The sequence below is a fragment of the Bacillus sp. LNXM65 genome, from assembly GCF_002998575.1.
Classification (GTDB): Bacteria; Bacillota; Bacilli; order Bacillales; family Bacillaceae; genus Bacillus.
In genome coordinates this window covers 346,029-440,464 of sequence record NZ_PVRB01000003.1, presented here as the reverse complement: position 1 = coordinate 440,464, position 94,436 = coordinate 346,029, and the positions used below count along the sequence as shown (strand labels likewise).

109 protein-coding genes, 1 tRNA gene, 1 rRNA gene, 4 pseudogenes and 1 riboswitch (1 of these 116 only partly in view) are annotated in these 94,436 nt (G+C 41.6%); of the genes and pseudogenes, 36 read left to right on the top strand and 79 right to left on the bottom strand.

The annotated features are described in order from the left end of the window. Positions 1-130: ribosomal RNA gene (locus tag C6Y03_RS08370) — 16S ribosomal RNA — on the bottom strand; the annotation flags it as partial. Between the two features lie 390 nt (positions 131-520). Beyond that, a riboswitch (TPP riboswitch) is annotated at positions 521-622 on the top strand. Between the two features lie 98 nt (positions 623-720). On the opposite strand from C6Y03_RS08370, the gene thiT reads away from it, so the two are divergent. Next, the gene (gene thiT / locus C6Y03_RS08365) at positions 721-1,296 is read left to right on the top strand and encodes an energy-coupled thiamine transporter ThiT (protein ID WP_106039159.1); all 576 of its coding nucleotides are present in this window, start codon (positions 721-723) and stop codon (positions 1,294-1,296) included. Positions 1,297-1,536: 240 nt separating this feature from the next. On the opposite strand, the gene C6Y03_RS08355 is transcribed toward thiT, so the two are convergent. Continuing rightward, positions 1,537-2,091 carry a GNAT family N-acetyltransferase gene (locus tag C6Y03_RS08355; protein WP_106039157.1) on the bottom strand — a complete coding sequence of 185 codons (555 nt, stop codon included), beginning with the start codon at positions 2,089-2,091 and terminating at the stop codon, positions 1,537-1,539. A gap of 171 nt (positions 2,092-2,262) precedes the next feature. Between C6Y03_RS08355 and C6Y03_RS08350 the strand changes: the two genes are divergently transcribed. Genes C6Y03_RS08350 through ftsW form a run of 3 tightly spaced genes read left to right on the top strand, consistent with a single transcriptional unit; the run spans position 2,263 to position 5,206 of the window. Then, positions 2,263-2,898: a helix-turn-helix domain-containing protein gene (locus tag C6Y03_RS08350; RefSeq protein WP_060597120.1), complete on the top strand. Its 636-nt coding sequence runs from the start codon at positions 2,263-2,265 to the stop codon at positions 2,896-2,898. Positions 2,899-2,912: 14 nt separating this feature from the next. Continuing rightward, complete coding sequence (rodA, locus tag C6Y03_RS08345; RefSeq protein ID WP_060597122.1) at positions 2,913-4,067, top strand: rod shape-determining protein RodA; 1,155 nt, start codon at positions 2,913-2,915, stop codon at positions 4,065-4,067. A 5-nt stretch (positions 4,068-4,072) separates the two neighbouring features. Then, a complete protein-coding gene (ftsW, locus tag C6Y03_RS08340) occupies positions 4,073-5,206 on the top strand; it encodes a putative lipid II flippase FtsW (protein ID WP_106039168.1) in 1,134 nt (377 codons plus the stop codon). Positions 5,207-5,436: 230 nt separating this feature from the next. On the opposite strand, the gene floT is transcribed toward ftsW, so the two are convergent. Further along, a complete protein-coding gene (floT, locus tag C6Y03_RS08330) occupies positions 5,437-6,984 on the bottom strand; it encodes a flotillin lipid rafts scaffold protein FloT (protein ID WP_060597126.1) in 1,548 nt (515 codons plus the stop codon). An 11-nt stretch (positions 6,985-6,995) separates the two neighbouring features. Then, entirely contained in the window at positions 6,996-7,526 is a 531-nt protein-coding gene (locus tag C6Y03_RS08325; protein WP_060597128.1) for an NfeD family membrane protein, read from the bottom strand. Between the two features lie 204 nt (positions 7,527-7,730). On the opposite strand from C6Y03_RS08325, the gene C6Y03_RS08320 reads away from it, so the two are divergent. Further along, the gene (locus tag C6Y03_RS08320) at positions 7,731-8,210 is read left to right on the top strand and encodes a DinB family protein (RefSeq protein ID WP_060597213.1); all 480 of its coding nucleotides are present in this window, start codon (positions 7,731-7,733) and stop codon (positions 8,208-8,210) included. Positions 8,211-8,250: 40 nt separating this feature from the next. On the opposite strand, the gene gbsB is transcribed toward C6Y03_RS08320, so the two are convergent. Together gbsB and betB are read right to left on the bottom strand one after the other, a co-directional pair. Continuing rightward, entirely contained in the window at positions 8,251-9,459 is a 1,209-nt protein-coding gene (gene gbsB / locus C6Y03_RS08315; protein WP_106039155.1) for a choline dehydrogenase, read from the bottom strand. A 27-nt stretch (positions 9,460-9,486) separates the two neighbouring features. After that, the gene (gene betB / locus C6Y03_RS08310) at positions 9,487-10,956 is read right to left on the bottom strand and encodes a betaine-aldehyde dehydrogenase (protein WP_106039154.1); all 1,470 of its coding nucleotides are present in this window, start codon (positions 10,954-10,956) and stop codon (positions 9,487-9,489) included. 206 nt (positions 10,957-11,162) lie between these two features. Here betB and gbsR point away from each other — a divergent pair, with 206 nt between their 5' ends. Both gbsR and C6Y03_RS08300 read left to right on the top strand, forming a co-directional pair. Next, positions 11,163-11,720: a transcriptional regulator GbsR gene (gene gbsR / locus C6Y03_RS08305; RefSeq protein WP_106039153.1), complete on the top strand. Its 558-nt coding sequence runs from the start codon at positions 11,163-11,165 to the stop codon at positions 11,718-11,720. A gap of 72 nt (positions 11,721-11,792) precedes the next feature. Continuing rightward, positions 11,793-11,865, top strand: a tRNA-Ala gene (locus tag C6Y03_RS08300). A gap of 37 nt (positions 11,866-11,902) precedes the next feature. Here the strand turns inward: C6Y03_RS08300 and C6Y03_RS08295 are convergent. The 20 genes from C6Y03_RS08295 to C6Y03_RS08200 all read right to left on the bottom strand — a co-directional run bounded on the left by C6Y03_RS08295 (position 11,903) and on the right by C6Y03_RS08200 (position 26,163). Next, the gene (locus C6Y03_RS08295; RefSeq protein WP_106030401.1) at positions 11,903-12,097 is read right to left on the bottom strand and encodes a hypothetical protein; all 195 of its coding nucleotides are present in this window, start codon (positions 12,095-12,097) and stop codon (positions 11,903-11,905) included. 112 nt (positions 12,098-12,209) lie between these two features. Further along, complete coding sequence (locus tag C6Y03_RS08290) at positions 12,210-13,019, bottom strand: peptidoglycan recognition protein family protein (protein WP_106039152.1); 810 nt, start codon at positions 13,017-13,019, stop codon at positions 12,210-12,212. Positions 13,020-13,038: 19 nt separating this feature from the next. After that, positions 13,039-13,302: a phage holin gene (locus tag C6Y03_RS08285; protein WP_034659731.1), complete on the bottom strand. Its 264-nt coding sequence runs from the start codon at positions 13,300-13,302 to the stop codon at positions 13,039-13,041. A 12-nt stretch (positions 13,303-13,314) separates the two neighbouring features. Continuing rightward, positions 13,315-13,527 carry a BhlA/UviB family holin-like peptide gene (locus C6Y03_RS08280; RefSeq protein ID WP_066030499.1) on the bottom strand — a complete coding sequence of 71 codons (213 nt, stop codon included), beginning with the start codon at positions 13,525-13,527 and terminating at the stop codon, positions 13,315-13,317. Between the two features lie 36 nt (positions 13,528-13,563). Then, positions 13,564-13,707: an XkdX family protein gene (locus C6Y03_RS08275; protein WP_189318225.1), complete on the bottom strand. Its 144-nt coding sequence runs from the start codon at positions 13,705-13,707 to the stop codon at positions 13,564-13,566. Continuing rightward, complete coding sequence (locus C6Y03_RS08270) at positions 13,704-14,024, bottom strand: hypothetical protein (RefSeq protein ID WP_106039151.1); 321 nt, start codon at positions 14,022-14,024, stop codon at positions 13,704-13,706. Before C6Y03_RS08270 ends, C6Y03_RS08275 begins: the two co-directional genes overlap by 4 nt. A gap of 12 nt (positions 14,025-14,036) precedes the next feature. Further along, positions 14,037-15,152 carry a hypothetical protein gene (locus C6Y03_RS08265; protein WP_106039150.1) on the bottom strand — a complete coding sequence of 372 codons (1,116 nt, stop codon included), beginning with the start codon at positions 15,150-15,152 and terminating at the stop codon, positions 14,037-14,039. A gap of 7 nt (positions 15,153-15,159) precedes the next feature. After that, complete coding sequence (locus C6Y03_RS08260; RefSeq protein ID WP_106039149.1) at positions 15,160-15,333, bottom strand: XkdX family protein; 174 nt, start codon at positions 15,331-15,333, stop codon at positions 15,160-15,162. Further along, entirely contained in the window at positions 15,330-15,659 is a 330-nt protein-coding gene (locus C6Y03_RS08255; RefSeq protein ID WP_106039148.1) for an XkdW family protein, read from the bottom strand. Before C6Y03_RS08255 ends, C6Y03_RS08260 begins: the two co-directional genes overlap by 4 nt. A gap of 10 nt (positions 15,660-15,669) precedes the next feature. After that, the gene (locus C6Y03_RS08250; protein WP_106039147.1) at positions 15,670-16,548 is read right to left on the bottom strand and encodes a hypothetical protein; all 879 of its coding nucleotides are present in this window, start codon (positions 16,546-16,548) and stop codon (positions 15,670-15,672) included. Between the two features lie 14 nt (positions 16,549-16,562). Then, positions 16,563-16,946, bottom strand: a complete 384-nt coding sequence (locus C6Y03_RS08245) for a phage tail-collar fiber domain-containing protein (protein ID WP_003212666.1) — start codon at positions 16,944-16,946, stop codon at positions 16,563-16,565. 11 nt (positions 16,947-16,957) lie between these two features. Next, entirely contained in the window at positions 16,958-17,881 is a 924-nt protein-coding gene (locus C6Y03_RS08240; RefSeq protein WP_106039146.1) for a YmfQ family protein, read from the bottom strand. After that, positions 17,865-18,914 (bottom strand): baseplate J/gp47 family protein, encoded by a 1,050-nt coding sequence (locus C6Y03_RS08235; RefSeq protein ID WP_106039145.1) that lies wholly within the window; start codon positions 18,912-18,914, stop codon positions 17,865-17,867. The genes C6Y03_RS08240 and C6Y03_RS08235 overlap by 17 nt, the downstream gene beginning before the upstream one ends. After that, positions 18,907-19,329: a DUF2634 domain-containing protein gene (locus tag C6Y03_RS08230; protein WP_106039144.1), complete on the bottom strand. Its 423-nt coding sequence runs from the start codon at positions 19,327-19,329 to the stop codon at positions 18,907-18,909. Before C6Y03_RS08230 ends, C6Y03_RS08235 begins: the two co-directional genes overlap by 8 nt. Positions 19,330-19,343: 14 nt before the next feature. Then, positions 19,344-19,610 (bottom strand): DUF2577 family protein, encoded by a 267-nt coding sequence (locus tag C6Y03_RS08225; RefSeq protein WP_106039143.1) that lies wholly within the window; start codon positions 19,608-19,610, stop codon positions 19,344-19,346. Next, positions 19,607-20,617 (bottom strand): XkdQ/YqbQ family protein, encoded by a 1,011-nt coding sequence (locus C6Y03_RS08220; protein ID WP_066030492.1) that lies wholly within the window; start codon positions 20,615-20,617, stop codon positions 19,607-19,609. The genes C6Y03_RS08225 and C6Y03_RS08220 overlap by 4 nt, the downstream gene beginning before the upstream one ends. Before the next feature lie 11 nt (positions 20,618-20,628). Further along, on the bottom strand, positions 20,629-21,297 hold the full coding sequence (locus C6Y03_RS08215) for a LysM peptidoglycan-binding domain-containing protein (protein ID WP_003213616.1): 669 nt from the start codon (positions 21,295-21,297) through the stop codon (positions 20,629-20,631). Continuing rightward, on the bottom strand, positions 21,290-25,543 hold the full coding sequence (locus tag C6Y03_RS08210; protein WP_223260741.1) for a transglycosylase SLT domain-containing protein: 4,254 nt from the start codon (positions 25,541-25,543) through the stop codon (positions 21,290-21,292). The genes C6Y03_RS08215 and C6Y03_RS08210 overlap by 8 nt, the downstream gene beginning before the upstream one ends. Further along, positions 25,544-25,681, bottom strand: coding sequence for a hypothetical protein (locus C6Y03_RS08205; RefSeq protein ID WP_095285871.1), 138 nt, complete (start codon positions 25,679-25,681; stop codon positions 25,544-25,546). It lies immediately after the preceding gene. 41 nt (positions 25,682-25,722) lie between these two features. Next, positions 25,723-26,163: a phage tail assembly chaperone gene (locus C6Y03_RS08200; RefSeq protein ID WP_008344099.1), complete on the bottom strand. Its 441-nt coding sequence runs from the start codon at positions 26,161-26,163 to the stop codon at positions 25,723-25,725. A gap of 152 nt (positions 26,164-26,315) precedes the next feature. Here C6Y03_RS08200 and C6Y03_RS08195 point away from each other — a divergent pair, with 152 nt between their 5' ends. Beyond that, on the top strand, positions 26,316-26,405 hold the full coding sequence (locus C6Y03_RS08195) for a putative holin-like toxin (protein ID WP_081311383.1): 90 nt from the start codon (positions 26,316-26,318) through the stop codon (positions 26,403-26,405). Positions 26,406-26,697: 292 nt separating this feature from the next. Here the strand turns inward: C6Y03_RS08195 and C6Y03_RS08190 are convergent, their stop codons facing one another. The 18 genes from C6Y03_RS08190 to C6Y03_RS08105 all read right to left on the bottom strand — a co-directional run bounded on the left by C6Y03_RS08190 (position 26,698) and on the right by C6Y03_RS08105 (position 38,000). Then, on the bottom strand, positions 26,698-27,141 hold the full coding sequence (locus C6Y03_RS08190; protein WP_003213309.1) for a phage tail tube protein: 444 nt from the start codon (positions 27,139-27,141) through the stop codon (positions 26,698-26,700). Between the two features lies 1 nt (position 27,142). Further along, positions 27,143-28,489 carry a phage tail sheath family protein gene (locus C6Y03_RS08185; protein ID WP_066030490.1) on the bottom strand — a complete coding sequence of 449 codons (1,347 nt, stop codon included), beginning with the start codon at positions 28,487-28,489 and terminating at the stop codon, positions 27,143-27,145. A gap of 3 nt (positions 28,490-28,492) precedes the next feature. Beyond that, entirely contained in the window at positions 28,493-28,705 is a 213-nt protein-coding gene (locus C6Y03_RS08180) for a YqzN/YkzM domain-containing protein (RefSeq protein ID WP_003212736.1), read from the bottom strand. After that, entirely contained in the window at positions 28,692-29,147 is a 456-nt protein-coding gene (locus tag C6Y03_RS08175) for a phage tail terminator family protein (protein WP_106039142.1), read from the bottom strand. Before C6Y03_RS08175 ends, C6Y03_RS08180 begins: the two co-directional genes overlap by 14 nt. Positions 29,148-29,151: 4 nt before the next feature. Next, positions 29,152-29,649, bottom strand: a complete 498-nt coding sequence (locus C6Y03_RS08170; RefSeq protein WP_060597157.1) for an HK97 gp10 family phage protein — start codon at positions 29,647-29,649, stop codon at positions 29,152-29,154. Continuing rightward, positions 29,646-30,002, bottom strand: coding sequence for a YqbH/XkdH family protein (locus tag C6Y03_RS08165; RefSeq protein WP_034659744.1), 357 nt, complete (start codon positions 30,000-30,002; stop codon positions 29,646-29,648). Before C6Y03_RS08165 ends, C6Y03_RS08170 begins: the two co-directional genes overlap by 4 nt. Next, complete coding sequence (yqbG, locus tag C6Y03_RS08160) at positions 29,999-30,382, bottom strand: protein YqbG (RefSeq protein ID WP_060597160.1); 384 nt, start codon at positions 30,380-30,382, stop codon at positions 29,999-30,001. The genes C6Y03_RS08165 and yqbG overlap by 4 nt, the downstream gene beginning before the upstream one ends. Before the next feature lie 13 nt (positions 30,383-30,395). Continuing rightward, on the bottom strand, positions 30,396-31,319 hold the full coding sequence (locus tag C6Y03_RS08155) for a phage major capsid protein (RefSeq protein ID WP_034659746.1): 924 nt from the start codon (positions 31,317-31,319) through the stop codon (positions 30,396-30,398). 22 nt (positions 31,320-31,341) lie between these two features. Next, positions 31,342-32,430, bottom strand: a complete 1,089-nt coding sequence (locus C6Y03_RS08150; protein ID WP_106039141.1) for an XkdF-like putative serine protease domain-containing protein — start codon at positions 32,428-32,430, stop codon at positions 31,342-31,344. 38 nt (positions 32,431-32,468) lie between these two features. After that, complete coding sequence (locus C6Y03_RS08145; RefSeq protein WP_106039140.1) at positions 32,469-33,926, bottom strand: phage portal protein; 1,458 nt, start codon at positions 33,924-33,926, stop codon at positions 32,469-32,471. Further along, positions 33,923-35,236 (bottom strand): PBSX family phage terminase large subunit, encoded by a 1,314-nt coding sequence (locus tag C6Y03_RS08140; protein ID WP_106039139.1) that lies wholly within the window; start codon positions 35,234-35,236, stop codon positions 33,923-33,925. Before C6Y03_RS08140 ends, C6Y03_RS08145 begins: the two co-directional genes overlap by 4 nt. Further along, on the bottom strand, positions 35,233-35,877 hold the full coding sequence (gene terS, locus C6Y03_RS08135; protein ID WP_060597166.1) for a phage terminase small subunit: 645 nt from the start codon (positions 35,875-35,877) through the stop codon (positions 35,233-35,235). The genes C6Y03_RS08140 and terS overlap by 4 nt, the downstream gene beginning before the upstream one ends. Positions 35,878-36,029: 152 nt before the next feature. Next, positions 36,030-36,548: a sigma-70 family RNA polymerase sigma factor gene (locus tag C6Y03_RS08130; RefSeq protein WP_106030411.1), complete on the bottom strand. Its 519-nt coding sequence runs from the start codon at positions 36,546-36,548 to the stop codon at positions 36,030-36,032. A 164-nt stretch (positions 36,549-36,712) separates the two neighbouring features. Then, positions 36,713-36,919 carry an XtrA/YqaO family protein gene (locus tag C6Y03_RS08120; RefSeq protein WP_034659753.1) on the bottom strand — a complete coding sequence of 69 codons (207 nt, stop codon included), beginning with the start codon at positions 36,917-36,919 and terminating at the stop codon, positions 36,713-36,715. Beyond that, positions 36,916-37,314 carry a RusA family crossover junction endodeoxyribonuclease gene (locus C6Y03_RS08115; RefSeq protein ID WP_106039164.1) on the bottom strand — a complete coding sequence of 133 codons (399 nt, stop codon included), beginning with the start codon at positions 37,312-37,314 and terminating at the stop codon, positions 36,916-36,918. Before C6Y03_RS08115 ends, C6Y03_RS08120 begins: the two co-directional genes overlap by 4 nt. A 50-nt stretch (positions 37,315-37,364) precedes the next feature. Continuing rightward, the gene (locus tag C6Y03_RS08110) at positions 37,365-37,607 is read right to left on the bottom strand and encodes a hypothetical protein (protein ID WP_223260740.1); all 243 of its coding nucleotides are present in this window, start codon (positions 37,605-37,607) and stop codon (positions 37,365-37,367) included. After that, positions 37,585-37,737 carry a hypothetical protein gene (locus C6Y03_RS19165; RefSeq protein WP_164847178.1) on the bottom strand — a complete coding sequence of 51 codons (153 nt, stop codon included), beginning with the start codon at positions 37,735-37,737 and terminating at the stop codon, positions 37,585-37,587. Before C6Y03_RS19165 ends, C6Y03_RS08110 begins: the two co-directional genes overlap by 23 nt. Further along, on the bottom strand, positions 37,734-38,000 hold the full coding sequence (locus C6Y03_RS08105; protein ID WP_106039138.1) for a helix-turn-helix transcriptional regulator: 267 nt from the start codon (positions 37,998-38,000) through the stop codon (positions 37,734-37,736). The genes C6Y03_RS19165 and C6Y03_RS08105 overlap by 4 nt, the downstream gene beginning before the upstream one ends. 158 nt (positions 38,001-38,158) lie before the next feature. Here C6Y03_RS08105 and C6Y03_RS08100 point away from each other — a divergent pair, with 158 nt between their 5' ends. The 3 genes from C6Y03_RS08100 to bioB all read left to right on the top strand — a co-directional run bounded on the left by C6Y03_RS08100 (position 38,159) and on the right by bioB (position 40,243). Beyond that, positions 38,159-38,536 (top strand): helix-turn-helix domain-containing protein, encoded by a 378-nt coding sequence (locus C6Y03_RS08100; protein WP_034659756.1) that lies wholly within the window; start codon positions 38,159-38,161, stop codon positions 38,534-38,536. Between the two features lie 198 nt (positions 38,537-38,734). Beyond that, positions 38,735-39,085 carry a hypothetical protein gene (locus tag C6Y03_RS08095; RefSeq protein ID WP_034659757.1) on the top strand — a complete coding sequence of 117 codons (351 nt, stop codon included), beginning with the start codon at positions 38,735-38,737 and terminating at the stop codon, positions 39,083-39,085. Between the two features lie 162 nt (positions 39,086-39,247). Further along, positions 39,248-40,243, top strand: coding sequence for a biotin synthase BioB (gene bioB, locus C6Y03_RS08090; protein WP_034659758.1), 996 nt, complete (start codon positions 39,248-39,250; stop codon positions 40,241-40,243). Positions 40,244-40,284: 41 nt separating this feature from the next. Here bioB and C6Y03_RS08085 read toward each other — a convergent pair whose 3' ends face one another. The 4 genes from C6Y03_RS08085 to C6Y03_RS08070 form a co-directional block, all read right to left on the bottom strand. Next, positions 40,285-40,758: a stress protein gene (locus C6Y03_RS08085; protein WP_106030412.1), complete on the bottom strand. Its 474-nt coding sequence runs from the start codon at positions 40,756-40,758 to the stop codon at positions 40,285-40,287. 377 nt (positions 40,759-41,135) lie between these two features. Beyond that, positions 41,136-41,969, bottom strand: coding sequence for an undecaprenyl-diphosphate phosphatase (locus C6Y03_RS08080; protein ID WP_050944681.1), 834 nt, complete (start codon positions 41,967-41,969; stop codon positions 41,136-41,138). Between the two features lie 127 nt (positions 41,970-42,096). After that, entirely contained in the window at positions 42,097-43,239 is a 1,143-nt protein-coding gene (locus tag C6Y03_RS08075; RefSeq protein WP_106030413.1) for an AI-2E family transporter, read from the bottom strand. Between the two features lie 65 nt (positions 43,240-43,304). Beyond that, positions 43,305-43,697: a DoxX family protein gene (locus C6Y03_RS08070; RefSeq protein ID WP_060597179.1), complete on the bottom strand. Its 393-nt coding sequence runs from the start codon at positions 43,695-43,697 to the stop codon at positions 43,305-43,307. 201 nt (positions 43,698-43,898) lie between these two features. On the opposite strand from C6Y03_RS08070, the gene C6Y03_RS08065 reads away from it, so the two are divergent. Next, entirely contained in the window at positions 43,899-44,903 is a 1,005-nt protein-coding gene (locus tag C6Y03_RS08065; protein WP_106039137.1) for a Gfo/Idh/MocA family protein, read from the top strand. Positions 44,904-44,964: 61 nt separating this feature from the next. On the opposite strand, the gene C6Y03_RS08060 is transcribed toward C6Y03_RS08065, so the two are convergent. From C6Y03_RS08060 to C6Y03_RS19585, 9 genes and pseudogenes are all read right to left on the bottom strand, one after another. After that, entirely contained in the window at positions 44,965-45,489 is a 525-nt protein-coding gene (locus C6Y03_RS08060; protein ID WP_106039136.1) for a type 1 glutamine amidotransferase domain-containing protein, read from the bottom strand. Between the two features lie 90 nt (positions 45,490-45,579). After that, complete coding sequence (locus tag C6Y03_RS19620) at positions 45,580-46,533, bottom strand: methyl-accepting chemotaxis protein (RefSeq protein WP_374955726.1); 954 nt, start codon at positions 46,531-46,533, stop codon at positions 45,580-45,582. Further along, positions 46,525-47,568 (bottom strand): annotated as a pseudogene (locus C6Y03_RS19615) (HAMP domain-containing protein); the annotation flags it as partial. The pseudogene C6Y03_RS19615 and the gene C6Y03_RS19620, both read right to left, overlap by 9 nt. 165 nt (positions 47,569-47,733) lie before the next feature. Continuing rightward, positions 47,734-48,681: a methyl-accepting chemotaxis protein gene (locus tag C6Y03_RS19610; RefSeq protein WP_375567718.1), complete on the bottom strand. Its 948-nt coding sequence runs from the start codon at positions 48,679-48,681 to the stop codon at positions 47,734-47,736. After that, positions 48,676-49,569 (bottom strand): annotated as a pseudogene (locus tag C6Y03_RS19605) (HAMP domain-containing protein); the annotation flags it as partial. The gene C6Y03_RS19610 and the pseudogene C6Y03_RS19605, both read right to left, overlap by 6 nt. Before the next feature lie 317 nt (positions 49,570-49,886). After that, positions 49,887-50,837 (bottom strand): methyl-accepting chemotaxis protein, encoded by a 951-nt coding sequence (locus tag C6Y03_RS19600; protein ID WP_411266086.1) that lies wholly within the window; start codon positions 50,835-50,837, stop codon positions 49,887-49,889. Next, positions 50,832-51,722 (bottom strand): annotated as a pseudogene (locus C6Y03_RS19595) (cache domain-containing protein); the annotation flags it as partial. The gene C6Y03_RS19600 and the pseudogene C6Y03_RS19595, both read right to left, overlap by 6 nt. Positions 51,723-52,003: 281 nt before the next feature. Further along, positions 52,004-52,831, bottom strand: a complete 828-nt coding sequence (locus C6Y03_RS19590) for a methyl-accepting chemotaxis protein (protein ID WP_411266085.1) — start codon at positions 52,829-52,831, stop codon at positions 52,004-52,006. A gap of 114 nt (positions 52,832-52,945) precedes the next feature. Further along, positions 52,946-53,794: pseudogene (locus tag C6Y03_RS19585) on the bottom strand (cache domain-containing protein); the annotation flags it as partial. A gap of 357 nt (positions 53,795-54,151) precedes the next feature. On the opposite strand from C6Y03_RS19585, the gene C6Y03_RS08035 reads away from it, so the two are divergent. Then, the gene (locus tag C6Y03_RS08035) at positions 54,152-54,892 is read left to right on the top strand and encodes a protein-glutamine gamma-glutamyltransferase (protein WP_060597195.1); all 741 of its coding nucleotides are present in this window, start codon (positions 54,152-54,154) and stop codon (positions 54,890-54,892) included. Positions 54,893-54,913: 21 nt separating this feature from the next. On the opposite strand, the gene C6Y03_RS08030 is transcribed toward C6Y03_RS08035, so the two are convergent. From C6Y03_RS08030 to C6Y03_RS08005, 6 genes are all read right to left on the bottom strand, one after another. Then, the gene (locus tag C6Y03_RS08030; protein ID WP_060597196.1) at positions 54,914-55,162 is read right to left on the bottom strand and encodes a hypothetical protein; all 249 of its coding nucleotides are present in this window, start codon (positions 55,160-55,162) and stop codon (positions 54,914-54,916) included. A gap of 24 nt (positions 55,163-55,186) precedes the next feature. Beyond that, a complete protein-coding gene (locus tag C6Y03_RS08025; protein ID WP_106030420.1) occupies positions 55,187-56,218 on the bottom strand; it encodes a nitronate monooxygenase in 1,032 nt (343 codons plus the stop codon). A 16-nt stretch (positions 56,219-56,234) separates the two neighbouring features. Further along, positions 56,235-56,636 carry a secondary thiamine-phosphate synthase enzyme YjbQ gene (locus C6Y03_RS08020; RefSeq protein ID WP_034659774.1) on the bottom strand — a complete coding sequence of 134 codons (402 nt, stop codon included), beginning with the start codon at positions 56,634-56,636 and terminating at the stop codon, positions 56,235-56,237. A 135-nt stretch (positions 56,637-56,771) separates the two neighbouring features. Next, positions 56,772-58,064: a hemolysin family protein gene (locus C6Y03_RS08015; RefSeq protein WP_034659775.1), complete on the bottom strand. Its 1,293-nt coding sequence runs from the start codon at positions 58,062-58,064 to the stop codon at positions 56,772-56,774. 48 nt (positions 58,065-58,112) lie between these two features. Further along, positions 58,113-58,787, bottom strand: a complete 675-nt coding sequence (locus tag C6Y03_RS08010; RefSeq protein WP_060597215.1) for a zinc metallopeptidase — start codon at positions 58,785-58,787, stop codon at positions 58,113-58,115. Positions 58,788-58,868: 81 nt separating this feature from the next. Then, complete coding sequence (locus tag C6Y03_RS08005) at positions 58,869-59,093, bottom strand: YuzI family membrane protein (protein ID WP_060597199.1); 225 nt, start codon at positions 59,091-59,093, stop codon at positions 58,869-58,871. Between the two features lie 125 nt (positions 59,094-59,218). Here C6Y03_RS08005 and C6Y03_RS08000 point away from each other — a divergent pair, with 125 nt between their 5' ends. Beyond that, positions 59,219-60,205: a potassium channel family protein gene (locus C6Y03_RS08000; protein ID WP_106039132.1), complete on the top strand. Its 987-nt coding sequence runs from the start codon at positions 59,219-59,221 to the stop codon at positions 60,203-60,205. Here the strand turns inward: C6Y03_RS08000 and C6Y03_RS07995 are convergent. The 5 genes from C6Y03_RS07995 to C6Y03_RS07975 all read right to left on the bottom strand — a co-directional run bounded on the left by C6Y03_RS07995 (position 60,202) and on the right by C6Y03_RS07975 (position 64,904). Further along, positions 60,202-60,603: a YugN-like family protein gene (locus C6Y03_RS07995; RefSeq protein WP_034659780.1), complete on the bottom strand. Its 402-nt coding sequence runs from the start codon at positions 60,601-60,603 to the stop codon at positions 60,202-60,204. The two genes, C6Y03_RS08000 and C6Y03_RS07995, sit on opposite strands and share 4 nt — an antisense overlap. A gap of 32 nt (positions 60,604-60,635) precedes the next feature. Next, complete coding sequence (locus C6Y03_RS07990) at positions 60,636-60,854, bottom strand: spore germination protein (RefSeq protein WP_060597201.1); 219 nt, start codon at positions 60,852-60,854, stop codon at positions 60,636-60,638. A gap of 110 nt (positions 60,855-60,964) precedes the next feature. Next, complete coding sequence (locus C6Y03_RS07985) at positions 60,965-62,320, bottom strand: glucose-6-phosphate isomerase (RefSeq protein ID WP_024423293.1); 1,356 nt, start codon at positions 62,318-62,320, stop codon at positions 60,965-60,967. A gap of 126 nt (positions 62,321-62,446) precedes the next feature. Next, positions 62,447-63,619, bottom strand: coding sequence for an iron-containing alcohol dehydrogenase (locus tag C6Y03_RS07980; RefSeq protein ID WP_034659782.1), 1,173 nt, complete (start codon positions 63,617-63,619; stop codon positions 62,447-62,449). A gap of 121 nt (positions 63,620-63,740) precedes the next feature. After that, positions 63,741-64,904 carry an iron-containing alcohol dehydrogenase gene (locus C6Y03_RS07975; RefSeq protein WP_106039131.1) on the bottom strand — a complete coding sequence of 388 codons (1,164 nt, stop codon included), beginning with the start codon at positions 64,902-64,904 and terminating at the stop codon, positions 63,741-63,743. 144 nt (positions 64,905-65,048) lie between these two features. Between C6Y03_RS07975 and C6Y03_RS07970 the strand changes: the two genes are divergently transcribed. Beyond that, positions 65,049-65,285, top strand: coding sequence for a DUF378 domain-containing protein (locus tag C6Y03_RS07970; protein ID WP_003212952.1), 237 nt, complete (start codon positions 65,049-65,051; stop codon positions 65,283-65,285). 67 nt (positions 65,286-65,352) lie between these two features. Here the strand turns inward: C6Y03_RS07970 and yugI are convergent, their stop codons facing one another. From yugI to C6Y03_RS07955, 3 genes are all read right to left on the bottom strand, one after another. Continuing rightward, positions 65,353-65,745, bottom strand: coding sequence for a S1 domain-containing post-transcriptional regulator GSP13 (gene yugI / locus C6Y03_RS07965; protein WP_034659784.1), 393 nt, complete (start codon positions 65,743-65,745; stop codon positions 65,353-65,355). Positions 65,746-65,943: 198 nt separating this feature from the next. Then, a complete protein-coding gene (locus tag C6Y03_RS07960) occupies positions 65,944-67,137 on the bottom strand; it encodes an aminotransferase (protein WP_034659785.1) in 1,194 nt (397 codons plus the stop codon). Next, complete coding sequence (locus tag C6Y03_RS07955; RefSeq protein WP_003213765.1) at positions 67,138-67,638, bottom strand: Lrp/AsnC family transcriptional regulator; 501 nt, start codon at positions 67,636-67,638, stop codon at positions 67,138-67,140. 175 nt (positions 67,639-67,813) lie between these two features. On the opposite strand from C6Y03_RS07955, the gene C6Y03_RS07950 reads away from it, so the two are divergent. After that, complete coding sequence (locus C6Y03_RS07950) at positions 67,814-68,638, top strand: alpha/beta fold hydrolase (protein WP_034659788.1); 825 nt, start codon at positions 67,814-67,816, stop codon at positions 68,636-68,638. On the opposite strand, the gene C6Y03_RS07945 is transcribed toward C6Y03_RS07950, so the two are convergent. Then, positions 68,635-68,895, bottom strand: coding sequence for a YugE family protein (locus C6Y03_RS07945; protein WP_106039130.1), 261 nt, complete (start codon positions 68,893-68,895; stop codon positions 68,635-68,637). The genes C6Y03_RS07950 and C6Y03_RS07945 overlap by 4 nt on opposite strands. 83 nt (positions 68,896-68,978) lie before the next feature. On the opposite strand from C6Y03_RS07945, the gene C6Y03_RS07940 reads away from it, so the two are divergent. Both C6Y03_RS07940 and C6Y03_RS07935 read left to right on the top strand, forming a co-directional pair. Then, positions 68,979-70,154 (top strand): MalY/PatB family protein, encoded by a 1,176-nt coding sequence (locus tag C6Y03_RS07940; protein ID WP_106039129.1) that lies wholly within the window; start codon positions 68,979-68,981, stop codon positions 70,152-70,154. 133 nt (positions 70,155-70,287) lie between these two features. After that, complete coding sequence (locus tag C6Y03_RS07935; protein ID WP_034659793.1) at positions 70,288-71,580, top strand: ATP-binding protein; 1,293 nt, start codon at positions 70,288-70,290, stop codon at positions 71,578-71,580. On the opposite strand, the gene C6Y03_RS07930 is transcribed toward C6Y03_RS07935, so the two are convergent. Next, a complete protein-coding gene (locus C6Y03_RS07930; protein WP_034659795.1) occupies positions 71,581-71,760 on the bottom strand; it encodes a hypothetical protein in 180 nt (59 codons plus the stop codon). Positions 71,761-71,850: 90 nt separating this feature from the next. Between C6Y03_RS07930 and kapB the strand changes: the two genes are divergently transcribed. Beyond that, on the top strand, positions 71,851-72,243 hold the full coding sequence (kapB, locus tag C6Y03_RS07925; protein ID WP_034659797.1) for a kinase-associated lipoprotein KapB: 393 nt from the start codon (positions 71,851-71,853) through the stop codon (positions 72,241-72,243). Here the strand turns inward: kapB and kapD are convergent. After that, positions 72,240-72,857: a 3'-5' exonuclease KapD gene (gene kapD / locus C6Y03_RS07920; protein WP_034659799.1), complete on the bottom strand. Its 618-nt coding sequence runs from the start codon at positions 72,855-72,857 to the stop codon at positions 72,240-72,242. The two genes, kapB and kapD, sit on opposite strands and share 4 nt — an antisense overlap. Positions 72,858-73,074: 217 nt before the next feature. Here kapD and C6Y03_RS07915 point away from each other — a divergent pair, with 217 nt between their 5' ends. From C6Y03_RS07915 to C6Y03_RS07905, 3 genes are all read left to right on the top strand, one after another. Beyond that, positions 73,075-74,253: an MFS transporter gene (locus tag C6Y03_RS07915; protein WP_317615033.1), complete on the top strand. Its 1,179-nt coding sequence runs from the start codon at positions 73,075-73,077 to the stop codon at positions 74,251-74,253. 108 nt (positions 74,254-74,361) lie between these two features. Next, positions 74,362-76,263 (top strand): transglycosylase domain-containing protein, encoded by a 1,902-nt coding sequence (locus tag C6Y03_RS07910; protein ID WP_045210149.1) that lies wholly within the window; start codon positions 74,362-74,364, stop codon positions 76,261-76,263. 18 nt (positions 76,264-76,281) lie between these two features. Further along, positions 76,282-76,692 carry a thiol-disulfide oxidoreductase DCC family protein gene (locus C6Y03_RS07905; protein ID WP_106039127.1) on the top strand — a complete coding sequence of 137 codons (411 nt, stop codon included), beginning with the start codon at positions 76,282-76,284 and terminating at the stop codon, positions 76,690-76,692. Positions 76,693-76,935: 243 nt separating this feature from the next. Here the strand turns inward: C6Y03_RS07905 and C6Y03_RS07895 are convergent, their stop codons facing one another. Then, on the bottom strand, positions 76,936-77,493 hold the full coding sequence (locus C6Y03_RS07895; protein WP_060597205.1) for a YufK family protein: 558 nt from the start codon (positions 77,491-77,493) through the stop codon (positions 76,936-76,938). A gap of 185 nt (positions 77,494-77,678) precedes the next feature. Here C6Y03_RS07895 and malK point away from each other — a divergent pair, with 185 nt between their 5' ends. The 7 genes from malK (at position 77,679) to C6Y03_RS07860 (ending at position 86,664) form a co-directional block, all read left to right on the top strand. After that, a complete protein-coding gene (gene malK, locus C6Y03_RS07890; RefSeq protein WP_034659806.1) occupies positions 77,679-79,280 on the top strand; it encodes a malate sensor histidine kinase MalK in 1,602 nt (533 codons plus the stop codon). Beyond that, the gene (locus tag C6Y03_RS07885) at positions 79,273-79,980 is read left to right on the top strand and encodes a response regulator (protein WP_066030473.1); all 708 of its coding nucleotides are present in this window, start codon (positions 79,273-79,275) and stop codon (positions 79,978-79,980) included. Before malK ends, C6Y03_RS07885 begins: the two co-directional genes overlap by 8 nt. Positions 79,981-80,374: 394 nt before the next feature. After that, positions 80,375-81,457: a BMP family lipoprotein gene (locus C6Y03_RS07880; protein ID WP_034659810.1), complete on the top strand. Its 1,083-nt coding sequence runs from the start codon at positions 80,375-80,377 to the stop codon at positions 81,455-81,457. A 159-nt stretch (positions 81,458-81,616) separates the two neighbouring features. Then, on the top strand, positions 81,617-83,152 hold the full coding sequence (locus tag C6Y03_RS07875) for an ABC transporter ATP-binding protein (protein ID WP_060597206.1): 1,536 nt from the start codon (positions 81,617-81,619) through the stop codon (positions 83,150-83,152). Further along, positions 83,145-84,191 carry an ABC transporter permease gene (locus C6Y03_RS07870; protein ID WP_003212654.1) on the top strand — a complete coding sequence of 349 codons (1,047 nt, stop codon included), beginning with the start codon at positions 83,145-83,147 and terminating at the stop codon, positions 84,189-84,191. Before C6Y03_RS07875 ends, C6Y03_RS07870 begins: the two co-directional genes overlap by 8 nt. Beyond that, positions 84,192-85,151, top strand: coding sequence for an ABC transporter permease (locus C6Y03_RS07865; protein ID WP_060597207.1), 960 nt, complete (start codon positions 84,192-84,194; stop codon positions 85,149-85,151). A gap of 175 nt (positions 85,152-85,326) precedes the next feature. Beyond that, positions 85,327-86,664: a 2-hydroxycarboxylate transporter family protein gene (locus tag C6Y03_RS07860; protein ID WP_003213451.1), complete on the top strand. Its 1,338-nt coding sequence runs from the start codon at positions 85,327-85,329 to the stop codon at positions 86,662-86,664. A 72-nt stretch (positions 86,665-86,736) separates the two neighbouring features. Here C6Y03_RS07860 and C6Y03_RS07855 read toward each other — a convergent pair whose 3' ends face one another. Further along, positions 86,737-86,946, bottom strand: coding sequence for a hypothetical protein (locus C6Y03_RS07855; protein ID WP_012011099.1), 210 nt, complete (start codon positions 86,944-86,946; stop codon positions 86,737-86,739). A gap of 219 nt (positions 86,947-87,165) precedes the next feature. Between C6Y03_RS07855 and C6Y03_RS07850 the strand changes: the two genes are divergently transcribed. From C6Y03_RS07850 to mnhG, 7 genes are read left to right on the top strand one after another with little or no spacing between them, the layout of a single operon-like run. Next, positions 87,166-89,571, top strand: coding sequence for a Na+/H+ antiporter subunit A (locus C6Y03_RS07850; protein ID WP_106039126.1), 2,406 nt, complete (start codon positions 87,166-87,168; stop codon positions 89,569-89,571). Beyond that, a complete protein-coding gene (locus C6Y03_RS07845; RefSeq protein WP_034317176.1) occupies positions 89,568-89,999 on the top strand; it encodes a Na(+)/H(+) antiporter subunit B in 432 nt (143 codons plus the stop codon). Before C6Y03_RS07850 ends, C6Y03_RS07845 begins: the two co-directional genes overlap by 4 nt. Beyond that, on the top strand, positions 89,999-90,340 hold the full coding sequence (locus tag C6Y03_RS07840) for a Na(+)/H(+) antiporter subunit C (protein ID WP_003213576.1): 342 nt from the start codon (positions 89,999-90,001) through the stop codon (positions 90,338-90,340). The genes C6Y03_RS07845 and C6Y03_RS07840 overlap by 1 nt, the downstream gene beginning before the upstream one ends. Continuing rightward, entirely contained in the window at positions 90,333-91,811 is a 1,479-nt protein-coding gene (locus C6Y03_RS07835; RefSeq protein ID WP_034659818.1) for a Na+/H+ antiporter subunit D, read from the top strand. Before C6Y03_RS07840 ends, C6Y03_RS07835 begins: the two co-directional genes overlap by 8 nt. Before the next feature lie 6 nt (positions 91,812-91,817). Further along, the gene (locus C6Y03_RS07830; RefSeq protein ID WP_034659819.1) at positions 91,818-92,297 is read left to right on the top strand and encodes a Na+/H+ antiporter subunit E; all 480 of its coding nucleotides are present in this window, start codon (positions 91,818-91,820) and stop codon (positions 92,295-92,297) included. After that, entirely contained in the window at positions 92,297-92,578 is a 282-nt protein-coding gene (locus tag C6Y03_RS07825; RefSeq protein WP_008345849.1) for a Na(+)/H(+) antiporter subunit F1, read from the top strand. Before C6Y03_RS07830 ends, C6Y03_RS07825 begins: the two co-directional genes overlap by 1 nt. Beyond that, positions 92,562-92,936: a monovalent cation/H(+) antiporter subunit G gene (gene mnhG / locus C6Y03_RS07820; RefSeq protein ID WP_003213369.1), complete on the top strand. Its 375-nt coding sequence runs from the start codon at positions 92,562-92,564 to the stop codon at positions 92,934-92,936. The genes C6Y03_RS07825 and mnhG overlap by 17 nt, the downstream gene beginning before the upstream one ends. Positions 92,937-93,043: 107 nt before the next feature. Here the strand turns inward: mnhG and C6Y03_RS07815 are convergent, their stop codons facing one another. The 3 genes from C6Y03_RS07815 to C6Y03_RS07805 all read right to left on the bottom strand — a co-directional run. Then, positions 93,044-93,433 carry a hotdog fold thioesterase gene (locus C6Y03_RS07815; protein WP_034659822.1) on the bottom strand — a complete coding sequence of 130 codons (390 nt, stop codon included), beginning with the start codon at positions 93,431-93,433 and terminating at the stop codon, positions 93,044-93,046. Positions 93,434-93,456: 23 nt separating this feature from the next. After that, entirely contained in the window at positions 93,457-94,098 is a 642-nt protein-coding gene (gene comA / locus C6Y03_RS07810; RefSeq protein ID WP_058013793.1) for a two-component system response regulator ComA, read from the bottom strand. A gap of 80 nt (positions 94,099-94,178) precedes the next feature. Further along, on the bottom strand, positions 94,179-94,436 hold the 3' portion of the coding sequence (locus C6Y03_RS07805) for an ATP-binding protein (RefSeq protein ID WP_034659826.1). Its footprint extends 2,055 nt past the window's final position; 258 of the gene's 2,313 nt are visible here — the last part of the coding sequence; the start codon falls outside the window, past its right edge; the stop codon is at positions 94,179-94,181.

Genomic DNA, 94,436 nt, shown 5'->3' with positions numbered 1-94,436 from the left:
AGGTTACCCACGTGTTACTCACCCGTCCGCCGCTAACATCCGGGAGCAAGCTCCCTTCTGTCCGCTCGACTTGCATGTATTAGGCACGCCGCCAGCGTTCGTCCTGAGCCAGGATCAAACTCTCCGAAAAAGTACAAAACCGAAGTTTTGTTTTTCGCCAGTTTGACTGACTACCTATGATGTTTCATAGGATTTTTTTATAAAAACTCGAATTAACAGGTACGTTTTGTCTTGTTTAGTTTTCAAAGATCATCTTCATCGTCTCTCAGAGGCGACTTTATTAATATAACATTCTATCAAGATAAAGTCAACAACTTTTTTCTTTATGTTATTTAATAACCGCGCTGTTTTAGCGGCGAATACAAATATAACACCTTTCGAGAGAGGAAACAAGTATTTTTTCTAAATAATTTATTTTTCCTTATCTCTTCCTATATAATCATACAAAAATTGATTGCCACAGGAATTCTCTATTGTTGATCCTAAAGGTCTTTAGTATATTTATAATAGAAGAAAACTAAATAACCGCAGGGGGAGCTTTGTGCTGAGAGTGAACACTCGTTGTTCTGACCCTTTGAACCTGTCAGTTAATACTGAAGTAGGAATGTGGATTCAATTGAATACATGTGGTGTATTCAACTCGATATGTTTTTCTATGAATAACATACTCATCCTTACACGGTCTCTCCTTGCTCAATTCATGAAAAAGGAGATTTTTTTATGCAGCAATCAAATCAATTGGTACGACTGATGGAAATCGCAATTATGACTTCACTTGCACTTGTATTAGATTACTTATCAGGTCTATTTTTAAGAATGCCAAATGGCGGATCTCTTGCGCTGATAATGATACCCGTCATTCTTATGTCTATTAGATGGGGAATATCAACCGGGTTTATCATTGGTGTGCTTATTGCAGGCCTTCAGCTGATGAATGGCCCTATTATCGCTACACCTGTTCAAGGATTTCTCGATTATTTCGTCGCATCTGTTGTCATTTCCCTAAGCGGTCTATTTTCTGGATTGATCAAAAAAGCCATTCAGGATCAAAAGCGAAAGCAGCAATTCTTCTATATTACCTTATCCGTATTTGTTGCAAGTTTCTTTAGACTGTTGACGTTCTTTATCTCTGGTGTTGTTTTCTTTTCTCATTATGCACCAACAGGAACTCCAGGTTGGGTTTACTCTTTAATTTATAACAGCACATATATGGTTCCTTCATTTATTATTTGCAGTATCGTTCTTTGCATACTCATACCAAGTGCATCTCGTTTGGTTTTTCCTCACAAAAAATAACTGGCTGATTTCAGCTGGTTATTTTTTTATGCATAAATTGCCGCTCTATGGAATCTATTAATAGTAGAAGATTTCATGCTGGAGGTACGCCAATGAACCCTTACTCCATTATGCTGTGCTGTTATATTCTCAGTCTTGCTTATTTTTTGGCAGGTTTCTATGAAGCTTTAAAGATAGCAGGAATAAAAGGAAAAGTAGAAGCTTCTCCTTTTATCTCTTATATTTTGCTAGCTGTGCTTTTCACTTTTTTCTCTCATTATTATTGGAAGCTGACGATTTAATTCGGTGTACATGGTCATGTAATACAGACAGTTCCCACCCATACCCTATTTCATTATGTTCCTCGCCAGCCAGCTCGAACTGGCTGGTAACGACAAAATGAGGTTGAAGCTTTTGATAAAAATGCTTTGCCGAATTTTGTTCAAACACCCACAGCATCATATTCTGATACCCTTTCTCTATTAAATAACTCACTCCTTCTGCAAGTAAAGCGATACCTGCTCCTGATTTCTGTTTCTCTTGCAATAAATAGATCGCATAAAGTTCTCCATCATATGTTGAATAGCGCTCATCACGTTGTTTTCCAAAAGAAGCAAAACCAAATACCCCCTCGGCATCTTCTGCGACAAACGTCCCTTCAAGTGACCTTCTTCTCCAGCTCTCTTCTCGATCTTCTATATTTAAACCATCCAAATAATCCTGATTAATAATGCCTTGATAAGTCGTCTGCCAGCTCTTCACATGTATTTCGGCAATTTTAGGAATATCTTTTTGTACAGCATGCCTCACCTTCATCCGCGCCACTCCTTCTCACTGTTTTCACCCTATCTTCATTATGATAAATTCCTATTTCCTAAAATTCAATCAATAAAGGATATTCGTTGACATTTTGTCAACACACCTTTATATTGGGTACGACTTCTTCTATAGAAGAGTTGAAACATCATACAAAGGATGGCGTAAAAGATGGATTTTAAGACAACTGAGCTTGGGCCGCTCTTAAAGGAAAAATTGCAACAACGTTCTCTATCTTTAAGAGATCTCAGCACATACACAGGAATTGATAAAGCGACACTGTCTCGAATCATGAATGGAAAAAGAAAACCAACTTTGAATCACCTGCAGCGGCTTTCAGATTCTCTGAACATATCATTAGATCAACTATTGACTGCTGCAGGGTTTCCAGTCAAAAGCGAAAAGGTGCACGGTGATACGTTCATTCAAGCGGTAGAAGAGATCGAAAAAATACTGAAAGATCAGGACGTCTACGACGGTACATTTAGTCAGACCAAATTGAAACAAAAGTTAAACGAATACGAAGCCTATAGCCAAACAAACGAGGGAAAAGAAACGATCTCGGCAAATTTTGAGAAAAAGATGGAGACGCTAAGCGGCGTCGGACCATTCCTTCAACATTTGAAAAACATGTACAGCTTATTTATGACCGGACGGGGGACTTCTCGAGAATTAATGGTGATGGGGGGCGCACTCCTTTATTTCATTATGCCTGTTGACTTAATACCAGATTATATTTTTCCGATCGGCTATATTGATGATGCTGCGGCTGTGAAAATTGTCATAGACCAGCTGACAAATAGGTAGCAGGACAAGAAGCTATGAAAAAACAGTACAGCATTGACTTCGTACTTTTATTCACTGTGATTTGTTTATTTGTCATCAGCCTGATAGCTGTATATAGCGGATCGGGACAGTATGAAACGCAAGATATGTTTTATTTCGTCAAAAGACAAATTTTCTGGTATATCGTCGGTTTCGGCCTCATGGCAGCTGCTGCATACTTTGATTATGAACTGCTTGAGCGTTTATCTTTTCGGTTATTTGCAGGTGGTATTTTCCTCATTATTCTTGTGCATTTTTTCGGAACGAGTCAAAACGGATCCCAAAGGTGGATCAGCTTCGGTTCAATCAAAGTTCAGCCATCAGAGTTCATGAAAATTTTTGTGATCCTGCTGCTAGCGGCTGTCTTGAACCAATACAAGCATCAGCGATTTTCGTTTAAAGAAAGCATCATTCCTACAAGTAAAGTCGTTTGCTGGACCGTTGTCCCTTTTTTCCTCATCTTAATTCAGCCTGATTTAGGGACAGCGCTCGTGATATTATCCATCGCCTTTACACTGATGCTTGTGTCAGGGATTTCTAGCAAGATGATGGCCGCATTAATGGCTACTTTTCTTACACTTCTTGCATTTTTGGTCTACTTGCACAATGAACACTTTGAGCATTTTACAAAAATCATTAAGCCTCATCAGCTTGATCGCATTTATGGCTGGCTCTCTCCTGATGAATTTGATTCAACATACGGGTATCAGCTGAAACAATCGATGCTCGGCATTGGATCAGGTCAATTATCAGGAAGCGGTTTTACACAGGGGCATCAAGTACAAGGAGGTAATATCCCTGAAGCGCATACGGATTTTATATTTGCCGTTATTGGTGAGGAGTTTGGTTTTATCGGTGCCTCCCTTTTGATGTGTTTGTACTTAATGATGATTTACCGAATCATTCATGTGGCTATGCATGCTAATACGCTTTATGGATTGTACATATGTGCGGGAGTCGTTGGGCTGATCGTGTTTCAAGTTTTCCAAAACGTAGGGATGACAGTCGGTTTAATGCCTGTGACGGGACTCGCGCTTCCTTTTATCAGCTATGGGGGCAGTGCGCTTTTGACCAACATGATCGCCATTGGCCTCGTGTTTAGCGTCAATCTTAGGTCATCATCCTATATGTTTGGGCGCAATTGGAATTGAAGATGATGACATTTCTTCTATCTCATCTCAAAAGAGTCGACCGCATTCTAGTTGGAACGATTGTGTTCCTCTGTTTATTTGGTTTACTGATGGTTTACAGTGCGAGTTATCCTTTAGGAGAAGTGAAGTATGAAAAGGGCAGCTATTTCTTCATCAAACAATGGCAATGGCTCCTGATTGGGGGATTCTTTTTCTTCATTGCCGCTCTGTTCCCTTATCAGATTTATCGTAAATGGATTCGGTGGCTTGTTATGCTGTCATTGTTATGCCTGATCCTAGTCCTGCTTCCTGGAATCGGTGTTGTCAAAAACAATTCCCAGCGCTGGGTTCAGTTGGGCTCTCTCATGCTCCAACCTTCTGAAGCTGTGAAACTAGTGATGGTGATCTATTTTGCCTATGTGTACGCGAAAAAACAGGCGTACATTACATCTTTTAAAAAAGGCGTACTGCCGCCACTCATTCTTTTAGGTCTTGTTTTTTTGTTGATCTTAAAGCAGCCTGATTTAGGCACAGCTGTGTCTATTTTATTAAGCTGCGGCATCATTTTATTATGCGCTGGGCTGAAAACGCACCATCTCATTTTGCTAGGATCGACTGCGGCAGCAGGTATCACATTTTTTGCAGTGACAGCTCCTTATCGTTTGAAGCGGCTGACTTCTTTTCGTGATCCTTTTCAGTATGAAGATGGAGATGGATATCAGCTGATTCATTCGTATCTCGCGATGGATTCAGGCGGGCTGACAGGGAATGGCTTAGGCGGGAGCATTCAAAAGCTAGGCTTTCTTCCTGAAGCCCATACGGATTTTATCATGGCCATCATCAGTGAAGAGCTGGGAATCATGGGGATTTTGTTTGTGATTGGTGCATATCTACTCATCATGTCTCGCGCTATGCGAATTGTGCAGGCTTTACACGACCCTTTTGGAAAGCTGTTAACGATCGGGCTCACGTTTCAAATCATGCTCCAAGCAGTCTTTAATTTAGGCACTGTCTTTGGTCTTCTTCCAATCACAGGCATTCCGCTTCCCTTTATTAGTTATGGCGGCTCCTCCCTAGTGTTCATGATGATATCTGCTGGTATTCTCGTGAATCTTTCTTCATATGTAAAGAGGAATCCATATCAGGCGCATGCCAAATAGACACCTTCTGATGGAAGGTGTCTCTGGTTGTTGACAAAGGGCTAAAATGGGTTTTATTTTAGCCCTTTGTCTTCTATTCAGCGTGATAGAAAACCTTTGAAGTCTAGGAAGGACGAGTACTGGCGCGGAGCGAATTAGACATTCGTGAGCACCAGCGCGCAGGACTGACAACGAATGCAAGGGTTTGTCTACACGCTGAGACACCTTCTGATGGAAGGTGTCTATTATGTTTATTCTTCTATTTGATGATCAGCGATCTCTTTTTTTCTTGGCTGTTTGATTTCATTCGTTAGTTCCTGAATGCTTTGTTTCACATTGCCTTTACCGGAAAAGTTCTCAATAATTTCTTTGACATCAATTCCAGAGGATGCTTTCAGGCTTTCTTGCAGACTGGACATGAGGTTTGTAGCATAGCCAGTGACTTTATTGGCACCGCTGCCTTCGCCGTTACCTCCCGTATCCACAACAGTAATTTTATCAATGTTAGAAAGTGGTGCAGATACTTGCTTCGCATATTCAGGAAGCATTTTCACAATCATATCAAGGATCGCTGCCTGACCATACTGTTCGAATGCTTCAGCGATTTTCTCTTTGGCTTCGGCTTCCGCAAGTCCTTTCAGTCTAATGACTTCTGCTTCGGTTTCCCCTTTCGCACGATCAGCTTCCGCTTTGGCAAGCCCGTCAATTCGGACTTTCTCAGCTTCTGCCTTTGCCATTGCTTCAATGCTGTATTTCTTGGCATCTGCTTCAGCGAGGCGTTTCGCTTTTTCCGCCGCAGCTGACTGCTCAACAGCATAACGATCCGCATCTGCTTTCTTTTTCACTTCAGAATCGTATTGACGCTCACGACGCTGGATCTCTTTTTCTTCCAATTCAATTTGCTTCTGACGTTCAATGATTTTCACTTGCATTTCTTGTTCAGTTACGTGCTGACGGTTACGAGCTGTTTCAAGATCGTACGCTTGGTCGGCACTTGCTTTCGCTGTATCCTGTTCACGTCTGAATTCTGCTCTTTTCAGCTCATTGACCTTTTCTGCTTCAGCGATTTCAGTAGCACGCTCAAGCTCAGATTTCTTCGCATCTTTATCTGCTTCGGCACGTTTGATACGTGTTTCCTTATCCGCTTCAGCTGTTGCAATATCTGCATCGCGTTTCACTTGGGCAATTCTCGGTTTACCTAGTGATTCTAAATAGCCATTTTTATCACGGACATCTTTGATCGTGAACGACACAATGACCAGGCCCATTTTCGCTAAATCTTGAGAAGCGACACGCTGTACTTCTTGAGAAAATTTTTCTCTGTTTTTATAAATCTCTTCGACTGTCATTGATCCTAAGATGGAGCGAAGGTGTCCTTCTAGTACTTCTCTCGCTTCGTTTTCGCGGTCTTCTTTTGTTTTACCTAAAAATTGCTCTGCAGCAGTAGCAATTTCTTCAATCGATCCGCCAATTTTAATGATGGCCGTTCCGTCCGCCATGACTGGTACACCTTGTTCGGTATAGACTTCAGGCGTTGAAACATCTAGCTTGCTAGATAGTAAGCTGAGCGGCTCTGCTTGTTGAAAAACAGGGAGCACAAAGGTACCTCCGCCTCTTACAATCTTAATCTTGTTTCCACCTTCATCCACGTGGACATTTTTACTTCCTAGGTAACTTCCTGTGACGATTAACGCTTCATCTGGACCTGCTGTCCGGTATTTCGAAACAAATACACCAATAAGTGCAATAAGAATCACAAGCACAATTCCAATGATAATCAAAATGGTTGTTCCTGGCATAGCATTCCCTCCTAGATTTCTTCATTTGGTATAACTGATAAGACGCCTTTGTTCACTTCGACGACCAGCACCCGGGTTCCATATGGAATCTCCTCTTCGTCGAAACTGACGGCAGGCTTTGAGATTTTCCCGCTATTACTAATTAACAGCACTTCTCCAAACCCGTCTTTTGGAACAGATACAATGATCTCCCCAGTTCTTCCTTTTAAGTCGGCCTCTGTATATGAAAGAGATTCTTCAGCAGAGGAAAGCGGGACTAAGACAAATACATTCAAACAGGTCACAAGGACCACTGCGAGGATGGCAGATAATACTGCGCCAAGTCCACTCCCTACAATTGCTGTTTTTTCAGAGATAAACCCTCCAGCCGAGAAAAAGGTAAGAAATGCGAGGATCAATGTTGGTTGAAGGAATGAAACAGGAATCGCTTCAAACAATCCATCAAATACATCGCCGAAAAAGACGAAAACTAGTGTCAGGATTCCTGATATCATCAATATGTATAAATACAGCGTCTCAAGCGGCAGCCCGAACACATCCATCTTCCTCACCCTTTCTTCATGAAATGAACAGCCTTTGTTTCATTTAGACCATGCTCACCTCCAATGTATTCCTTCTAACAGGTAATACGAACCACTTTTGTAAAGGTTTCAAATTTCCTCACAATTCTTCACAGGAATTCCCCGATAGCTCAAGAATGATTGTCATGTACCACTATGTTAAAATTTGATCTTGAGGTGATGAAAATGAGTTTATTACATGAGGCAAGACAAGAATTGTGGCAAAAGCTGCAAGGTTTGAACGAAGAACAATTGAATCAAAAATTATCTGATGATACTTGGAGTATTCAAGAGGTGGCAGATCACTTAAAGAAGATGGATCTCATGGCAGCAAAACATCTAGCTGCTGAGGGAAAAAAAGCACCGATCAAGGAATATGAGCCAAAGCCGGTGGAAATGGCAGAGGACCGTTCTAGAAAAGCCACTGCGCCTAGAATTGTTGAGCCTGAACGCAAGCATGTGACACCTACACATTTAAAGGATGAGCTCGATACAGCACGTGAACAGCTCAATCAAATTTTATCAACGTTTACTGAGGAAGATTTCAAACGTGTCATTGCGCACCCGGTGTTTGAAGAGTTATCCCTTAAGCAATATCTTGATTTTATCGGCGCACACGAAAAACGTCATATTCATCAAATCAAAGAAATTAAAGAACAGCTATAAGACATAAAGAAGACTCCCTTTTGGGAGCCTTTTTTCATTGTTACACTGTTTTCGGTGTTAGATCAAAACAGCGAGCATAAATCCAGTTGTACGCTTTTTCATTTAGATCTCTTGGGTTTCCAATTGTTTGCGGATCTTTCATGGCTTCTTTAGATAAACGGTCAATCATATCTTTTGATACACCTTGTTCTTCTAATGAAGGAACTTCTAGATCTTCCACTAAATCATACATCCAGTTCACAGCAGCTTTTGCTGCTTCCTCTGTAGACATTCTGCTTGTATCAATGCCGAACGCTTGCGCAATACGAGCGAATTTTTCCGGATACCCTTTCCAGTTATACTCCATCACCGGTCCCATCATTGCTGCTACACACTGGCCATGCGCTACAGGAATAATGCCTCCGAGTGTTTGACTCATCGCATGTGCAGCTCCAGCTGATTCACTTCCATAAGAAAGCCCGGCAAGCATTGCAGCTTGTGCCATTCCATATCTCGCTTCCAGGTCTTCGCCATCGGCAAAGGCACGGCGGATATAATGAGCAGCATATTCAATGGCCATGAGCGCTACCGCATCTGTAATGGGCTGAGCAAATTTCATTGTATAGCATTCGATAGCGTGAGCAAGCGCATCAATTCCAGTCATTGCTGTCACATGAGGAGGCATGGATACATGAAGCTCTGGGTCAATCACTGTGAGGTGAGCTGCAATGAGTGGTCCACCTGTGTTGAATTTAAATTCTCTTTCTTCATCCGTAATCACTGCCCACTGCGTAACTTCTGAACCTGTACCAGCCGTGGTCGGAATGGTGGTTAAAGGTGGGATTCTGTTTTCAAGCGTTTTTTTTCCCTCTGCCGCTTCGTAATCAAGGACTGAGCCTTTATGAGTCACCTCTACTCCGATTGCCTTCGCTGTATCCATTGAGCTTCCGCCGCCTACAGCGACTAATCCATTACAGCCTTCTTTTTCATATAACGCAGATCCTTCATTCACTAAACGAACTGGCGGGTTTGGCTCTACTTTATCAAATAGGATCACATCGATTTGTGCTTCTTTTAATGAAGCAACCACTGGGTCTACTACGCCCGCTTGATAAATACCTGGGTCTGTTACAAGCAATACCTTCGTGACACCGTATGCTTTCACTTCTTCCCCAACATGTTTCACTGCACCAATGCCATGTTTGATGACAGTCGGGATTTCAAATGTGTGGAATTTCTGCATGCTTTCAATTTTCATATTTAACGTCATATAGAATCTCCTCCAAATGTGTGATATTTATTTAAACCAATGAACCGCTTCAGGTTTCGTATTTCGATATACATGCTTCAGTTCCGTATATTCCTCAAGTCCGGTGCGTCCTAATTCACGTCCAAGACCTGACTGCTTATATCCACCCCAAGGTGCTTGAGCGAAATAAGGATGGAAATCATTGATCCAAACTGTGCCTAATCTTAATTGACGAGCCACTCTTTCGGCTTTTCCAATATCAGAAGACCACACAGCTCCTGCTAATCCATAAATCGTATCATTTGCCAGCTCGATCACTTCTTCCTCTGTTCGGAAGGATTCGACTGTCAATACTGGGCCAAAGACTTCTTCTTGGACAATCCGCATCTCTGACGTACAGCCTGAGAAAATCGTTGGCAAGTAGAAGAACCCATTTGAAAGCTCCTCTGTGTCAGGTCTTTTTCCGCCTGTTTCTAATCTTGCGCCTTCATCTAACCCAATGCTGACGTATTTCTCTACTTTTTCTCGATGCTCAGCTGAGATGAGCGGCCCGCTTTGGGTTTCTTCATCAAAGCCGTTGCCTAGCTTGATTTTTTTCGTACGCTTCACCAGTTCTTCTAAAAATTCATCATGAATGGATTCTTCCACTAGCAAACGTGAACCTGCTGAACATACTTGCCCTGCATGGAAAAACACAGCATTCATTGCCTGGTCAACCGCTACGTCTAAATCAGCATCTTGAAACACAATATTCGGATTTTTCCCGCCGAGCTCAAGGGCGATTTTCTTCACATTCCCACTGGCTCCCTGCATGATTTTCTTGCCTGTTTCAATACCGCCTGTAAATGAAATCAAATCTACATGTTCATTCACAGCAAGCTCATCGCCAACCGTTGCCCCTGGTCCAAGGACTAGGTTTGCAACTCCTGCTGGAATGCCTGCTTCTTCCATGAGTTGGAATATTTTGATCGTGGTGAGTGGTGTAATTTCACTTGGTTTTAAAACGATTGTGTTCCCTGCTGCAAGAGCAGGAGCGATTTTCCAGCTTGCTTGAAGCAATGGATAGTTCCAAGGAGTGATTTGCCCGCATACACCGACTGGCTCTCTGACTAATTCACTTTTTGAGTTCGGGATTGGTGACGCAATGATTTCCCCGCCATCTTTGTCAGCCAGACCTGCGTAATATTGGAACACGTTCGCAATATCGTCCATATCTGCTTTGCTTTCCTCTAATGTTTTACCAGTATCAAGCGATTCCAATTTGGCTAGTTCATCAAGATCACGTCTAATCAACTCAGCAATCTTAAACACCATATTTCCTCTTTCAAATCCAGGCTGGTTTGCCCAGTTCCCTTGATCGAAGGCTTTTCTCGCTGCTTTGATGGCTAGCTGCGCATCATTTCTTGATCCTTCGCTGACTGTCGCGATCACTTCTTGATTAAATGGATTGATGATATCCCGTGTGTCGCCACTTTTGGCGCCAACCCATTGCCCATCTATAAATAGTGTTTGACTCATAGAAGGAACCTCCTCTGATTCTCTTTGGTAAGTTTGTTAAATAAAAATTTAACATTTTGAACATAATTAACTTATCATGTTCAAATTTTTCTGTCAAAGGGAGATAGGCTTCATTTATTTTGACATTTTGTATTCTTTCGTTAACATATAGTCCATAAAGATTTTTTTGAACGTATTGAATTCTCTTAATAGAAAGCAGGGACAAGATGAAAAAGCAGGAACAGCCACAAGCAGAAGATCGTATTTTAGCTGCTAAAGATCTAGTCATTGATTCCATAGCTGAAACAATGGATCTCTATGGCATTACACGAAGTGCAGGTATTCTCTATGGGACCATGTATTTAAATGAGGAAATGACGCTTGATGAAATGCGTGAAGAGCTGCAAATGAGCAAGCCAAGTATGAGTACGGGTGTGAAAAAACTGCAAGACATGAATATTGTCAAAAAGACGTTTCACCGAGGCCAAAGAAAACACAGCTTTGTTGCTGAAAAAGACTTTTTTAAGTTTTTCACGAACTTCTTTCCGCAAAAATGGGAACGGGAGGTCGAGGTCAATTTAGCGGCGATTGAAGAAGCGCAAGAGCGGCTTCAAGAGGTTGCTAGTGATGATCAGTTGGAGGAACATGTAAGAGAGGAAGCGCAGCAGCTTCTTGAACAGCTTGAAAGCTCGAAAGCCTATTATGACTGGCTGAGACGCTTAGCGGACTCTGTACAATCAGGGGAGATCTTCGACTATATTCCGATTGATCAGAAAGATAAATAGGCGATATGTTTGCGTTTTACAGCTTGAATTTTACAGGAGGATTGATTATAATAAATTATGTCGTCATACTTCGGGGCATTAGCTCAGCTGGGAGAGCGCTACGCTGGCAGCGTAGAGGTCAGCGGTTCGATCCCGCTATGCTCCATCCGAAAAACCATTCTTGAGAGATCAAGGATGGTTTTTTATGTATATATTTCTTTTTGTTCTTTGTTTTTTCTTAACCTTATTATCTTTATGATTCGGTACATGATCACAGAGACATAAGCCGTGATGAGAATGATTGTGTAAGACACAGGAAAATCGCTCGTCATTCCGTGATAAACGAAATAGATGAGCAGCACTGACAGCATGATGACTTGGAACAGTTCCTTTTTCATTTTACTCTCCCCTTATGATAGATTCGGTCGATTATATCACAAATGATGTCATTTTTTATTAGCTATCAGCAAGGAAAAATCCCTTCACCTGCTGATAGCACTTTATGAATGATCACTTTTTCAGCAATTGTTCCATTTTGTTCTTCGTCTTTGGTCCGTAAATCCCGTCTGCCGCTAAGCCGTTCATGAGCTGAAACCGCTTGACCGCATTCGCCGTTTTCGGTCCATAATAGCCATCAATCCCATTGTTTTTTGCTCCTTTGTCTGGGTAAAAATAGAGGGAAGATAAGGCTTTTTGCACGGCTGTCACTTGAGATCCTTTTGTCAAGGGCTTGGTTATTTTTAAAATGCCAGATGGCAAATTTGACGATTTCTGTTTGGTCACGGGTGCTTTGTCTTTGTGGCTCAGGCTCTCTGTTCGGACTGGCTTTCTTGTGCTTTTGCTGCCGGTATGAGCTGTGGCTATTCCAGCTTTAAATTGATCCCATCGTCCGAGCAATTTCCTTGGACATTCTTTCCCACTCCAATGTTTATGGGGCACTACATTTGATAAAGGAATCCCCAAATCGCCCATCAGTTTCCGAATGAGCCATTGAGCATTTTCGACTGCTTGTTCAAAGTTGCCGTCTGTATTTTCACAAATTTCAATTCCGATTGATTTCATATTGCCATCGCCTCTGCCATCCCCTGCGTGCCAGCCGTTCTCGTTTAATGGTAAATGCTGATAAATGACCTGATTGTCGACAGTGTAATGCCAGCTGACCCCAGTACTTGAACGTGCAACAAACGCAGCGTGACTCCCCGCATTTGCACCTTTTGCAGTATTAGAGGTATTATGCACCGTAATATAGAGCGGCTTCATCCTATTTCCTGGTCTGTTGCGGTTGTGTTTTGGAATGTAGGCTTGAATGATATTGACCATATTGTTTCTCCTTCAACTATTATTTTGTTAGCCCTCTTTGTTTCAGGGTATCTTTTTGTAATTGACCTTTGTAGGTCACATAATTGTTTTTAAACCAAGCGATAACGGCTGTAACCATCGTAAAAATGGTGGAACCTGCTACATATAGTGCCTCACCGGCGGTTTGTACTTGCTCCTCACTAATCGGCAGCACCGTCTGTCCAAACATGACAAGCGTTTGATTGATGAGTGCAATAAAAAGAAGCACTGTGCGAATCACAGTGCCTTTGTCGAATGTTTTCATAATTTTTTCCTCCTATTTTAAATTCCGTTCAATTTTATCGAGTTTATCGATCACGACGTCATACTTCTCACTAAACTTTGCTAACACATCATTTTGCGCCTCGATTTGCTCATTGAGTTTACTTTCTCTTTCTTTTGTTGTATTGAGAACATAAAACAGAATCCAGCAAAAGAGAACGGCAAACGGGCCTTGTGTCATTAAGTTTTGGACGACATCTACTTCCATTGGAATCACCTTCTTTCTGGAAAAAAAATAAAGCCATTAGGCTTCGTATTTTTCTCCTGTTATGTCTTGATAGTCATCTGCCGAGATCCAGCCAATGCTTACATAAAATGCAATGTCCTCTGGACTGTAACACTGCCAGTCCCAAAATTTTTTAATATCTGCTACAGTTGGAAAGATCATTCTGAAGCCCCCCCTTTTTGCATAGTCAATAGCTGCGTTAATTGTTTTGATAATAAAGCATTTTGTTTCTTTAAAAGTTCTATATCACTTGGCGGGAGAGGGGCTGGTTTTAGGCTATCTATATACTCCTGTGTCGCTGATTCATACCATTGCTGTTTTTCCACATCAAATGCAGCTTTATAAAAAGAAGGATTATTGGGTGGTGCAATTGTTGTACATTGCTCTGGAATGATATAATTTCCTTCGTCATCCCTCTCAAACACTTCTATAGGTTTTACCAATTCATATTGATGATTGTATTCATAGACTTGTATCATACTATCACTTCCTTAATTTAATGGGACGACAGTGTCTAAATAGTAGCCAGTTACCGCACTTTCATTGGCTGCCAGTAAACCAGTTAGCTTTAGCTCTCCTGTCTTATATATAAGTAATTTACTATGACCCGTTGTACCTGATACGGGAACTGATACTACTAGGCCTTTATCTGGTAAGCCCGTAATTGGAATCTTTCCACAGATAACTTCTCTGTTGGCTATTAGGTGACCCCTCAACAATAATAAGTTTCCCCATTTAGCATACTGAACCGGTCTGTCTCCAATAGAGGAGCCATTGTTTAATGTGACATTTAGCCACTGAACATTTTCAAAATCAGCATCAGATATTAATCTTCGCCAGCCCTGCCAGCCTAAATTTAAATCTAGATAATTTGTAAAGACGTTATTACGATAATCTACAGCAATCACCCATCCGAAAGTCCCTTTGTTATTACTATCGGCAGATGTAAAGTGATAAAAACCACGTGCCGATAAAGCTGAAGGATTGTCCTGTACCCCAGCTGGAGAATAAAATGTGCCAAATGTTTTCCCAGTTTGAGTAATTTTATCGAACAAACTCTCTGTAGCTCCTACAGATACACGAACTCCACCCGTATCATTTGTAATTTTGATTAGCTGACTGCCATTCCATTTATTTAAATCTTCTTTACTCGGAAGTGGTGTCCAAGTAATTGTCGTATGACCAGAATTGTAGTAAAAACTGTAAGCATTCCCTGCTATGTCTACCGCAAAGCCTGACCCAATATTATTTTGACCTACTATTTGCATACCTCTCAGTGAAGTATTTGACGATGATGGAGAATCTTGGACTCCAGAAGCTGCATAAAATGTACATGTTCCTTTATCCTTAATTGCATCAAATATTTTTGAATCTGGTGAAACATCGATAAGCTGCATACCGTTATCTGCAGTTATTTTATAGATTTGTGAGTCATTCCATTTTTTCTTTTCTTCTTCAGACGCATGTACTCTCCCATCATTTGTATGTTTTAAGAGCTGCTCTAATAGTCCAGTATCATTTTCAAGTAGTACTTTGACCATGTCATTAAACAGAACTGCATGCGCTTTATCATTCACTTCAAAAGCTTTTGGTTCTTTTATTTCCATTCGACTTTCACTCCCTTGCCTTGAAATTTGATTCAATCTCTTGCAGCTGCTCTAAAGTGAGCATCCTTTGCTCGTATCCTGCATTTAGATCTTCCATCGAACAATCACCTAGTTCAACTGCTCGTTTGACCAATTCAGGTGTTACCCATTGGAAATATAATGCCATTACCCAATAATTCATGTTTCACTCTCTCCTTTAATGAAAAGGATGTCATTTTTTAACGCTTTTAGTTCGTTTGATAGAAGATCACATTGATGTTCAAGCTGTTTTCTCATCAGCTTTTCTTTTGCTACTTCTTGCGCTAGATAATCTAGCGGGAGCGGTGGTTGATACCTTGGATTGGCTTGTGATTCCTCCCACCATTTTTTCAATTCTTCTGTCGTTGGCTTTGGCACATCTAGAAGCCACTCGTTAATATACGAACCGTCTCCGTCATTTCTAAGTTCAAAATCCTTTTGCGGGTCCGCATTTGGGTATTTATACTTAATGGCTTCATATAAAATCATTAGAATCCTCCTACACTCTCGGGAAATTTCGGCCGCCAATTTCTGTAATGTCGAAATAGTTGTACCAGCCTGGGTTATCAGATACGTAGCGGCTAACGTCTCCGTCATATCCTACATATAGGTACATTTCTAAATAGTCCCCTTTATCAGCTGGTACATTGGCAGCACCATAAAGTCCCATACTAAAGCTCAACGCATCAGATGGGCTTGTCGGACTTTGTCTTTGATGTGCAATATTTTTATATCTTCTTCCATTTAAATAGATCGATAATTCAAAGTTTGCGTATCGTTGAAAGCTATCAATATAAACACCTGCATTCACTGAATACATTCCGTTCTCAGGACAGATGAAGCGATTATTTTTGATATCAAAATTGTTATGACTGTCTTTTATTTTTCGATTAAAAAGGACTTTTTGATACTCTCCTTTGGTTAATAACTGCTTCCCAGTTGTACCTATGTTGGCATGACAGAACCCAGAGATTTTGTGCCATTCAGTCCAGCCAGACCCCGTCCACCAATGACGGCACCATGTACCTGTGCTATCAAAATAACTGCCCGCTTCGTTTCCAGTCCCATAGTAATATTGAACAAATCGAAAGTTACTATATTTTTCATTTTTCACAAAGCCAAATCTCGTAGGATATCCAGTATCATTCGCTTGTCCAATATCCATGAACGTAATGCCAATTGGATATTCCTCACCGCTGACTGATGCATCTTGAATGGCTTGATCGCCTGTTAGTTTAAATAAGCTTTCATTGGTGATTCCCTCTATCTGTTGGCTGAGCGCATTGTCATTCTCTACTAGTGTGTCGACCATCCGGTTAAATAAGTTGGCATGTGCTTTGTCAGAGGTTTCAAACGGTAAAGGTGATTTGATGTCCATTTCATTCCCCTCCTTTAATAAATATCATCAATCTCAAAAACAAATTCGATGTCGCCGTCTTTTTGTTTGTCTGTCATGGTGCGGATGGCGGTGAATTTGCCGGCTTCGTCGACAAGTGCTAGTTCGTTGATGACTTCTCCTGCAAGTTCTCCTTCGGCGATCGTGCAGGTGTAGCGGATTTTTGCTGGTTCCATGAAGGTAAACGAATCAATCTCTTTTTGGACGAGTTCTTTTTTCAGTTTTTGTTCAGTGCCGTCTAGTGAGATCGGTTTGCCATCCTTCGTCCCGCCGTTTCCAAATGCCATTTTGACGACTTTTGTGAGTTTTGTTCCCTCTGCTCTTGCCTTTGCCATTTGTTGACGTGCATATAGTGTTGTTACGGTTAATTGATCAGCCATTGTGATCCTCCTTATAGCTCTATTTTTTGAGAAGTTGCTGCTAGCATTTTTGATCCGTCCAGCGGAACAGATCCATCGAGAATCCAGTAATGATCCTTGATCAGTAAGCTGCCGCCCTGTTCAGTTTGGACATGTACTGGCAATCGGAACGTCATCTTCTTTTTGGTTTGATGTGCCAGCTGGTTCTTTGTGCGTAAAGTCAGTGCCGCTTTTTGCCCTGTTTCATGTACAGCTCCAGTGATGACATAATTCATGCGATATGTGGTTTCTGACTTATGCTGAAGCGGCATTCTCATCTTCAACGAATGCCGAAAACGAGCAGGTACATCGGTTGAACCTCTTGTCCCGCTAAGATAAAACGTACCATTTAATACAAATTCACCATTCAGTAAAATCGGGATATGATCGAAAAAACCCACTCTGCTTCGCAGTGTGAGCCTCCCGTGATGATCATTTTTTTCATGTACATCGGTATGATGATATGCAGTGAACGTATAAGCCAAATGAGCCGGCTTTAACGTTTCAAGTATTTCTACAATATATCTAGTGTTTTGCAGGTCATCTAGGTTCACACGTAAGGCGAAATGATAGCGATTGGTGGTGAGACGGATGATGGCACTTGGATTTTTGAGAAAGCGATTCACCGATTTCTCTAATGAAAGATACGTGATCGGTGGAATGTTTGACATCATATTGAGTAAGCGTGCCCTGCGAAGTTCAATGGAGTCACCTGATTCTCGCTGCACCTTCAGCATTCTTTCCCATCTATTCAATCCCCATGTCGCAGTTAAAGGGAAGAACTGATCCGTTAAATCGAAAATGGATTCATCCAATTGCTCAAACTCCGGTGCTTCTGTTTTGAGTAGATGATCTACTTCATAAATCTCTGTAAAATATGGCGGCAAGTAGTTTTTCATTTCATCCTGTTTGCTCAATAACCTTCACCTGCCTCAGACGCGGTATCTCAATGTCCTGTAACACTAAGTTTTTCGATTCCCCATTCAATAACACGTTTGCATAATCTGATACACTTTCTGAATGGTACAGAATGTCATTTAAGGCGGACATTCGAATGGTACTCTTTTCAAATGCGATTGATTTCAACAGCGCTTTGACCTTTTCTTCTATTTCTTTCTGCGCTCCTTCAAGGGTCCAGTCCATTTGAAGTTCGACGGCTACTTCTATGTCAATATCCAGCCATTTGGCGCTTTCGACGGTTGCTTTTGAACCAATAGGCGCTTGTCCTTCCCCTTCGCCTGGTACTGGGTCGATATATTCCTGTACTCTTTTAACAAGCAGATCTGATGCAACATCTAGATTGCCGTCTGTGATGACAATTTTGACCGTCCCTTCTCCGTTCCAAAGCGGGAATACTTTCGCTCTGCCAACCCCTGTCACTTCCTCAGCCCATTTTTTATAATGCGCCTTGTTGGCACTGACAGCCTCCCGCCTAGCACGTATTAAGTAGCGATCATATAACGAAGCGTCATCTTCTTCCTCTTGTCCTGGTATCACCAGTTCTTTCATGGTAATCGATTCGAGTCCTGGAATTGTATCAAGTGATAGCAGCGGCTGATCTGTTAATTGACCATTGCCGATCTTGCCAGGTGTCTCGCATTCTAGCGTGCCTTCTTTCGAATATTGGAAATAGACGTCTTCAATAAAAAACCGTGAGCCAACTGGGATGTTGATATCCTCCGGCTGAATAGCTGCGGACCAAATCGCTTTAGTGGCTGGTTTTCTTTCAATTCCTACTTCAGCAGCCCGCCGATCTAGAAACTCTCCTTGTGCTGTATCTGCAAAGACCAGCTCGAATACTTGATCAAGCCAAATATAGGACTGGGCTAATTCAGCGGCAGCAGGTGCCAAGGCATTCCAAATGACGCTGTTTTCTCTTTTATCTATGTCATCTGGCAATCTGTCCAGCATTCTTTCTATCAATGCTTCATACGTTTGTTCCTCAAACATCGCCCTCCATCACCTCCTCTATTTCTAATGTGCCTTCATCTGTGACAATAGCTAGCTTGACATGAAACGAGTCATTTTGCTTTGTGACCTCTAATTCTTCAATATGATCAATCCGTTCGTCGACAATCAATGCTTCCTCTAGCAGTCTCGGAATCTCCATTTCTTTGTATTCATCCGTGGCTTCTGTATCCGTCAATAGCTCCTGGATTTCAGTGCCAATGTCGTGGCTGTAGATAGGATATGCATACCGCTCTGTCCTGAGTGTCATATAAACGAATTGACGAATTGCTTCAATGCCTGAAATGGTTTCACCTGTCAGTCTGCCAGTTTCAACATCTATTCGATACGTCGTCGAGGTTTCCACCTCTTCGTCTTCTTCTGTTTCCTCGATTTCTTCCTCTGGTGAAAGTGCCACGTTCATCACCTCCCTTACAATTTGTCGATGATGTAGAAGGACTGCCCTCCTGCCATTGCGAGCACCATAATGCTGTCTCCCCTTTTCAGTTCATCATCCTCACCCTTATTTAGGCGCTTTGGCCAAATCAGTAATTCTTCCGGAATGACCAGCTTATAGTTTTCATTTAACCGGATGCTTACAGGAGAAACTGCCGTGACTTCTCCAACCACCAGATCAATTGGAGAGGCGGCATCTACAGCATTCACTGCTAATCGTTTAATCGCTTCACTTAACCTCACGCTTGATCACCCTTTGGGATGGAATTTTTCTCAACGACATCAATTGTCATGGTGTGTTTCACCCCACTGAATTCATGTTTGTCTTGATCGATCCAGTAGGTTTTTTTTACGTTGATTTCAGGGATTTTTAAATAGATTGGAAGACCGCTTTGCAGATCAGGAATGCCTAGCGCTTGTATGCTTTTGATTTCTTGCTTGACGCCTTTTTTCTCTGCCAGCCGTACTTTGGCTCTTTTTTGTAGCTGCGGCTGGTTGATTTGCCCTGTAACTGTCTCAACATGCTGTAAAATACCGTATTTACTCTGACCTGCTTTATCCTGTTCGACCACCACAATCTCTGATTTGCTGCCTTTTTTCTTATTCTTTCCCTGTTCATCTGCAGACGTGCGCAGTTTGACACGAGTGGCTGTCTCTTCAATCGAGGTGCTGTACTGATAACCAATGAGATTGACGCCTGATTCAATGACCCATACGTCCTCTGGATCTGGCCAAGCTCTCAGCCCCATCTTTCCTTTAGCAGAATAGATTTGATAGTTTCTACCGGTTTGACGCTTTGTTTCTTTTAACGCTTTCAGAATCATGTCATACAAACTCGTATCGTTTTTAAACACTAGTGATTTTATGACATGTCCTGTATTGGCGATGGAGGTCATTGGAATTTGAAAGTCAGCCCCTATCCGCCTCAAGATTTGATCTGCCCTTTGTTTTGAAAAAACATAGACATCTTGGTTTTTCACCAAATATTGAAGCATGTCGTATGCGGTAAAGGTCAGCTTCCCTTCAACAGGCGTCCGGGAAAACACAATGCCTCTGAACAGCTCTTTTCCTTTCCATTTAAAAAGAACCGTGTCCCCTTCTGAGACACGGTAATATGTTTGACTGCCTTGTTTAGTGATAATATTTGCCTGAATAGAGCGAGGGGCTTGATACCTTTGCCCCTGAAGTGTCACACTCTCTGTGACAAGCTCATACATGGTGCCGCTTCTGATGGCAAAAAGCTCGATCAATGCCAGCCCCCCTATTGTGGTATTTTTAACCTTTGTCCAGGGAAAATCCAATGCCCCGGCTGCTTAATATTGCGTTTGCTACGTTTAATCATCGCTAATTTATTGGCATTCCAAATACGCCGCCATTTTGTACTGTCGCCATAAAATCTGCCTGAAATAGCCCATAGCGTATCCCCTTTTTTGACGGTGTACATTTTTGGTGGTGTTTTTGAAGGCCTTTTCTTTTTCGTTTGTTTTGCTTTTTTCTTTCGTTTAATTTTCCTAGGCGATGCGGTTTTGTATTCCTTTAACTCGATCGTAAATTCACGATCGCCAATATCATATGACCCTTCTTTATGGGTGAAGCTTTCAATGCTGCACGTCATATTGATTTTTGTCCCCGTTACAATCAGCCGCACCGACTTCTTTGAACGCATCATTCGTTCTATTTTCGCTATCGCATTCTCCGGTGATGGAATGCTTTTATATTCAGCAATTGGCGAATATTTCTTAGGAAATAATGAAGTGAATGATACTTGCTTAGCCGATGGGACATCAATAAAGGTCAGTTCTCCAAAAGAAGCAACCTTTACCGTTTCATTTTGTACGTTATTTGTGATTTCAAGTTCGGATGGAAGGACAGGGAATCGCAACTTGTCCTTTCCTTGGGAAATCCACAATTGATACACTGATTTACCCATCGATCACGACCCCCTTCGTTCCTGTATGAAGCTCTACTTCCAGTTCATCTACGAGCATTTGTCTAATTTTTTCGACAAGCGATTGCTGATCTTGTCCATTATGGAAATGCTGATCCCCATTGAATTGAATGGTAATTTGCTTATTGCCTGACGCTGTTGTACCACTAGAAGACTGAGCTGAGGTGACTTGCTGCATTTGTGATTCTGGTAAAGGTGCAGACGCATTTGCTGGGTCATATACTTGCATCCCAAGTGCTTTGGCTGCCTGCGTTAATAAATATCTCCCTCGAATCCCTCTTTCTTCAGGAATAATCCATTCGCGTTTGTTTCCTTCTCCGACTCTAGCAACCTGCTCCTGAGTAATCAGTCCACCATTTGCGTAGCCTTTATAAGGCCCGCCTCTTCTCATACTTCGTAATCCCGGTGTATTGAAGACTGTTCCATATCTGCCCTTAATGTAGTTAATGGCTGCTACAGCATTATGAATTGGGTTCCAAATGTCATTCATACCTTTGCCTTTATTGGAGTTAAACGTCGGTCCAATGGTTTGCATTAAGCCTTTAGAAGGCGTTCCCTTTTTAGCGTTGGAATCCCATAAGTTGATTGCTCTCGGATTTCCATTCGATTCATGCTGTGCAATGGTCATAAGACCTGGAAGCCAGTTCATCGATGTGCCAGTTGCCATGAGAGCTGCCATGAGCCATTGCTGAACACTAAGACCTGAAGCCCCCATACCACTGAAAGCTCCGATTAATGAACCAGCCTGATTTTCAGCAAACTTTTTCACATCCACTGAGTCGAGCCCTTTAACGACACCGATCGATGCAAATTTCCCAAGACTCATCATGACGCGTGAAGGGGAATGAATGTCTAATTCCTCTCTAAACGCCTGCTCCACTTTCTTCGCCATTTCTTTGGCAGCTTGTGTGACTTCACTTGCTTTTGAACGCATGCCGTTGTTAAAGGCATCCATCATTCCTGAGCCCCAGCCTGGTGATTCTTGTTTTGCTTGTAGGAATGGTTGTTTGATGTGCTGATCTACGTATTGGCTAGTACCAACTGATGTGGCATTTTGACCTGTGGCAAAACCATTAACTGTTCCAGAACCCCAAGTTGGTGATGCTGTCATCACTTGTTGGTATGGTGCTTTTACACGACTTTGCAAAAAGCTGTCTGTTCCTGTGGGTGTCACCTGCTGACCATTCGCAAAAGCAGCAACTGTTTGCTGACCATACTTACCTGAGTCTGAGGTCAATTGAGCAAAAGGCTGCTGAATATTCTTTTGCTTCCATTGATCAAGTGTAATCACTTTTTGATTTAATCCTTGTTCAAAATCCTTATTAAATTGCTCGCCTATGCTGGAGGCTTGAATGTTCCCAGTCATCGAGACAGATCCGTCTATTGAACCGACAGAAGATGATGAAGCTACTGCTGTAGGAGCTGGAGAGCTTGATACTTGATTTCCAGCTGCTCCGCTTGGCATAACAGACATTCCAAGATGAGAAGCAGCCTGAGCAAGCAGCATCTTCCCGCGTCCTCGGTTATTTTGAGTTGGAATAACAAATTCGTTACCTGCTTCTCCGACCCATGATAAGGTTGGCTGGGTGATATAACCGCCTGTAGCTTTTTTGTCAGGGTCTCTTCCTAATACCTTATTCACTACTAAATTAACAGCACCGCCACCCATATCAAAAATCTTTTTAACCCAGTCAAAAGCTTTAGAAAAACCCTCACTTATGGCACCTGCTACTTTCACGATCGGTGTCTGAATATTATCTTTAAACCATTTGGATAATCCATCCCATATATCTGTCACGACTTTATAAGCTTCTTCAAACTTTTTACCGAAACTGTCTTTAATGGTTCCTACGGTATCTACAAGTGGATTCCACACATTTTCCATAAACCATGACGATACAGCTCCAAAGATTGATTGTATCGTTTTCCATGCATTTGATAATGCTGTCCAAATCCCTGTAGCGACTGTAACGACTGTGCTGCTTAGCGGTGTCCAAACGTTTTCAATAAACCAACCCGCTACTGCACTGAACGTTTCTTGTATCCATGTCCAGGCATTCACTAAACTTGACCAGATGGTCGTTGCTACCGTAACGACTGTGCTGCTTAGCGGTGTCCAAACGTTTTCAATAAACCAACCCGCTACTGCACTGAACGTTTCTTGTATCCATGTCCAGGCATTGACTAGACTTGTCCATATGGTCGTTGCTACTGTGACGACTGTATCGCTTAGCGGTGTCCAAACGTTTTCGATAAACCAGCCCGCAACTGCACTGAATGTTTCTTGAATCCATGTCCAGGCATTCACTAGACTTGTCCAGATGGTCGTTGCTACCGTAACGACTGTGTCGCTTAGCGGTGTCCAAACGTTTTCGATAAACCAGCCCGCAACTGCACTGAATGTTTCTTGAATCCATGTCCAGGCATTGACTAGACTTGTCCATATGGTCGTTGCTACTGTGACAACCGTACTGCTTAATGGTGTCCAGACATTTTCTGTGAACCAACCCGCTACTGTTGACCAAACTTCGACAATTTGATTTTTGATTTCAATGGCTTTTTGGCCAATCTTTTCAAATCCGCCGCCATCAAACCATTTTCCAATTGTTTCACCGATAGATTCTCCGCCCATACTTCCAGCGATGCCGCCTACTAGACCGCCGATGGCTGTACCTACCCCTGGAACTACGCTTCCAATAGCTGCACCTGCTGCAGCACCTGCCATCCCGCCAGCGATGCCGCCTCCAGTCGTACCGATCTTTTCACCAGCATTTTCTTTGTTCATACCGATTAGATTTGTTGCACTAAGTACACTTCCTAGAATAGGTACTTTCTTTAATAACTTGCCGCTCCCTTTACCTATATTTTTCACCGCATCCCCTAATCCACTTAACCCCTTGCTACCTTTCACTAAACCCGTAAGTCCGCCAACTGAAGCTGCGATACCCGCACCTTTCTTTAGTCCACTAGGGATTTTTCCAAATAATTTACCTGCATTTGTTTTCAGTTTCCCTAATTTACTTGGAGGTCTTCTATTCATTTCGGTTCTTGTTGTGGCATTTTGGTTTGTAGATTGTCTTGGTGATTGACCATTTCTATTTTTAGTTTTAGTAGATCCTCCCCTGCTTAAACCTCTTGCACAACAGGGGCAACAACTATTGCGAAACAAGCCTTTTCCACCTCGCGGCTGAGGTTTCGTTTTGGGAGCTGGATTTGTTGGTGCTGTTGTTGGTGCTGTTGTTGGTGCTGTTGTTGGTGCTGTTGTTGGTGCTGTTGTTGGTGCTGGAGTGGCACTTTCACTTGATTGATCACTTGCACCAAAGAGACGATCTAATCCAGTCTTCACCAATTGATCTAGTTTTTCTTCAGGATTAAATTTAATCTTCTCTTTAATTCTTCCGATCACATCTTGTTTGTAATCTTCCATTTTATTTTCAACCCAAGGAAGTGCTTTTTCATCCCAAAACTTTCTAGGACTCAATTTTTCCTTCACTTTGTCTGCAACGTCACCTGCATATTTTTGAATTTCATTTAATCCTTTATTGGCAAGGTTTTGAAGCCAACTCTGTTTAGATTCATCTGTTTTCACTGATGGACTAACAGCCTCAGGCTCTTTTTTTATGTTTTGTTCTTTCACAATCGACTCAGCCTGATCTCGTTTTTTCAACTTACTCTTTGCATTGTCTTGAACAGACACTCTGATTTCGTGTTTAGACATCGTCAAGCTTTTGAGTGTCTTTTTGATTCGTTGAATTGCAGCGGTGGCTTGGTCAACCATGTTTAATCTCATATAATACGTTCTGTTCATGAGCTGAAGGATAGATTTTTTGATCGATGACATTTTACCTGACAATTGATCGTTTAGTTTAAACGTCAGCAGAATGGGGCTTGTTCCCGCTTGTTTTAAACGGTTTATGCTGGATTTAATGACATCTAGTCCCTTCGCTTGAATGGATATGACCAGATGATTTGGGAGCATATTTAACTGATTGTTTAATGCTTTTAAATCACGATAGATTCCCTTATCCAGTCTCATGGAAAATACTGAAATTTTCCGAAGCGATAAACTGAAGTTTCTTAACTTCTTTTCATCTATTTCCAGGTTTATTTTCACTGGTTTTCTAAATGGTTTTAGCTGCTTCTCAAACGTTTGAAATCGTTTTTGAATGCGCATAAGCTTCTTCGATACTTTGTCTTCTAATTCAAATCGTGCAGTGAGTTTCGCCAATTATTTCCCTCCTTTCTTTGCTTCTTTTTCTAGCATGTCTAGTTTGTAGCTGATGAGTCCGAATAGGAATGCTTTGAACGGTCTTGGTGATTCGTATAAATCTAGGAGTTCAGATGGGGAGTAGTGAAGCTCGTGCATGGCGTAATATAAAAACACGGCTTCTTTATCCCCATCTTTTATTAGTTTTTTGCTGCGTCTTCTAAATCTTCAATTTCGTCTTCGAATCCGTTGATTTCAATGGCTTTGTTTAACCAGTTCGCATATTCACCGCCAACTGACAGGACGCGTTTTGCTACTTCAACTGGATCTTGTGTGCTGTAGGCTTCCCTTAATTCCTTTGAGCGGAAATCTGGATAAATGGTCGATTCAATCGCAATTCGTGCGTAGAAGCGCTGACTGTCTAAGTCCTTTACGCGGCCTCTGCCTTTGACATTTTTGAAGGTCGTATTTTCTTTTTCCAGTTCATCAATGCGTTCAGTTGTAATGGCTTTAAAGACAAAAGGAATGACATTCCCTTTTTTATCAACAAAACGCTTAGAAATCGGTACTTTGACCTCTTCCGCTTCTACTGTTTGTCCTGGCATAAAAAATGAAAGATCAAATGTTTGTTTTTCGCTCATGTTTAAAAACTCCCTTTGTTATGTTTTTTTGAATGCAAAAAAGCACATCCATTTTTTGAATGTGCTTTCCAATCTTTTCATGTATAATTTAATTTGTACAATTGAATGGCTTGCTCAAGGGTGTCTGGCTCATCCCCGATAGGAAGGGGGTGATGCTCATGTCAACATTTCAAGCGCTTATGTTAATGCTTGCATTCGGGTCATTTATCGTTGCCCTGTTGACGTATATAGACAAAAAATAGACTCCCCTTGAGCTTTGGACGGTTGAAGGGAAAGTCTATCCTTAAAACTATCTAATTGATTAGCCAGCCCCTTGAGGGCCTCATTGTACATTGCCGGGATGTTGACGCATCCTGGCTTCTTTTTATTTTATGCAAAGTACTTTGCATGTAAACATATTTCTAAGAAACTTTTTGGGGTTACACAGTAACTCTTTTGTAGCTACTCTGTAACTATGAAAAATTATACCATATCGTTGAATAAAATAAAAATAACATATATTTTCGTCATTCGTAATGCCTTTTTCAATTGTAATTAGAAAGAATTCTTCAGCTTTTCAGGAAGATCAAAGTCCTCGAACGTAAACGGAACTTCTTCTTCAAGCGCCTCTGAATCAACATCCAGTCCAGCGATTTTAGCTGAATCAAAGTTGACATCAAATAATGTCACACGCTCAGTGCCTCGGCCTGATGACTTATCGTCAATTACAGCCTGAAGAGTGAAATATGGGTCTTCCCCTTTTTTCACATAGTTGAGCATTAATTGAACGAAACGTGACGTGACTTTATAGAATGTTGCCGTTCCTGTTCCGTTTGCCCCTGTTGTTTTATGACCAGTCATTCGGCGGCCCATCACATTGACTTCTGATTTGTTTTTCTCCACGTTTGCTTCAAACGTTTTGATAAAGGCAAGCTCCTCACCTTCTAAGAAAAGACGACCTTCTTTACCTGAAATTGTATTTTGCGCTTTAAAAGCCATCTTACTTCACCTCCACATTGAAATAGAATTTTTCTGCTGCATCTACTGGTTGAACCGCTAGATCGATGATAAATCCATCACGATCTTCATTGAGACCGATCACGATATCTGTTTCTGAGTTAAAGCCTGTAATGCCGCTGCCATCTTGAAGCTGTGTGAGATACTGAGTAATCAGTGTTTTCACAAGCTGCACCCCATCATCTGATGCTGGAATGTCATTGCCATTGGCTTTGCGTAATTTAATCAGATTTTTTAATTCGAACGTCAAATCATTGTTGATCGCATCAAGCACACGAATGATTTTGTTTTTCGCCATTTGCTGGTTCTTTTCAGCTGTAAAGCTTGTCAAGGAGTTAATATCTTTTTCAACACTCACGGTACGATCTCTCGCATCAAAGGTGAACAGGAACTCCCCTTGTGATAATCGGTATTCTACTTGATCATTATCAAGGCGTTCTAATGTATCCACTGCTCCTTCGTATTCTACAAAGGTCAGTGACTGATTGAAGTTTGCACCTGCACTTGCACCTGCGACCCATGCTGTTGCTTGAGCAGGCGTTAGTTCTGTTCCATCTTCCAGCACAACACCGCTTGTCACATTGATGATGCCTTCTTGGTCAGCTGCATAGTTGGCCACAACTCCTTGCACCTTACGTCCTTGCTTATCACGTAAACGCTCGATAAATGAAGCGAAGGTCGCTTTTAATTGCTCACTATTATCGATCGGGAGAGCAATAACATCAAAGTATTCTGTTTCTGCTGCTTCTAGGAAAGCTGTATAATCTGCGACACTTGCCACACCATTTTTCCCGCCGCTTAGTGCCACACCAGCCGTGATGACGGCTTCACCTTCACCAGAAAATTGAACATATTTGTTTTTCACAAGATCTTTGACATCCGTGACAACCTGCTTATCCACAATATCTGTTCCAAGATAAGTGATGACGTCACGCTTTGTGCTATCAAGTACATTTTCTGCCACTTGTACAGTGATCTCATTTCCTTTTAGACCGCCATAATTGGCTGTGACCACAAAGTTTTCTGCGATTTCAGCTTTGGCTGGCTCCCCTTCGTTTAGGCGGTAAAGCAAGACCGTTTGTGCTTTTTTCTTTGCTTCACGGAAAAGAAGAAGCGACTTGTCATCAATATTGAGTCCAACCTTTTTATTTAAGTCTTCCATATTGGAAACGGAAATAAAGGTTTTTGGTTCTCCCCAGCTCATCACAAGAGGAAGTGCCACCGTACCTCGATCGCCTAAAGTAATTCGCTGCTCTGCTGTTGTTTTAAAATTAAAGTAAATGCCAGGACGCTTTTTCTCTGTACCTGGTGTAAATGTGCCTCCGTTCATCCTTTAAACCTCCTTGGACAAAAAAGCATCAATGTGCTTTTTCGCTTCCGTTTTTGTAATTGGTTGATGTTTGATATAAAAAAGAGCACCTTCAAGGATTTCTGGTTTAACCCCAAAAAGATCCTTACTGTGCTCCTTTAAGGCTTCAAATGAAAAGCCAAATTCTTTTTCTTCGCCAGCTGTTTGAGCGGGCTCTGCTTTTTTAGTCTTGCTCACGTTTGATCACTCCATCTGAAAAGTTGATATCTTCAAGGCTTGCTTGTTTGTCTCGGTTGTACCAATAACTGCTATCCCACGTCAGGACAATCGCTGCTACGCCTTGATCTATCATTCTGGTTTCCACTCTTTTTATGCGGACATAATCATCAAGCACCTTTCCATCTTCACTCATCATCTGAATCATTTGACGATCAGCAAGCAATGCATCAACAATTGTTTCTGCCGCGTCATGCGCTTTTCCTGTATCCATATGAAACACTTTTACTTGCAGCGAATAAGATTTCATAAACGTAGATACCGTATCTGGACCGCTGATGACTGTTACGGGCGGCACATAAACGGATGGCACTTGAAAACGCTCTGGCAAAAGTCGATCATACATTGTCACAGGAAAGTGTGTGTAAATATAATGCATGATTGCCCCGACTTCTTGATTCATTTCATCACCTCCCAAAATGTCGATCGAACCAGCTTTGAAGCTTTCGATCCAGCGACTGTTCAAACATTTGCTCATAGAGCATGACAGCATGATCCCAGTAGCCATTTCCATCTATCCATTGAGAGGCAAGCATCATTCCTGTCTTTGCATTCGGATCATATTCAAAGCGGCTGCCAGCCCATCTGCCAGGCACCCATCTTCGCTCTCCACTTGAAGAAGTAGCATGTCCGTCATTAACATAGGAGGCATATTCAAGCTGCGTTCCCACTTCAAGCGTGAGACCACCTTTTGACATAAGAAAATGATTCTCCTTGTCTCCTTGCGTAAAGGAGCTTAGAAGCCGGCCTGTATCGACAGCATTCTCCTTGATTAGCTCATCCTGAATGATGTCCAAAAGCTCTAGGCCCATGTCTTGCAACAAATCTTGATATTCTGCTTTTAAGCCGCCGGCACACGCTGTTTCCAGCTGTGAAAGCAGCCGGTCAAGTCCATCAATTTTCATAGATTTTCCTTCCTGACTGCCATCACTTCAATGTGATGATTTTTCACTATTTTGGGCTGCTGCAACTTAAGTGAGACGCCGTTCCACACCATTTTGTCATGCAGGCGAATATCACTTGCTAAAGGGAAATGGACAAGATAGGACTGATAAATAACTGTATTCGGCTCTTCTTGCACAAGGGACTGATTCTTTTCTATGACATAACAAGCCAGATCTGTCAGGCTAGGAGCATCGGGATAGGAAAGAGTCATTTGTAAGTCATCAGCTGGAACCCCGAATTTTCCTCGGGAAGCCTCCTGATGTTCAAGGTGAAAAAGATCACAGCGGTCTGTTAATAAAGAGTGATAACTCATAATGATCTCACCTTTAATTTGGTACTGCCGCCAGTTAATGATGGTTCAATGTAATCGACAAGCAGGGCATATACATAAGGTTTGCCTTTCACTTGATCAGCTGCCTTCGCATATGAATAATCACCCATTTTTTCTGACGTAAAGCCTTTCATCATAGATTCGTCATCATTCAGCATGGCAAAATATTGGGCCATTTTTAATAATGCGATTCTTGCTTTTTCAGGAAGGGGCTGATATTTTTCGCTTGAGAAATCATGACCTACGATCTGAAATACCGCAGCTTCGGCTTCGATAATATCTGCTGTCAGTCTTTCTACAGATCGATTTTTCACACGCTCAAATACAGAATAGGCTTGCAGTTCTTCAGGAGAAATAATCATGGCCTGCCGTCACCTACTCTTTCACTTTCATCACTTTTGCTACAGCATCCTCTTCCTCAAATTTGCTGTCTAGCTTCGCTGTCAGGACAATAATAAATTTACGGCTGCGAATATCTTTTTCTACTTCAATTCGAATATTACGAGAAAAACCTACGATAATATTTTTAGGGTGTGTCAGCAAAATATCTGATACGTCTGTTCCCGCTTCGTCATATGGCTGCATATTGGCAAGACCTTTGACTGGCACACCGAATGCAGAAGAAAGTCCGCCTTGAATGACCGCATCTCCGAGATTTGTCTGACGGTTTGCTACTTGATCCTTCCACTCAACCTCTAAACTTGGGGATGTGTAGAAACGGAAATCCTGAGGTACACGTAAATATTTTGACGGCATCGCTTTATAGGCTTGTTTAAACATTTGGCGGCTAATTTCCGCTCCATTTGCATCAACAATATGAGATACTGCTTGTTTTCTCACGCCATCCATTTGGGCTAAAAATGGATCTGATGAAGTCGTATCCCCATTGACGATGAGCTCTTCAATATCGACCGCCGCTCGTTCAGCCAGCATTTGCATAATTGTCTGCTGGATTCCGTCTTTTTCAATATTGTTTTCAATACTGTCGTAGGTCATGTGAATCTCTGCAATGACCTCTTTCGCATTTAGCTGGACAGTGCTTGTCGCTGGGACAACACGGTCTTTTGCATCAAGCGCTTGGCCTTCTTCTGCTGGGCGCAAAATACGCTGGCCAAAGCCGATTTTTTCGATTTTTTGTGAATCACTTTCCATCGGAATGATGCGTGCATCATTTAAAACGGTTGGTGTGTTTTGCATCATTCTAATGAATGTGTTGGATTGGGTTGCGTTCATGAGACCGCCGGTTTTTAAGCTGGCAAGTGTCATTTCAGCCTTGCGAATCAACTCTTGATTTCTCACACTGTTTCCTCCTTATTTAGGCTTATAGTAAGCCATCCCATATGGGTGTTGTTGTGTCGTTTTGTGTATCGTGGATTGTTTGTTTTGACATGCCCCGCGCCTTTTCAAGCATGTGAATTCGTTCTGAAATAGGCAAAAGCTGCTGCTCAAGCACTTCCTGCACCGCTGCTTTTTCTCTGCTGGCTGATTTCTCTAAGGAAGAGAGCTGCTGACGAATCGGTGCAACGACTTGCTCGAGCACTTTTTGGACAGGTTCTTCCCCGGTTTGATCTGTTTCTTGTTGTTCAGCCTGCTGTAAGACGTTTTCGATGGCCTTTTTTGCTTTTTCGAGCTCTCGTACTTGATCTGTCGTCAAAGCAGCATCTTCCTTTTGTACGGCGGCTGGCCTTTCACCAATCGTTTGAAGTACATCCTCTGTCTTCAGGATATCCTGCATGATTGGAATGAGCTGTTCTAAGGCAGCTCTTACATCCACCTCATCACCATCACTTGACTGTAAGGTTTCCAGCAGATGGTCTAAAACGTTCCAAAATGATTGTGACATGTTTGCACCTTCCTCTTTTAAAAAGAAATTTTTCAGCAAAGAAAAAAGCCCTCTCTCATTCGTGCCTTGAGATAGAAGCTGATCTTGTTCTTCTATGGCGACGATGTCCGCCGTTCCAGCCATTGAATAGCCTGTAATGTGGCCCTTCTGAATTTGATCCCAAATCTCTTGGGAAGCTTTTGTCACAAGCACCCAAGACCCTTTTCGAATCAGCTCCCCGCCTACCTCTACATCAGCCGGAGCAATATACGATTCAACCACTTCGCCAACACCATCCTGAAAATCATGCTGCTTGTCAATATGACGGGCATCCTTCATAAAGCCGTGTGCCGCTCTTTCAATTTCCTTGGCTGTCATAAAGTCTTGATGTGCATCAGGCGTATTCGGTTCATACACGACACCGTACACGAGGCGATGAGCATCTTCAGCCTTTGTCAGGACACTGACCTCCTTTTGAAAGTCAGGCCGCTTTTTCTTTGCTTTCATCAAAAAGAATTTCTTCTTGTTCGCTGCTTTGTCCACGTAGGAAACATGCGTAATTTTAGCGTTTTTTAGTTCTCTTGGCATATGTTCACCCCCTTTCAAAAAAGTGCACGCGCTTCTGTTTATTTCGTCAGCTGGTCCGGCTCTGGTTGAGGCTTTTCTTCAGCTGTTTTCATGCGGCTTTCTAAAGGTCGGTGATATAGTTCCTCAGGCCATTCTTCTAGCGTTTTTCCGAGAATTCTTCCTGCTAGATCGCGCAAATCGTTAGGTGACACTGCCCCAGCCTGAATAAATGGCGTCAGTACCTTGGCAATCTCTAATGGGTCTCTAAAATCAGGACCATTTAATAGAAAACGGACATGCCAAATATCAAGATCCGGCAGGAAAAGAGTATTGAGTTTTCCTGTGATGAGATGCCGTTCCGGCTGAAATACCTGCTCTTCTGTTGTTTTACGCGCCGTATCTGCTGTCGCTTTGTTATAGTCTTGAGACTCACCTGTGTAAATTGGAGGAAGGCGAAACGCAGAGCGGATTTTGTTTCTTGTTTTTTCATCGTATTCTAAAAAGAGCGCATCTTCTTGCAGGATCTCGGCTAGGGATTTAAAGTTCACTTTGACATTTGAGACATCTTCTTCTCCCGTTAACCCTTTTTCTGTCGGTAGACCTTCAACTTCAAGCAATAGAAACTTATGTGCATGATCAGATCCTTCAATATCGTCCATATAATCTTGAAGCTGCTGATAAGAGGATTCTGACAGCATGCCATTTTCGACAATAATGGCACCTGGTACATGCCGCCCTTGTTTAAAATAAAGATAGTTCAGCTCCTCTGCCTTGCGAGCACCGTACATATTGACGATGTTGCCAATCCAGCGGGGAATCCCATATGTTCCACTGCCAATTTTAAAATGAATCACTTCTGTTGCGCGAAGCGGCTCTGGTGTGGTGTCATCGTATTTGCCTGTTTCACAGTGCAAAATGCGCGGATCACCATACTCCTTGAAGAAGACCTTCTTTTCGTTGATCACCTGCACATATTTACGGAATCGTTTCTTTCGATTCATTGTCTTCAATTCGCCATTTTCTGTGTACCTGAATTCGACGTCGACTGGCTCACTAAGCTTGCAAATGCGGATATGAAGCGCATCTAAATACTCGATTCCTGCCGGCTTTCGTTGTCCATCTCTCAGCACCTCTAAAAAACCATTGCCCGTTTTCTCTCGGTCTTCGAGGACATAGCCAAGAATCACATCAGCGGACTCATCATAGTTCATGTACTTCGTAAACTCTTCAAGTCTTGTCCATTCCTTCTCTGCGGCTTTCTTTTTTGCCGGTTTTACACCTTCTGCATTAAAGTCAAAGGCGTATTCCACCCCAAATCCAAAGCCTAAAATATTCGTTTTGTACGCATCAATACATTGCTGAAGAATGGTTGAATATTCTGCCATGCTTTTTAATTCATTGATGTTGTAAGGCGGGGGAACAATGTCATCTTTTTCATAGGAAAATTCATCTGCATACATTTGTTTTGTATGATCAGACATGTTTGCCTTCATAATCGTTGCTTTCAATTGTTTCATTGTATGGACCTCCTCTCTCTGTTTGGACGGACACGCTCTGAGGCGGTCTGTTTCAAATCCGTCACTTCATAATCATCCAGCGCATACCAGATCGCTGATAATGTGTGCGGATCGATTTGAAATGTATCTTCCTCTAAACGTCCATCCTTATCTGCCTTATAGGTCAGTGATTGAAGTTCATAGATTGTATACGGACAAGCATCAGAGCAAATGATTTTCTTAAACCGTTTGATCTTTTTCGTATACTGCAAACGCGAGCCTTGGAACTTATGTGCTGCCACCATCTGAAATCCACGCTGCCGAAAATAGTGAATGGTTTTAGGCTCGGCTGCATCGGCTTTGATGAGTTCCTTTGATTCAATGAACTCTTTTAGATCAACGGCTGTTTCATCATCTGTTTTCCCGCGGTCGTAATATTCCCAGTAAATATATAAGTACTTTTTTTCATGATCGACGGCTAATCGAATGAGCGCATTGTACGATTCAACAAATCCAAAATCCATGCCTGCTCGTTTCAGCGGCCTGTCAATCTGCTGAATCGCTTCTAATACATCAGAATGATTTCTCACCTCAAATTGAGGAAAAACCTTTGTTCCATTGATGCCAAAATAGCCCTTCCTCGCAATTCGATAGAGGTCTGGGTCGTATTCTTTCAGCTCATCCAGCTGCTTCACATAGCTTTTAGGGAGAAATAGATTATCTTCCGCTGTGGAGTGATGGTAGTACGTATCCTTGATGACAACGGTGCGCTTTTTGTATAAGGTTTCGTCATCTAGGACAAATCGCTTCAGCTGTTCATCTCGAAAGAAATGTCTGTACGTCCAATTATCTTGACCAACAGGATTGGTCGATAACATCATATAAAGCGGTAAGGACGGATGCCTCAGCCTTCCAAGCAGCTCTTTAAAGCCTTCATAAGAAACCTCTGAACACTCTTCAATCCAAATGATCGAGATGTTGTTGATCGATTTCAATTTCTCAGGCTTGTCCAGTCCTTTGAATAAGATGCTGCTGCCATTTCGAAACGTCAAGGCAAGCGGCGAACTTCGGCACTTCACCACACGATCGATGCCAAGATCGCTGACGATCTCTTGTAATAGAGAAAATGTTGATTCACGGTGCGTATCATATACTTCTCGAATGACAAGTGCTGTCCGTTTTTCTTCCAGCAGCTTTAAAATGAGTTTTAACGCAATGTGATAGCTTTTGGAGGAGCCGTAGCCGCCTACTAAAAATTGAAACTTCTGATTCCAATCGAATAGAAAGTGTTCAAAGTGAGGATTGACTTCTTTTTCAATCAATGGCGTCATGAGTTATCCTCTTTCCGCTTAATCATGATGTGAAGATCTTCCTCTTTTTCTTCACGCACTGCTTTTTTTGTTTTTTCGATGGTCAGTTCAATTTGCTTTAGCCTTAATCTTCGTTCATCCTTCGCATGTGCGAGCTCTTCAAACTGTTTAATGAGACGCCTGAGCTCTCCCATTGCACGGGATTGGGCATTTAAAAAGGTGGCATGCCGATCCCACGAAAATTGAAACGAATATTCTTCTGTGCTGATTTCTTGTTCTGGCTGAATGCCTTCTACTGTTTCTTCTAATGAAGAAGGCTTGTATGCCGCCTTTTTCAGCTCTTTGATCATGTCCTCTTGATCTGACACATACATGATGCGCTGCGCCCGAATAATGGCAGCATATTGAATTTGAATTTGATCCCAGATTAAATCAAGCGATGTACGCCCGCCCATTTTCTCCATGATTTCAATCGTTTCATCTGACAGAAACTGATTGAAGATCGAGTGTGCCTGCTTTGACGAATCTTTTTGCCTTTGCCATCCGTATCGTCTTTTCCATGATTTCACGGTATGGATCGAGACATTGTAATGATCAGCAATTTGCTGGTACGTCATCCCTTTCATATAATCTTGCTTGGCTCCTATCCGTTTATCTTTCATTTACATTCACCTGCCGCCTCCTTTTAATTCGAACGATTTCCTGTGAAGGAATCATTTGTGTAGGGTTAACAAACATCCGTTTGGTCTTTCTAACTATAGGTGGCAACTGTAAGACAAGTGCTGCTCCATTTATTTTGTAAAAGAAAAAACGCCTATTCAGCTGCTTCGAATAGGCGTTCTTGTACTTTTTTGGACATCTTTGTCCGAGCTCTCTCCATATGTTTTTGGACAGTTCCTTTTTTCACATCCAGCATATTGGCAATCTCACTAAACGATAATCCTTGTGTTGTGTGCATGAAGAATACATCCTTTTCTCGATCCGTTAAAACGGACAAGGCTTCGTCAATTCGTTTCTTGTCCCGCTCACTGAATTCTCTTTCATTTTCTTGGATGAGTGTATATTCATATGATAAAGCCTCTAACACTTCTGGATTTGCTAGAATGGTACGCTGATAGACTGAACGTCTGTCTAATCCTCTGCGTGCGCCTGGCTGTCTGCCGATTTGAAGCCATTCCACGACGTATTCGAGATCGCTGACCATACTGGCGATAATTTTTTTATCATGCTTCTCTTGATCTGAAAGCTGTTTGTCTTCTTTTTCTCTAAATGGTTCATATCTTTTTCTAGCATCCTTTAATGCCCGTTTGTATTCGATAAGTAAATCTTGCATATTGGCTCTCTCCCTTTTTTAAGAAAATAAAAAACGGACACCAATCAGTCCCCTTTTCATAGGGTCTTGATCAGTGTCCGCAGGCTTTCCGTCTTGGACGTATTGTGTTGTGTTGTGTTGTGTTGTGTTGTGTTGTGTTGTGTTGTGTTGTGTTGTGTTGTGATCTAGCTGATTTTAAAACCAATCTCGTGATCTACTCTTGCAAAGTGACCTTTTGCCGTTTGAATAATGGTTTTTCCATGTTCAGGTACATCCAACTTATAAGCCGTTCCTACATTCCCATCTAACACGATGACTTGAATTTTTCCTGTTTCCATCTCACCGACAAATGTCTGGTTTTCTTGAATGAATAATTGTTTTGGCTCGTTCATATGCTTGTCTCCTTATTTGGTGAGGATTTCGTGCCATCACCTATCGTATTTAAAATGATTTCAATTCTTGGACGCATACTATAAAACTGTGAAACTCTTAAATCGACAATCTGTAGAGGGACCTTATCCGCAATAGAATGAAGTGCTTCTTGAATATGTTGTAGTCTTGGCTGAAAGATGCTGACGTGCACCGGGCGTATCAAACCTTTTTCTGCGTATGTACGCTTGTTTTGACAGTCAGCTATGTCAAGCGGCATGTCGTCAAATAAGCGAATCTCGAGTGATAGTGCGCCTTTTATTTTATGCGGGCATTGTGCTTTTGCAGCTGCTCGTATTCTTTTTATCAATGTATCTTTTGTTAAAAACTCTGTCTCAATGATGAAATGGATGACCATGTTATGATCTTCCGTCATCCTTTTCCCACTGACGGATGTTTTGTTCGTTTTTACTCGCTTTGAGCAAGCATTTGAGGATTTTTATGATTTTCTTCCATCGTTTCACGTCGTCTTGATTCCTCCTTTTTTGCTTCAGCGAACTTTTCCGCCAAGAGGGTCATGTATGTTTGCTTGTCTTCTGCTGTGGAAAAAACAAACACCGGTTTCTGATGATGAAAGGTGATCCAGCCGCCAACTTGGACTAAACAAAGCTGCGCTTCCTTTCTGGCATCAAACGTCATCTGATGTTTCATCTTCTTCAAATCCCTCCAGACTGTCCTCAATCTCTGTTTGATATCCATAACGTTTCATGTCATATGACCAGTAGCTTTTTGGATATCCAAAGTCATTCATCTGCGCTACCATTGGATGTTCAATATTCATTTTGTTCGTCTCCCCTTTTCTAAGAAATGCTCCTCTTCCTTTAGAGAATTACTCATTTCGTGTAACTTTTGGTCAAAAAAAAGCTCTTGAACACCCCTATTCAGCAGATCTGCAATATGCTTTGCGATTTCTAAGCTAGGCTTCGTTCTGCCCATTTCTATATTTGCATAGCCGCTCGTGTACTTATATCCTAATTTTTTCGCCATATAGGTTTGTGTTTTTCCTTGTAAAATGCGTTCTTCTCGTAAATGTTCAAGTTTCATCTTTCCACCTCTTACTCAATATGTGTAAGTTATATTCATTATGATAATATACACGAAACGAGTAAGTCAATCATTTTTTATTCTTTTTGTGTAATTATTTATCTTTTCCGTGTAATTCATGATAAAATTTACTCATAACATGAAAAAAGGTGTTTCCAATGGATAATTTGACTGGAAAGATTTTAACTGAATTAAGAGAGAAGCATGGATGGAGCAAGTCAACGGTTGCTAAAAAACTCGGATTAAAGGCGATGTCCACCTATGCAAATTGGGAATATGGCTTGAGAAAGCCCGACGGTGAGATGATTGTGAAAATCGCCGAGTTATATGGGGTCTCAACGGATTATCTTCTCACAGGTAAGGACAAAGGCGGAACTGATGCCGACCTTGCAGACGATCCTGATTTGCAAATTGCGTTTAAGGCTGCCTCCGATTTTTCCGAAGAAGCACGAAGACAAACCATCGATTTTATTCACTACATTAGAGAAAAAGAGAAGCAAAAAGGCCGTCAGCCAAAACAGCGAGACGACGATTGATGATCTCTTTTCATAAAGCTTTACATTGCTGGGATGAGCCCAGCTTTTTTTATGCCTCTTTTTCCCCTAAAAAAGAGAAGGCATATGAATAATATATGACAATTTTCACCATAAATACTCTTTTTTCTACATAATTTTATTGACATATAATTCTATTATTATTAATATATGTATATACCAAAAAAAGGAGTGTTACCGATGAAAAAATTAATGAAAGCTTGTACATTGTCTTTAGCTGCTTTAGGTGCTCTTACGTTCTTCCAAACTGAAGGTGCTCATGCAGCTGCACAGCCAAAAGAACCAGTCATAGCAAAAGCTCCTATTATGAATAAAGTAATTACGTTGACCCGTACGCTTCCTGTAGGTTCTTCGATCGCCGTCTCTCTTCCAGCAAGCCAAATTACTGTGACGGGCGCAACTTATGCGATTCAATTAGATCAAACAGCTCCAAACTTCACTTGGATTCGTGCCGTACAACGCGGTTCAGTGACGGTTTCTTACTATAATTCACTTGGAGAACGTGTGATTAACTATATTACTGTTCGATAAGCCATATTGCTTTACATATGAAAAGGCGATGACTTCATGATCATCGCCTTTTTGTGTGTCTACATGTATATTCATAGACTTCATTTATCCAATGCTTGCCAACGACCATCTCTTATGTTAACTTTTAATAAAAATAAGTTAACATAATGAGAGGAGCTTATGATGGGAAAACAAATATCTTTGTCTTGGGAAGCGATGGCGGAGAAAGCGCTGAAAAATGAACGGATCACGCTGCAAGAAGGTCTAGACATTCTTGCAGCTGACGATAAAGAATTATTATCTATGATGCATGCAGCCTATCAAGTACGATTTCATTTTTTTCAAAACAAGGTGAAATTAAATATGATTTTTAACGCAAAAAGCGGTTATTGCCCTGAAAACTGTGGTTATTGTTCACAGTCGATCATTTCAAAAGCACCGGTTGAAAGATATACAATGCTTGATCAAAAAACGATTGTGGCTGGCGCGCGTGAGGCGCTCAAGAGAAAAGCGGGGACTTATTGTATTGTCGCAAGCGGCAGAGCACCTTCTCACAGAGAGTTAGATGAGGTGACGGCAGCAGTAAAAGAGATCACTGAGACCATGCCTTTGAAGGTGTGTGCATGTCTTGGGTTATTAAATGAAGACAAAGCGAGGCGGCTGAAGGAAGCAGGGGTTCATCGGTATAATCACAATATCAATACACATCAAGATCATCATGCTCACATTACGACAACTCATACATATCATGATCGTTTGTCGACCCTTGAGGAGGTCAAACAGTCCGGCATGTCACCTTGCTCAGGGGTTATTATTGGGATGGGTGAAACCAACCAGCAAATTGTTGAAATGGCTTTTGCGCTCAGAGCCCTTGATGCGGATTCCATTCCAGTCAACTTTCTTCATGCAATCGAGGGAACACCGCTTGAGCATCAAGAACGAACACATCCGATCAAAGCATTGAAAGTGTTAGCACTCATGAGATTTGTCAATCCAACCAAGGAAATTCGAGTATCTGGAGGCAGAGAGTTCAATTTACGGACGCTTCAGCCGCTTGCCCTTTATGCGGCAAATTCCATTTTCGTAGGCGATTATTTAACAACAAAAGGCCAGCAAGTCCAAACGGATCATCACATCATTGAAGATTTAGGTTTTGACATAGAAGAATGTGCGTTATAAAAAAAGTCTGCCGGTGAATCGGCAGACTTTTGGCAATAAGATTAGAATCTTTTATGGAAATCGACAGTGCCGCTTCCTTCCTCACGGTCAAAGCTGCCAACAAATGTCCAGTTAATATAGCCGCCGTCACCATTGTTGACGAACGTACCATCTTCAAATACCCAAATACCAAACGTAATACCATCATATTCAACACTATCATAGTAGACAACATTGTTCAGTCCGCTAAAGTCATGATCTTGGCTTAAGTTTTGGACAACTACGTTATAGTTTTGACCTGCTTCATAGAAGGCACTGTACGCCGCATTTTTTACAAATCCATCACGATTTTGAGATGATTTTACTGCTTGTTCAATTTTATCGGCAATGGCTACTGGATCAATAGAGACACTTCCATCAACACCTGTTGTCGTCGCAGCTTCAGCCGTTTGACCAAAAGTCGTAAGAGATAGAGGGGCAGCAACCATTGACGTAGCAATCATAGAACTAACAACAAATTTGCTTGTTTTCCTCATTATTTCTAACTCCTCCTTTAATTGGTATGTTTATGTACTACCCCTTCCTCTGTCTCTTAAACACTAAATTATGAAAAAACTTCTTTTTCTACCAATTAAGAGGGTGATTTTACTGTTTAAAAGAGCTGAAACAACAAAAAAACTACTCTTTTATAAGAGTAGTTTCAGATTGTTGACAAAGGGCTAAAATGATCTTTATTTTAGCCCTTTGTCTTCTTTTCAGCTCAGCGTGTTTGAAAACCTTTGCAGTCTAGGAAGGACGAGCACCGGAGCGGAGCGAATTTGACATTCGTGAGCACCGGCGCGCAGACCTGACAACGAATGCGAAGGTTTGTCTACACGCTGAAACTACTCTTTTATAAGAGTCGTTTACAGCATTACATGAACAGGATAAATAAAATCACACCTAGGATAATTCGGTATATCGCAAAAGGCACCAGTTTGATTTTATTGATCAGTTTTAGGAAGAATCGAACAACAAAGAGAGCCACAACAAATGCACTCACAAAGCCGACGATAAAGAATGGCAGCATGTCTGTTGTTAAATATTCGGCATTTTTCACAAGTGTTAACAAGCTTGCGCCTGCCATAATCGGCATCGCCATGATAAATGTAAAATCAGCTGCAGCACGGTGATTCAAACCAAGAATAACCCCGCCTGCAATCGTCGAACCTGAGCGAGAGAAGCCTGGCCATAATGCCAAACATTGAAACAGTCCGATATAAAGCGCCTGTTTGTACGTCATGTTATCGACAGAGCTTGTTTCTGTTTTACGTTTATTGATCCAGTCAGCGACAAGCATCAGCACTGCGCCTAAAATCAAACCGACAGCGACTGTTCTCACGTCAAACAAGTATTTATCAATATAGTCTTCAAATAAGAATCCTAAAATGACGGCTGGGACGAGTCCTACTGCAATTTGAGCAATGGTCAGCTTATGCCCGCTGCGCTTTTGTTCTTCGGTGATATTTTTCTTTAAGCCTAACAAGTTCAAAATACGATCCTTGAACACAATCATGACAGCTAAAATAGAGCCTAACTGAATCACGACTTTAAATGTGTTTGCCGCCTCTGGCGTAATGATTTCCTTTGATTTTAACCATAGATCATCGACTATGATCATGTGACCTGTAGATGAGACAGGTGCATACTCTGTTAATCCTTCGACAATTCCTAAAACCAGTGCCACGAATAAATCCCATAGATTCATGATTTTCTTTCCTTTCAATTCTGATCTTTTGAACAGGCCAACCATCTATGTCCACATAAAGACAAGCTTTCTTCATCGAAAGCTCGTCTTTATGATACTATATTTTTTTCAAAAAAAGATTATGACATTAAACCTTTTCTTCTTTGTACAAATTGGATCGCATTTTGAACCAATCAAACAAGTGGGTCGTGATAACTTTCAGAACGGCGTACGTCGGAATAGCGACAATGATGCCGATCACGCTGAAAAGTTTACCGGCTGTTAAAAGAACAAAAATGATGGTAACCGGATGGATATGAAGGTTTTTCCCCATAACCTGCGGAGAAATGAATTTCCCTTCAATCAGCTGGACAACAGTCCAAACAATGATCAATTTTAACAGCATAATTGGTGACGTGACAAGGGCAATCACAATCGCTGGTGTAATGGCAATCGTTGGACCCAGATAAGGAACGACACTTGTACATGAGGCAATGAGGGCCAGCAGCAAGGCATAGTCTAAACCGATAATCATGTATCCAATTAAGAGAAGAATACCAATACAGAAACTGACAATGATCTGTCCTAGAATATATGAGCTCAGGCGATGATTCATTTCATGCAGCACGATATGTGTATGCTCTCTTAGATTATTCGGAATAAATTTCAGGAAATAATCAGGTAATTTTTTGCCGTCTTTTAATAGGTAAAATAGAATGAATGGGACTGTGACAATCGAGATGATGATTTCAGTCAGCGCACCCAAAAATGTCCCTACACCGGTGAAGGTGCTTTCCAAAAGACTTGTCGCTTGGCTTGACGCTTTACTGACTAATTCAGACACATTAAAGTTCATCGTATTTTGCACTTGATTAATGAAGTTGCTGCCTGTTAATTGTCTAATTTGATCTTCTACCGTATCAACATATTTCGGAAGGTTATGAAACAGACTCATCGTTTGTGCTTGTAAAAAAGGAATAATAGACACAATGGTCACTGTAATGATGCCAATAATGACAATATATAAAAGCAAAATTGAAAAGATCCGTTTGACTCTAAACCTCTCTAACAAGTTGACAATCGGATTTAATAAATAATACACGACCCCCGTTAAAATAATCGGTAAGGCGATGGTTTTGACGAGTACAATGAGCGGTGTGAAAATAAAAGATGTTTTCATGAAAACAAGGATATTCAATCCAATTAATAGCAGGACGAGTAAAAAGAGAACAAACTTGTTATCAAGAAAAAATTTTCTAAATCGACTGCTCCACATTTGCATAGAATTCATATCGTTCCTCCAAACTCGGACTATTTTATTAATAAATTGTACACTACCTGATCATGATATGGTGGTCATTGTTTCAGCTTTTTTTCCCATTTCGCAATGGACATCGCCCATATAATGAGAATCGGCTGTCCAATAAGCCTTATCCATAGCAAGGCCTGCTCTGTGCTTTTTTGACCTGGAATTGGAATTCCCTCTCGTGCAGCAAATAAGTTTGCAGGGAAAATGAGTACAAGATAGACAGCCATGATTTTTGCTGCTGCAATCCTGACATTTGGCAGAAGCAGCAAAACAGCCATCAGCCATTCAAAGCATGCAGTCGCATAGACTATCACATATGGAAATGGCCAGCCTGACATCATACGGGCAAAGCCGCTCGGCTCTATCACATGAAAAATACCGGCTGCTATGAATAAAAGCGCAAAGACGTATGTACTTCCTATATGCAGGGTGCGCTTCATGTTCGTTTCCTCCTCTCCCTTCTATCAGAGTATTACCCGAATGAAGGAAGAAACTACCCACTTTTCGTACATTTATATCCTTTATGTAAGACGCATCAGCCTATATAAAGGTTTCATCCGCTCTTCAATAAAAAGAATGTTCTTTCATACAAACGCTTTCAAAGGATGTATAATCAGAGAAAAGCAGAAGGAGGGAATGACATGATTCGATTTGCTGTCATCGGAACGAACTGGATTACAGATCGATTCTTACAGGCCGGTGAAGGAGCAGCTGATTTTACATGTACAGCCGTCTATTCACGGTCCGCTGAAAAAGGCCAGGCATTTGCCGAAAAATACGGTATTGATACAGTTTTTACGAACTTACATCAAATGGCGGAAAGTGATGCGTTTGATGCCGTGTATATTGCAAGTCCAAATGCCCTTCATAAGGAGCAGGCCATGTTGATGATGGAGCACCAAAAGCACGTTTTATGCGAAAAACCATTCGCCTCTCACCGAAAAGAAGTGGAAGAGATGATTGCTGCAGCGAAAAAACATCAAGTGTGTTTAATGGAAGCGATGAAAACGACATTTCTGCCAAACTTCCTGCAAATCAAACAGCATCTTGATCAGCTCGGGCCCATTCGGCAAGTGGTCGCTCATTACTGTAAATATTCCTCAAGATACGATGCTTACCGAAATGGCGAGATTCCAAATGCTTTTAAGCCTGAATTATCCAATGGTTCTTTAATGGATATCGGTGTGTATCTTGTCTACCCGGCGATCTATTTATTTGGTCTGCCGAATCAAATCACCGCGAGAGGCTATAAGCTTTCTTCTGGTGTAGATGGGAGCGGCTCTGTCCTTTTACAATATGACGGGCATCAAGCACTCCTTTTTCATTCTAAAATTTCAACGTCTCATTTATCTGCGGAAATTCAAGGAGAGGACGCCACGATGGTGATTGATCAATTCCACCGTCCTTCGCGTATCACGTTCCACGATCGTCAAGGACATCAAACCGATATCTCTCTCAAAGATGATCAGCCAGCCATGTATTATGAAATCTGTCATTTTATTGAGTGTATTCAGCAAGGAATGGGGCAGTCTCCAGTCAATACATTTGCCTTATCTGTTCAAACCATGTCCGTCATGGACGAGGCGAGAAAACAAATGGGCGTGATGTATCCTGCCGACAGACAAAATGAATGGGGCATGAAATGATAAACAAAGGGCGAACATGATGTGCAAGTTCGCCCTTTGTTTTTTGTTTCGGATCCTTTGTTTATGTTGCCGCTAACACATCCGCAAATGCTTTCACATATGGAGGGAGATCCGGGGGACGTCTGCTCGAGACGAGGTGGCCATCTGTGACGACTGCTTCATCAAACCAGTCCGCTCCAGCATTTGTCATATCATCTTTAATACCAGGTGTACTTGTTACTTTTTTGCCTTGCAGGATTCCTGCTGAAATCAGCACCCAGCCAGCGTGGCAAATTTGCCCGATTGGTTTTGCCTTTGCATCAAATGAACGAACAATGTTTAACACTTCTGGATAACGGCGCAGTTTATCTGGTGCCCATCCACCAGGGACAAGCACAGCATCATATTCATCCGCTTGAATGGAATAAAAATCTGCATCAGATACAGCCGGCACACCGTATTTTCCGATGTACTCATGCTTTGCTTTTTCTCCTACAAGATGCACAGTTGCCCCTTCTTCTCTTAAACGCAGAACCGGATACCATAGCTCTAAATCTTCAAAATCATCACTGACAAACGCAATGACCTTCTTATCTGATAAACGCATAACATCTCTCCTATTCTTTCGATTTCCTCTATTGTACGAGATGACCTCTTAAAAAGAAAAGCGGTTCCCCTTGAGGAGAACCACTTGATCTTATTCGCTGATCTTGAATCTTTTAATTAAATCACGTAATTCTTCCGCCATTTGGGAAAGAGTCGTAGATGAAGAACTAATCTCTTCCATAGAAGCAAGCTGTTCTTCAGCAGATGCGGCGATATCTTGGATGCTTGCTGAACTCTCTCGTGATACATCGGCAATTTCATTCACCGCTTTAGAAATTTGCTCAGATCCTTTTGAAAGCTCGCGTACTGTTGTATTCATTTCATTGATTCTTGTTGCGATTTCTGCTGTTTGCAGATTAATTTGTGAGAAGCTTTCTTTCGTTTGATCTGTAATGGAAAGACCATTCTTCACTTCTTCATTCACTGATTTGAACATATTTTGAGATGTTTCGATTTCAGATACGATTTCTTTCACAAGCTTTTCAATCTCTTTTGCTGAATCCGATGATTGAACTGCAAGTTTACGCACTTCTTCTGCGACAACAGAGAAGCCTCTGCCTGACTCACCTGCACGTGCTGCTTCAATGGCAGCATTGAGTGCAAGTAAATTCGTTTGATCCGCAATGCCGTTAATCACGCCTAGGATGTTTGTGATATCTTTTGATTTATGCTCCAGCCCGTTGATCACCCCTTCAGCTTCTTTCACTGAATGGTCGATCGTCTTCATTTGGCCAACGGTTTGCTCCACAAGCTGCCCGCCTGATTCCGCTACTGTTTTTGATTGAATAGATGACGCTGTGATGACATCAGACGTTTCTGCGACTTCGTTCAGTCCTTCGTTCATTTGTTTTAAATGAGACGCACTTTGTTCCACCATTTCGCTTTGATTTTCGTTGCCGTTTGAGAATGATTCAATAGATGATGTAATATGTTCGGTTGCTTTTGTTGTTTGACCTGCACTTGCCGTCAGTTCTTCAGATGAAGAAGCCACGTTTTCTACAGATGTTTGTACAGCTTGGATGACATCTCTTAATGACTCACTCATTTCATTAAAGCTTGTGCCTAGCTGTCCAATTTCATCTTTTGACCGGACATCAATTTTTTCTGTTAAATCTCCCTCACTGATCTTCCTTGAGGAAGAGACAAGTATAGAAAGTGGTTTTGTAATGGAACGGATGATCAAGAAAATCAGAATCCCGCCAATGATGAGCGCGCCTGCTAAAATGATAGCGGCCATGTTAAAGACTGGCTGTGCAGCTTCTTCTACTTCCGTCACAAACATCGTACCGACAATTTTCCAGCCAGTCGCTTTGTTTGTGGTGAACTCCATTTGCTTTTCTTTTCCTTCAAACATATAACTCATAGAACCTTCATCTTGTGAATAAAGCTTTTCTAGCCATTCACCAGATAATTTGGATCCAGCTTTTTTCGTTGGATGGGCAACAAAGGTACGATCCGGACTTCCGATAAAGGCATAGCCTTGTTTCCCAATGTTTATGCTATTTGATTCTTTTACTAGATTCGCAATGTCTAGGTTCATTGCAATGACTCCTGATCCGTCCTCTAACTTTTTAGAGATTGTGACCACAAGCGTACCGGTTGAAGCCGTTGGATACGGTGCTGAAACAGACAGCTCCCCGTTTTTCGCCCAGCCGTCTTTATACCAATCCCGCTCCGTTGCGACATAGTCAGCAGGCATTTTTTTATTAGGATATCTTGAAAACACTTTGCCATCACTTGAAGCGACAAAAATGCCTTCTGTGTCATCATTCATACTCATGAACTGCTCAAAGCGCCCTTGAATATCTGTCGTGCCTTTTTGCTTAAGCTTTTTCTCCGTGATCCATTTGCTAAAGAAATCGGCTGCGTCTGTTTTCACTTTCACAACCTTCGTAATATTTTTATCTAGCTGCTCTACGTTCTCCTTGGCGCTTTGCATGATTTGATCATTTAAGGAGGTGCTCGCCGTATGATATGAAGAGAATGCCAATACAATGATTGGGCATAAGAGAATAAATAAGAAAGAGAATACGAGCTTTTTTGAAATAGATGGCTTCCTGAAATACTGTATGAATTTCATAAAAAAGAAAACTCCTTTTAGTAAGATAGTATATATATCGGAAGTACTACTAGGTTGTTTACTTTTTTAATTTATTAAAGTCTAAATAAGTCCAAAACACCCAAATTATATGCATCGAATGGAAAAACACCTGACGTCAAAACGTCAGGTGCTTCCCTATATCTCTTACATTTTAAATTGTTTAATGAGCTCTCTTAGCTCTTCTGCCATCTGAGATAACGTGGCAGAGGATGAGCTGATCTCTTCCATAGATGCCAGCTGTTCTTCTGCGGATGCTGCGATATCTTGGAAGCCTGCGGAACTTTCTCTTGAAAGCTCTTTGATTTGATTCACCGCATGTGAAATATCATTTGAGCCATGCGAGAGTTCTTTGGCGGTTCCGTTCATTTGTTTCATTTGTTCTGTCATTTCTGATGTTTTATCGGTGATTTTCTCAAAGCTGACTTTCGTTTCATCTGTAATGTTTAATCCAGCTTGTACTTCACCTGCTACTTGTTTAAACATTTTCTGTGACTTTTCAATTTCCTCCACAATCTCGTTTGTCAGGCTTTCAATTTCCTTTGAAGAGCTTCCTGATTGCTCTGCCAGCTTACGAACTTCTTCTGCAACAACAGAGAAACCTCTGCCTGCTTCTCCTGCCCGAGCGGCTTCTATCGCAGCATTTAAAGCAAGGAGATTGGTCTGGTCAGCAATGCCGTTAATGACACCCAGAATGTTAGTAATATCCTTTGATTTCTGCTCTAAGCCTTGAATAACAAGCTCTGCTTCTTTCACTGCCTGCTCGATGGTTTGCATTTGACCTGCTGTTTTTTGAACGAGTTCTCCACCAGCCTGAGCCGTTTTGCTCGAATCAATCGACGATTCCATCATATGTGAGGTCGTATCGACCATATGGGATAAGCTGCGATCCATTTCGTTCAACTGGACTGAGCTTTTTTCGATCATATCATTTTGGTGTTCAGTGCTGTTTGAGAACTGTTCAATAGATGATGTGATATGCTCAGTCGCTTGGGTGGTCTGTCCTGCACTTGCTGTTAACTCTTCAGAAGAGGAGGCCACATTTTCAATGGAATTCTGAACAGCTTGAATGACGTGTTTCAGCTTTGCTGACATCTCGTTAAAACTCTGCGCAAGCTTCCCGATTTCATCGTGTGTACGAACTTCAATATGCTGGGTCAGATCACCCTGACTGATTTTCTCAGCCGATTCAGAGAGCTCTATCAGTGGCTTTCGAATCGATTTAATAATAAAATAAATCGCGATTCCGCCTATGGCAATCGCAGCTGCCAGTATGATCATTGTTAAGTCGAGAACTGGCTGTGCAGCTTCTTTGACTTCGCCCGTATACATTGTTCCAGCAAGCTTCCAGCCTGTTGCTTCATTTGTGTCAAAAAACATTTGCTTCGGCTTTCCATTGTATTCATATTTGAAGCTGCCTTGTTTTTTATCATACAATTTCGATATGAAATCACCTGTCAATTTCGCCCCAGGCTTGTCTGTTTTATGGGCAATATAATGCTGATCTGCAGTCGCGACAAACGCATAGCCTTCTTTGCCAATTTTGATGCTGTTTGTATCTTTCACGATCGTGTTCAAGCGCACATTGATCCCAATCACACCAGAACCATCTGCTAATTGTTCTGATATTGTGATGAGCAGGTCATCTGATGACTTGCCGACAAAAGGATCTGAAATGATGAGTTTCTCATCTCCCATCGATTGTTGAAACCACGATTCGTTTTTTGCGCTCGAGGCACTACCTTTGTGAATCTTGGAATATTCGGTTAGTTTACCATTTTGATCTGCAATGAATACTTCCACCACATCTTCATCTGTTTCCGATAATTGCTCTAATTTTACCTTGAGTAAATCCTTGTTTTTAGAAGCCAATTCACTCTTTTTTACCGATTTGGCTAAATAGGAAACGATATCAATTTTAGGCTGTACATCTTTATTAATGAGTTCGTTTAATTGCTGAACACCATTTGCAGCACTAGACATAATCTCATCATTGAGAGACTTTGAGGCCACTTCATAAGAAAATGCTGCCAATACGAGAATTGGCACTAGGAGAATCGCTAAGAATGCAGTAATTAATTTCTTCGACATTGTAAAGTGCTTAAAAAAGTTGATTTTTTTCATGACTCTACTCCTTTTGAATTATGATTTGGGGTCTTTCCCTTCTATTCTTAGGTAATACGAATTATTTTTCAAGACTTAATGTTCTTAAATTAATCAAAATGAGTAAATTCACCTATTTCTTTTGATTTATTTAATGAAAAAAGAGCCCTCTAGCTGAAGGGCTCTTTTCATTATGTCTATTCGACTTTAAATTTGCTGATCAAATCACGCAATTCTTCTGCCATTGATGAGAGCGTAGCAGAGGATGAGCTGATTTCTTCCATTGATGCCAGCTGTTCTTCCGCTGAAGCCGCTATGTCTTGAATGTTTGCGGAGCTTTCACGTGAGACGTCTGCAATCTCACGGACAGCCTCTGACACATGGGCAGAGCCATTTGAAAGCTGGATAACCGTTTGATTCATCGTTTGAAGCTGGTCAGAAATTTCTTTTGTCATTTCGAAAATATTATGGAAGCTGGCTCTTGTTTGTTCAGTGAAGCTTAAGCCTGATTGAACTTCTCGATTCACCGCAGTGAATACTTCCTGTGATACATCGATGTCTTGAACGATCTCTTTAATCAAATTCTCGATTTCTTTCGCCGAATTGGCTGATTGAACAGCCAGTTTTCTTACTTCTTCTGCTACAACAGAGAAGCCTCTGCCAGATTCCCCAGCTCTTGCTGCTTCGATTGCTGCATTTAGCGCAAGTAAATTCGTTTGGTCAGCGATTCCATTGATGACACCTAGAATTTGTGTAATGTCTTTTGATTTACTTTCAAGAGCGCTGATGACATTCTCTGCTTTTTTCACGGACTGATCAATGACATTCATTTGAGAAGCGGTTTTTTCCACAAGCTGTCCGCCTTCCCCTGCGATATCTGTTGATTTGATCGATGAAGCAGTAATGGATTCAGCCGACTCATTCATGTGCTGAAGGCCTCGGTTCATTTCTTCTAACTCGTCTGAGCTGGATTCGACTTTGTCATTTTGACTTTCATTTCCATTGGAGAATTGCTCAATGGATAGTGTAATATGCTCTGTTGCTTTACTTGTTTGCCCTGCGCTGGCGGTCAGTTCTTCTGATGAAGAAGCGACATTTTCGACCGAGGTTTGGACGGCACCAATGAGGGTTCTTAATGAGTCAATCATTGTATTAAAGCCTTTCCCAACTTGGCCAATTTCGTCATCTGATTGGATCTCAAGCTTATCGCGCAAATCACCTTCGCTTACTTTTTTCGAGAAACGGGCAAGGTTGGATAATCTTTTAGATATAGAGCGGACGATAAAGAAGATAAGGGTACCTGCTACGATAAGTGTCACACTGAACACAATAATGGCTGTATTGAAAACGGGCTTTGCTGCATCTTCTACTTCTGATACGAGCATCGTTCCACCGATTTTCCAGCCGGTTAATTCATTGGTCACATACGCAACCTTTTTATCTATTCCTTTGAGTGTGTAGCTGCCGTTTCCTTCTTTGTTTTTAAAAATAATATTCGCCAGATTCTCATTTACCTGACTTCCTGGCTTTTGGGTCGGATCTGCTAAAACTGTTTTATCCTTCTCCATGATAAAGGCATAGCCTTTTTGCCCAATTTTGATTTCTTTTAATTTTTGCAGCAGGGTGTCAATTTCTAAATCAATTCCAATAACACCTGAACCATCTTTCATTTTTTGAGTAATGGTGATGACCATTTTTCCTGTGGAGGCTGCTACGTATGGTTTTGTGATGACTTGTTTGCCGTTTTCTGCATTGAGTGCCTCTTGATACCATGGACGCTCTCTTGGATCGTAGCCATCAGGCATCTTTTGAACAGGATATTGCATAAACAATCCCTTTTCGGAGCCTGCATAGATAGCAGAAACATCTTTTTCATTAATTTTTCCAAATTGCTGCAATTCTTTAATGGTCGCATTTCTATTTTTTTCTTGAAGATTAGACGCTTTGAGTGAGTCTGTAAACAGGGTCACAGCATCTGCTTTGTTTCCTATATTCTCATTGATTAAGGTATCAAATGCATTGACTTGACTCATCGCACTGCCCATAATCTGTTTGTCTAGCTCTGTCTTTGATGTAAAAAATGCACTAATTGTCAGTGCAGTGGTTGGCAGGATAAGGACTACCAAAAAGGCAATAATTAATTTTTTTGAAATGGATGGTTTTTTTAACCATTGGATCATTTTCCCCATTTTCTCTTTCCCCCTTTACTTCTCTAAAGTTATTATCGGATGAAAGGTTTATTTTTACAGGCTGAAAACGATGTTTAAACATAAAAAAAATACCCAGACAATTCTGGGTATTTTTTCATTATTTTTTAATCAATTTTAAATTGACTTGTGAGCTCTTTTAGTTCCTCTGCCATGTTAGCAAGTGTCACAGAAGAAGATGAGATTTCTTCCATAGATGCCAGCTGCTCTTCAGCAGAAGCCGCAATGTCCTGAATGTTTGCCGCACTTTCTCTAGAGACTTGGCGCATCTCCTGCATAGCTTGTGAGACAAGCTTTGAACCGCTCGATAGATCAATCGCTGTATCGTTTAATTGAGTCAGTTTTTTCGACATTCCTTCTGCCGCCTCATAAATGTTCTGGAAGCTTTCTTTTGCTTCTTCTGTCATACCGAGTCCTGCATGTACTTCTCGATTGACCGTTTTGAACATATCTTGAGATTTAGCAATTTCTAACACAATTTCTTGAATGAGCTTTTCAATTTCTTTCGCTGAATCTGCGGATTGGACAGCTAGTTTTCTCACTTCTTCTGCAACGACGGAGAAGCCGCGTCCTGATTCACCTGCTCTTGCTGCTTCGATGGCTGCATTTAGCGCAAGTAAATTCGTTTGATCTGCAATGCCGTTAATAACATTTAAAATGCTCGTAATATCTTTAGACTTGTATTCTAATTGTTTCATGACTTGTTCTGCTTCTTGTACAGATGTATCAATATGTTTCATTTGGCTCGCTGTGCTTTTAACAATTCGGCCACCTTGACCAGCCGCCTCTGTCGATTGAAGTGAGACAGCAGCCACTTCTGATGACGTATGTGACATGTCTTGTAACCCTTCATTCATTGCCACAAGCTGATTCGTACTAGATTCGACTTTCTCGTTTTGTGCTTCATTTCCATTTGAAAATTGTTCAATCGACATCGTGATATGTTCAGTTGCTTGACTTGTTTGGCTGGCACTTGCCGTCAGCTCCTCGGAAGCAGAAGCCACATTGTCGACAGATTGCTGTACCGCTCGAATGACGTCACGGAGGGATTCACTCATTTTGCTAAAGCTTCTTGTCAGCTCTCCTATTTCATCCTTCGATTTGGTTTCAAGGGTTTCGGTTAAATCCCCTTCACTCACTTTGTTTGAGAAATCAACAAGCTTTCGAAGTCCAATTGTGATGGATCGAACGATAAAGAAGATCGCAACGCCGCCAAGGATAAATGAAGAAATTAAAAGAATAATGGCAGAATTCCAAACTGGCTGTGCTGCTTCTTCTGTTTCTGATACAAACATCGTTCCAGCAATTTTCCAACCTGTTAAATCATTTGTCACAAAAACAAGACGCTTTTGTTCTCCTTTATTCTCATAAGTTGACGTTCCTTCTTTTCCGCTGTAAAGGATAGATGAAATATTTTCAGTGACCTTAGATCCTGACTTTTCTTCTGGATGAGCCACAATTTGTTTATTTTTATTCGCAATAATTGGATATCCTTGTCGTCCAATTTTAATCTCTTTTATTTTATCGACAATGTCTTGCACATCAATGTCAATTCCGATCGCTCCCGACCCGTCCTTCAGACGCTGGGCAATCGTGACAACCATGCCGTTTGTTGTGGCAGAGATGTATGGATTAGTAACAACTGGCTTACCACTGTCATCCTGCATAGCTAGTTGATACCAATCGCGTGTTGTTGGATCATAGCCTTTTGGCATGTCTACTTTAGGAAACTGAATGAAATCACGCTTTTTACTTGCTGCATAAAAGCCAACCACATCATCTTCATTGATTTTACTGTATATCTCGAAATGCTCATACAGCTTGTCCTGGTTGTTCTTCTTAAAGTCTGCAGCAGTAGATGTTTCAGTAAAGAGTTTTACTGCGTTTTCCTTATTCATAAGCTTTTGCTGAATCATGTCATTCAGTTCATTGACTCTTGTGTTTGCTCCGTACATGATTTCATGATCTAATTCTTCTTTGGCAATCTGATATGAAATCGTACTGAGTGTAATAATTGGCAAGACAAGAACGAGCGTGAATGAAATAATCAGTCTCTTAGAAATCGATGGTTTTTTCAACCATTTTATTGCATTTTTCATGTTTTTCCTCCTTTTAAACGATATGTTATATATCGGACATCTTCATATTATTTTCATGTTTTTCAAATAAAAAGGATGCCTTTTTGTTTATTTTCACAAATTGATTCCTTGCCCAAGCATCCTGCATACGCTAATACAAAAGGGGGCGCTTTTCATATGATTATTCTTTCAGGACAGCCAGTGACAAATGAGCAGCTGGCTTCATTTCAGCTAGAGGGACAAAAGCGGATCATTTTGATGCAGTTACAAGCCTCAAATGATACGTTCCGCTACAGGCAAGCATCTGATTTGTTATTTGAGGTCACATTGAGATCGAACATTATGAATGCTGCAAGAGATTTGCATAAAAGTGGTGCCTCATTTGCCATCTTCCAAAAATCTCGTGCAAATGATGCCTTTTGGCGTGTATCGGAAGCAGGAGCACTAGAGCTGCGCTATCAAGTGGAACCATCTAGAGGAATTAAAGACATTTTTGAAAATGGCTCACAATATGCATTTGAATGTGCCACAGCCATTGTGATCGTATTTTATATGGGGGTCTTGCAAACGGTAGGAGACGAGAAGTTTAACCGAAGGCTTCGCAGCTTAACCCTGTATGACTGGCATTATGATACATTGTCGATTTATACAGAACGCGGGAATGACTTTATCTATGGGGATTGCTTATATTTTGAAAATCCAGAGTTTAGCTATCAGCAGTCACAGTGGCGCGGGGAAAATGTGATTTACTTAGGAGAAGATCAATATTACGGACATGGACTTGGGATTTTAACAGCGGCAGAAATTATCGACAAATTGAATAAGAGAAGGCGGCCAGGTGCTGTTCAATCTGCTTATCTATTGCCGCAGACCACCCGGATGGATGTGATTTATCTCAGGCAAATGTTTGGCAGCTAAAAAAAGCCTCTTGTCTATTGGTTATGACAAGGGGCTTTTGTATGCCTTGCGTTTACGATAATCTTGCAGCGTGCCAAGCATCGTGTTCGCAAGGATCTCCATTTTTTCTAAGTCTTTTCTTGTGACCGGCGGATCGTGCCGGCTCCATTTTACGTAACGAACAAAATAGTAATGACGAATGGGCGTAAGGACGGCAGAAGAGTACGGAAATTCATCAAACCAAAATTCAATTTGTCCTTTTTTTCGGTATGAATGCTTTAAGATGTCCATCCTTTCACACCACCCAACATGAATTTATATGTGCGTCAGTTCATGCATGATCTCCTCAACGGTTAAAATCGAGTGAATACGGCTAACGCCCTGTCCTGCCCAAAGAGCCATTTGATCAGGGTTTCCTGCAGCCGCGGCTGCTTTTCGCATCGGTGTCGTCCATACATGCTGAACCGGATAAGGAAGAACCCTATCTTCATTCTGTCTTTCTTCCTCCATCCACTGATTCACAATACCTCTTGCTCTTTTTCCAGAAAAAAGCTTCGTGATCTTTGTTTCACTGCTTTCTGCCTGTAAAATCGCCTTTTTGTATACGTCTGCCGCAGCACTTTCCTGGCTGGCTAAAAATCGTGTGCCGATTTGAACCGCATCCGCTCCAAGCGCTAGAGCGGCTTTCACACCTGCTCGTTCTGTGATCCCGCCTGCGGCGATCAATGGCACATGACAGAGCGGCTTGACGTCAGAGATCAGACTAAAGAGTCCCACCAGGGCATCTCCTTTTGCAGGTAAAAAGGTACCTCGGTGCCCCCCTGCTTCACTTCCTTGCAGAACAATGGCATCCATCCCTTTTTCCTCTAAAAGCAGTGCTTCCTCTTTTGTTGTGGCGGTTCCAATTAAAAAGATCCCCTTTTGTTTTAAGCGATGAATCGTTTGTTCATTTGGACAAGCGAAGGTAAAGGAAACGACCGGTACGTCTTCTTCCTGAATAATGTTGATTTTCTGTTCAAAATCATCCCACAATTCCTCTTCGCTCGGCAGCCTATCAGCGGCTGGTCGTGCAGGCAGTCTCTTCTCCCAAAATGCCACATCCTCTTTTTTGACTTCAGGAATTGGCTCTGGTACAAATACATTGACCTGAAACAGGCGAGTTGTCAGCTGTTTGACCTGTCTGATCTGCTGCCTCAAATTGTCAGGCTGCACATATCCACTTGCCAAACTGCCAAGTCCCCCGCACTGTGAAACAGCGGCTGCCAGCTGCGATGTCACGGCTCCTCCTGCCATTGGCGCTTGAATAATTCCATATTTGATTTGCAGTAATTTCGTGATATCTCCCATTTATTTCCCCCATCTCTTATTCGTTTGAAGACACCTGTATATAAAAATGGCGATGTCTCGGCCCGTCAAACTCACAGAAATAGATTCCCTGCCACGTGCCAAGTACAAGATCACCATGATTGATGAGAACATGCTGCGTAGCACCCATATAGCTCGCTTTCATATGTGCGGCTGTATTTCCTTCCATATGGCGGTCCTTCGGATGTTCCCACGGAAAGACTTCGTCAAGCCGGCGGAGCATATCTCGTTTCACATCTGGGTCCGCATTTTCATTAATGGTCATCCCTGCTGTCGTATGAGGACAGTAGATAATGACGGTTCCGTTTTGAATACCTGTTTCCTTGACATATTGATGGATCTCGTTCGTCACGTCGATCATCTCATCGCGTCTGTCTGTTTGTACATTGATTTTTTTCATATGAGCGGCTCCTTTTTGTCATTTCTATAAAACCATACCCTTTTTATGTGAAATAAATCACTGCTTATCGGCAGAAGGCATTCTCTTACCTAAAGTTTACCAACTAAAAAAACCTCGTCAAGTGTTACGAGGTTTTTAGAAAAAGTGAACCTTTTTGATTTCAATGGTCCGAATATGATGGTCTTCTGCATCTATGATGGTAAATTCACAGCCTTCTGCTTCAATCGTATCTCCAATCTCAAAATCAAATTTATGTGTCATCATCCAGCCAGCAATTGTATCAACATCATCATTCTCAATGGCTAAATCCAATAAATCATTTACTTCATCAATCAAGGCTTTCCCATCCATTACATAGTGGAAGTCACCTTTTTTGACGATATGAGGTGTTTCATCTTGATCATATTCATCCCGAATTTCGCCCACGATTTCTTCTAAAATGTCCTCTACTGTGACAAGACCGGCTGTTCCTCCATATTCGTCTACGAGCACTGACATATGAATTCGTTCCTTTTGCATCAAAATGAGCAATTCTTGAACAGGAGTACTTTCAATCACCCGAATGACCGGACGCATTAAGTCTTCAATCGTCACATCTTGATTCAGGAAGCTCGCCTTAAACACATCTTTGCTATTGATGACACCAATCACATGATCTTTGTCTTCTTTAATAACAGGGTAGCGTGTGTATCTTTCGTTCAGCATATAATGCGTCATGTCTTCAAGCGTCTGTTCAACCTCTATGGCTGAAATTTCTGTACGAGGGATCATGATCTCTCTCGCCACCCGGTTATCAAATTCAAAAATTTTATTCACATATTTGTACTCAGATTGGTTAATTTCGCCCTTCTCATAGCTTTCAGATAAAATGAGACGCAATTCTTCCTCACTGATCGCCACTTCATGTTCTTTGACAGAATGAAAACCGAATAATTTCACAATGCCTCGTGCCGCCCCATTTAATGCTTTAATAAACGGGTACATGACTTTATAGAAAAAGATGAGTGGCTTTGCTGTCACAAGGCTGACGGCCTCTGCCTTTTGAATGGCAATCGTTTTAGGCGCCAGTTCTCCCACAACGACATGTAAAAACGTAATGATCACAAATGCGATGATAAACGATAGGATGTCGGTTAATGCGGAATGAAGCCCTAATTCCTCAAACAGCGGATGCAGAAAATGTTCCACCGTCGGCTCGCCCAGCCACCCTAAGCCTAAAGCGGTGATGGTAATTCCGAGTTGACAGGCGGATAAATATTCGTCGAGATTTGATATGAGCTTTTGTACGTGGATGGCTCTCTTATCACCGCTTTCAATCAGCTGATTGATTTTAGAGCCTCTAATTTTCACAATCGCAAATTCAGTGACAACAAAAAATGCTGTCGCAGCAATAAGTAATATGACTAAAAATACGTTTAAAATATACAAAAAAACCCTTACCTAACAATGGTAAGGGCTCACCTCCTCTGGCATCAATTAATCATTACGGCCATTTAGGAAGATCATTACAAAACGGAGCAATTCAAACAAGGAAACAAGAGCCGCTGCGACGTACGTAAGAGCTGCAGCATTTAACACCTTGTTCACGCCTCTTTCTTCACTGCTTCTAATGATTCCTTCTGAAACAATGATATCTTTTGCACGAGAACTTGCATTAAACTCGACAGGCAATGTCACAAGCTGAAAAAACACAGCCGCTGAGAACAAAATGATCCCAAGCCCGATTAAGTTAAGGCTGCCGAGCAAGATTCCTCCAAGGAAAAGAAGCGGGGCAACACCAGATGCAAAGTTCACGACAGGGAAGATCTTATGTCTCAAGACAAGCGCACCATAGGATTCCTGATGCTGCAAGGCATGTCCAACCTCGTGTGATGCGACTGAAATGGCCGATATGGAATGACCGTAGTACACAGGTTCAGATAAGCGAACCACACGCTGCGTCGGGTCGTAATGATCAGTCAAAGTTCCTCTTACCGGTTCAACAGGCACGTCATATAACCCGTTGTGATCTAAAATATGTCGAGCGGTTTCCGCACCTGTTTTCATACTGGATGCTTCAACCTTTGAATACTTTTCAAAATTATTCTTTACTTTAAATTGTGCCCAAAATGACAATCCCAATGCGGCAAATGTTAAAAAATAAAAAAACAGCATGCTCATCAGCTTCCTTTTTATTTTATATATTTATTTACAATTTTAATGACTTTTATGTAACGTGTACAGAAAAAAGCACTAGGTCTTTTTAAGGGGAATAACCGCACCAATGAAAAAGAAGAACACACCTAAGCATGCTGTATAAAAGGTCACTGTTCCGTATAGGTCTTGAAAAAAGTGCAGCCATGAAAAATCACTCATAAAATGATTCACAGCATTTAAGTCAAACACGAGCAAGATCACAGCTGATGATAAAAAGTGCGCACCGATAAAAAGAAGTACGGTCTTTTGAACGAACGACATTCGCATTCCCTCCTTCTTCTCTCTTATTTTAAGATATGGGATCTGTTTCAATACATGACGAAGATGAAAAAATGTTCCTCAATCGGGCATACTGACATTAGCAGTCTCCTGAAAGGAAGAGTCCGATGAAATCAAATCGTATCTTTATCGCTTGGCTAAGGTGGCCACTTTATCTTCGAATTGCCATCATCATCTGTTTCTTGCTTCTTTTTTTTGGACAATTAATCGTTTTGCTTGAACCGAAGCAGTATCATACGATCTTTGATGGGATCTGGTGGGCGCTCATTACAGTCTCTACGGTAGGCTATGGTGATTTTGTGCCGCAAACCATGCCTGGACAAGTAGCGGGTATGTCTCTGATTTTGATCGGCGCAAGCTTTGTCACAGCTTATTTCGCCACGCTTGCCGCCGCTGTGTTCAGCAAGCAGCACCATTATGTAGAAGGAAAGGTGGCCTTTAAAGGGAAAGGACATCTCATTATCGTCGGCTGGAATGAGAAAACGAACAAACTGCTTCAGTCGTTTCAAACGATTGATCCAGCTATGCCGATTGTGCTGATTGATGACTCCTTGAAGGAAGGGCCACTTTTAGAGAATGTTCATTTTATTAAAGGGCATGGCACCGAAGATGTCACACTTCGCAAAGCCAATATTACCAGTGCAGATGCACTGATGATTACCGCAGATCAGCACGAAAATGAAGTGACAGCTGATATGCAGAGTGTTTTAACATTACTTGCAGCAAAAGGATTAAATCCTTCGCTATACTGTTTAATTGAAATCTTAACAGATCGTTACGTGAAAAATGCCGAGCGTGCTGGTGCCAATCAAGTCATTCATACCTCTGATGCAGTCAATCATTTAATGGTCGAACATTTTCTTCTAAAGGAACAGTTCAAAGCGTTAAAGAAAAAAAGACATATGACCTTGCATAAACACGTCACCATCATACCGGTTCCAGCTTCGTTAGCCGGAGAAACATTCTTAACAGTGCTCCATCACTTTTTAGAGCATCATGTGATCATTGTCGGTGTACAAAAAAAAGAAGGACCCATGATGAATCCTCCCTTTGGATATGAGCTTCATCCAGAGGATGAACTGATCAGCCTTTAAAGCAGTGCGTCTTCTAATTCCTTGACGAGTGAAAAGCCAATCTCAGTATAAGCTTTTGATACATCTCCATCTTTCTCTTTTGGTTCTTGGAATTGGTTAAAGGATGCTCCCACATTTCCAACCATCGCATGATCATCTAACTTATCTTGATATACATGCTTTAAGAGAAATGGATCTCCCATTTTCACCACAACGCCTGGCTGATCCAGCTGGCCTTTTTCGGCTGTAAAAGGAACTCTGAGAAAAGTATAGCCATCACGGTTATCAATTTTATAATCAAAGTACCCGTGATCATAATCCCAGTTACCATTAATGACATAACCGAGCGGCTTCATGGTCTCTTCTAAATGGTAAAGTGAAAAGCTTTCACCAGGCAGCCTGGATGGTACATGAATCATACGAAACCCTCCTTTTTGTATAATAGGGTTCGTTAAAGAGAGGAATTCATACATCTACCTCTTGTGATTTGTACATTGTTTGTAAAAGCAGCATCAAATAAGCTTTGATTGGATAATTGATTCGTCTCGTTCACACTGCCAGCACCTTCAGTATCCTTGACAGCACTCATAGGACAAATACGTCCGACATTGCCAAAGTTGACGATTGCCTGGTCAGAAATATCGTGAATGTAAATATGATTCGTTCTCATGTTTCACCCTCCTCTACTCATTATTCTATGTACAGAGCATGAGGAAGCTTGCACAGGAACCGTGAGAAAACAAAAAAGGCACACCTTTCAAAGGTGTGCCTTTTTTACTCTTACGATTGTTTCAGGCGGCTTTCAAGCTCGGCTTTTTTCTCTTCGAAGCCTGGTTTTCCTAATAAAGCAAACATATTCACTTTATAAGCTTCTACTCCAGGCTGGTCGAATGGATTGACGCCTAGTAGATATCCAGACATCGCACATGCTTTCTCAAAGAAGTAAACGAGGTATCCGAATGTATAAGCATCCATCTCAGGAATTGTGACGATAAGATTCGGTACTTTTCCATCTGTATGAGCAAGCATCGTTCCTTCAAATGCTTTTTTATTAACGAAATCAACCGTTTTTCCTGCTAGATAGTTCAAGCCATCAAGGTCTTGTTCTTCTGCTTCAATGACAAGCTCATGGCGAGGTTTGTCTACATTGACGATTGTTTCAAACAAGTCTCTTCTTCCTTCTTGAACATATTGACCAAGTGAATGAAGATCTGTTGAGAAGTTCGCAGATGAAGGATAAATTCCTTTTTCATCTTTTCCTTCACTTTCACCGAATAATTGCTTCCACCATTCTGCAAAGTATTGCAGGCCTGGCTCATAGTTAATCAGCATTTCAATCGTTCTGCCTTTATTGTAAAGGACATTACGGACGACAGCATATTGGTATGCCGCATTCTCAGAAAGCTCAGATGAAGCGAAGTCTTCGCTTGCTTTTGCCGCGCCTTCCATCATCTGATCAATGTCTGCACCGCTCACAGCGATTGGCAATAGACCAACTGCTGTTAATACAGAATAGCGTCCACCTACATCATCAGGGATGATAAATGATTCGTAGCCTTCTTCCGTTGCTAATGTTTTCAGTGCACCGCGTGCCTTGTCAGTTGTCGCATAAATACGTTTTTTCGCTTCTTCAGCACCGTATTTTTCAATGAGGAGCTTTTTAAAGATGCGGAACGCAATCGCTGGCTCTGTTGTTGTTCCAGATTTTGAAATGACGTTAATAGAGAAATCTGCATCTTCCAATAGATCCATCACATCTGTTAAATAAGAAGAACTGATGTTGTTTCCAATAAAGATGATTTGCGGCGTCTTGCGTTTGCCTTTTGGCAGCGTGTTATAGAAAGAGTGGTTCAAAAATTCAATCGCCGCACGTGCGCCGAGATAAGAGCCGCCGATTCCGACAACAAGCAAGACATCAGAGTCAGACTTAATTTTATCTGCACTTTTTTTAATGCGGGCAAATTCTTCGCGATCATATTGCTTCGGTAAGTCAACCCAGCCTAAATAATCACTGCCTGCACCCGTTTGTTCATGAATATTATGATGGGCCACCTTCACAAAATCTTTTAAATATGTAAGCTCATGTTCTTGAAAGAAAGGTAACGCTTTCGAGTAGTCAAATTGAATATGTGTCATCGCTTGTAAGCCCTCCATTACGTTAGTTCTGTCCCTTTCACTTTAGCGGAACTAGCTATTGAAATCAAGTGATCGTCACTGGCATAGCAAAAAGCCGTTTCTCTCTATGAGAAACGGCAAGCAGGATTATAAAGAAGCTTTCAAAATAGAAAGAATGTCATCACGACCAAGTTTCATAAAGTTACCAAAACCACCGTATTCCATTTCTTTCGCCGCAATGTCGGCAATTTTGTCCAGCTGATCTTCACCAATGTCATAATCCGCTAAACGACTTGGTGCACCGAGGCTTGTCCAGAAGGCTGACAGCTTGTCGATTCCTTCTAATGCGATATCACGATCTGATTTTCCTTCTGTCTCGATGTCAAACATGTTCAGCATGAGGTTTTTAAAGCGTTCCACATTGTGATCGAGTGTATGACGCATCCAATTTGGGAAGAGGATGGCAAGTCCGCCTGCATGCGGAATGTCATAGACAGCCGATACCGCATGCTCAATCGTATGGGACGCCCAGTCTCCAAAGTAGCCCATTTGCAGCGTGCCATTTAAAGCGATCGTTCCTGCATAAAGGATCGTTTCACGGTGCTCATAGTTTTGTAAGTCTTCAAGCAGTTTTGGTGCTGTCTCGATGACTGTTTGAAGAACAGCAAAACACATTCGATCCTGTAGCGGCGTGTTTTTTACATTATGGAAGTATTGCTCGAAGACGTGGCTCATCATATCGACCATGCCGTACACCGTCTGGTTTTCTGGCACAGAATATGTATGCTCAGGGTCTAGAATGGAAAAAGCAGGATGAGTGACTGAACTGCCCCACACATATTTTTCATTTGTTTCCCAGTTTGTGATGACAGAGTCTGGATTCATTTCTGAACCGGTTGCTGCAAGTGTCAGTACTGTGCCAAATGGCAATGCTTTTTGAGCGGTTGTTTTCTTAGAGATAATGTCCCACACATCTCCGTCATACTCTGCTCCGGCTGCAATCGCTTTTGTACAGTCAATCACACTGCCGCCGCCAACAGCTAATAAGAAATCAATTTTTTCATTTTGGCAGATGTCGATTCCCTTTTCCACTGTGGTAAGGCGCGGGTTTGGTTCAACACCTGACAGCTCAAATACTTCAGCTTCTGCTTCATTTAACGCGCTGATCACATTGTCATAAAGACCATTTTTCTTAATGCTGCCTCCACCATATACAAGTAACACTCGTTTTCCATAACGAGCGAGTTCGCTCTTTAGTCCTTCTAGTTGTCCTTTTCCAAACATTAATTTCGTTGGATTATAGTAAATAAAATTTTCCATCTGTTGATACATCTCCTTACAGCGTATATATCCAAAAACATGAAAGACTACTTTAACATATGTACACGTCGAACTCAAAAAAAGATAACTGCTCGAAAGCAGCTATCTTTTGGTTGGTCGATTATAAAGAAGCATTCAAAATGGCTAGAACATCTTCTTTGTTTAGCTTTTTAAATTGACCAAATTCACCGCGTGCCATTGCACGGTCTGCAATTAAATCAATTTTCTCATCGTTGATATCATAGTCCGCTAAACGGCTTGGTGCACCAAGACTTGTCCAGAAAGCTGACAATTTGTCGATTCCTTCTAAGCCCACTTCTTCGTCTGTTTTGCCCGCAGGGTCCACATCGAATACACGTACCGCTAATTGTTTAAAGCGGCCTGGGTTTTCCTGAATGACATGCTTCATCCAGTTCGGGAACAAGATCGCAAGTCCGCCGGCATGAGGGATATCATAAACAGCAGATACCGCATGCTCAATGTTATGAGAAGCCCAATCACCGCGTGCCCCCATTGACAGCATTCCATTAAGGGCAATGGTGCCAGTGAATAAGATGGTTTCACGCAGCTCATAGTTCTCTAGATCGTTGATCAGCTTCGGTGCTGTTTCAATGACCGTACGAAGAAGCCCTTCACACATACGGTCTTGATAAGGTGTATTTTCCGTGTGATGGAAATATTGCTCGAACACATGTGACATCATGTCAACCATGCCATAAATCGTATGGTTTTTTGGCACAGTGAATGTGTTCACTGGATCAAGAATAGAGAATTTAGGGAAGACTGCTGGACTTCCCCAGCCATATTTCTCATTTGTTTCCCAGTTTGTGATCACTGATCCAGAGTTCATTTCAGAACCTGTTGCAGCAAGTGTTAACACAGTACCGAACGGAATAGCTTCCATTGGGACATGCTTACGCGTCACGATATCCCAAGCATCTCCATCGTACTTCGCTCCAGCTGCGATCGCTTTCGTTGCATCAATGACACTGCCGCCGCCGACTGCCAAAATAAAATCAACGTTGTTCTCTTTGCAAAGCTCAACCCCTTTTCTTACTGTTGTTAAGCGCGGGTTTGGCTCAACACTAGCAAGTTCAGTGATTGCAGCTCCTGATTCTTTTAGGATGCTGACAACTTGGTCATAAAGGCCGTTTCGTTTAATACTGCCTCCACCATATACAAGTAATACGTTTTTTCCGTAGTGTTTGAGTTCATCTGAAAGGGCTGATACTTCTCCCTTTCCAAACATTAATTTCGTTGGGTTCCAATAAGTAAATCGATCCATTTGATCTCCTCCTCGCGCTACATTATGCGCCTCAATCATTCCAAAAGTAAAGTAATTTGCTTTAATCCATTTTCTTACGCATAGTTTGGCTAAAAATCTGCAAAATATAAATGTATTGATGCTGTAGCGAAAGGAGGAATCACGATGAGTGCTATTCAGCGTATTGCCCTCGTGCTCACGATTATCGGTGCTATTAACTGGGGACTAATCGGCTTTTTTCAATTTGACTTAGTAGCAGCGATCTTTGGCGGACAAGGCTCTGCATTATCACGTATTATTTATGGTCTTGTTGGAATTGCAGGTCTTGTTAACCTTGGTCTATTGTTCAAGCCAAGCGAAGAAGCTGTTCGCCGTGACGAGCCGAATCCAGAGGTTCGCTAAACAAAAAGACATAAAAAAGGCCGCCTATACGAGGCAGCCTAAGGCACCGTTTGAAGCGGTGCTTTTTTTATTTCTTGATAAGATCTTTACGGTTAGATTGCTCAATCCACTCTTCAAGTTTATCTTTAAGTGTATTGAAACCTTGTGGTGCAGCAGCTTCTTCTTTCACTTGCTGTGGTCTTTGTTTCTTTGGTTTGCTTTCTTTTCTTTCAGGTGCATCTTGTGTAGCACGGATAGAAAGGCTGATTTTACCTGCTTTTTCATCAACAGAAAGAACTTTTACTTGTACTTCGTCACCAATTGAAAGGTGCTCGTTGATGTCTTTTACAAAGCCATGTGTTACTTCAGAAATATGCACAAGTCCTTGAGTTTCTTCATCTAATGCAACAAACGCACCATACGCTTGTAATCCTGTTACTTTACCAGTGTAAACACTGCCTACTTCAAACTTTGTCGCCATGATAACAACTCCTAAATAAATGTTTTAATATTCGTTTATACGCAATTAAAAACTATATCATAGAACGGTCAGTTACGCAAAATATTTTTTAATTGGGTTTAGATCAGTTCAAAAGGGGGAATACCTGAAAACAAGAATGCTTTCTAGTATTCCCCCCTAATTTGAGAGGCATGAGTCCTAATGGATTGATGCCTTTTTTTATTTTATGATGACAGGTGCTTCTTCTTTCACTTGTCGTTCCTGCAAAAAGCGCTGGATTCTTGAAAGTGATTCCTGAAGATGGTCAAGAGACGAAGCATATGAACAGCGAATATGACCTTCACCACTCGGCCCGAAGACATTACCAGGGACAACAGCTACTTTTTCACTCAGGAGCAGCTCCTCGGCAAATTGTTCTGACGTCATGCCCGTCGTTTTAATGGACGGGAAAGCGTAAAATGCGCCGTTTGGCTGGTGGCATGTCAGCCCCAGTTCATTCAAAGAGCCGACAAACAAATTACGGCGCCTTCTGTAGCTTTTCTTCATTTTCTCTACATCTTCAAGCCCATTTTTCAAAGCTTCTTCTGCTGCATATTGTGCCATAGCGGGAGCACACATCATAGAATATTGGTGTATTTTCAGCATAGCATCGCGCAGTACAGGTGGTGCTGCCACATATCCTAAGCGCCAGCCTGTCATGGCAAACCCTTTTGAAAAGCCTGAAATCAGGATCGTTCTTTCCTTCATATCTTGAATTGCCGCTACGCTTGTAAAAGCTTCATCATACGTCAGCTCTGCGTAAATCTCATCCGTGATAATGAGAAGGTCATGCTCTTTTGCAAATTGAGCAATATCTTCAAGCTCTTCCTTTGAATAGACAGAGCCAGTTGGATTTGATGGTGAGCAAAGCAGGATCGCTTTTGTCTTAGGCGTCAGCTTCGTGCGTAGATCCGCCGAGTCTGCTTTGAAATCTTTTTCAGCCGAGGTACTTAAATAAACAGGTACTCCGCCTGCAAGTGTCGTAAGGGCCCCATATGCTACGAAACAAGGCTCTGGAATGATCACTTCATCCCCACTGTTTAAAATCGCACGAAAGGCCAAATCAAGTGCCTGGCTTCCGCCAACTGTGATAATAAGTTCTTCTTCAGGACTGTAGTCAATGTGAAACCGCTTATATAAATAGTGACTCAGTTCTTTTCGCAAAGATAACAACCCTGCGTTCGCCGTATAAGAGGTAAGCCCTTGTTCTAATGACATAATACTTGCTTCTCTGACATTCCAAGCTGTCACGAAATCTGGCTCGCCGACACCAAGGGAAATGACCCCTTCCATTGTGGCTGCCAAATCAAAGAATTTCCGAATACCTGACGGCTGAATGCTTTGTACCGTTTCAGATAAATAAGACTTTTTCATTTAAGGAGACACCACGATTCTTTTGTCATCGTCTCCTGTTTCAAACACTTTCCCATCATGTTTATATCTCTTCAAAATAAAGTGGGTAGTTGTTGAAACCACGGAATCAAGTGTCGATAATTTTTCAGATACGAAGCGGGCAATATCAGACATAGATCTTCCGCGGATCACAACAGATAGATCATAAACACCTGACATGAGATAGACAGACTCCACTTCCTGAAAGCGATAAATACGTTCAGCAATTTCATCAAATCCGACGCCTCTTTTTGGTGTCACTTTTACATCAATCATTGCTGTGACGCCTTCATGACCATCCACTTTACGCCAGTCAATCATGGTTGAATAATCAATAATGACTTTTTGATCTTCTAGTTTTTGAATAATGGCTTCTGCTTCTTCTGTTGTCACGCCTGCCATTTTTGCAATTGTATTTAAATCGGCGCGGCTATTTTCATCTAAAATCTCTAATATTTCAGTTTCTTTTTCTGTTAGTTTCATTTGATTTCACACCTCAGATTGTAAAAGCTAGTTTTAAAAAATCTTCTGAACATTATAGCACGTTTTTCCCATTATGCTAAGCAGGGAAAAGATGCTAACCATAGCTTAAAATCCACTTTTTAGGGTACAATACAGTCACCTAACAGAGAGAGTATCAAGTATCGGAGTGATGAGTGTGGACTTTGTTCAGCCAGCTTATATGAAAAGTAAATTCGGTTTAGATATCTATTATGAGCACTATCCAAATAAGGGGAAGAAAACATTGATCTTAATTCACGGACTCTTCTCTTCTACCTTCAGCTATCGAAAGCTCATCCCGCTTCTGAAACAAGACTTCAATTTAATTGCAATCGATCTGCCGCCGTTTGGACAGTCCGAGAAGTCGAATACGTTTATTTACAGCTATCGCAACATGGGAAAGATCATTATTGAGCTAGCTGGTTACTTGCAGATTCAGCATGCGATCCTAGTGGGTCATTCGATGGGCGGCCAAATTGCTTTATACGCTGCATCTGAACGGCCAGACCTATTTGAAAAGGCGGTACTTTTGTGCAGCTCAGGGTATTTAAATAAATCAAAGAGATCGCTTGTTTACAGCACATATATTCCTTATTTTTATCTCTATCTTAAAAGAAAGCTCTTGAAGCAAGGCATAATGAAAAATTTAACCGCTGTTGTACATGATCATTCCATCATTGATCAAGAGATGGTGGACGGATATTTAAAGCCTTTTTCTGATGATCAAATTTTCCGAGGAATTTTCCGCTTGATTCGGCACCGGGAAGGCGATTTGACCTCGGATGTCCTAAAGAAAATGGAGACACCAGTGCTGCTCATTTGGGGTGAGGAAGATCGGATCGTTCCCATTCAAATAGGAGAAAGACTGCACAAGGATCTGCCAAACTCGACCTTGCATGCATTAAAAAAAACCGGGCACCTCGTTCCTGAGGAAAATCCGGTCTTTGTGTCTGATCAAATCGGACATTTCAGCCTGTCTTAGCGTGTGCAGGAGCTGCTGTCTCGTATGACGAAAAGCTGATTCGCTATATGTTGACAGCTTTCGAAAGGCAGGAGCTGCTCAAATGAGTGATGATAAATGGCTTGAATGTCTTTTGCTAAAGATAAAGAGTCTTCTGCGTCGTATAATGCACTGATGACGTCAGAAGGCTCCGTTTCATAAAAGTCCTCTCCATATTGAAAAGGGTCCCATGCCTTAATAAGTTGAATCATCTCTTCTACAGCTTGACTATCTTTCATCGGTATCACCGCTTATAATAAATTTTGTGATATTTATTTTAGCACAACCAACAATGGTTGAAAAACGGCTAGAGGTGGGTTTCATGAATTTCGACGAACAGATCATACGTAAAGGTTCAAAATCAGTGAAATGGGACCAAGCAGAGTCTTTGTTCCTGACAACAGATGCGCTGCCGATGTGGGTGGCAGATATGGATTTTAAAGCGCCGCAGGTCGTCCTTGATGCATTGAAAGAGCGATTGGATCATGGCGTATTTGGCTATGCCTTTCAAGACCAGGATACGCAGCAGGCAGTAGCCGAATGGCTCAAAAGAAGACACGGGTGGTCGATTCAGACAGAAGCCGTCACCTTCACACCAGGGATCGTCACGGCACTTAGTTTTGCTGTCCAAGCCTTTACAGCACCGAATGACGAAGTGGTCATACAGTCACCAGTGTATACGCCTTTTTATCAAATGATTGAGCGAAATGGACGTACAGTCTCAACCAACCCTTTAAAAATAGAAAACAACCGCTATCTTATGGATTTTGATGATTTAGAGAAAAAACTGAGCAGACCAGAAGCGAAGCTCATGTTCCTATGTCATCCGCATAATCCGTCCGGAAGAGCGTGGACAAAAGAAGAATTAAAGCGAGTAGGAGACTTATGTGTCAAGCATGGTGTCACAGTCGTTTCAGATGAGATTCATTCTGATTTGATGCTATACGGAAAGCCGCATGTGCCATTTGCTAGTCTTTCTGACGACATAGCACATATCACAGTGACGTGTATTGCACCAAGTAAAACATTTAATTTAGCTGGCCTCCAAGCATCTGCCATTATCATTTCCGATGAAGAAAAAAGAACCCTTTTCACCAATCAATTGCAAAGAAACGGACTGGCCAAACTGAATGCATTTGCGATTCCTGCGATGGAAGCAGCATACCGCCACGGGGATGAGTGGCTCGATGCACTTGTTCTTTATCTCGAAAGCAATATGAAAATGGCGATGGACTATATTGACGAACACCTTCCAAATATGCGTTATATGAAACCAGATGCTTCTTATTTATTGTGGCTGGACATTCGGGATTATCAATTCAGTCAAGCGGAATTGAAACGGAATCTGCTGAAAAAGGGCAAAGTGATCCTAGAGCTTGGTCACGTGTACGGACACGAAGGAGACGGCTTTATTCGGATGAATCTCGGCTGTCCTGCTTCAACAGTCAAAGAAGGATTGAAACGCCTTCAGCAAGCGTTCACGCGATCACCTGAATAAGCCCTATACGATCGAAAGAACATCCTAACGGGTGTTCTTTTTAAAGAAAAAAACCCTCCTTTTATCATATCTACTTTGTACATGAGATGATATAATGAGAGGAATTACAATTATTTACGAGGAGAGCATTTAAATGGAAATGTTCAAGGATTTTCTGCTCCATGTATCTTTTATTCTATTTCCAATCTTTTTATATCATGCGCTATGGCTAAGCCGGACCCCTGCTCATTTCCCAAAAACGAATAAACTGCTCATCACAGTATTCGCATCCATCTCTTCAGCACTATGTATTATATATCCAGTTGGTTCGATTTTAGATTTGCAGACTGGGCTTCAATCCATCCCTCTTGTACTTGCCATTTTATACGGAGGGTACACTGCTGGGATCGTCGCCATCTTGATAAGTTCCATGGTCAAATTCGTGATGTATGGCTCCTTCTTATGGGTTGGAATCATTGTTGTTCCGATTTACTTTTTCATCCCATTTCTGTTCTACCGGAAATGGCGTCAATATTCGAAGCTGAAAAAGCTGATGTATGGAGTGCTTATCGGTTTATCCAAAGGATTCTTTATTTACATTGGACTGTTTGCGGTCAGCTTAATGGAATACAGCCCAGCCTTTATTATGCAGCAAAAGTTACTTGAGTTATTTTTCTCAACCCTTTACTACATATTCTTTCTTGTGCTAAGTATCTATTCCATTGAATTCGTCAAAGAAAATGCGCAAATGAGAACACAGCTCGTCCAGTCAGAAAAGCTGACCATTGTAAGTGAACTCGCTGCAAGCGTTGCCCATGAAGTACGCAATCCGCTGACAGTGGTGAGAGGCTTTATCCAATTGCTCTTTTCTAGTGACAATACAAAAGAGCCGTCAACCAATAAAGATTATAAAAATCTCGTTCTGTCAGAGTTAGACCGGGCGCAGGATATTATCACGAGTTATCTTGACATTGCGAAACAAAATTATTATCAAATTGAATCTCTCAATCTATCTAAATTACTAGAGGAATGTGCATCACTGATGACATCCTATGCGAATTTCAAATCGGTCACGATTCATCAATCCATTGAACCAGACTTATACATTCAAGGGGATGAAACGAAGATCAAGCAAGTCATGATTAATTTAATCAAAAATGCGATTGAAGCAGCCCCAGAACACGAAGGGGAAATTGAACTTTTTGCTTCAAAAGAAAATCATAAAATATGCCTTTATTTCGTGGATAACGGTGTAGGAATGACAGAAAGCCAAATGAAAAAGCTTGGCGAACCATATTACACCCTGAAAAATAAAGGGACTGGACTTGGGCTGACAGTGACATTTTCTATCATTGAAAATCACCATGGAACCATTCGTTTCAAAAGCTCGCTGCAGTCTGGTACAACCGTCACCGTGAAGTTTCCTGAAGATACAAGAAGAAAATGATCAATCCATTTTTTTTGTCCTTTTTTCATCTATCCGCTCCTGCTTCTTAGACGCACGAACGATCAGACGAAAGCAAATAAATGCAGCAATAAAGAAAATCACCGTGGTGATTGCCGCTGGGATGTACTCCCTTTTATCTTCAGGAAAATACAGTAGAAAGAGTGCGATGAACGACAGCATTCGCCATTCCCCCTTTTGCTCGTTTACTTCACTATATTGGCTAAAAGAAATGAAATACCTTCCTGCGAGAAGGAAATGGAGGAATTTCACATGACAGACATTCAAATTGGACAAGTTGTGAAAGGATTTTACAAAACAGGTGTTTACGTTGGGGAAGTGACAGCAGTGAAACCATCGACCTATCTCGTTCAAGTAAAAGCCGTTCTGACACATCCCACTCAAGGCGACCTGCATCACCCAAAAGAAGCAGACGTGCCTTTTTTCCAAGAGAGACGGGCTTTGGCCTATCGTGAACAGACGAATATCCCTCATCATATGGTGAAGCCTTATGATGGCGGTATACCAGATTATCAAGTATCACTAAAAGAAGCTGTAGATAAATTAAAACAAACGCTCCATGCGGATGATTCCAAATGGGCTGAAAAATCAAGAGCATGCCTATCTTCTCTCGAAAAAGATTATTTTCCAGAAGACGCCCGCTAATCAGCCGAATCAAAAAAGTGTGAGAAATCGATCAGCTCACCAATTTTGGTTGTTTGCGGATTTTCCACATAGGCTCTGTCTTTTTCAAAAAGGGTTAACAGCTGATAAGTCGTCATGGCATCATCAAGTGCTTTATGATGCTTACCAGCTTCTTCACTGCCGTATTCCTTTGCCGCTTTGCGAAGCCCTGTCAGTGTACGATCACCAAAAAAGGTTTTATACTCAAAGGCGAGGTCCCTCAGCTTTCCCTTAAAAGGAAAGGCGATGTGATTGAGCATACAGTTTTGCTTCAGCACCTTCATGTCCATATTGCCCCATGTAATAATCTCACAATCCTCTCCCTCATCAAGCGACACGAGCTTCTCGATAAACGCCTCAAAGGAAATTCCGCTCTCTACATCCTGCTGCGTAATGCCGAGGAACGATTTACAGCGTTTCGTCAGCTTCGGAAACTTTTTCGGTTTGACGTAGCTAGAGAACGTGTCTATAATCGTTTCACTTGCCGCTTTCACTACCCCAGCTTCAATAATTTCAGGAAAAAAATTTTGTGGATGATACTTTCCATCAGGCATCGTAAATTCAAAATCGACCACAAGCACCGCCTTCTGTTCCACCAGTCTCACCTCACTTTCTCGTCAGTTTTTCATCCTGATATCATTATATTAAGACGGACCTTGAAATCACTTCATTTTCTTGAAAATAATGCAGATTCACTATGCCCAACCTATCATCAGATGAAAGATCGTTTATTTTCCTTTATAATTATTAAGGAACACGAAATAAATAAAGAAGGTGGTCTCTATCACAAACAGGAAGAAAAACTTGTACATCATGTGGTTTGTGAACTTTTTTGTATCTGCCAGCATTACAATGATCGTCCCTTTTTTATCACTTTACATAGAATCTCTTGATAGCAGCTATTCAAATGAATTTGTCCAAAGGTGGAGCGGCTATGTCTTTGGGGTCACGTTTTTAACGGCCTTTCTGATTTCTCCGATTTGGGGACGGATTGGTGACCGTCATGGCTATAAAAAGATTTTGCTCATTAACGGAATTGGGATTGCAACAAGTATTCTATTAATGGGGCTTGTGCAAACCGTTTATCAGCTATTCGCACTGCGGCTCTTCATGGGGCTTGTCACAGGCTTTATCTCGACTTCAATGGCACTGATCTCTGCACAGACGGAAAAGGCAACTGCAGGTAAAACCCTTGGAACGATGCAGATGAGTAATGTTGCCGGGGGGTTGTTTGGTCCATTAATGGGCGGATTCATGGCAGACAGCGTCGGATTTATTTATACGTTTTTCCTCACAGCGACTGTCATTTATGTGTCAGCTATTGTGATTATTTTCGGAGTGAAAGAACAGCCCATCCGTTCAAAAGAAGCAAAGCGCGTTTCTTACTCACGGAAGGATGTGCTCGTTCATATTTTCAAACAGCCTTTGCTTGTGGTCACGATGCTTTTAACGTTTATTACACAAGTAGGGAATTTTAGCATTCAGCCACTTTTGGCTTTATACATTCATGATTTACACGGTCCTGTTAATCTCGCATTTTATGCGGGTCTTGCGTTCTCTGCAACTGGACTTGGCAATTTGCTCTTTACACGAAAATGGGGAGATCTCGGAGATCGAATTGGTCACGACAAGGTGCTGCTTGCCCTTCTCATCCTCTCCTCTATTTTATTCATCCCGCAAGCGATGGCGGATTCCTATGTGATGTTAGTACTTTTCCGTTTTCTATACGGAATGGCACTTGGCGGGATTATTCCGTGTACGACAGCGTATATTCGGATCAAAGCACCTGCCTCTATGCAAGGGGAAGTGCTTGGATACAATGTCAGCTTCCGCTTTCTTGGGAATGTCGTCGGTCCGGTGATTGGCGGCATTGTGGCGAGTCATTACGGGATTCCAGCTGTCTTTTATGTCACCGCCGGAATTTTTCTGTTTGGCGCGTTATTTTTATGGACGGTCCGCTCGCATGGGAAGACAAAAGAAAGGAGTGTCTGATCCAGCATCAGGTACTCTTTTTTCATGTGTAGAAGCCTTATTCACTAGTCTTCAAGCCCATTCTTTTCTAAAAATAACCTTCTCGTATTCGCAAAAGAATGGTACGATATGGCTAGAAAATTGAAGAAAGTGAGTGACCTCATGTTTCGTGCAATCATTGGTTGGTTATTACTTGCTGCCCTCATTCCATTATTTGTTCTGACTTTTTATCTATCAAAGGAAGAAGCTGCAAGTGTCAAGCCTGTTAACGAAGTGCTTGATCAAAAAATCAAGCTGGAAAAGATAGATTTTTCCCAAAACAGTTATATGTATGATCGGGATGGTTCTCTCATCTCTGAGATCGTATCAAACGATGAAAACCGAGTGTTCGTGACGTATGATAAAATTCCTGATTCTGTGAAGGAGCTGTTCCTCCGCTCAGAGGACCGGAACTTTTATGACCATAAAGGCATTGACTTTATGGGGGTTGTTCGTGCCCTTGCCTCAAATGTCAAAAACCATGGCATCAGCCAAGGAGCGAGTACGATCACACAGCAGTTATCCCGCAACTTATATTTAAGCCATGAACGTTCGTTCACCCGAAAGTTTACAGAGCTTCTCTATTCCTATGAATTAGAGCGGAAATTCTCGAAAGATGAAATTCTCGAAAGCTATTTAAATACGATTTATTTCAGTAATGGTGTTTACGGTGTCGGTTCTGCGGCTAATTACTATTTTGATAAGCCGCTTAGTTCTTTAACGCTTGCACAGATGGCATTTATCTCTGCGATTCCAAACAACCCAACACTGTATGACCCATTGAAACAATTCAAGCACACGAAGAAACGCCAAGAACGACTGCTTGGTATTTTAAAGAAAGACGGCGTCATCACCAAAAAGCAATACAAAAAAGCCGTCAAAGAAAAAATCAGCCTGTCCTTAAGTGAAAAGAAAAACCTTTATCCTGACTATGTGACATATACCAATGAGGAATTTACTGATCTTGTGTCAGATCAGGAAGGCTTTACAAAACGATTGAAGAAAGCCAAAACAGATGGAGCAAAAAAAGCCATTCAAAAAGAATTATCTGAAAAAGTTAGTGCCCTGCTTCAGGATGGTGTCAAAATTTATACGGCACTTGATCCTTCCTTACAGCAACGAGCCGTCTATCAGCTCAATGCGCAACTCCCTTACCAAGGTGTAGAAGGCGGATCAGCGGTCATTAATCATGAAACGCATCAAATTGTCGCACTTGCTGGCGGAAAAAACTATAAGAAGTTTGATTTCAACTACGCCTATCAAGCGCAAAGACAGCCTGGTTCTGCAATTAAGCCGCTTTTAGACTATGGTCCTTACATCGACCAAACCGGTGCAACAGCTTCAAGCAAAATCAGTGCCGGCAAGTTTTGCAGCAGCGGATACTGTCCGCAGAACTATAATCATAAAACGTATGGAACCGTCACACTTGAAACAGCCTTTAAGAACTCTTACAATACACCTGCGATCCGAATGCTGGATACAGTCGGTGTCAAAAAAGGCTTCAGCTATTTAGAGAAATTCTCATTCGAGCATATCGTAGCGGATGATTATCGCCTTCCTTCTGCACTTGGCGGATTTACGAAGGGCTTCTCACCGCTAGAAATAACAGATGCGTATACCGTCTTTGGTAATCAAGGAGCTTACACGCAAAGTCATTCGATCACAAAGGTAACAGACTTAAACGGTAAGACCCTTTACAAGTGGAAAGAGTCACCGAAGCAAGTGTATTCTCAGCGGACAAATGACACCATGCGTAAACTGCTTGCCTCCGTTGTAAAAAGCGGAACAGGGAAAAAAGCGAATTTCAGTTCCCCTTACATTGGTGGTAAAACAGGGACATCCAATGACTACAAAGACATTTGGTTTGTTGGACTGACAGATCAATATACAATGGGTGTATGGGTTGGAAGAGATAGAGGAACGGTTGAATCAATTTACAGCTCCAGCCCGCACTTACGTATTTGGAAAAATACGATGCAATACGCCAGATAAACAGGAGGTTTGATTGCAATGCATTCAACACATCCACCCCATTTAATTTTATTTGACGGTGTCTGCAACGTGTGCAGCGGCGCTGTTCAGTTTGTGATTAAGCGTGATCCAGATGAGCGAATGATGTTTGCTTCGTTACAATCAGATACAGGGCAGCGCATTTTAAAAGAAAATGGTTTGCCTTTAGATGAGTTCAATTCATTCATTTATATTGAAAAAGGCACCCTTTATACGAAGTCGACAGGCATCTTAAAAGCCACGCGGTATTTAAAAGGGATCTACAAATGGAGTTATTTACTCATTGCCATTCCCCGCCCTATCCGTGATTGGTTTTATGAGCGGATGGCGAAAAATCGCTACAAATGGTTCGGTCAAAAAACATCTTGTATGATGCCTACACCCGATATTCAAAAACGGTTTCTTTCATAAAAAAGCATCCTCCGATGTTGGAGGATGCTCACATTGTTGACAAAGGGCTAAAATGATTTTTATTTTAGCCCTTTGTCTTCTTTTCAGCGTGACCTGAAAACCTTTGCAGTCTAGGAAGGACGAGTACCGGAGCGGAGCGAATTGAATATTCGTGAGCACCGGAACGCAGCCCTGACACCGAATGCGAGGGTTTGTCTACACGCTGAGCATCCTCCGATGGTGGAGGATGCTTTCTTTGTCTGTTTAAGAAGGCAGACTCGCCATAACACTGTTATAAAGCTTAATAAATAAGTACAAAATGCCGATTAAAAACGTTGCCCAAAACAGAAGAATAAACATCATAAATCCAATTAAATTCAGCATAGAAAGCGATTGATAAATGCGAACCACAACCCAGATAAAATAGACAAGACTTGCTAAAACAAACAGTCCGACAAGCAGAATCAGCTGATGCGTCAACAGAAATGCAAGCAAGCTGGCAAATAAATAAACAACGGATGCAATCCGAATTTTCTTTAAGTTCTCCCCTTCAGGATCTTTCGCGAAAAAGAGTAGTGCCAGCTCTAACACCGTATCTGCAATCAGTTTCAAGGCAGATAAAATCATAAAATAAACAAGTGCAAAAGCAGCAAAAAGAGCAAGCCTGATGCCCTGTTCCGAGAAAAATTCCAGCATTCCTTTTAAAATACCTGCTTGAGTCAAGAAATCAGTCGTGATCCCTACTGTGAAAATCGAAAAAGCAGAGCTGAATAGTAAAATCGAAATCAGCGGAAAATATCCAGTCAAATATGTATTTTTCATAAATAGATCCTTTCTCATAAGCTCACATTTATTATGGCTCACTTAAAACGGATTGACAAGATGCTTTCAAAGTAAACTGGCAGCAAAATCAAATTTGTGATTTTGCACGTACATTCCTTCACAAACTTACATTTTCCCGTTAAAGTATTACTATTACGAAAAAATCGTGCGTTAGGGGTATACTCGTGAAAAAAACATTAAGACTGCAAACACGGCTGACGATTTTTGTTTGTATCGTTGTCCTGATCTCCCTTTGTATCACATTCTTTACGATCTGGTCGGAAACAGCTAAGAACATTCATCAGCAGGAACGTGACATCGCACTCTCCACTGCCAAAATGGTCGCAGAGGCTCCGATCACAGCGAAATCATTAGAAGAAAATCGATCATATTCAGTACTTCGTCAATATACAACAAGTGTTCAGCGAATCACCAAAACTGAATTCGTTGTCGTGATGGATATGAACGGTATTCGCAAAACCCATCCAAATCCGCAGAAGATCGGGAAGCGGTTTGCTGGCGGTGATGAAAAACCAGCATTACAGGGTAAAGAACATATTAGTACGGCTTCTGGAACACTTGGCAGATCCATGCGTGCTTTTGTTCCTGTTTATGATCAAGATGGAAAGCAGCTCGGGGCTGTGGCAGTAGGGATTACGTTAAAGGAAATTGACTTGATTATTCATCAAAGCTTACTTCCACTCTACTTCGTCATATCGCTCAGCCTTCTTTCTGGTATCATCGGAGCACTCATTGTGGCACGAAAAGTGAAGAAAATTATGTTTGGACTAGAGCCAGATGAGATCGCTACATTATTAAAAGAACGAAGCGCCATGCTAGAATCAACAAAAGAAGGGATTCTTGCGGTCGATCAGCACGGTAAAATCAAGCTGGCCAACGCTGAAGCCAAACGGCTCTTTCATAATATGGGCATTATGGTTGATCCTAGAGAACAAGATGTTCAGGTGCTCCTCCCTTCAAGCGGCTTAAAGCAAGTCATTGAAACACGCAAGCCGCTGCTTGACCGCGACGTGAGAATGAACGGACTGGAGCTCGTCTTTAACGAGGTCCCGATTACGGTAAAAGGCGAGATTGTTGGGGCAATCGCCACCTTCCGTGACAAAACAGAAGTCAAACACTTGGCTGAGCAGCTGAGCGGAGTCAAAATGTATGCAAATGCCCTCCGTGCCCAGTCACATGAATTTATGAACAAGCTTCATGTTATTTTAGGACTGGTTCAGCTCAAAAACTACGATGACCTTGGCACCTATATCAAAGATATTGCGATCTATCAGCAAACGGAAACAAATGAAATCATCAACCATGTGAAAAACTCTGTTTTAGCAGGATTTTTACTAGGAAAACAAAGCTACATCAGGGAACAAGGCGCGACCTTAGAAGTCATATGCAGCACACAAGTCCCAAATTCAGAGGACCCAGCAGTGACGCATGATCTCATTACCGTGATTGGCAACCTGTTAAATAACGCACTCGATGCTGTTTCTCATACTGAGACAAAAAACATCTCAATCTCATTCCGATACGTCCAGGAGCAGCTTCATATTGAGATTACGGACACAGGTGTTGGTCTCACAAAAGACGAACAAGACATCATGTTTGATCAAGGCTTTTCAACTAAAGGAGAAGACAGAGGATTCGGTCTCTACTTTGTTGACCAAAGCATCAAAAAATTGAACGGACACCTGATTGTCACGAGTGAAAAAGGAGAAGGAACGACCTTTAGTCTCCGCATTCCGTATAAACAAAAGGAGGATTCACATGATTAATGTGTTAATAGTAGAAGACGACCCAATGGTTGGGGAGCTGAACAAACGCTACCTGACCCAAATCGACGGTTTTGAATTAATAGGGATTGCCACCTCTTTTCAGCAGGCACTGGACATCTTAAAAACAGAAGCCATTCACCTTGTACTGCTCGATATTTATATGCCTGGACAAAATGGACTGGTCCTATTATCAGAAATACGCAAACAAAATCATTCTGTTGATGTCATTGTCATTTCAGCTGCCAATGAAGTCGACGTGATCCAGCAAACGATGCGAAACGGGGCCGTTGATTATTTAATCAAGCCATTTGAGTTTGAACGTTTCCAATCAGCGCTCTCAGAGTATAAACGTAAACACGCATTGTACCAAACGATGAACAGCATCTCGCAAAATGATTTAGATGCGAAGCTCTTTCATAAAAAAGCAGAGACAGAAAAAGTCCTTCTGCCAAAAGGCCTGACCAAAAGCACACTCAAACTCATCTGGACAAGTATTCAATCATTCGGTCATCAAGCTTTCACGACCGAAGACCTAGCAAATCATACAGAAATCTCTCAAGTCTCCATTAGAAAATACTTGAAATTCCTTGAGGACATCGAAGTAGTTGATGTCGAAATGGCATACGGGACAATTGGACGTCCTGTTTTCCAATATAAACTCAGTACAACAAATATGAATTTGATTCAGCAATATCTATAATTTGACACATCTGACCTTTTACAGAGGCCAGATGTTTTTTTATGGCACACGATGTCACAAACCCCTTGATATCAGCGGTTCTACTGTAGTAGAGCACATCACAAAAGCGGCATTATATCATATTTCAGCAGATAAAAAGACATCGAATTTAGCCTTTTAACATTTTTTTAAAAATAAAACAAATTTCTATTTATTTATTCGATTGGAAATGATAAATTATGATTGATTAGTTCAACGAGATATAAGTCTGATGTCTTACATCTTCTCTCCTGCCCTCCATAAGTTTCAGGAGAAAGCAGGATAAAATACCCTATTCAGAAGGGTGAGAAGAGGTAGAACGGTCTTTTTTCGCGAGACTTTTCTGAAACTTTTAAATTTTATAGGGGGTTATGTTTTGAAGAAGCGCAAAATTGGACTAGCATTGTCCTTAGTCGTAGCAGCAGGAACCATCCTTGGAGCATGCGGCAACTCTGGCTCAAACAGCGGTGAAAGCAAAAAAGATAAAGATCAATTCACTGTTGCAATGGTAACTGATGTCGGTGGTGTCGATGACAAATCATTTAACCAATCAGCTTGGGAAGGTTTACAAGCTTTTGGGAAAGACAACAATTTAAAAAAAGGTAAAAACGGCTTTGATTACTTACAATCTAAATCAGACGCTGACTATACAACGAACTTAAACACACTTGCTCGCGAGAAATTCGACCTGATTTATGGAATTGGTTTCTTAATGCAAGATTCTATTAGTGAAATCGCAGATCAACGTAAAAATAATCACTTTGGTATTGTTGATGCAGTTGTGAAAAAAGACAACGTAGCCAGCATTATGTTTAACGAAAATGAAGGATCATTCCTTGTAGGTGTTGCGGCTGCTCTTTCTACAAAATCGAACAAAATCGGTTTTGTTGGCGGCGTTGACTCTGAATTAATCAGAAAATTCGAAGTTGGATTCCGTGCAGGCGTTGAAGCAGCTAACCCGAAAGCAAAAGTGGAAGTGAAATATGCTGGTGCATTCGATAAAGCAGACATCGGTAAAGCAACAGCTGAAAGCATGTACAAATCTGGCGTCGACATCATTTATCACGCAGCTGGCGGTACTGGAACTGGTGTCTTCACAGAAGCGAAAAACCTGAAAAAAGCTGATCCTAACCGTAAAGTTTGGGTTATTGGTGTAGATAAAGACCAGTATGACGAAGGAAAAGTACCTGGAACAAAACAAAGTGTCACTCTTACTTCTATGATTAAGAAAGTAGACACAGCGGTACAAGACTTAACAACGAAAGCAAAAGAAGGTAAATTCCCTGGCGGCGAAGTGATCACTTACGGTCTGAAAGAAGGCGCTGTTGACATTTCTCCATCTCAGGACAACCTTGATAAAGATGTATTGAAGAAAGTAGAAGAATGGAAACAAAAAATCATCAAGGGTGAAGTCAAAATCCCTGCAACACGTGATGAACTAAAAGATTTTAAAGCTTAATTTGAGCATCGGGATAAGCGCGCCTTATCCCCTTGCCTCTCCTTTACCTCCTCTTTATTCGTAAAAGGTGGTAAAAGAAAAGCTGCAGCCTCGCTTTGCAGCTTTTCTTTTGCTAGTTTTTATCTTTATCAGCACCCTAAAAAAGGAGCGGTTAAACCTGTGGATTATGTCATTGAAATGTTGAATATACGCAAAGAGTTCCCTGGCATTGTAGCAAACGACAACATTACGCTGCAGCTAAAAAAGGGCGAAATTCATGCGCTGCTTGGTGAAAACGGCGCTGGAAAATCAACGCTTATGAACGTGCTTTTCGGACTGTATCAGCCTGAAAAAGGTGAAATCAAGGTACACGGAAAACCTGTGACCATCTCTAGTCCAAATGATGCTAGTGATTTAGGCATCGGTATGGTGCATCAACACTTTATGCTTGTCGATACATTCACCGTCGCTGAAAACATCATCTTAGGAAAAGAGCCTAAGAAGTTTGGAAAGATCGACAAAGAACAAGCCATACAGCAAGTACAAGAGCTTTCTGACCGCTATGGTTTAAAAATAGACCCTGCCGCAAAAGTATCTGACATCTCTGTCGGCATGCAGCAGCGTGCAGAAATCTTAAAAACACTTTACCGCGGCGCTGACATTTTGATCTTCGACGAACCAACAGCCGTCTTAACACCTCAAGAAATCAAAGAACTCATACAAATTATGAAAAACTTAATCAATGAAGGCAAATCCATTATTTTAATTACCCATAAGCTGAAAGAAATTATGGATGCCTGTCACCGTGTGACCATTATCCGAAAAGGCCAAGGCATTCGTACACTTGATGTGGAAAGCACAAATAAAGATGAACTTGCGAGCCTCATGGTCGGTCGTGAAGTTTCATTTAAAACAGACAAAAAAGACGCCTCCCCTGCTGAGGAAGTGCTTCAAATTCAAGACCTTACGGTAAAAGACGCGCGAGGAATTGAGGCAGTCAAACATCTCAACCTCTCAGTGAAGGCTGGCGAAATTGTCGGAATTGCTGGAGTAGATGGCAATGGTCAATCTGAATTAATTGAAGCCATTACTGGTCTAAAAAAATCAGAGTCTGGCACGATCAAGCTAAACGGGAAAGCCATTCAAAACCTTCCGCCTCGGAAGGTGACCGAATCTGGAATTGGACATATTCCTCAAGACCGTCATAAACACGGACTTGTGCTTGATTTTTCAATTGGAGAAAATATTTCCTTACAAACGTATTATCAGCGCCCATACTCAAAATTTGGCTTGATGAATATGAAAAATATTTACCAAAAAGCAAAACGAATCATTGCGGAGTATGACGTAAGAACACCGAGTGAATATACAGAGGCTCGCGCCCTGTCAGGCGGGAACCAGCAAAAAGCCATTATTGGCCGAGAAGTTGACCGCAATCCTGATTTATTAATTGCCGCTCAGCCGACACGAGGACTTGATGTTGGTGCAATTGAATTTGTTCATAAGCGTCTGATTGAGCAAAGGGACTCAGGGAAAGCCGTCCTGCTCATCTCCTTTGAGCTTGATGAAATTATCAATGTCAGTGATAAGATCGCTGTTATTTTCGAAGGCAGCATTATTGCCATCGTTGATCCAAAAGAAACAACAGAGCAAGAGCTTGGTCTATTAATGGCTGGAAGTACGCAACAGGAAGTGGGGAACGAAGCAAATGTCTAATCGCTTAACAAATCTGCTAATTCCGCTTATAGCCATTGTACTTGGTCTTTTTGTTGGGGCCATTATTATGCTGGCAAGCGGTTATAGTGTCATCGAAGGCTATGGCGCCCTTTGGAATGGCGTCTTCGGTGAAACCTATTATATGGGAGAAACCATCAGACAAGTCACACCTTACATTTTATCAGGACTTGCTGTTGCTTTTGCATTTCGAACAGGTCTCTTTAATATCGGTGTAGAAGGTCAAATGCTGATTGGCTGGGTAGCTGCTGTATGGATCGGTACAACTGTCCATGCACCTATGTATATCCATCTGCCGCTTGCACTCATCACCGCAGCTGCTGCTGGTGCATTATGGGGCTTTATTCCTGGGTTTTTAAAGGCTCGTTTTTATGTTCATGAAGTGATTGTCACGATCATGATGAACTACATTGCCCTTCATGTTACAAACTATTTGATCTCAAATGTCTTAACAAATAATAAAGATAAAACAGAAAAAATCGATGCCACTGCCTCGCTTCGCTCTGGATTTTTTGAACAAATTACCGATTTCTCCCGGATGCACAATGGTATTTTTGTTGCCATTATAGCTGCGGTCGTGATGTGGGTCATTATTCAAAAAACCTCTAAAGGCTTTGAATTGCGGGCTGTTGGAATGAACCAGCAGGCATCCCATTATGCTGGTATGAACGTTCGTCGCAATATCATTTATGCGATGCTGATTTCAGGTGCTTTTGCAGGTCTTGCAGGCGCAATGGAAGGTCTTGGCACATTTGAATATGCCTCAATTAAAGGCTCGTTTACCGGTGTAGGTTTTGATGGAATCGCCGTCGCTTTATTAGGTGGAAATACTGCTGTTGGTGTTGTTCTTGCTGCGCTGCTGCTTGGTGGATTGAAGGTCGGTGCTTTAAATATGCCGCTTGAATCTGGCGTACCGACTGAGGTCGTTGATATTGTCATTGCGATCATTATTCTTTTCGTCGCCTCAAGCTATATTATCCGTCTTGTGATGAACCAAATGAAGAAAAAGGGGGGAAAATAAGTGGGATTTCTGCAAATTCTTGAAATCATCGTCCCAGCTACACTTGTCTATGCTGCACCACTTATTTTAACCGCTCTTGGAGGCGTCTTTTCAGAAAGATCAGGTGTTGTGAATATCGGTCTTGAAGGTTTGATGGTCGTCGGAGCATTTTCTAGTATTATCTTTAACTTATTTTATGCTGATACGTTTGGGGCGTTGACCCCGTGGCTTGGGCTCCTCGTCGGAATGGCAATCGGCGGATTGTTCTCTTTGATTCATGCAGTTGCAACCATTACATTCCGGGCAGATCAAACGGTCAGTGGTGTTGCCATTAACATGCTGGCACTTGGCGCTACGCTGTTTGTCGTGAAACTCATTTACGGGAAAGCACAAACAGATAAAATTACAGAGCCTTTCTATAAAGGTGATATTCCCCTTTTAAGTGACATTCCGATAATTGGCGATATATTCTTTAAAGATGTTTATTATACGTCCATACTCGCATTAGCGCTTGCGGTTGTTGCTTGGTTTGTTTTATTTAAAATGCCGTTTGGTCTTCGTCTTCGTGCAGTCGGAGAACATCCAATGGCTGCTGATACAATGGGAATCAAAGTGTACCGGATGCGCTATATCGGCGTCTTTATTAGTGGACTGTTTGGTGGTCTTGGCGGAGCTGTTTATGCGTCGACCATCGCACTTGATTTCTCACATGCTACCATTACTGGACAAGGCTTCATCGCACTAGCTGCGCTTGTCTTCGGTAAATGGCACCCATTCGGCGCAATGGGCGCTGCTTTATTCTTTGGATTTGCTCAAAGTTTAAGCATCATTGGCTCTCTCCTGCCGCTATTCCAAGATATACCGAACGTGTATATGCTCATTGCACCATATGTGCTTACCATCCTAGCACTCACTGGCTTCATCGGCCGGGCAGATGCACCGAAAGCACTTGGGACCCCTTATTTAAAAGGAAAACGATAAATACGATGTATGATCAATCCCCTGAAGGATAAACTACCTTCAGGGGATTTTTGTATGATAAAAACATAAAAACTCCTGTTTATTTTACTTTTATTACACTTAATTTAGTTTAATAAATAGATGAGTGTCACAGAATCTTCTACAATTGAGACAAATAGCATTTGGGGGTGTTTATGTGGCTAATACACAACAATTGAAATCGATTACAGACGATTCTGACAATAATAAAAGCGTTTTCCGTAAGATCATGTCTTGGAAAATTGGTGTTATTGACTTACCTGTGTATTTAGTACTTGCAGCGATTATTTTAACTGCCGCTTATTTTAATAAAATTCCAGCAAATATGCTTGGTGGTTTCGCTGTTATTATGATTTTGGGGATTTTCCTTGGAGATATAGGACAACGTATTCCGATCTTAAAAGATATTGGTGGACCGGCGATTCTTTCTTTATTCGTACCATCGTTCCTGGTCTTTTTTCATGTTCTGAATCCGAACTCGTTGGAAGCGGTTACGTCTCTTATGAAAACGTCGAACTTCCTTTACTTCTATATTTCTGCTCTTGTAGTAGGTAGTATTCTTGGGATGCAGCGAACTGTTTTAGTACAAGGCCTTATTCGTATGTTTGTTCCTCTTGTTGCAGGTACAATTGCAGCTGTGACTGCTGGAATTCTTGTTGGTCTTTTAGTTGGTTACACACCGCATCATTCGTTCTTCTTTATTATTGTTCCGATTATTGCCGGTGGTGTTGGTGAAGGAATTTTGCCATTATCTATTGCTTATTCACAAATTCTTGGTGTATCAGCAGAGTCATTAATTTCTCAATTAATTCCTGCTGCCGTCATTGGGAACGTCATTGCCATTATCTGTGCTGGCGCAATGAAGAAGCTTGGTGAAAAACGTCCTGAACTAAACGGGAATGGCCGTCTTGTAAAATCAAAAGAGGCAAATGAAATTTTTGAACAGCCTGATATGGATCCAAAAGTTGATTTCGGGTTAATGGGTGCTGGTGTACTCGTTGCTTGTACAACGTTCATTTTTGGTGGTTTGTTAGAAAGCTTTGTTCATATTCCAGGTCCAATCTTAATGATTGTACTTGCCGCTTTAATCAAATACTTAAACGTGATGCCTCAGCATCTGCAAGATGGCTCACAGCAGTTCTACAAGTTTGTATCAAGAAGCTTTACATGGCCGCTTATGGTCGGTCTCGGAATTCTATACATTCCACTTGATGATGTAGCAACAGTGATTTCTATTCCATTTGTTTGTGTATGTATCGCTGTCGTTCTTGGAATGGTTGGTTCAGGTTACTTCGTTGGGAAATTGATGAACATGTACCCAGTAGAATCTGCGATTGTGACAGGCTGTCACAGCGGACTTGGCGGTACTGGTGACGTTGCGATCCTTTCAGCTTCTGGAAGAATGGGTCTGATGCCTTTCGCACAAGTATCTACACGTCTTGGCGGAGCAGCAACTGTGATCTGCGCAACAATCTTACTTAGAATGTTTACTTAATCAAACAATAAAAAGCATGGGCTCTATTACGGGCACATGCTTTTTTTATATTTCTTTTCTCCTATAAGGGTTTTATTCTTCGGCAGAGACCACGCGTATATATTCTCTTGGCTGGAATGGATATTGTCTTGCCTCTTGATAGGTCATATAGAGAAGATGTTCTGAAAACAACGGCCATTCACTTTCCGCCTGCCACCTTTTTTGATCATTTCGTTCTATGAAGAATGCTCCTCCTAAAATCGTGCAGAATATGCTTAAGCTGATGCCCGCTTTTAGTTTCATGTAATCAGCTCCTTTAAGAAAAGCATGTACGAAATACAAAACAATATACAATGAGTTTCATTTTTGATAAAATATTTTTTGTGGTCAAAAGAACTCAAAACAAATACAGTTTACTGTAAATCAGTTCAAACCAATGCACTATGTCTGTATTTACGCTATAATTTTATTTACCAGTTCTTTAGAACGTGAATTTATATTGATTGAAGGAGGTTTATTTTCTTGCAGCTTATTCACTTCGCCATCCTATCGCCTTTTTTGCTTGCGTTTGTTGTGCCTTTTCTTTTTAAATACGTAAAGCGTATACATACAGGGTGGTTTGTTCTTATCTTGCCTATTCTATTATTTAGCTATTTTGTCCAGATGATTACGATGACATCAAATGGACGAACGTTATTTTCACAGGTCGAATGGATTCCTTCTCTAGGAATGAATTTCACTGTGTATGTAGACGGTCTTAGTTTGTTATTTGCGCTATTGATTACAGGTATTGGCGCACTTGTCGTCTTGTACAGTATTTTCTACTTATCAAAAGAAAAAGAACAGCTTGGCTCTTTCTATACGTATTTGTTAATGTTTATGACCGCTATGCTCGGTGTCGTTCTATCTGACAACATGGTGGTTCTTTACTTGTTTTGGGAGCTGACAAGTATTTCTTCCTTCCTCTTAATTGGGTATTGGTATAAGCGGGAACGCTCTAGATATGGAGCAACCAAATCACTGCTTATTACTGTTTTTGGCGGATTAGCTATGCTCGGTGGTTTTATCCTCCTCTATTTGATTACTGATTCATTTAGTATTCGTGAAGCAGTCAATCAGCTTCAGCTCATTATGGCATCACCTTACTTTATCCCTGCCATGATTCTGATCTTACTTGGTGCCTTTACGAAATCAGCGCAGTTCCCATTTTATATCTGGCTGCCTGATGCAATGGAAGCACCTACCCCTGTGAGCAGTTATCTGCATTCTGCTACGATGGTGAAAGCTGGTATTTATCTTGTTGCCCGCTTCAGTCCAATCTTTGCTATTTCAGAGGTGTGGTTTTGGACCATATCCATCGTTGGACTTGTGACATTATTTTGGGGATCATTCCACGCCGTTCGTCAAAACGATTTAAAAGCCATTCTTGCCTTTTCTACCGTTAGTCAGCTCGGGATGATTATGCTTATGCTGGGTGTAGGAGCAGCTGCAATCCATGAAAACAACCCCGCCTTTTTCGGCGCGGCCGTTCTCGCTGCGATCTTCCATTTAATTAATCATGCCACGTTTAAAGGCAGTCTCTTTATGGCGGCTGGTATCATTGATCACGAAACAGGCACTCGTGACATTCGGAAATTAGGCGGTTTAATGACCATCATGCCGATTACCTTTACGATTACGTTAATCGGTACATTCTCAATGGCTGGACTCCCGCCATTTAACGGCTTCTTAAGTAAAGAGCTGTTTTTCACAAGTATGCTACGTATTTCTGAGATTAACTTTACAGATATTTCGACATGGGGCGCTATTTTCCCAGCGATTGCTTGGCTCGCTAGTGTCTTTACGTTCATTTACAGTATGATGCTTCTCTTTAAAACATTTAGAGGCAATCTTCAGTTAAATCAATTAGAAAAAAAGCCGCATGAAGCACCGATTGGTATGCTCATCCCGCCAATTATCCTTGCTGCACTTGTGGTCACCTTTTTCTTCTTCCCAAATATTCTAGCTTATTCTGTCATTGAACCTGCGATTGCAGCCATTATTCCCGATGCGATTGATCCAGGAAAACGGTTTGTTGTCAAAATTGAAGCATGGCACGGCTTTCAGCCAGAGCTTTATATGACAATAGGTGTTGTAGCTTTAGGGATTATCGGATATTTGACGTTGTCGAAATGGCGTCCAATGTACAACATATTTAAGGAGAAATGGTCATTTAACTCCTTATATGACCGTTCACTGATCGGCTTAGAAAAAGGCTCCTATCGCCTGACGAACAGTTATATGACCGGTTTCCTTCGTGATTACCTTGTCTATGTGTTTGGGTTCATGATTATCGTGCTTGGGAGTGTCATGTTTTATCAGAATGCCTTCTCATTTAATATGGAGCATGCTGCTCCAATCGGCACGTACGAGGTCATTCTGTCATTAGTGATGATAGCAGCAACCCTCACGACTGTGTTTGCTCGTTCTCGCTTAACAGCCATTATCGGGCTAGGTGTCATGGGGTATACGCTGTCACTATTTTTTGTTATTTTCAGGGCACCTGACCTTGCCCTCACCCAGTTAATTATTGAAACAATTTCTGTGGCACTGTTTTTACTTTGCTTCTATCACTTGCCAAAGCTGAGCATGAAGCAAAAAACAAGGAAATTTAAAATGACCAATCTCATTATTTCAGTAGGTGTTGGTGTCATTGTGACATGCCTTGCTTTCGCTTCAACAAGCAATCAGTCACTTGATACGATTGCGTCTTACTTTATTGAAAACAGCTACAAGCTTGCAGGCGGAGACAACATTGTCAATGTCATCCTTGTTGATTTTAGGGGCTTTGATACACTCTTTGAAATTACCGTACTTGCCATTGCGGCACTCGGTATTTATGGATTATTAAAGGCACAAGGAAAACGGAAGAGAGGCGTGCGGCGATGAGGAAGATTGATACGAATGATATGCTCTTACAAGTCACAACAAAAATCACAGCATTCATCATCCTGCTTTTTTCCCTTCACTTATTTCTTGCGGGACATAACAATCCTGGCGGGGGGTTCATTGGCGGCCTGATGAGTGCTGGGGCTGTCGTTCTTCTGCTTTTAGCCTATGATCTGAAAACAGTGAGACGTATTCTGCCCTTTAACTTTATTTATGTTGCAGCGACCGGGCTGCTCGTCGCGATCCTGACGGGTATGGGATCATTTCTATTCGGTGCACCTTTTCTATCCCATGCATTTGATTATTTCCAACTGCCGTTTTTAGGGAAAACAGAACTGGCGACAGCCGTACTGTTTGATATCGGTGTGTATTTGGTTGTTGTCGGTGTCACCATGACCATTATTCAAACGATTGGAGAGAAGGAATAATGGAATTTCTAATGTCTATTATCGTCGGTATAATTTTTATGGCGGCGACCTATTTAATGCTTTCAAAAAGCCTTCTGCGGGTCATCGTCGGTACTGCTGTTTTGAGTCACGGCGTCCATTTGCTTCTTTTAACAATGGGCGGCTTAAAAAAAGGAGCTCCTCCTATTTTAAAAGAGGGGCTCACATCCTATGTAGATCCATTACCACAAGCATTAATTTTAACAGCCATTGTCATTGCTTTTGGTGTGACATCCTTTTTACTTGTCATGGCCTTCCGTGCCTTCCAAGAGCTGCGAACAGATGACATGGATCAAATGAGAGGAAATGATCAGCATGAATAATCTCGTGATCCTGCCTATTTTAATTCCATTATTAGCTGCTACACTATTGATCTTTATGAATAAGAACATCATGCTGTCAAGAGGCTTTAGTGTGTTTGCTTCGCTCTCAGCCATTGTCTGTAATGTGTATTTAGTCCAAACCATTTTTACAAATGGGATTCAAACCCTCTATTTAGGAGGCTGGAAAGCACCATTTGGGATTGCCCTTGTGGCCGATCAGTTTGCTGCGCTCCTTGTGCTGACCGCTTCCGTCGTTGGGCTAGTGACAGTTCTTTTCTCCTTTCAAACGATTGGGAAGGAAAAGGAGCGGCTGTTCTATTACTCTGGCGTGCAGTTTTTGTTAGCTGGCGTAAGTGGGGCCTTTTTAACAGGCGATATTTTCAACCTGTTTGTATTTTTTGAGTTACTGCTAATGGCGTCTTACATGCTCATTGTGTTAGGCGGTTCAAAGCCTCAGCTTCGTGAATCACTCAAATACATTGTGTTTAACATCATCTCATCGGCTTTATTTATCGTCGGTGTCGCTTGTTTATATGCAGTCACTGGTACACTGAATATGGCTGATTTAAGTGTGAAGATCGCTGAATCAGGGCAAACAGGATTAATCACTGTCATTTCCATTCTGTTCCTCATTGTATTTGGCTTAAAAGCTGGGATCTTCCCGCTTTATTTCTGGCTGCCAGGATCATATCATGCACCGCCAGCGGCTATTTCTGCTCTATTTGGCGCACTGCTGACAAAGGTTGGTTTATATGCGATTGCCAGAGTCTTTACGTTAATTTTTATACATGATACAGGGTTTACACATACACTCATGGCTTGGTTTGCCGCTCTAACAGTGATATTCGGTGTGATTGGCTCTATTGCTTATTCTGATGTGCAAAAGATCGTGATCTATAACATTGTCACAGCCGTGGGGGTCATTTTGTTTGGGATTGCTGCCAATACACCTGCCTCACTCCAAGGGGCCATTTATTATCTCATTCATGACATGGTGATTAAAGGCGCTTTATTTATGCTGGCAGGTGCACTCTTCGTGTACGCTGGCACAAACCACTTGAAAAAGATGGGCGGGCTGATTCAATCTCAGCCTTTACTAGGGTGGATGTTTTTCATTTCGGCTTTATCACTGGCAGGAATTCCGCCGCTGAGTGGCTTTGTTGGAAAGCTAAAGATTGTAGAAGGTGGTTTTTCTGCTGGACACATGACCTTTTCTATCCTTGTCTTACTGTCCAGCCTTCTTGTCCTTTATTCGATTATGAGAATCTTCATGCTCGCATTTTGGGGCGAGGAACAAGATATGCGAAGAAGGAAACCGTCGATTAAAGGAATGGTGTACCCTGGCGTACTGCTTGTGATCTTGTCGCTTGCCATTGGGTTAGGGACAGAGTTCATTGCTCCTTATATCAATCAAGCAGCGGAAATGCTATCAACACCAGAAAAATATATTCAAGCTGTGCTGAAGGAGTAGATAAACATGGCCTTTCAAATATTACTAAACGCTCTCCTCGCCTTTACATGGATGTTTATGAATGATACTTACAGAGCCGCAGACTTTGTATCAGGCTTTGTACTAGGGATGGTCGCCATTTTTATGTTTCGGCGATTTTTCCCGCAGCGTTTTTACGGCTATGCCCTTTTTGCGATTTTCAAGCTCGTATTGATTTTTATTCGGGAGCTGCTTCTTGCCAATTTAAGTGTATTAAAGACCGTATTATCTCCAAAGCTCACAATTAAGCCCGGTATTTTCGCCTTTCGTACGGACTTGAAAACGGATTGGGAAATCACCATACTGGCTAACATGATTACATTGACACCAGGTACACTCGTCATTGATATTTCTGATGATCGTTCAATTTTGTACATTCATGCGATGGATATTGAAGATGCAGAAAAAGCCATTCACGATATCCGGGTTTCATTTGAAAAAGCGATTCAGGAGGTGAGTGGTAAGTAATGGAGCTCATATTACAAATGTCACTTGGCATTCTTGCACTGTCCACCCTTCTTTTTGTTATACGGGTTATCAAAGGTCCCTCTATTCCTGATCGTGTAAGTGCACTTGATGCGATAGGAATCAATTTAATTGGGATGACAGCCATCGTTTCCATTTTGCTGAAAACGACAACGTTCTTTGAAATTATTTTACTGCTCGGTATCCTTGCCTTTATCGGCACTGTCGCTTTTTCCAAATTCCTTGAGAAAGGGGAAGTGATTGAAAATGATCGTCATCGCTAAAGCTATTGTCATTTTCTTTATCCTGCTTGGCGCCATCCTTTGTCTCATTTCAGCCATTGGCGTTCTTCGCCTGCCAGATGTTTATACACGAATGCATGCTGCATCAAAAGCATCGACACTTGGTGTTGTCCTCATATTAGTTGGGGTATTCTTTCACGAATGGTTTCTTGCAGGCATTATTTCTGCGAAGATTCTACTTGGGATTGTCTTTATCTTTTTAACAGCTCCGGTCGGCGCACACTTGATCGGAAGAGCCGCCTACAATACTGGAGTCAAGATGGACAAACGAAGTGTACAAGATGATTATGGTGGTTTTCGTAACTTCGTGATTAAACGAAAAGAAGACTCGTACTTATAAACCGAAAGAAGGACCTCACATGTGAGGTCCTTCTTTTATTTCTATAAAAAAAACATTTTATGGATCAATCCAACCTAAAAAAAGCTTCCGCTGCACCGGGAGCTTTTTTATATGCGATCAATGACAGCAAGTGTGCATCTTGACGTACAGATGTGCCGGTCCCGATCATCTTTAATATCAATTTGAAATACCATTGTACGGCGCCCTACATGTACAGGAACAGCCGTCGCTGTCACTACTCCATCACGTACAGATTTTAAATGATTGGCATTGATTTCAATCCCTGAGCAAACTTGCTGAGTTAAGTCTAAATGAGCTGCAGCCCCCATGCTTGCCACTGTTTCTGCTAGAGCAGCAGATGCTCCTCCGTGCAGCAGTCCAAATGGCTGTTTTGTTCTGTGATCGACTGGCATTGTCGCCACGCATCGTGACTTATTACACTCTACAATCTCAATCCCAAGTGCCTCAAGCAGTGTATTTGATCCACTCACTTCCATCAGGGTTCTCTCCCTTCACACGTTTACAGCACACTTTCAGATTTTGCAATTAACACCGCTTCGGTTCGAGAGCCAACATTCAGCTTATTAAAGATGGACGTCAAGCTGTATTCAATCGAGCGTTTGCTCAAATGAAGCACATCGGCAATCTCTTGGTTCGTGTATCCTTTTTCCACTTCTCTGAGGATCAAACACTCTCGCTCTGTTAACAGCTCATGATCGGTCTGCTGCGCCTGTTCTGGCTTTTCTTGCTGCTGTGAAATTAATTTCTTTAAATAGGATAGCTGAATGACAACTTCTCCTTGCAATGTGCGGTGTATGTATTCAATAATTTTGTCTTTTGTCTCTGTTTTACTAATTGCACCGTGCAATCCAGCCCGAATGGCCTCTTCAAAATAATCATCTACTTCATACCCTGTATAAATGATAATTTTCACTTGCTGGTTGGTTTCTAGAATTTGTTTCGCAATGTCCATTCCATTGATATCCCCGAGATTTAAATCCATCAAAATCACATCATAGATGGAAAAGTCATGCGTCTTTAAAAAGGCGGCTTCTGCATCAGGACTTAAACAATCGACTGATAGCTGCTGATCTGATTCTAATATGCTTTTTGTCCCTTCCATGACAGCCGGATGATCATCAATGACCAATATCTTCTTCATGTCTTCCTCCCTTTAAATCACTCACTTCCATTTTATATAAAAGACTTGGCAGATGCCAAGTCTTATTCCTTAATAAATCGTTACAATTCCATTTCAATTTTCACCTTCAGTCCTTTTTCTGGGGCTGTGTGAATGTGAAGCTTCCCATTTAACGCCTTGACTCGTTCTCTGATTCCCGAGAGGCCCATGCTCATGGTGTGCTGATCAAGATGGCTTGCATCAAAACCGACTCCATCATCCTCGTAGTGAAGAACAACCTGATCTTTAATACAAATCAGCATCACTAACACTTGAGTGGCTTGGGAGTGCTTCAGGGCATTGGATAACAGCTCCTGAAC

What these genes read in the sequence shown, in the direction of transcription:
- C6Y03_RS08000 (WP_106039132.1), top strand. Translation starts at nt 59,219, where the DNA reads ATGAAATCAAATCGTATCTTTATCGCTTGGCTAAGGTGGCCACTTTAT.
- C6Y03_RS07910 (WP_045210149.1), top strand. Translation starts at nt 74,362, where the DNA reads ATGGCTAGAAAATTGAAGAAAGTGAGTGACCTCATGTTTCGTGCAATC.
- C6Y03_RS07970 (WP_003212952.1), top strand. Translation starts at nt 65,049, where the DNA reads ATGAGTGCTATTCAGCGTATTGCCCTCGTGCTCACGATTATCGGTGCT.
- C6Y03_RS08140 (WP_106039139.1), bottom strand. Translation starts at nt 35,236, where the DNA reads ATGACGCCATTGATTGAAAAAGAAGTCAATCCTCACTTTGAACACTTT.
- C6Y03_RS07935 (WP_034659793.1), top strand. Translation starts at nt 70,288, where the DNA reads ATGGAAATGTTCAAGGATTTTCTGCTCCATGTATCTTTTATTCTATTT.
- C6Y03_RS07855 (WP_012011099.1), bottom strand. Translation starts at nt 86,946, where the DNA reads ATGAAACTAAAAGCGGGCATCAGCTTAAGCATATTCTGCACGATTTTA.
- C6Y03_RS07845 (WP_034317176.1), top strand. Translation starts at nt 89,568, where the DNA reads ATGAGGAAGATTGATACGAATGATATGCTCTTACAAGTCACAACAAAA.
- C6Y03_RS08065 (WP_106039137.1), top strand. Translation starts at nt 43,899, where the DNA reads ATGATTCGATTTGCTGTCATCGGAACGAACTGGATTACAGATCGATTC.
- C6Y03_RS07940 (WP_106039129.1), top strand. Translation starts at nt 68,979, where the DNA reads ATGAATTTCGACGAACAGATCATACGTAAAGGTTCAAAATCAGTGAAA.
- C6Y03_RS08165 (WP_034659744.1), bottom strand. Translation starts at nt 30,002, where the DNA reads ATGAGTTATCACTCTTTATTAACAGACCGCTGTGATCTTTTTCACCTT.
- rodA (WP_060597122.1), top strand. Translation starts at nt 2,913, where the DNA reads ATGAAAAAACAGTACAGCATTGACTTCGTACTTTTATTCACTGTGATT.
- C6Y03_RS08115 (WP_106039164.1), bottom strand. Translation starts at nt 37,314, where the DNA reads ATGGTCATCCATTTCATCATTGAGACAGAGTTTTTAACAAAAGATACA.
- C6Y03_RS08250 (WP_106039147.1), bottom strand. Translation starts at nt 16,548, where the DNA reads ATGGACATCAAATCACCTTTACCGTTTGAAACCTCTGACAAAGCACAT.
- C6Y03_RS08255 (WP_106039148.1), bottom strand. Translation starts at nt 15,659, where the DNA reads ATGATTTTATATGAAGCCATTAAGTATAAATACCCAAATGCGGACCCG.
- C6Y03_RS08060 (WP_106039136.1), bottom strand. Translation starts at nt 45,489, where the DNA reads ATGCGTTTATCAGATAAGAAGGTCATTGCGTTTGTCAGTGATGATTTT.
- C6Y03_RS07985 (WP_024423293.1), bottom strand. Translation starts at nt 62,320, where the DNA reads ATGACACATATTCAATTTGACTACTCGAAAGCGTTACCTTTCTTTCAA.
- C6Y03_RS19620 (WP_374955726.1), bottom strand. Translation starts at nt 46,533, where the DNA reads ATGAGTGAGTCATTAAGAGATGTCATCCAAGCTGTACAAACATCTGTA.
- C6Y03_RS08285 (WP_034659731.1), bottom strand. Translation starts at nt 13,302, where the DNA reads ATGAAAACATTCGACAAAGGCACTGTGATTCGCACAGTGCTTCTTTTT.
- C6Y03_RS07975 (WP_106039131.1), bottom strand. Translation starts at nt 64,904, where the DNA reads ATGGATCGATTTACTTATTGGAACCCAACGAAATTAATGTTTGGAAAG.
- C6Y03_RS07905 (WP_106039127.1), top strand. Translation starts at nt 76,282, where the DNA reads ATGCATTCAACACATCCACCCCATTTAATTTTATTTGACGGTGTCTGC.
- C6Y03_RS07885 (WP_066030473.1), top strand. Translation starts at nt 79,273, where the DNA reads ATGATTAATGTGTTAATAGTAGAAGACGACCCAATGGTTGGGGAGCTG.
- thiT (WP_106039159.1), top strand. Translation starts at nt 721, where the DNA reads ATGCAGCAATCAAATCAATTGGTACGACTGATGGAAATCGCAATTATG.
- C6Y03_RS08120 (WP_034659753.1), bottom strand. Translation starts at nt 36,919, where the DNA reads ATGAACGAGCCAAAACAATTATTCATTCAAGAAAACCAGACATTTGTC.
- C6Y03_RS07915 (WP_317615033.1), top strand. Translation starts at nt 73,075, where the DNA reads ATGTGGTTTGTGAACTTTTTTGTATCTGCCAGCATTACAATGATCGTC.
- C6Y03_RS08245 (WP_003212666.1), bottom strand. Translation starts at nt 16,946, where the DNA reads ATGGCTGATCAATTAACCGTAACAACACTATATGCACGTCAACAAATG.
- C6Y03_RS08295 (WP_106030401.1), bottom strand. Translation starts at nt 12,097, where the DNA reads ATGAAAAAGGAACTGTTCCAAGTCATCATGCTGTCAGTGCTGCTCATC.
- C6Y03_RS19165 (WP_164847178.1), bottom strand. Translation starts at nt 37,737, where the DNA reads ATGAATATTGAACATCCAATGGTAGCGCAGATGAATGACTTTGGATAT.
- C6Y03_RS08260 (WP_106039149.1), bottom strand. Translation starts at nt 15,333, where the DNA reads ATGAATTATTGGGTAATGGCATTATATTTCCAATGGGTAACACCTGAA.
- C6Y03_RS08200 (WP_008344099.1), bottom strand. Translation starts at nt 26,163, where the DNA reads ATGAGCGAAAAACAAACATTTGATCTTTCATTTTTTATGCCAGGACAA.
- C6Y03_RS08185 (WP_066030490.1), bottom strand. Translation starts at nt 28,489, where the DNA reads ATGAACGGAGGCACATTTACACCAGGTACAGAGAAAAAGCGTCCTGGC.
- C6Y03_RS08175 (WP_106039142.1), bottom strand. Translation starts at nt 29,147, where the DNA reads ATGAATCAAGAAGTCGGGGCAATCATGCATTATATTTACACACACTTT.
- C6Y03_RS07990 (WP_060597201.1), bottom strand. Translation starts at nt 60,854, where the DNA reads ATGAGAACGAATCATATTTACATTCACGATATTTCTGACCAGGCAATC.
- C6Y03_RS07825 (WP_008345849.1), top strand. Translation starts at nt 92,297, where the DNA reads ATGGAGCTCATATTACAAATGTCACTTGGCATTCTTGCACTGTCCACC.
- C6Y03_RS08095 (WP_034659757.1), top strand. Translation starts at nt 38,735, where the DNA reads ATGAAAAAATTAATGAAAGCTTGTACATTGTCTTTAGCTGCTTTAGGT.
- C6Y03_RS07870 (WP_003212654.1), top strand. Translation starts at nt 83,145, where the DNA reads ATGTCTAATCGCTTAACAAATCTGCTAATTCCGCTTATAGCCATTGTA.
- C6Y03_RS07995 (WP_034659780.1), bottom strand. Translation starts at nt 60,603, where the DNA reads ATGATTCATGTACCATCCAGGCTGCCTGGTGAAAGCTTTTCACTTTAC.
- C6Y03_RS08145 (WP_106039140.1), bottom strand. Translation starts at nt 33,926, where the DNA reads ATGAAACAATTGAAAGCAACGATTATGAAGGCAAACATGTCTGATCAT.
- C6Y03_RS07840 (WP_003213576.1), top strand. Translation starts at nt 89,999, where the DNA reads ATGGAATTTCTAATGTCTATTATCGTCGGTATAATTTTTATGGCGGCG.
- betB (WP_106039154.1), bottom strand. Translation starts at nt 10,956, where the DNA reads ATGAGTCAAACACTATTTATAGATGGGCAATGGGTTGGCGCCAAAAGT.
- mnhG (WP_003213369.1), top strand. Translation starts at nt 92,562, where the DNA reads ATGATCGTCATCGCTAAAGCTATTGTCATTTTCTTTATCCTGCTTGGC.
- comA (WP_058013793.1), bottom strand. Translation starts at nt 94,098, where the DNA reads ATGAAGAAGATATTGGTCATTGATGATCATCCGGCTGTCATGGAAGGG.
- C6Y03_RS08030 (WP_060597196.1), bottom strand. Translation starts at nt 55,162, where the DNA reads ATGGACATCTTAAAGCATTCATACCGAAAAAAAGGACAAATTGAATTT.
- C6Y03_RS07830 (WP_034659819.1), top strand. Translation starts at nt 91,818, where the DNA reads ATGGCCTTTCAAATATTACTAAACGCTCTCCTCGCCTTTACATGGATG.
- C6Y03_RS08195 (WP_081311383.1), top strand. Translation starts at nt 26,316, where the DNA reads ATGCTCATGTCAACATTTCAAGCGCTTATGTTAATGCTTGCATTCGGG.
- C6Y03_RS08290 (WP_106039152.1), bottom strand. Translation starts at nt 13,019, where the DNA reads ATGGTCAATATCATTCAAGCCTACATTCCAAAACACAACCGCAACAGA.
- C6Y03_RS08170 (WP_060597157.1), bottom strand. Translation starts at nt 29,649, where the DNA reads ATGAAAATTGATGGACTTGACCGGCTGCTTTCACAGCTGGAAACAGCG.
- C6Y03_RS07945 (WP_106039130.1), bottom strand. Translation starts at nt 68,895, where the DNA reads ATGAAAGATAGTCAAGCTGTAGAAGAGATGATTCAACTTATTAAGGCA.
- C6Y03_RS08320 (WP_060597213.1), top strand. Translation starts at nt 7,731, where the DNA reads ATGAGTTTATTACATGAGGCAAGACAAGAATTGTGGCAAAAGCTGCAA.
- C6Y03_RS08025 (WP_106030420.1), bottom strand. Translation starts at nt 56,218, where the DNA reads ATGGGAGATATCACGAAATTACTGCAAATCAAATATGGAATTATTCAA.
- C6Y03_RS08235 (WP_106039145.1), bottom strand. Translation starts at nt 18,914, where the DNA reads ATGTTTGAGGAACAAACGTATGAAGCATTGATAGAAAGAATGCTGGAC.
- C6Y03_RS08205 (WP_095285871.1), bottom strand. Translation starts at nt 25,681, where the DNA reads ATGCACGAGCTTCACTACTCCCCATCTGAACTCCTAGATTTATACGAA.
- C6Y03_RS08100 (WP_034659756.1), top strand. Translation starts at nt 38,159, where the DNA reads ATGGATAATTTGACTGGAAAGATTTTAACTGAATTAAGAGAGAAGCAT.
- C6Y03_RS19590 (WP_411266085.1), bottom strand. Translation starts at nt 52,831, where the DNA reads ATGTCGATTGAACAATTTTCAAATGGAAATGAAGCACAAAACGAGAAA.
- C6Y03_RS08105 (WP_106039138.1), bottom strand. Translation starts at nt 38,000, where the DNA reads ATGAAACTTGAACATTTACGAGAAGAACGCATTTTACAAGGAAAAACA.
- C6Y03_RS08150 (WP_106039141.1), bottom strand. Translation starts at nt 32,430, where the DNA reads ATGCCAAGAGAACTAAAAAACGCTAAAATTACGCATGTTTCCTACGTG.
- C6Y03_RS08190 (WP_003213309.1), bottom strand. Translation starts at nt 27,141, where the DNA reads ATGGCTTTTAAAGCGCAAAATACAATTTCAGGTAAAGAAGGTCGTCTT.
- C6Y03_RS07815 (WP_034659822.1), bottom strand. Translation starts at nt 93,433, where the DNA reads ATGGAAGTGAGTGGATCAAATACACTGCTTGAGGCACTTGGGATTGAG.
- C6Y03_RS08275 (WP_189318225.1), bottom strand. Translation starts at nt 13,707, where the DNA reads ATGATCTTTCCAACTGTAGCAGATATTAAAAAATTTTGGGACTGGCAG.
- C6Y03_RS08215 (WP_003213616.1), bottom strand. Translation starts at nt 21,297, where the DNA reads ATGGGTAAATCAGTGTATCAATTGTGGATTTCCCAAGGAAAGGACAAG.
- C6Y03_RS08070 (WP_060597179.1), bottom strand. Translation starts at nt 43,697, where the DNA reads ATGAAGCGCACCCTGCATATAGGAAGTACATACGTCTTTGCGCTTTTA.
- C6Y03_RS07960 (WP_034659785.1), bottom strand. Translation starts at nt 67,137, where the DNA reads ATGAAAAAGTCTTATTTATCTGAAACGGTACAAAGCATTCAGCCGTCA.
- C6Y03_RS08280 (WP_066030499.1), bottom strand. Translation starts at nt 13,527, where the DNA reads ATGGAAGTAGATGTCGTCCAAAACTTAATGACACAAGGCCCGTTTGCC.
- gbsR (WP_106039153.1), top strand. Translation starts at nt 11,163, where the DNA reads ATGAAAAAGCAGGAACAGCCACAAGCAGAAGATCGTATTTTAGCTGCT.
- C6Y03_RS08130 (WP_106030411.1), bottom strand. Translation starts at nt 36,548, where the DNA reads ATGCAAGATTTACTTATCGAATACAAACGGGCATTAAAGGATGCTAGA.
- C6Y03_RS19610 (WP_375567718.1), bottom strand. Translation starts at nt 48,681, where the DNA reads ATGTCAGCAAAGCTGAAACACGTCATTCAAGCTGTTCAGAATTCCATT.
- C6Y03_RS07955 (WP_003213765.1), bottom strand. Translation starts at nt 67,638, where the DNA reads ATGAAACTAACAGAAAAAGAAACTGAAATATTAGAGATTTTAGATGAA.
- gbsB (WP_106039155.1), bottom strand. Translation starts at nt 9,459, where the DNA reads ATGACGTTAAATATGAAAATTGAAAGCATGCAGAAATTCCACACATTT.
- C6Y03_RS08035 (WP_060597195.1), top strand. Translation starts at nt 54,152, where the DNA reads ATGATTATTCTTTCAGGACAGCCAGTGACAAATGAGCAGCTGGCTTCA.
- C6Y03_RS08080 (WP_050944681.1), bottom strand. Translation starts at nt 41,969, where the DNA reads ATGAATCTATGGGATTTATTCGTGGCACTGGTTTTAGGAATTGTCGAA.
- C6Y03_RS08110 (WP_223260740.1), bottom strand. Translation starts at nt 37,607, where the DNA reads ATGAAACATCAGATGACGTTTGATGCCAGAAAGGAAGCGCAGCTTTGT.
- C6Y03_RS07835 (WP_034659818.1), top strand. Translation starts at nt 90,333, where the DNA reads ATGAATAATCTCGTGATCCTGCCTATTTTAATTCCATTATTAGCTGCT.
- C6Y03_RS08270 (WP_106039151.1), bottom strand. Translation starts at nt 14,024, where the DNA reads ATGATACAAGTCTATGAATACAATCATCAATATGAATTGGTAAAACCT.
- C6Y03_RS08355 (WP_106039157.1), bottom strand. Translation starts at nt 2,091, where the DNA reads ATGAAGGTGAGGCATGCTGTACAAAAAGATATTCCTAAAATTGCCGAA.
- C6Y03_RS07930 (WP_034659795.1), bottom strand. Translation starts at nt 71,760, where the DNA reads ATGCTGTCGTTCATCGCACTCTTTCTACTGTATTTTCCTGAAGATAAA.
- C6Y03_RS07895 (WP_060597205.1), bottom strand. Translation starts at nt 77,493, where the DNA reads ATGAAAAATACATATTTGACTGGATATTTTCCGCTGATTTCGATTTTA.
- C6Y03_RS08265 (WP_106039150.1), bottom strand. Translation starts at nt 15,152, where the DNA reads ATGGAAATAAAAGAACCAAAAGCTTTTGAAGTGAATGATAAAGCGCAT.
- C6Y03_RS19600 (WP_411266086.1), bottom strand. Translation starts at nt 50,837, where the DNA reads ATGATTGACTCATTAAGAACCCTCATTGGTGCCGTCCAAACCTCGGTC.
- ftsW (WP_106039168.1), top strand. Translation starts at nt 4,073, where the DNA reads ATGACATTTCTTCTATCTCATCTCAAAAGAGTCGACCGCATTCTAGTT.
- C6Y03_RS08005 (WP_060597199.1), bottom strand. Translation starts at nt 59,093, where the DNA reads ATGTCGTTCGTTCAAAAGACCGTACTTCTTTTTATCGGTGCGCACTTT.
- C6Y03_RS08020 (WP_034659774.1), bottom strand. Translation starts at nt 56,636, where the DNA reads ATGAAAAAAATCAATGTACAAACAGACAGACGCGATGAGATGATCGAC.
- C6Y03_RS08325 (WP_060597128.1), bottom strand. Translation starts at nt 7,526, where the DNA reads ATGGATGTGTTCGGGCTGCCGCTTGAGACGCTGTATTTATACATATTG.
- yugI (WP_034659784.1), bottom strand. Translation starts at nt 65,745, where the DNA reads ATGGCGACAAAGTTTGAAGTAGGCAGTGTTTACACTGGTAAAGTAACA.
- kapB (WP_034659797.1), top strand. Translation starts at nt 71,851, where the DNA reads ATGACAGACATTCAAATTGGACAAGTTGTGAAAGGATTTTACAAAACA.
- floT (WP_060597126.1), bottom strand. Translation starts at nt 6,984, where the DNA reads ATGCCAGGAACAACCATTTTGATTATCATTGGAATTGTGCTTGTGATT.
- bioB (WP_034659758.1), top strand. Translation starts at nt 39,248, where the DNA reads ATGGGAAAACAAATATCTTTGTCTTGGGAAGCGATGGCGGAGAAAGCG.
- C6Y03_RS08350 (WP_060597120.1), top strand. Translation starts at nt 2,263, where the DNA reads ATGGATTTTAAGACAACTGAGCTTGGGCCGCTCTTAAAGGAAAAATTG.
- yqbG (WP_060597160.1), bottom strand. Translation starts at nt 30,382, where the DNA reads ATGATTATTTCTCCTGAAGAACTGCAAGCCTATTCTGTATTTGAGCGT.
- terS (WP_060597166.1), bottom strand. Translation starts at nt 35,877, where the DNA reads ATGAAAGATAAACGGATAGGAGCCAAGCAAGATTATATGAAAGGGATG.
- C6Y03_RS08085 (WP_106030412.1), bottom strand. Translation starts at nt 40,758, where the DNA reads ATGAGGAAAACAAGCAAATTTGTTGTTAGTTCTATGATTGCTACGTCA.
- C6Y03_RS07980 (WP_034659782.1), bottom strand. Translation starts at nt 63,619, where the DNA reads ATGGAAAATTTTATTTACTATAATCCAACGAAATTAATGTTTGGAAAA.
- C6Y03_RS08075 (WP_106030413.1), bottom strand. Translation starts at nt 43,239, where the DNA reads ATGAATTCTATGCAAATGTGGAGCAGTCGATTTAGAAAATTTTTTCTT.